The 115,343-nt window shown below is 38.4% G+C and carries 85 protein-coding genes and 1 pseudogene (1 of these 86 only partly in view); 53 read left to right on the forward strand and 33 right to left on the reverse strand.

Going from position 1 to position 115,343, the window contains the following annotated elements; translation table 11 throughout:
- From msbA to ABD005_RS14430, 9 genes are all read left to right on the forward strand, one after another.
- A protein-coding gene (gene msbA / locus ABD005_RS14390) for a lipid A export permease/ATP-binding protein MsbA (RefSeq protein WP_343818285.1) crosses the window boundary here: on the forward strand, positions 1-706 show its end. 1,079 nt of this gene lie to the left of the window's left edge; 706 of the gene's 1,785 nt are visible here — the last part of the coding sequence; the start codon falls outside the window, past its left edge; its stop codon occupies positions 704-706.
- Between the two features lie 48 nt (positions 707-754).
- Positions 755-1,783, forward strand: a complete 1,029-nt coding sequence (lpxK, locus tag ABD005_RS14395) for a tetraacyldisaccharide 4'-kinase (RefSeq protein ID WP_343818287.1) — start codon at positions 755-757, stop codon at positions 1,781-1,783.
- Positions 1,784-1,820: 37 nt separating this feature from the next.
- On the forward strand, positions 1,821-2,036 hold the full coding sequence (locus ABD005_RS14400) for a Trm112 family protein (protein ID WP_215980372.1): 216 nt from the start codon (positions 1,821-1,823) through the stop codon (positions 2,034-2,036).
- The gene (kdsB, locus tag ABD005_RS14405; RefSeq protein ID WP_343818289.1) at positions 2,037-2,888 is read left to right on the forward strand and encodes a 3-deoxy-manno-octulosonate cytidylyltransferase; all 852 of its coding nucleotides are present in this window, start codon (positions 2,037-2,039) and stop codon (positions 2,886-2,888) included.
- Between the two features lie 64 nt (positions 2,889-2,952).
- Complete coding sequence (locus ABD005_RS14410) at positions 2,953-4,104, forward strand: JmjC domain-containing protein (protein WP_343818291.1); 1,152 nt, start codon at positions 2,953-2,955, stop codon at positions 4,102-4,104.
- A gap of 68 nt (positions 4,105-4,172) precedes the next feature.
- The gene (locus ABD005_RS14415) at positions 4,173-4,550 is read left to right on the forward strand and encodes a hypothetical protein (protein ID WP_343818293.1); all 378 of its coding nucleotides are present in this window, start codon (positions 4,173-4,175) and stop codon (positions 4,548-4,550) included.
- A gap of 98 nt (positions 4,551-4,648) precedes the next feature.
- A complete protein-coding gene (locus ABD005_RS14420) occupies positions 4,649-5,101 on the forward strand; it encodes a hypothetical protein (RefSeq protein ID WP_343818295.1) in 453 nt (150 codons plus the stop codon).
- 79 nt (positions 5,102-5,180) lie between these two features.
- On the forward strand, positions 5,181-5,780 hold the full coding sequence (locus ABD005_RS14425) for a DUF4124 domain-containing protein (protein ID WP_343818297.1): 600 nt from the start codon (positions 5,181-5,183) through the stop codon (positions 5,778-5,780).
- Positions 5,781-5,953: 173 nt separating this feature from the next.
- Positions 5,954-6,985, forward strand: a complete 1,032-nt coding sequence (locus ABD005_RS14430) for a tetratricopeptide repeat protein (RefSeq protein ID WP_343818299.1) — start codon at positions 5,954-5,956, stop codon at positions 6,983-6,985.
- Positions 6,986-7,063: 78 nt separating this feature from the next.
- Here the strand turns inward: ABD005_RS14430 and ABD005_RS14435 are convergent, their stop codons facing one another.
- Positions 7,064-10,252 (reverse strand): HD domain-containing phosphohydrolase, encoded by a 3,189-nt coding sequence (locus ABD005_RS14435; RefSeq protein WP_343818300.1) that lies wholly within the window; start codon positions 10,250-10,252, stop codon positions 7,064-7,066.
- A gap of 176 nt (positions 10,253-10,428) precedes the next feature.
- Between ABD005_RS14435 and ABD005_RS14440 the strand changes: the two genes are divergently transcribed.
- On the forward strand, positions 10,429-11,142 hold the full coding sequence (locus ABD005_RS14440) for a pseudouridine synthase (protein ID WP_343818302.1): 714 nt from the start codon (positions 10,429-10,431) through the stop codon (positions 11,140-11,142).
- 34 nt (positions 11,143-11,176) lie between these two features.
- Here the strand turns inward: ABD005_RS14440 and ABD005_RS14445 are convergent, their stop codons facing one another.
- Genes ABD005_RS14445 through mfd form a run of 3 tightly spaced genes read right to left on the reverse strand, consistent with a single transcriptional unit; the run spans position 11,177 to position 16,737 of the window.
- Positions 11,177-11,473 (reverse strand): DUF1244 domain-containing protein, encoded by a 297-nt coding sequence (locus ABD005_RS14445; protein ID WP_343818304.1) that lies wholly within the window; start codon positions 11,471-11,473, stop codon positions 11,177-11,179.
- A gap of 50 nt (positions 11,474-11,523) precedes the next feature.
- Complete coding sequence (locus ABD005_RS14450) at positions 11,524-13,086, reverse strand: CsiV family protein (RefSeq protein WP_343818306.1); 1,563 nt, start codon at positions 13,084-13,086, stop codon at positions 11,524-11,526.
- Between the two features lie 60 nt (positions 13,087-13,146).
- Complete coding sequence (gene mfd, locus ABD005_RS14455) at positions 13,147-16,737, reverse strand: transcription-repair coupling factor (protein ID WP_343818308.1); 3,591 nt, start codon at positions 16,735-16,737, stop codon at positions 13,147-13,149.
- A gap of 186 nt (positions 16,738-16,923) precedes the next feature.
- Between mfd and ABD005_RS14460 the strand changes: the two genes are divergently transcribed.
- The 7 genes from ABD005_RS14460 (at position 16,924) to ABD005_RS14490 (ending at position 26,168) form a co-directional block, all read left to right on the forward strand.
- A complete protein-coding gene (locus tag ABD005_RS14460) occupies positions 16,924-17,322 on the forward strand; it encodes a hypothetical protein (protein WP_343818309.1) in 399 nt (132 codons plus the stop codon).
- Positions 17,323-17,379: 57 nt separating this feature from the next.
- The gene (locus tag ABD005_RS14465; protein WP_343818311.1) at positions 17,380-18,756 is read left to right on the forward strand and encodes a class II fumarate hydratase; all 1,377 of its coding nucleotides are present in this window, start codon (positions 17,380-17,382) and stop codon (positions 18,754-18,756) included.
- 231 nt (positions 18,757-18,987) lie between these two features.
- Positions 18,988-20,688 (forward strand): S41 family peptidase, encoded by a 1,701-nt coding sequence (locus ABD005_RS14470; RefSeq protein WP_343818313.1) that lies wholly within the window; start codon positions 18,988-18,990, stop codon positions 20,686-20,688.
- On the forward strand, positions 20,675-21,064 hold the full coding sequence (locus ABD005_RS14475; RefSeq protein WP_343818315.1) for a hypothetical protein: 390 nt from the start codon (positions 20,675-20,677) through the stop codon (positions 21,062-21,064). The genes ABD005_RS14470 and ABD005_RS14475 overlap by 14 nt, the downstream gene beginning before the upstream one ends.
- Positions 21,065-21,307: 243 nt before the next feature.
- Positions 21,308-22,396, forward strand: coding sequence for an efflux RND transporter periplasmic adaptor subunit (locus tag ABD005_RS14480; RefSeq protein ID WP_343818316.1), 1,089 nt, complete (start codon positions 21,308-21,310; stop codon positions 22,394-22,396).
- A gap of 9 nt (positions 22,397-22,405) precedes the next feature.
- A complete protein-coding gene (locus ABD005_RS14485; RefSeq protein ID WP_343818317.1) occupies positions 22,406-25,510 on the forward strand; it encodes an efflux RND transporter permease subunit in 3,105 nt (1,034 codons plus the stop codon).
- A 79-nt stretch (positions 25,511-25,589) separates the two neighbouring features.
- Positions 25,590-26,168, forward strand: a complete 579-nt coding sequence (locus ABD005_RS14490) for a TlpA family protein disulfide reductase (protein WP_343818318.1) — start codon at positions 25,590-25,592, stop codon at positions 26,166-26,168.
- 174 nt (positions 26,169-26,342) lie between these two features.
- Here ABD005_RS14490 and ABD005_RS14495 read toward each other — a convergent pair whose 3' ends face one another.
- Both ABD005_RS14495 and ABD005_RS14500 read right to left on the reverse strand, forming a co-directional pair.
- Complete coding sequence (locus tag ABD005_RS14495) at positions 26,343-29,273, reverse strand: Ig-like domain-containing protein (RefSeq protein WP_343818319.1); 2,931 nt, start codon at positions 29,271-29,273, stop codon at positions 26,343-26,345.
- Between the two features lie 192 nt (positions 29,274-29,465).
- Positions 29,466-29,756, reverse strand: coding sequence for a metal ABC transporter permease (locus ABD005_RS14500; RefSeq protein ID WP_215978739.1), 291 nt, complete (start codon positions 29,754-29,756; stop codon positions 29,466-29,468).
- A 435-nt stretch (positions 29,757-30,191) separates the two neighbouring features.
- On the opposite strand from ABD005_RS14500, the gene ABD005_RS14505 reads away from it, so the two are divergent.
- From ABD005_RS14505 to galE, 7 genes are all read left to right on the forward strand, one after another.
- Positions 30,192-30,539 (forward strand): ComEA family DNA-binding protein, encoded by a 348-nt coding sequence (locus ABD005_RS14505; RefSeq protein ID WP_343818321.1) that lies wholly within the window; start codon positions 30,192-30,194, stop codon positions 30,537-30,539.
- Positions 30,540-30,780: 241 nt separating this feature from the next.
- Positions 30,781-31,680 carry a sulfate adenylyltransferase subunit CysD gene (cysD, locus tag ABD005_RS14510; RefSeq protein ID WP_215978718.1) on the forward strand — a complete coding sequence of 300 codons (900 nt, stop codon included), beginning with the start codon at positions 30,781-30,783 and terminating at the stop codon, positions 31,678-31,680.
- Between the two features lie 128 nt (positions 31,681-31,808).
- Positions 31,809-33,209, forward strand: coding sequence for a sulfate adenylyltransferase subunit CysN (gene cysN, locus ABD005_RS14515; RefSeq protein WP_215978717.1), 1,401 nt, complete (start codon positions 31,809-31,811; stop codon positions 33,207-33,209).
- Positions 33,210-33,333: 124 nt separating this feature from the next.
- Positions 33,334-35,061 carry an SLC13 family permease gene (locus ABD005_RS14520; RefSeq protein WP_343818323.1) on the forward strand — a complete coding sequence of 576 codons (1,728 nt, stop codon included), beginning with the start codon at positions 33,334-33,336 and terminating at the stop codon, positions 35,059-35,061.
- A 75-nt stretch (positions 35,062-35,136) separates the two neighbouring features.
- Positions 35,137-35,763, forward strand: coding sequence for an adenylyl-sulfate kinase (gene cysC / locus ABD005_RS14525; RefSeq protein WP_252738753.1), 627 nt, complete (start codon positions 35,137-35,139; stop codon positions 35,761-35,763).
- Between the two features lie 4 nt (positions 35,764-35,767).
- Positions 35,768-36,760, forward strand: coding sequence for a DHH family phosphoesterase (locus ABD005_RS14530; RefSeq protein ID WP_215978714.1), 993 nt, complete (start codon positions 35,768-35,770; stop codon positions 36,758-36,760).
- Between the two features lie 142 nt (positions 36,761-36,902).
- Positions 36,903-37,913: a UDP-glucose 4-epimerase GalE gene (galE, locus tag ABD005_RS14535; protein WP_343818326.1), complete on the forward strand. Its 1,011-nt coding sequence runs from the start codon at positions 36,903-36,905 to the stop codon at positions 37,911-37,913.
- A gap of 120 nt (positions 37,914-38,033) precedes the next feature.
- Here galE and ABD005_RS14540 read toward each other — a convergent pair whose 3' ends face one another.
- Positions 38,034-39,257 carry an EAL and HDOD domain-containing protein gene (locus tag ABD005_RS14540; protein WP_343818328.1) on the reverse strand — a complete coding sequence of 408 codons (1,224 nt, stop codon included), beginning with the start codon at positions 39,255-39,257 and terminating at the stop codon, positions 38,034-38,036.
- Between the two features lie 247 nt (positions 39,258-39,504).
- Between ABD005_RS14540 and putP the strand changes: the two genes are divergently transcribed.
- Positions 39,505-40,995, forward strand: a complete 1,491-nt coding sequence (putP, locus tag ABD005_RS14545; RefSeq protein ID WP_343818330.1) for a sodium/proline symporter PutP — start codon at positions 39,505-39,507, stop codon at positions 40,993-40,995.
- A 354-nt stretch (positions 40,996-41,349) separates the two neighbouring features.
- On the opposite strand, the gene ABD005_RS14550 is transcribed toward putP, so the two are convergent.
- The 8 genes from ABD005_RS14550 to ABD005_RS14585 all read right to left on the reverse strand — a co-directional run bounded on the left by ABD005_RS14550 (position 41,350) and on the right by ABD005_RS14585 (position 50,450).
- Positions 41,350-42,075, reverse strand: a complete 726-nt coding sequence (locus ABD005_RS14550) for a DUF3379 family protein (RefSeq protein ID WP_343818332.1) — start codon at positions 42,073-42,075, stop codon at positions 41,350-41,352.
- Positions 42,068-42,583 carry a sigma-70 family RNA polymerase sigma factor gene (locus ABD005_RS14555; RefSeq protein WP_215978708.1) on the reverse strand — a complete coding sequence of 172 codons (516 nt, stop codon included), beginning with the start codon at positions 42,581-42,583 and terminating at the stop codon, positions 42,068-42,070. The genes ABD005_RS14550 and ABD005_RS14555 overlap by 8 nt, the downstream gene beginning before the upstream one ends.
- Positions 42,584-42,861: 278 nt before the next feature.
- Positions 42,862-44,631 carry a BatD family protein gene (locus ABD005_RS14560; RefSeq protein WP_343818334.1) on the reverse strand — a complete coding sequence of 590 codons (1,770 nt, stop codon included), beginning with the start codon at positions 44,629-44,631 and terminating at the stop codon, positions 42,862-42,864.
- A 47-nt stretch (positions 44,632-44,678) separates the two neighbouring features.
- Positions 44,679-46,820, reverse strand: coding sequence for a VWA domain-containing protein (locus ABD005_RS14565; protein ID WP_343818336.1), 2,142 nt, complete (start codon positions 46,818-46,820; stop codon positions 44,679-44,681).
- Positions 46,821-46,822: 2 nt separating this feature from the next.
- Positions 46,823-47,878 (reverse strand): vWA domain-containing protein, encoded by a 1,056-nt coding sequence (locus ABD005_RS14570; RefSeq protein ID WP_343818337.1) that lies wholly within the window; start codon positions 47,876-47,878, stop codon positions 46,823-46,825.
- Positions 47,875-48,423: a DUF4381 domain-containing protein gene (locus ABD005_RS14575; protein ID WP_343818338.1), complete on the reverse strand. Its 549-nt coding sequence runs from the start codon at positions 48,421-48,423 to the stop codon at positions 47,875-47,877. Before ABD005_RS14575 ends, ABD005_RS14570 begins: the two co-directional genes overlap by 4 nt.
- Positions 48,423-49,433, reverse strand: a complete 1,011-nt coding sequence (locus tag ABD005_RS14580) for a DUF58 domain-containing protein (RefSeq protein WP_343818340.1) — start codon at positions 49,431-49,433, stop codon at positions 48,423-48,425. The genes ABD005_RS14575 and ABD005_RS14580 overlap by 1 nt, the downstream gene beginning before the upstream one ends.
- Positions 49,434-49,475: 42 nt before the next feature.
- Complete coding sequence (locus tag ABD005_RS14585) at positions 49,476-50,450, reverse strand: AAA family ATPase (protein ID WP_215978702.1); 975 nt, start codon at positions 50,448-50,450, stop codon at positions 49,476-49,478.
- A 309-nt stretch (positions 50,451-50,759) separates the two neighbouring features.
- Between ABD005_RS14585 and fadI the strand changes: the two genes are divergently transcribed.
- The 3 genes from fadI to ABD005_RS14600 all read left to right on the forward strand — a co-directional run bounded on the left by fadI (position 50,760) and on the right by ABD005_RS14600 (position 54,956).
- Positions 50,760-52,067: an acetyl-CoA C-acyltransferase FadI gene (gene fadI / locus ABD005_RS14590; protein ID WP_343818341.1), complete on the forward strand. Its 1,308-nt coding sequence runs from the start codon at positions 50,760-50,762 to the stop codon at positions 52,065-52,067.
- Positions 52,067-54,346 carry a fatty acid oxidation complex subunit alpha FadJ gene (fadJ, locus tag ABD005_RS14595; protein ID WP_343818342.1) on the forward strand — a complete coding sequence of 760 codons (2,280 nt, stop codon included), beginning with the start codon at positions 52,067-52,069 and terminating at the stop codon, positions 54,344-54,346. Before fadI ends, fadJ begins: the two co-directional genes overlap by 1 nt.
- Positions 54,347-54,728: 382 nt before the next feature.
- Positions 54,729-54,956 carry a hypothetical protein gene (locus ABD005_RS14600; RefSeq protein WP_215981143.1) on the forward strand — a complete coding sequence of 76 codons (228 nt, stop codon included), beginning with the start codon at positions 54,729-54,731 and terminating at the stop codon, positions 54,954-54,956.
- Positions 54,957-55,251: 295 nt separating this feature from the next.
- Here ABD005_RS14600 and ABD005_RS14605 read toward each other — a convergent pair whose 3' ends face one another.
- From ABD005_RS14605 to ABD005_RS14615, 3 genes are all read right to left on the reverse strand, one after another.
- Positions 55,252-55,653 carry a hypothetical protein gene (locus ABD005_RS14605; protein ID WP_343818344.1) on the reverse strand — a complete coding sequence of 134 codons (402 nt, stop codon included), beginning with the start codon at positions 55,651-55,653 and terminating at the stop codon, positions 55,252-55,254.
- A 340-nt stretch (positions 55,654-55,993) separates the two neighbouring features.
- On the reverse strand, positions 55,994-60,712 hold the full coding sequence (locus ABD005_RS14610; RefSeq protein WP_343818346.1) for an EAL domain-containing protein: 4,719 nt from the start codon (positions 60,710-60,712) through the stop codon (positions 55,994-55,996).
- Between the two features lie 143 nt (positions 60,713-60,855).
- A complete protein-coding gene (locus ABD005_RS14615; RefSeq protein ID WP_343818347.1) occupies positions 60,856-63,690 on the reverse strand; it encodes an insulinase family protein in 2,835 nt (944 codons plus the stop codon).
- A 268-nt stretch (positions 63,691-63,958) separates the two neighbouring features.
- On the opposite strand from ABD005_RS14615, the gene sixA reads away from it, so the two are divergent.
- On the forward strand, positions 63,959-64,447 hold the full coding sequence (gene sixA / locus ABD005_RS14620; protein ID WP_343818349.1) for a phosphohistidine phosphatase SixA: 489 nt from the start codon (positions 63,959-63,961) through the stop codon (positions 64,445-64,447).
- 32 nt (positions 64,448-64,479) lie between these two features.
- Here sixA and smrB read toward each other — a convergent pair whose 3' ends face one another.
- Positions 64,480-65,121 carry an endonuclease SmrB gene (gene smrB / locus ABD005_RS14625; RefSeq protein WP_252738990.1) on the reverse strand — a complete coding sequence of 214 codons (642 nt, stop codon included), beginning with the start codon at positions 65,119-65,121 and terminating at the stop codon, positions 64,480-64,482.
- Positions 65,122-65,185: 64 nt separating this feature from the next.
- On the opposite strand from smrB, the gene prmB reads away from it, so the two are divergent.
- From prmB to ABD005_RS14650, 5 genes are all read left to right on the forward strand, one after another.
- The gene (gene prmB / locus ABD005_RS14630; protein WP_343818351.1) at positions 65,186-66,130 is read left to right on the forward strand and encodes a 50S ribosomal protein L3 N(5)-glutamine methyltransferase; all 945 of its coding nucleotides are present in this window, start codon (positions 65,186-65,188) and stop codon (positions 66,128-66,130) included.
- Between the two features lie 141 nt (positions 66,131-66,271).
- Positions 66,272-67,393 carry a chorismate synthase gene (aroC, locus tag ABD005_RS14635; protein WP_343818352.1) on the forward strand — a complete coding sequence of 374 codons (1,122 nt, stop codon included), beginning with the start codon at positions 66,272-66,274 and terminating at the stop codon, positions 67,391-67,393.
- Between the two features lie 168 nt (positions 67,394-67,561).
- On the forward strand, positions 67,562-68,716 hold the full coding sequence (locus tag ABD005_RS14640; RefSeq protein ID WP_343818353.1) for an MFS transporter: 1,155 nt from the start codon (positions 67,562-67,564) through the stop codon (positions 68,714-68,716).
- Positions 68,717-68,823: 107 nt separating this feature from the next.
- Positions 68,824-69,228, forward strand: coding sequence for a rhodanese-like domain-containing protein (locus ABD005_RS14645; RefSeq protein ID WP_343818355.1), 405 nt, complete (start codon positions 68,824-68,826; stop codon positions 69,226-69,228).
- Between the two features lie 33 nt (positions 69,229-69,261).
- Positions 69,262-70,494, forward strand: coding sequence for an Nramp family divalent metal transporter (locus ABD005_RS14650; RefSeq protein ID WP_343818356.1), 1,233 nt, complete (start codon positions 69,262-69,264; stop codon positions 70,492-70,494).
- Positions 70,495-70,577: 83 nt separating this feature from the next.
- Here ABD005_RS14650 and ABD005_RS14655 read toward each other — a convergent pair whose 3' ends face one another.
- From ABD005_RS14655 to ABD005_RS14665, 3 genes are all read right to left on the reverse strand, one after another.
- On the reverse strand, positions 70,578-74,978 hold the full coding sequence (locus ABD005_RS14655; RefSeq protein ID WP_343818358.1) for an Ig-like domain-containing protein: 4,401 nt from the start codon (positions 74,976-74,978) through the stop codon (positions 70,578-70,580).
- 114 nt (positions 74,979-75,092) lie between these two features.
- The gene (locus ABD005_RS14660; RefSeq protein WP_343818359.1) at positions 75,093-76,511 is read right to left on the reverse strand and encodes an ATP-binding protein; all 1,419 of its coding nucleotides are present in this window, start codon (positions 76,509-76,511) and stop codon (positions 75,093-75,095) included.
- Positions 76,511-77,305 carry a response regulator gene (locus ABD005_RS14665; RefSeq protein WP_343818361.1) on the reverse strand — a complete coding sequence of 265 codons (795 nt, stop codon included), beginning with the start codon at positions 77,303-77,305 and terminating at the stop codon, positions 76,511-76,513. Before ABD005_RS14665 ends, ABD005_RS14660 begins: the two co-directional genes overlap by 1 nt.
- Before the next feature lie 196 nt (positions 77,306-77,501).
- Between ABD005_RS14665 and ABD005_RS14670 the strand changes: the two genes are divergently transcribed.
- Positions 77,502-77,993 carry a Spy/CpxP family protein refolding chaperone gene (locus ABD005_RS14670; RefSeq protein WP_343818363.1) on the forward strand — a complete coding sequence of 164 codons (492 nt, stop codon included), beginning with the start codon at positions 77,502-77,504 and terminating at the stop codon, positions 77,991-77,993.
- Between the two features lie 253 nt (positions 77,994-78,246).
- On the opposite strand, the gene ABD005_RS14675 is transcribed toward ABD005_RS14670, so the two are convergent.
- Positions 78,247-78,945, reverse strand: a complete 699-nt coding sequence (locus ABD005_RS14675) for a helix-turn-helix transcriptional regulator (RefSeq protein WP_343818364.1) — start codon at positions 78,943-78,945, stop codon at positions 78,247-78,249.
- 108 nt (positions 78,946-79,053) lie between these two features.
- Entirely contained in the window at positions 79,054-79,380 is a 327-nt protein-coding gene (locus ABD005_RS14680; RefSeq protein ID WP_343818366.1) for a hypothetical protein, read from the reverse strand.
- A 491-nt stretch (positions 79,381-79,871) separates the two neighbouring features.
- Here ABD005_RS14680 and ABD005_RS14685 point away from each other — a divergent pair, with 491 nt between their 5' ends.
- The gene (locus ABD005_RS14685) at positions 79,872-81,725 is read left to right on the forward strand and encodes an alkaline phosphatase PhoX (RefSeq protein WP_343818368.1); all 1,854 of its coding nucleotides are present in this window, start codon (positions 79,872-79,874) and stop codon (positions 81,723-81,725) included.
- 187 nt (positions 81,726-81,912) lie between these two features.
- Entirely contained in the window at positions 81,913-83,781 is a 1,869-nt protein-coding gene (locus tag ABD005_RS14690) for a hypothetical protein (protein WP_343818370.1), read from the forward strand.
- A 94-nt stretch (positions 83,782-83,875) separates the two neighbouring features.
- Here the strand turns inward: ABD005_RS14690 and ABD005_RS14695 are convergent, their stop codons facing one another.
- Positions 83,876-85,450: an HD domain-containing phosphohydrolase gene (locus ABD005_RS14695; protein WP_343818371.1), complete on the reverse strand. Its 1,575-nt coding sequence runs from the start codon at positions 85,448-85,450 to the stop codon at positions 83,876-83,878.
- A 284-nt stretch (positions 85,451-85,734) separates the two neighbouring features.
- Here ABD005_RS14695 and ABD005_RS14700 point away from each other — a divergent pair, with 284 nt between their 5' ends.
- The 3 genes from ABD005_RS14700 to ABD005_RS14710 are packed head-to-tail and all read left to right on the forward strand — an operon-like array spanning position 85,735 to position 89,112.
- Positions 85,735-87,612: a CHASE2 domain-containing protein gene (locus ABD005_RS14700; RefSeq protein ID WP_343818373.1), complete on the forward strand. Its 1,878-nt coding sequence runs from the start codon at positions 85,735-85,737 to the stop codon at positions 87,610-87,612.
- 38 nt (positions 87,613-87,650) lie between these two features.
- Positions 87,651-88,220, forward strand: coding sequence for a hypothetical protein (locus ABD005_RS14705; protein WP_343818376.1), 570 nt, complete (start codon positions 87,651-87,653; stop codon positions 88,218-88,220).
- 1 nt (position 88,221) lies between these two features.
- Complete coding sequence (locus ABD005_RS14710) at positions 88,222-89,112, forward strand: M48 family metalloprotease (RefSeq protein WP_343818377.1); 891 nt, start codon at positions 88,222-88,224, stop codon at positions 89,110-89,112.
- A gap of 134 nt (positions 89,113-89,246) precedes the next feature.
- On the opposite strand, the gene ABD005_RS14715 is transcribed toward ABD005_RS14710, so the two are convergent.
- Positions 89,247-90,311 carry a phospholipase A gene (locus tag ABD005_RS14715; RefSeq protein WP_343818379.1) on the reverse strand — a complete coding sequence of 355 codons (1,065 nt, stop codon included), beginning with the start codon at positions 90,309-90,311 and terminating at the stop codon, positions 89,247-89,249.
- A 437-nt stretch (positions 90,312-90,748) separates the two neighbouring features.
- On the opposite strand from ABD005_RS14715, the gene ABD005_RS14720 reads away from it, so the two are divergent.
- From ABD005_RS14720 to glnS, 6 genes are all read left to right on the forward strand, one after another.
- The gene (locus ABD005_RS14720) at positions 90,749-93,850 is read left to right on the forward strand and encodes an efflux RND transporter permease subunit (RefSeq protein ID WP_343818381.1); all 3,102 of its coding nucleotides are present in this window, start codon (positions 90,749-90,751) and stop codon (positions 93,848-93,850) included.
- Between the two features lie 87 nt (positions 93,851-93,937).
- A complete protein-coding gene (locus ABD005_RS14725) occupies positions 93,938-95,053 on the forward strand; it encodes an efflux RND transporter periplasmic adaptor subunit (RefSeq protein WP_343818383.1) in 1,116 nt (371 codons plus the stop codon).
- A gap of 104 nt (positions 95,054-95,157) precedes the next feature.
- On the forward strand, positions 95,158-95,919 hold the full coding sequence (locus tag ABD005_RS14730; protein WP_343818385.1) for a 5-oxoprolinase subunit PxpA: 762 nt from the start codon (positions 95,158-95,160) through the stop codon (positions 95,917-95,919).
- A 47-nt stretch (positions 95,920-95,966) separates the two neighbouring features.
- A complete protein-coding gene (gene pxpB, locus ABD005_RS14735; protein WP_343818386.1) occupies positions 95,967-96,695 on the forward strand; it encodes a 5-oxoprolinase subunit PxpB in 729 nt (242 codons plus the stop codon).
- The gene (locus ABD005_RS14740) at positions 96,688-97,701 is read left to right on the forward strand and encodes a 5-oxoprolinase subunit C family protein (RefSeq protein ID WP_343818388.1); all 1,014 of its coding nucleotides are present in this window, start codon (positions 96,688-96,690) and stop codon (positions 97,699-97,701) included. The genes pxpB and ABD005_RS14740 overlap by 8 nt, the downstream gene beginning before the upstream one ends.
- 218 nt (positions 97,702-97,919) lie before the next feature.
- Complete coding sequence (glnS, locus tag ABD005_RS14745) at positions 97,920-99,590, forward strand: glutamine--tRNA ligase (protein WP_215981691.1); 1,671 nt, start codon at positions 97,920-97,922, stop codon at positions 99,588-99,590.
- Between the two features lie 163 nt (positions 99,591-99,753).
- Here glnS and ilvN read toward each other — a convergent pair whose 3' ends face one another.
- Together ilvN and ABD005_RS14755 are read right to left on the reverse strand one after the other, a co-directional pair.
- On the reverse strand, positions 99,754-100,251 hold the full coding sequence (gene ilvN, locus ABD005_RS14750) for an acetolactate synthase small subunit (protein WP_343818390.1): 498 nt from the start codon (positions 100,249-100,251) through the stop codon (positions 99,754-99,756).
- Positions 100,251-101,978 (reverse strand): acetolactate synthase 3 large subunit, encoded by a 1,728-nt coding sequence (locus ABD005_RS14755; RefSeq protein ID WP_343818392.1) that lies wholly within the window; start codon positions 101,976-101,978, stop codon positions 100,251-100,253. Before ABD005_RS14755 ends, ilvN begins: the two co-directional genes overlap by 1 nt.
- 509 nt (positions 101,979-102,487) lie before the next feature.
- Here ABD005_RS14755 and ABD005_RS14760 point away from each other — a divergent pair.
- Entirely contained in the window at positions 102,488-103,063 is a 576-nt protein-coding gene (locus ABD005_RS14760) for a DUF4136 domain-containing protein (protein ID WP_215981694.1), read from the forward strand.
- A 333-nt stretch (positions 103,064-103,396) separates the two neighbouring features.
- Here ABD005_RS14760 and ABD005_RS14765 read toward each other — a convergent pair whose 3' ends face one another.
- From ABD005_RS14765 to ABD005_RS14780, 4 genes and pseudogenes are all read right to left on the reverse strand, one after another.
- Positions 103,397-103,837 carry a DUF4426 domain-containing protein gene (locus tag ABD005_RS14765; protein ID WP_215981093.1) on the reverse strand — a complete coding sequence of 147 codons (441 nt, stop codon included), beginning with the start codon at positions 103,835-103,837 and terminating at the stop codon, positions 103,397-103,399.
- A 123-nt stretch (positions 103,838-103,960) separates the two neighbouring features.
- Positions 103,961-104,506 carry a YggT family protein gene (locus tag ABD005_RS14770; RefSeq protein ID WP_215981094.1) on the reverse strand — a complete coding sequence of 182 codons (546 nt, stop codon included), beginning with the start codon at positions 104,504-104,506 and terminating at the stop codon, positions 103,961-103,963.
- A gap of 81 nt (positions 104,507-104,587) precedes the next feature.
- Positions 104,588-105,397: pseudogene (proC, locus tag ABD005_RS14775) on the reverse strand (pyrroline-5-carboxylate reductase); the annotation flags it as partial.
- Positions 105,398-105,450: 53 nt separating this feature from the next.
- Positions 105,451-106,212, reverse strand: coding sequence for a YggS family pyridoxal phosphate-dependent enzyme (locus tag ABD005_RS14780; protein ID WP_343818394.1), 762 nt, complete (start codon positions 106,210-106,212; stop codon positions 105,451-105,453).
- A 100-nt stretch (positions 106,213-106,312) separates the two neighbouring features.
- Here ABD005_RS14780 and ABD005_RS14785 point away from each other — a divergent pair, with 100 nt between their 5' ends.
- On the forward strand, positions 106,313-107,356 hold the full coding sequence (locus tag ABD005_RS14785) for a type IV pilus twitching motility protein PilT (protein ID WP_215981097.1): 1,044 nt from the start codon (positions 106,313-106,315) through the stop codon (positions 107,354-107,356).
- A gap of 72 nt (positions 107,357-107,428) precedes the next feature.
- A complete protein-coding gene (locus ABD005_RS14790) occupies positions 107,429-108,556 on the forward strand; it encodes a PilT/PilU family type 4a pilus ATPase (protein WP_215981098.1) in 1,128 nt (375 codons plus the stop codon).
- A 182-nt stretch (positions 108,557-108,738) separates the two neighbouring features.
- Here the strand turns inward: ABD005_RS14790 and ABD005_RS14795 are convergent, their stop codons facing one another.
- Entirely contained in the window at positions 108,739-109,164 is a 426-nt protein-coding gene (locus ABD005_RS14795; protein ID WP_343818397.1) for a CBS domain-containing protein, read from the reverse strand.
- Between the two features lie 409 nt (positions 109,165-109,573).
- Here ABD005_RS14795 and ABD005_RS14800 point away from each other — a divergent pair, with 409 nt between their 5' ends.
- The 4 genes from ABD005_RS14800 to phoU all read left to right on the forward strand — a co-directional run bounded on the left by ABD005_RS14800 (position 109,574) and on the right by phoU (position 115,301).
- Entirely contained in the window at positions 109,574-111,862 is a 2,289-nt protein-coding gene (locus ABD005_RS14800) for an ABC transporter permease subunit (protein WP_343818399.1), read from the forward strand.
- A gap of 78 nt (positions 111,863-111,940) precedes the next feature.
- On the forward strand, positions 111,941-113,578 hold the full coding sequence (pstA, locus tag ABD005_RS14805) for a phosphate ABC transporter permease PstA (RefSeq protein ID WP_343818400.1): 1,638 nt from the start codon (positions 111,941-111,943) through the stop codon (positions 113,576-113,578).
- A gap of 121 nt (positions 113,579-113,699) precedes the next feature.
- Entirely contained in the window at positions 113,700-114,524 is an 825-nt protein-coding gene (gene pstB / locus ABD005_RS14810) for a phosphate ABC transporter ATP-binding protein PstB (protein WP_215981102.1), read from the forward strand.
- 72 nt (positions 114,525-114,596) lie between these two features.
- Entirely contained in the window at positions 114,597-115,301 is a 705-nt protein-coding gene (gene phoU, locus ABD005_RS14815; protein ID WP_215981103.1) for a phosphate signaling complex protein PhoU, read from the forward strand.
- Positions 115,302-115,343 lie beyond the last annotated feature (42 nt).

Genomic DNA, 115,343 nt, shown 5'->3' on the forward strand with positions numbered 1-115,343 from the left:
AGATTTTGCTTATGAAGGGGCTGATAAACTTGCGCTTCATAATGTTAATTTAAGTTTAGCACCGGGAGAAACATTAGCTTTAGTTGGTCGCTCTGGTAGCGGTAAATCAACAGCAAGCGCTTTATTGTTGCGCTTTTATGATGCAAGTGCCGGTGAGATATTAATTGATGGCGTTAATATTAATCAGTACAAATTAAAAGACTTACGTAATCAATTTGCTTATGTATCGCAACAGGTGGTGTTATTTAACGATACCTTAGCAAAAAATATTGCTTACGGTAAACCTGACGCCAGTGAAAGCGATATCATTGCAGCAGCTAAAAGCGCCCATGTAATGGAGTTTGCACAAAATATGGAGCAAGGAATTCATACTAATATTGGTGAAAATGGTGCCTTACTTTCAGGCGGACAACGACAGCGTGTTGCTATTGCTCGCGCTTTATTATGTGATGCACCGTTTTTAATTTTAGATGAGGCGACGAGTGCTTTAGATACCGAGTCTGAACGTCATATTCAAGATGCGTTACAAACATTACAAAAGAATCGTACTTCTATTGTTATTGCACATCGTTTATCCACCATAGAAAACGCCGATAAAATTGTGGTGATGGATCAAGGAGAAATTATTGAGCAGGGCGATCATCAAAGCTTACTCGCTAAAAATGGCGCTTACGCACAATTACATAACTTTCAATTCGACTCATAATGGTTATGTGCTTTTATAAACCTTTTTTACACATGATAAATAACTGATATGCGCTTAATTGAAAAAGTATGGTTTCGTGGGCATCCTGCAAAATGGTTACTTGTGCCGCTATTACTGCCGTTAACCTTATTATTTTATTTTATAAGTGCTTTACGACGCGCATTATTTACTGTTGGTTTGAAAAAATCAGTTACCTTAACGGCACCTGTTATTGTTGTCGGTAATATTGGCATTGGCGGCAATGGTAAAACACCGATGGTTATTTACCTTGTTGAATTAACACGTCAATTGGGTTTTAAACCTGGCGTGATATCGCGCGGCTATGGCGGTAATGCGCCACATTACCCTTACTTACTTAAAGAAGATACCAGCGCAAATATTGCAGGCGATGAGCCAGTATTAATTCATCAACGTTGCCAAGTACCTGTTGCCGTTGGTAGCAATAGAATTGCCAGCGCCCAACTACTGATTGAACAAGGCTGTAATGTCATTATTAGTGATGATGGTTTACAACATTATCGCTTAGCGCGAGCATTAGAGCTGATAGTTGTTGATGCTAAACGGTTATTTGGTAATGGTTTTTTGCTGCCTGCGGGTCCTTTACGTGAGGGAAGGTGGCGCTTAAATAAAAGTGATTTAGTTATTTTTAATGGCAGCCCAAATACAGAACTTTGGCCAAGAAAATTAACCACTCCCAATGCTATTATGCAGTTAACAGCTAAAGTTGTGTGTAATATTAAAACGGGTGAACGCATTACGCTTAGTACTTTCGTACAAAACAACCCTCAAGTAAATGCTATTGCTGGTATTGGTGATCCACAACGATTTTTTGATACTTTATCAGCACAACAATTATGCTTGAATAATACGCAAAGCTTTGTCGATCATCATGCTTTTTGTCTTGATGATTTTAGCCATTTTAACGATAATATCCCGCTATTAATGACGGAAAAAGATGCGGTGAAATGTTATGGTTTTAGTCAGGCGCATTGGTGGTATTTACCTGTCGATACTCGCTTTTCAGCAATAGAACAGCAAAAAATAACCGAACTGTTAATCACCAAATTAGCCGTTTAAGTACATTATTTACGTAAACCTATTTGAGAGAAAAATCATGGCCTTTGATACAAAATTAATGGAAATCCTCGCTTGTCCTGTGTGTAAAGGCAAACTTGATTATGATAAAGCTGCCCAAGAGCTTATTTGTAAGTTTGACCGTCTTGCTTACACCATAGATAAAGGGATTCCTGTACTGCTAGAAAGTGAAGCACGTACCGTGCCTTACGAAGATAACAATCAGGCTAACACTTCAAATGAACAAGGTGCATAAATGTCAGTAAATCAAGCCATGAGTGATAAGTCCAAAAACAGTATTACCAACAATGCTGATTTTGTTGTGGTGATACCTGCAAGATATGAGTCATCAAGACTACCCGGTAAAGTATTGGCTGATATTCAAGGTAAGCCGATGATTCAATGGGTTGTTGAAAAGGCGCAACAAAGCGGAGCCCGACAGGTCATCGTTGCTACAGATAACGACGAAGTCGCTGGTGTTGTTAACGCTTTTGGTGGTGAAGTGTGTAAAACCCGAGCTGACCATCAATCAGGTACTGAGCGTTTAGCTGAGGTCATGGCGTTATACCAATTTAGTGATGACGAAATCATTGTAAATGTTCAAGGTGATGAGCCTTTTATTCCTCCTGAAAATATTGCTCAGGTTGCTAATAATTTAGCGAACCAAAAGCAAAGTGGACAAGTAGCACGCATGTCGACACTAGCGATTAATATTACTACGGTTGAAGAGGCGTTTAACCCTAATGCGGTTAAAGTGTTAACGGATAAAGACGGTTACGCTTTATATTTTTCACGTGCGACTATTCCTTATGATCGCGAGCGTTTTTTAACAAGTACGGCCAATACTAATAAAAATATCACAGCGATAGGCGATTTTTATCTACGTCATGTTGGTATTTATGCTTACCGCGCTGCTTTTATTAAAGATTATGTGAGTTGGCCTGCAAGTGCCTTAGAGCAAATCGAAGCGTTAGAGCAATTACGTGTGCTTTATCAAGGTGAAAAAATACATGTTGCCGTCGCTAATCGTCATGTTCCGGTAGAAGGCGTTGATACCCCTGAAGATTTAGCAAAAGCAAGAGCTTATGCTGCTACGTTAACGACATAACTGAGCGAAAGCGCATAGCTAATTCCCGACGACATTTACCTGGCAATATTGATAAGAGAAAATTATGTACACAGTAAATTTAAATGACATGACTCAACAAGAGTTTTTAGACAAATACTGGCAAAAAAAACCAGTAATTATTCGCCAAGGCTTTAAGAACTTTCAAGATCCTATTTGCGCTGATGAAGTTGCAGGTTTAGCCATGGAAGCAGAGGTTGAGTCTCGCTTAGTACATAAAGAGGGCGATAAATGGCAAGCGGCTTTTGGCCCTTTTGAAAGCTATGAACACCTAGGCAGTGAAAATTGGTCTTTGGTTGTGCAAGCATTAGATAATTTCTCAGAAGAAGCGGCTGAAATGATTGAGGCTTTTCGCTTTTTACCGCATTGGCGCTTAGATGATTTAATGGCAAGTTTTGCCACTCCTGGTGGTAGTGTTGGTCCTCATATGGATAATTACGATGTATTTATTTGTCAAGGCTCAGGCAAGCGTCGCTGGCGTGTTGGCGATCGTGGTGAGCATGTTGAGTTTGCAGCACATGAATCATTACTTCATGTAGAGCCTTTCGACGCCATTATTGATGACGTGTTAGAAGCGGGTGATATCGTTTATATTCCGCCAGGTTTTCCTCATGAAGGTGTTTCACTAGACACCTCAATGAGCTTCTCAATAGGTTTTAGGGCTAATTCTGGCGTTAGCTTGATGAGCGCCTTTGCTGACCACTTAATTGATAATGATTTAGGTAAAGCGTTATTAACCGACCCAGATCGCCAAGTGGTAGAGCATAGCGGTGAAATATCTAATAACGATTTTGAAAGCCTTAAGGGACAGCTGCAAGGTTTGCTCGATAATAAAGATGTACTGAAAGGCTTCTTAGGTAACTTTTTAACGGCAGCTAAACACGAATTAGATATTATGCTACCTGATGAGCCGTTTGACTTAACTGAGGTAAGTAACTTATTAACAAGCCATGCTATTAAACGTCTTGGCGGTTTACGTGCTTTTTATTTTGAAGATACCGTTGAGCAAGGCACTTGCTATATTAATGGCACTGAACTTGAGTTTTGCCAAGATATTGCTCCAGGTGTCAAACTCTTGTGTAATCAAAGCATGATTTTTCCTGATGATTTAGGTGACATGGCATATAACGCGGCTTTTGTTGAGTTAGTCGCATTATTGCTAAACCAAGGCTATTGGTATTTAGCCGAAGCAGAGTAGCTCGTTATTTAACCTATTTATTTAAAAATCAGGCTTTGGCCTGATTTTTTCTTTAAGGAATTTAGTTTATGCAGGTCTTTTATAATCTTTATTTTTCTTGTAAGGTACTGTTGTTACTTAGCTTTATGTTGGCTTCGTTTGATGTGAAATCTATCAATAACGAGCAAGATGTTGAAGTAAATAAAAAGATAAAGTCAAAAACTCGCGATATTAGTCACCTTATGAGCAAAAGTGTTTTTATGTCTTACCAAGATGTTGCTGACTTTATTGAGCACTCGCCTAAAGTAACCGTTATTGTACCGGCAGCAGCGCAAGATAAAGCTGAATACGGCAACAATGTAATGAAATCATTAACGGGTACTGATTGTGATCGCGATGGGAAAATGGACGACAATAAAACTTGTAATGCAGTTTATTTAAAACTTTGGCTAAAGTATGGTCGTTAATGAACTTATCATGCTCATTAACGTCAGAAGCATCATTAAGTGATACTTGTACAATATAACTCTATAACTAATCCCTCTTTTAAGGTTAAGGAAGAAAAATGAAAAGAACCACCACCGTTATTATGCTCATTGCTAGTTTATGTTTTGTGCCTTTGGCATCGGCTAATGCGCAAAACTCAGTTAATAACTTAGGTACTTGCATGATCGATAGTTTAAATGGCAAAGAGCGTAAGCAATTAGCACAGTGGATTTTCTTTGCGATGGCGGCTCATCCAGAAATCAAGACCTATTCAAATGTTAGTACGAAAGACTTAGCTGATAGTGATGAAAAAATAGGGGGCTTAATCACTCGTTTATTAACCGTTAATTGTCCAGAGCAATTAAAGTTAGCTAATGCGGCTGATCCACTAGCCTTACAAAAGTCGTTTGAATTAGTAGGGCAGGTTGCTATGCAAGAGCTAATGACCAATGCACAAGTTATGTCAGCACTCACCGGGTATACACAACATACCGATATTGAGAAAATTAACCAGGCGTTAATGAGTAACTAGTTTTAAGGAGCTAAGTTTTAAGTAACTAAGCTTTACCCAATAAATTTTGGCTAAATTATAAAAAGGACTCTGGATAATTATGGGCGTTAATTTGTTTTGTGTACGCAGTATCTTTATGGCGCTATTAGCCGTTATAGCGTTTAGCACCGAGGCACAATCAGTATTTAAGTGTACAGTTGATGGTGTAACCACATTTAGTCAAACCCCTTGTGATGACCAATATGAAACGATTGATGTTGATGTTTCTTCAGGTACTCCAGAGCATCAGAATTCTTCTGCGCGTATCGAGCAACTATGTTTAGATGTAGTTTTAGCAAAAATAGGTAACATCCACCCAAAGTCGGCTCGAGTGACTAAAAGTGAAACGCAATGGCTGACGGATAAAAGTGGTGCTCGACAGGTTATGACTTTATATATTTATGATGAAGGCGAAGCACAGCAGTATTATCATGAGCAGGAAAGCCGCGCTAATACTGTCGCTGAGGTTGAAACAAATAATACCAGAGCAGTTAACCATGAAAATTCGACGAAAAGCCTGTCTTATTCTCCTGTTGCTAACCGTAAAAATAACAATGCAGAGCCGTTAGAAAATGAAAAGCGCTATAGCGCTAAGCCATACCAATGTTTTCTTAATCACGATGGAACAGCACCCAGTAAAATTCAATACTTAGTGCTATAAACAGTACAATAAAGAATGTAATCAAGAACGCAATAAAAAGTACAATACACAATTCAATAAACAGTGTAGTAATTTTTAATTAACATACTGATTATATAAATAAAGCCATTGTTAATTTCTTAAATAAATTATAGGGTAGTAATACAAATAGTTGATATCAAGGATAGATCTCAATGCTTATAAAGAAATTACGGTCTTATTTTAGGAGTGAGCGCAACATTCCCCAGCATAGCGGCACTAGCCCCAATACAGAAGGGCCTGGTAATGAAAATATTTATCACCTTGCCCGTCAACAAAATAATATAGCGGCTAATGAGAGTGTTTGTGAGGGGTATTTATCTAAGCACTCATTAACATCTCAACTGTTACTGTTATTTATTATTATTGGTATTAGTTATTTTGCTTACGTGAAATACTCTGCTTATCAAGATGAAAAAAAACAAACCCTCGCAGTGATAGCATCACCAAAAATAAATGATATCTACTTTATCGATTTTAGAAAACTAGGTGATGAAGTCAGTAGTCGACTTAGACCAACAGAAAAATATCGTATTGCGAAAGTGGTTGATATTACTGGTAATATTGTAACTCTCTTGTACGGTGTTTTTTATTACCAAAGACAACACGCCGCCGTTAATAGTATTCATTATGGTCAACTGCGTTATGCAGAATATTTTGAAACTAAGCGTTACGATATACCTCATCAAGAAATACTGGCTATGCATGAAAGTGAGGCCCTTTATTTAGCAAAAAGGCCTGTGCGAAATAAACTCTACGGTAACTTTGTTAGCCCCATAAAATATAAGTCCACTAGCAGTTTATTTATACTTGGCAAAAAAGAAAATAGCCGAGGTGAAGGGTTTCTACAGCAAAGATATGATGAACTCAGTGGTGAGAATGCTTTCGATGCTTTTCAACAATCCGCTAATTTGGGCTATCCACAAGGGCAAGTTAACTTAGCAACCATGTATATTAATGGTGATTTTGTTAAGCAAGACTTAACACAAGCGCTTTATTGGCTTAAAACCGCTTCATTACAGTCATACAAACCAGCTATTCTTAAATACGGTATTATTTGTAAGCAATTACCAAACTGTAATGTTTTTAATTTTTACCAAGAGTTAGAGCGTTTTGGCGTTAATATTAAAGTAAGAGAGCTCGAGGTATCATCACAAAACTTAGTTAACTCGCCAAAAGATCATTAATAGCAGACTAAACTCGAGTTTAGGTTAGTTACTCCAATCAAAAGCACACGCAGCGAAATCTGTAATATAGACAATTATTTATCGTAAATACTTGTCTATATTCACCTCATCGATTTGTTCTGGCTCCATGAATTTATTAGCGTATTCTCTATAAACACCAGATGTTAAAAACAGCTCAAATAAGTCATGATCTATGTGTTGATCTAACGCAAATTTATGCAGTATATCAATTGAAACACTTAATGATTTGGCTTTTTTATAAGGTCTATCGGCTGCGGTGAGTGCCTCAAAAATATCAGCAATAACTAAAACACGCTCAGGAATCGATAAATCCTCAGCAGTCAGTTTTCTTGGATAACCAGTACCAATGAGAGTTTCATGATGGGTTGATGCATAACGAGGGACATTAGCTAGCTCTGGCGGGAAAGGTAGCTGTTCTAACATTTTAATAGTCCCAATAATATGTTCATTAATTTTATAACGATCTTCTGCAGTTAAAGTACCTCGTGAAATCGATAAGTTATATAACTCTCCTAAATTATATTGATTTTCAGGTACCGCCATTTTAATGCCTAAGTGCTTATCGTACGTTGGGGTAAGAGTTCTAGTCGTTATATGTTCAGCTTTATCGTTAAGTAGCTTTTCTCTCACGGGAAGTGTACTTTTAGCTCTTGGAGAAATTGTTGCTAAATGCTCTTCCTCAACGGGAGATAGCCCTATGCGATCATCAAAGTTTCGCTGCCAAGTGATAGTTGATAATTGCTTGAGCCGCTCAACTTTATCATCGCTCATAAACTCCCCACCAACATTTGATGTGGCAATAAAGGTAAAGTCGTTTTGTAGTGTGTTTTGTTGCTCAAGCAACTTAGCATTGAGCTGCTCTTTATTGTCAGGGGACTCGATTAATGCTTGATAATAGCGTATTTCTGCATCTCGCCATAACACCTCAAAGCGCATTCTAACTTCATGAATACGATTGTATATACACTCAAGCTTTGAGCCTTTATCAACAATATGCTCAGGCGTTATTATTTTCCCGCAATCGTGTAACCAAGCGGCAATTTTAAACTCGCGATATTGTGCTGGTGTTTCAAAATTAAAGCTATTGAATACTGAGCCTGTATCAGCAGCTGCTGCGTCAGCAAGCATAAACCCCAGCTCAGGTACTCTATTACAGTGTCCGCCAGTATAAGGAGACTTTTCATCAATAGTATTAGCAATAAGTTGAATAAATGAGTCCATCAGCTCTTCTTGCTTTTTTTCGTGTTCTTTAATTGCGCTTGCCATATCTACTAATGAAAGTGCTAATGCATCAATCTCCTTAATATGACTAACCACACGATTAACCTGATCATATTGGCGATTTTTAATCTTATCATTTTCAATGGCGAGTATTTTAATCGGGTGAACGATTGGACTAGAAAAAAACCAGCTAATAGGCAAAATCAACAATAAACACAGGGTAGTAATAATGATCGATACTTTTACTTTATCAATGCTTGAGGCAAAAATAGTGGTACTAGGTACTATAATTGCTAAAAATTCAGTTTCAGCCTGATTAACCGGCATTAAATAAATAAAGCTATCAACCTCTTTAATTGTAATAGGTAATAGTTTGCCAAAAGTTTCAGGCTCTTTGGCTAATTGTAATAACTCAGCATAAGGCACAACCGCTAGTTCCGAGCTTGTTGAGTTAATGGCATCGAGACTGAGCCACTTTTGAGCGAGTGCTAATTTTTGTTCGGGTGTTATTGCTGCGATGGCGCGGTTGATAATGGCCATTAATGCTGTTTCAGAGTGTTTTAAAACAAAATGCAATGAGGGAGTTACCGTGGCAGGTAAAAAGTTAATATTCTGATGATATTGAATATTATTAATAAAGAATTGCTTTTGAATATAACGGAAAACGGCTTCGTTATCTAAGCCTGCGAACACCTCATTACGTGATACCGCATTTAACACTGCTTTAGTTGAAGGGTATAGAACAATTTCAATATTAGGGAAATACTGCTCTATCGTGCTGATAATTGACCAGCCATCAGGTATGGCTAATTTTTTGCCATTTAACTGCGCTATATTGTTAATTACAGCGTTGTTTTCTGATGTAATAATAGCAAAAGGAAGCTCAAGAAAACTTGAGGAGAGTAGTCCTTTTTTTTGGTTAATAGGGTTATTAAAAACAGGTTGTAATATATCAATACTACCACTTTCAAAGCCGTAGACTAATTCAGGCCAAGTAAAGCCATTAACATACTCAAAGTTTAAACCTGTCATTTGGTTTATTAAGGTTAAGGCGTCAATACTATAACCGTAAGGGGTTCCCGCTATAGAAAAATCGACAGGTGCCCAGTCAAATTCGTTAGAAACTTTTAAGGAGGGGGTATTGTTAATCAGTATTTTTTCTTCAGGAGTGAGTGTTATCTTAGGTGAATTTTTTAAAGCATTTTGTGTTTGTTTTTTTTGATTACTAGCGATTATCTCGCCCGTTTTTTGAAATAAATAAATTTCTTTATCGCTAACCCCTGTGTTATTGAGTCCTTGCTCAGTTAAGTACTCTTCAAACGACGACAGAGCAATATCTATGGCAAAGACTGTTTCTGTATTAGGGATCTTTGCTGAGTAAGTTTGCCCTGGAGCTTGCAAATTTTGAAATAAATATGGCTCTGTTTTTGATACTTTTCCCGTTTTTGCATCTTGATACCATAAACGAGATCTTACATCATAATCGCTTGGCTCCTCAGTGATGGCTCTAGAGCTTAAGTCGCTATGTAGATAGTTAAGTCGCCTTTTTCTTTGGTGATTAACATCTGAAACAGTAACGAGCACCCAACGATCTTCTGGTAGCGCATTAAATTGTGAGCGAATAATAGGGCTAGCGTTTAAATTAACCAACTCATAAAAGTCACCATTGCCAAAACCAAGGTACACCGCATAGAAAGTATTGTTATTTTTTAACATTTCGATGAACATTGAAAGAGTTGAACTACTCGCAGCGTTGCCATTTACTAAATCAGTAAATTGAGCAAACATTCGAGTAACATCTTCCGCTCTTTGGTCTACTGCATGTAAGTGCTGAGTAGTATTTTGACTGGTTAATGAAAAGAGCTGGCTCGCTGACTCGGTCGCCATATTTTTACTAAAATGATATTGCAAACTAATGGCAATGGTTGCTGTAACTATGGTGGCTAAGATAAAAATACTAACGACAGTGAATCTTATGGTGTGTTTTTGTATTCTCTTTAAGCGTGATAGCTTAAATAAACGCATAGTTAGTCCTTTATGTATAAGGTTAAATGCAGGCACATTAATAAGTTAGCCTACATAATCGATAATTAACAGTTTCCCTGAATATTATTTTGTGGTTTATTTTTGCCTTATTGTTGCTTGTTTGGCGTTATTACGGATAATGTCGGTTTATTCTTACTAGAGGGCAATGTAAACCTATGCGTCTTGATAAATTTATTTGTAAAAGCACTGAGTTAACAAGAACAGAAGCAAAAAAACTACTGAAAAGTGGTGAGGTGCGAGTAAATGGCGAGATTGCAAAAAATGCAGCAATGCAGGTTCATGAGAATAATACTATTACCATTGATGGCAATATACTAACCGCACGTAGTTCGCGTTATATTATGCTCCATAAAGTCGCGGATACTATTTGTTCAAATGTCGATGAGATTTACCCGTCTGTACTACATTATGTTGAAGTAGATAAAGCGTTTGATTTACATATTGCCGGACGTCTTGATGCTGATACTACAGGTTTAGTATTACTCACTGATGATGGACGCTGGTCACATAATGTGATTTCTCCAAAGAAAGATTGCCCGAAAACCTATCGAGTATGGCTAAGAAACCCAATCAGTGAGGAAAAGTACCCCGAATTGGTCGCGCACTTTACCCAAGGCATTCAGCTACAAGGTGAAGCTAACTTAACAAAGCCCGCTATTTTGCAATTAATTAATGAGAATGAAACAGCACAAGAAGTTTTACTCACTATTACCGAAGGTAAGTACCACCAAGTAAAGCGAATGTTTGCAGCTGTTGGTAATCGTGTCGTTGGTTTACATCGCGAACAAATTAGCTCACTAACCTTAGGTGATTTAGCGCCAGGGGAGTGGCGCTATTTAACCGCTGAAGAAGTTGCTTTATTTAGTTAACTTGAGCGTGGCTAACAAGCCTCTCTTATTCAGGTTATTTATTTTTTGGTGGATTTAAGGCGTTGAACTTAGCCATTTGCTCTTCAGAAGCAGGCAGTTGGTGTTTTTCTTTCCATTGACTATAAGGCATTCCATAAACTTGCTCACGAGCAGTTTCTATATCTATATTTACGCCTAGTTTTTCAGCTTCTGCGACGGTCCACTTACTAAAGCAGTTACGACAAAAACCTGCTAAGTTCATTAGCTCAATATTTTGTACATCTTTTCTGCTATCTAAGTGTGCGAGTAAGCGGCGAAAAACGGCGGCTTGAATTGCAATTTCTTTATCCACAATATTACCTATATTAGTAGTTATTTTTTAGTGAGGCTGTTTTAGTTTTATTAGCGCACAGCTTGAGTAACCGCTTCTGCTTCGGGTTTAGTTGGATCAAAGCGTCTTATTTGTACAACCATACCAATATATGGGTGGTCAAAATAGTGTACTTCTCCAGTGATCACCCGTCTATCTTGACTAAAGTTAGTGACATACGCTTTGCTAAGAGAAGTATCTTGTTTGTTATATGCCGATAGGGTGTTGCTCTGACCGAGAATATTAAAATCAGCCGTAATATATAAGTAATGATCCAAATGTACTTTGAAAAAACCATCCAAAAACCAAGGCTGAAGCGGAGGTGTTACTAAGTTATTTTGATCTTCAATGTTTAGCTGTTTGTTATTATGACTAGTTTTAGTGATTAAGCTTGAAATAGCCATGTTATCTACGGTATCTAGTTCCGCCATAATAGCGTTAAGTGCTTGGTTCACTTTAGCTTGTGCGAACGTTTGTTCATTAAACTGGCTTGGTTCACCTTCAGCGTTTGGCTGGGGATTAACAGCAGTACTTAAGTTAACACTGTTAAGTTCATCTCGTGCTTGTTGGTAACGCATTTCGCTATATTTTTTCTGGTACGGCTGAGTTAAGTTTTCACCGGCATAAAACGTCATCGGGATAGAGCTATTGCGCGTAACTGCTATTTGTCGCCAGCCTAAATGCAGTAATGGTCTGAAATTTTTACTCCACCTTAAGCGTTGAGTTATATCGCCTAAACGTAATGCTTCTTTGTTGATTAAATAAGGAGTATCGCTATCGTGCGGGTGTATGCCATCAATTACTCTAGGCACGCTATCAACAGGAAAGCCGTTGTAGTTAAATGCTAGCAGCTGTTCAACGGGTAATATTGTTTGAAAGTGACTTTGAGGAATTTGACAAAGCTGTTTATTGGTAAACCCTAAATACGAGGTATAGTTTTTAAAAACAGAGTTATCAATATGTTGTTCGGCTTGAGCAACTAAGTCAGCCACTTTAGCTAACTCGGCTACTGTTAAGTTATCATCACTATTATTTGTGGTATCGTTAATTTCCGCTTCGTTAACTTGAACCTTGTTTAAGGTGTCATTACTGGTAATAAAAGTATTGTTGTCTGTTTCCAGAGCACTGAGCGCTTCATCACCTTGTAATAAGCTTTCTTGCTGCTCAATATCTTTGAGTGATTTAATTGGCATTAATTCGGGCAATGTAATGGCTTGAGTAAGCGGCATTTGTTGGTTAATACTTTCACTTAACTTTAATGTGCTCAGCGCTGCATTTTGGTTAAATATTGATGATTGGCTAAGCGGTACATTATTTGAGTGGCAATAAGGAAGCTGTTGCTTTAAAGCGGATATATCTGGCTGTAAATAAGGCGTTAGTAAATCAAACGAACGTGCATAATTTGGTAGCTCAGTATTAACAAATTGCTCTTTAATTAAGCTTTTATCACCAAGTTGTTTAAATAAAATGACTTCCACTTCAAACCAACGTGGCGCTTTTTCACTTTGCGCATAGGCCGGTAAACCGATAGCGGTTAGCCCAGCGCTAAGCGCCAATGAAGCAAGGGCTGAATTTAGCGATAATTTAGTTTTCATTAAAAGTAGCACCTATTATGGTTAGTCAAAGTAAAGCTTATGTCTATTGCGTTGCACATATTAGCTTGATAGCTCACTGAGTATATTTGTCACTAATGTAAAGCGAGCTTGAGCGTCTTCATTCGCGCGAATGAACTTTAATTTATTTGCCCCTGCCATTTTATAAACCGCAGGCTGTTTTTGGATTAACGCGATAATTTTCATTGGCTCTACTTGCGTGTTATCACTAAATTCTATTGAGCCGCCACTAGCACTTGCTTCAATACGTGAAATACCAATATTTTGAGCTTTTAAGCGCAGTTTAGCAATATGTATTAAATTCTTTGTTGGTTGCGGCAATAAACCAAAGCGATCAATGAGTTCAACTTGAATGTCGTCTAACTCTCTTTTGCTCTTACAGCTAGCAATGCGCTTGTATAAGCTTAAGCGTAAACTAACATCAAAAATATAATCATCAGGTAATAATGCCGGTACTCGTAGCTCTATTTCGGTTTGTGCTGACATTACTTGGTCTAAGGTTAACTGTTTGCCTTCTTTTAAAGCTGCAACTGCTTGGTCAAGCATTTCCATGTATAAGCTAAAGCCTACTTGGCTCATGGAACCACTTTGGTCTTCACCCAGTAGCTCACCGGCACCACGAATTTCTAAATCGTGTGTGGCCAAGGTAAAGCCAGCGCCTAAATCTTCAAGGGAGGCAATAGCTTCTAAGCGCTTTTTCGCATCTTTGGTCATGCGCTTTTCATGCGGTGTCAGTAAATAAGCATAAGCCTGATGATGAGAGCGACCAACACGACCTCTAAGTTGATGTAATTGCGCCAAACCTAAATGATCGGCACGCTCCATAATAATGGTATTAGCATTGGGTACATCAATGCCTGTTTCAATAATAGTGGTACAAACGATGACATTAAAGCGTTGATGATAAAAATCACTCATAATGCGCTCAAGTTCACGTTCACGCATTTGGCCATGTGCCGTAACTACTCGTGCCTCAGGTACTAAGGTTTGAATCGCCGCGGCAGTTTTCTCAATGGTATCGACATTGTTATGTAAAAAATAAACTTGTCCGCCGCGTAAAGTCTCACGCAAAATAGCTTCACGAATAAGTGCTTCATCATGCTCTCTAACAAAGGTTTTTACCGCAAGACGTTTGGCTGGCGGTGTGGCAATAATAGATAAGTCGCGCATGCCGCCCATGGCCATATTTAAGGTTCGCGGTATCGGGGTCGCCGTTAGCGTTAAAATATCGACATTACTACGCAATTGTTTGATTTTTTCTTTTTGTTTAACACCAAAACGGTGTTCTTCATCAACGACTAATAATCCTAAGTCTTTATATTTAATGCTATTTTGTAATAGCTTATGAGTGCCAATTAAAACGTCTACTTGTCCTGACTCAACGCGAGTTACAATTTCTTTTTGCTCTTTAGGCGTTTTAAAGCGAGAAAGTACTTCAATACTTACTGGCCAGTTGGCAAATCGGTCTTTAAAGTTTTCATAATGCTGCTGAGCAAGTAGGGTGGTTGGTACCAAAATAGCGACTTGCTTATTGTCGTTTACTGCCACAAAAGCTGCGCGCATTGCGACTTCTGTTTTACCAAAACCGACATCGCCACACACTAATCGGTCCATGGTTTTATGCGATAACATATCACTGACCACGGCGTTAATCGCTTGCTTTTGATCGAAAGTTTCTTCAAAACCAAAGCTATCACAAAATGCTTGGTAGTCTTGTTTATCACGTTTAAAGGTATAGCCATGGTTACTAGCACGTTTAGCATATATATCGAGCAATTCAGCGGCAACATCGCGTACTTTTTCTGCGGCTTTTTGTTTCGCCTTACTCCACGTATCAGTGCCAAGTTTATGTAAAGGAGCATTATCACTATCGCTACCCGAATAACGACCAATTAAGTGTAGGGAAGCTACCGGCACATAAAGTTTGGCTTCACTAGCATAACTAAGTACTAAAAACTCGGTAGTAATGCCGCCATTTTCTATGGTTTGTAAACCTAAATAGCGGCCTATGCCGTGTTCAATATGAACAACAGGTTGTCCTATAGAAAGCTCGGCAAGATTTTTAAATAGTGCGTCTGCTTGTAAGTCTTGTGCTTTACTGCGGCGTCTAGCTTGTGAAACATGATCGCCTAATAACTCTGCCTCAGTTACCAGCGCAATGGCATTTTTTACGCTGCTACCTTTTGCTTGAAAGGTAAAGCCTTGGTTTAAGCGATTAACCGTGATGCCTAGGTTTTCATTAGAGTTAACAAAGTCATCAATAGAGTTAAACTGCGCAGGTTTAATGTTATCGCGCTCAAGTAACTCTAAAACACTTTCTCGTCGGCCTTGGCTTTGCGCGATAAAAAGCACTTTGCTGGGAGTTTCCTTGCTACTAATAAATTGGTTAATGAGTTCAAATGGCTGTTTAAGTTTATGGTTAACGGTTAAGTCGGGCAGAGGAAGTACGTCAAAGCAAATATCGCTGCTTTTACTTTTACTCAGCTCAGCGTCAACATCAAGAGCAGCCTGTTTAGTAATGTTTTCAATGGTGATGCGATCAAAAGGTTTTAGCGCGCTATACAGATCGTCCGTATCTAAAAATAAATGTTTCGGAGGAAGTAACGGTCGCGTTGGATCATAACGCCTGTTTTCATAGCGATATTCAATGTCTAGCCAGTACTGTGTTAATGCCGGCTCTATATCGCCACTGACCACAATTAAAGTGTTATCAGTTAAATAGTCACATAACGTACTGGTGCCATAGTCATTATTAGGGCCATTGTCGGTATTCTGGCTGAAAAATAGCGGCAGGTAATACTCAATACCGGGCGGTAAAATTCCATTGCTTACTTGATGATAAATTGATTCTTTGTGAATGTTACCGCTAAACTGTTCACGGTATTGACTACGAAATAGCGCAATACCAGCTTCATCAATTGGAAACTCGTGTGCAGGTAATAAATTGATGGCCGCAACTTTGTCTTTAGAGCGCTGGCTTTCGGGGTCAAATAAACGTATTTCTTCAATTTCGTCGTCAAAAAAGTCTAAACGAAATGGCGCATTGCTGCCCATAGGGTATAAATCTAGAATAGCACCACGGGCTGAAAATTCACCATGCTCCATAACTTGGTCAACACAGCGATAGCCACTAGCTTCAAGGTTTTGTCGTAATTGATGTAGGTCTTTTTTATCGCCTTGCTTCACTATTAAACTATTTTGTTCAATATAATTTTTAGGAGCAAGTTTTTGTACCAAAGTGGTCACGGGCACAATAATAATGCCTTTTTCCATACGTGATAACTGGTATAAGGTTGCTAAACGCTGTGAAATAATATCTTGGTGCGGTGAAAAGTTATCGTAAGGCAAAGTTTCCCAGTCAGGAAATAAATATACGGTTGGTTGACTGGTATCAAGCGCTTTTTTATTACGATCATTAGCATTACGTATTAGCGATTTTAGCTCTTGTTCAAAACGTAACGCTGAAGGCGTGTCATGGGTAATTAATAAAATAGGTGTAGTGGCTGTTTTAGCAGCTTGATAGAGCGCGAGGCTACTACTGCTACCGTAAAGATTTTTCCAATTCTTTTTATCAGGGGTTTTGCCTTTACGCTGCGCTATTATCGGGCTTAACAGGTTACTTACTTTACTCATGACATCCTTACGTTATGCTTAATTAATCGACGCTTTAGTACGATATTATTCGAAATTATCACTATTCTAATTAAGCTCACTGCAAAGCGCTAGTCACAATCGGCTTATTATTCAATTGCCTTATGAATATTATTAAGCTATGGTAATGATAATCATTATCAATAGGGTTTTGTTTTTAAGAGGATGATGGAAAATATGAGGGATAAATCATTCAAGGCGCTAACAAGTAGTATCGTTTTTACCCAGTTTGCCGTTCAAACACCAGCAATCAATGCGCTTCGTGAAAAAGTTAGGTTTGCTAGTGATGCGAACAACCCGCAAGTTTTAATGTTTTGGTTAAATGCAGAGCAAGCGTTAGTAGTCAATGCAGATCATTCTTGTCGCCAGTTGTATCAAGCACAATTTTACTTATTACTTGACGCGATCAACGATACCTTATTGCCAAGTCATTGGCGTGCATTATGCTTAGATAACATATATCAGCCATTATTAGCACTACAGCGCTTGAGTGATTGCACCGATACTAAAAAGCAGTTACGCCATTTATGGTTAGAGTTAAATATTACCCGTCACTATTTTTTATAGCCCATAATTTTATGAACATCATCAAATTATTAGTATTAAATAACATAAGAGAAATTTATGACAACACGTATTGAAAAAGACAGCATGGGTGAACTATTAGTGCCCAAATCCGCTTTGTATGGCGCACAAACACAAAGAGCTGTAAATAACTTCCCAGTGAGTGGTCAGCGTATGCCAGAAGAGTTTATTCGAGCATTATTATTGGTTAAGTCATCGGCAGCAGCGGCAAATATTACATTAGGCTTATTACCTGAGCATATCGGGAAAGCTATTATTGCCTCGGTGAAAAAGCTATTAGTTAGTGATGATTTACTTGAACATTTTCCGGTTGATATTTTTCAAACTGGCTCTGGGACAAGTTCAAATATGAATGCGAATGAGGTGATTGCACATTTAGCCAGTGAACTCATTGGCGAACCCGTAGGGGCGAATGATCATGTTAACTTTGGTCAAAGCAGTAATGATGTCATTCCCAGCAGTATTCATATTAGTGCTGCTATTAGTGTTGAAAAAAAATTATTACCCGCATTAGAGCTGTTAAAGCAAACCATTGAAGTAAAAGCACAAGAGCTTGATTGTTATGTGAAAACGGGGCGAACTCATTTAATGGATGCTATGCCAGTACGCTTTAGTCAGAGTTTACTCAGTTGGGCTAGTCAAATAGAACAAAATATTAGCTTGTTACAGAGCTTACAACCCAAACTACAGTTGTTGGCGCAAGGCGGCACTGCAGTTGGTACCGGCATTAACGCTCATATTGAGTTTGCCGATGAATTTGCACGTCAGCTAAGCCGAAATACAGGCTTGCATTTTAGAGCTGCAGATAACTTTTTTGCTCTTATTGGCACGCAAGATACTGCGGTGGCTTTATCGGGGCAATTAAAAAATATTGCGGTGTCAATTATGAAAATTGCTAATGATTTGCGCTGGATGAATTCAGGTCCATTAGCAGGGTTAGGTGAAATAGAGTTAGAAGCACTACAACCAGGCTCGTCAATTATGCCAGGTAAAGTTAATCCGGTTATTCCTGAGGCCGCGGCTATGGTTGCAGCGCAGGTTATTGGTAATGATAGTGCTATTACTATTGGTGGTCAGTCGGGTAACTTTGAGCTGAATGTTATGCTACCGATGATAGCGAATAACTTACTCAGTAGTACTAAACTATTAACCAATATCAGCGTGCTCCTTGCCGAAAAAGCGATAGCGAGCTTTACCGTGCGTCCTGAAAACCTCAATGCAGCTTTGGCTAAAAACCCTATTCTTGTGACCGCGCTTAACCCTTTAATCGGCTATGAAAAGGCAGCTGAAATAGCCAAGTTAGCTTATAAAGAAAATCGACCAATTATTGATGTTGCTGCTGAAAACACTGATATATCTCGATCAGAGTTAGCAGTATTGCTCGAACCAACTAAATTAACTTATGGCGGATTATAAGACGAGAAGAACTAAGAGTGTAATGAAATGATGACAACGTATAAACGGGCTTTTAATCGGCACTACTTTTATTATTGTTAGTGAATTTTTAATGAATTACTATGAGGTTAATCAACTTGCATGTAGTAATAATATACAATGCTTAATAAGCTAACGGTTTGATTAGTTCAGGTTAGTTCAGGTTAGCTCAGTTAGTTGTATTTAATTCGTTATTTAAAATGGAAAGAAAATATGTTGTTAAATCAATCATCCCAGAGAAATTCATTGGTACTTTCATTAGCTATATCGTTAGCTTTACTTAGTGGTTGTGGTGGCTCTGGTGGCGGCGAAAGTAACGCGGTAACCAATACTAAAACCACGGTAACAGAAACCACTTGGGTTAAAGGCAACTTTAACTCAGCAAGCTCCTTTGCTGCACGTTGTGAAAATCCGCGCTCTGGTGCTAGTCCAATTACTGGTGAAGCCTACCCCGATAAAGCGGGTAGTGAGTTATTAGAGAAATTTTGGCAACGTAGTTTTACCAATGAAACTTATCTTTGGTACCAAGATGTAATTGATCAAGATCCTAATAATTTCAGTTTAGTTGAGTACTTTGACCAATTAAAAACTATGGAAGTGACTGACTCAGGCGCGTTAAAAGATCAATTTCATTGGATGGAGCCTACCAGTGGTGTTGAAGAACGCTCACAACTCGGTGTTACTTACGGTTACGGCATTAGCTATGATAGACAGCAAACTCAAATCACCCCAAGGAAATGGGTCGTTAAAAATGTTACCCCAGAAACACAAGCGGCATTGCAAGGCGTTTCTCGTGGTTCTACCCTACTTGAAATTGACGGAGCTGACTTTGTTAACGGTACATCGCAAGCTGAATTAGACACCATCAATGCTGGGCTATCAAGTCAAGTGGAAGGTGAAGAGCATATCTTTAAATTTGCCGATTTAAACGGTAGTGAATATGAAGTGACTTTAGCTACTGCGGCTATCAGTGGCGTACCTGTACAAATAGCGAAAACCATTGACACCCCACAAGGAAAAGTCGGTTACTTCCTATTTAATACCTTTGGTAATGCCACTGCTGAAAAAGATCTATTTGATAGTTTTACCCAGTTTAAAGAGGATAATATCACTGACTTAGTGGTTGATTTACGCTATAACGGCGGCGGCTTCTTAGCACTATCTTCACAACTTGCCTATATGGTTGCGGGTAAAGAGGCAACTCAAGGAAAAACTTACGATAGGCTCATTTATAACGATAAGTTATCAGCTGATAATAGAAATATTGGTTTTTATGATACCACCATTGATTTAAGACGTTTAATTGGCGGTGATAGTATTATTAGCGCTAACCAACCGTTACCAACTTTAGATTTATCACGTGTTTACGTATTAACTACCGGTTCATCGTGTTCGGCAAGTGAATCTTTTATGAATTCATTAAGAGGTATTGATGTTGAAGTGATTCAAATTGGTGAAACTACCTGTGGTAAGCCTTATGGTTTCGTTAGTGAAGACAACTGTGGCTCAACCTACTTTACCGTGCAGTTTAGAGGTGAAAACCATAAAGGTTTTGGTGACTACGCTGATGGTTTTATACCTGCTACTCTTCCTGAAGCAGGAAAGCTAGCCCAAGTGCAAGGTTGTCCTATTAAAGAAGATTATTTACATGCGCTAGGTGATGAGCAAGAGTTGTTATTATCAAGTGCGCTCTATTATCAAGTAAATAATACCTGTCCAGAAATAGCTGAAAGTGTATCGTTACATACGGGAAGTTTGCATGGTGTTGGTGTTTACAATAAGTCACAACAAGCTATTGAAAACTCTGTGGAGCAACGCATTAAGGTTCGCACACCATTACAAAACGCTATTATTGATGATATCTACTATGATAAATTCCGCAATGTAGGAGTTAAAGCAAATGCTGAAAAATAAAAGCTTACTTTCTAGTGCGGTGTTGGTAGCAGGGTTATCTGCGTGTAGTTCAAACGCGGTTGAGCCAGTGCCTGCTATTTTACCTGCCGATAGCAGTGAAGCTCGTGCTGAAATCATTGATATTGTCAGTAACGCTTTAGGCGGTAAAAAAGTACCTATTGCCCAAGATGTTTTTCAAGAGTCGAGCCGCTTATTACTTGGCCCTAAGCCAGTAACAGCAACAAACGGTGTCACGGTTTATGATTCAAACCCAGCACCTGTGTTAGTGTTTGAATTAATCAAACGAGGTGATAACTGTTTAATCAGACGTCTTGATACCATGGAAACGTGGCCGTTAACTACCCAGTTATGCGTTAAACGCGAAGTTATTAAGTAACTAGTTAACAGAAACAGTGTAAGCTTTTTTTAGTTTACTCTAACAGCAAAAAGTCCAAAATATACCGCGTGGCAATGGTGCGCGTTAATGGTTTTGGACTTTTTTTGTGCGTATAAATATCTGTTTAAAAAATGTAAGAAATGATGTTGTTCGCTTGGTGATTGGTTAAATAACTGTCATGATAATAAGCGACTTGAAGAGCATTTTTTATTGAATATTATCAGCTAATTAAAAGGAATAATTATGGCGGCATCAGCTTCGTCTTCGCTTACGTTTATTATTGCATTTTGGGCAATTTCTCAAACCGCTTTAGCAATGTCATCGGGCGACCAACTAACTGACAACAGTCAAAAAGTAACAGTCGCTCAGGCTAGCTCTTTATTATTTTACCCTGAGAAAAAAGCGACAGCCTTGGTTAGTAGTATTAATCATGCAAAAGTTCCAGCACAAATTGCAGCGCAGGTGCTTAGTGTTAATGTGCAGTTAGGTAGCTCAGTTAATCAAGGGCAAGTATTAGTTAACTTAGACTGCCAAGATAAAACTATTTATCTGGCTAAACAAAAATCACAACTTGCAACAACACAAGCTCAGCTACAATTGGCAAAACGTAACTTTGAACGTTCAGTACAGCTGAAAAAAGATGGTCATATTGGCGAAGCAGAGCTAGATGAAAGTGAAATAAAAGTTACTGTTACTCAAGAGCAAGTTAACCAAGTAATACAAGAAAAAAAATCTGCAGAGCTTGCAGTACAACGCTGTCAAGTTGTAGCGCCTTTTGATGGTATGGTTACTGAACGTATGGTCAATGAAGGGGATTATGTCAATACAGGAGACCCCTTAGTTAAAGTGCTCGAGCAAGACAACCTTGAAATAGCAGCGCAAATACCAATTGACCAAATGAAAAGTCTTGCTCAAGCAGGCGCCTATTACTTTATTAACAATGAGAGCAAATACCCGATAAACATTAAGCATGTTGTTAATTTTGTTGCCAGCAATAGCCGCTCGCAAGTGGTTACCTTTACCATAAGCTCGAAAGGACATGAAGCGATTCTAGCCGGAATGAATGGTATGGTTAGTTGGCAAAGTAAGCGCAGTTACCTACCTGCACACTTGTTGACTCAACGCCATGGTCAATACGGTATTTTTGTGGTTACTAAAAAAGCAGGGACTGAAGTTAATACTGCTAAGTTTATTGCCCTACCTAATGCTCAAGAGGGGCGACCTTTTGAATTAGTACTTGATAATAATCAAACCGTAATTGTAGATGGCAGACATCGTGTTAATGACGGTATGGCTGTTACTTTTAATAATGCTAAGCAACAGCTTAAGTGAGAATAAAACATGCTAATTCGTTTAATTAAAAACCATGTTTTTACTAACTTAACCTTCGCGTTAGTATTATTAGTTGGCTTTGTTAGTTACCAAAATTTACCACGTGAGCAAGACCCTACGGTGAATTTTAATTGGATTCAAATAACTACCATTCTCCCTGGCGCCTCTGCTGAAGATGTTGAACAAAAAGTAACGTTGCCAATGGAAGAGGCGATAGAAAAGTTACAAGATATGAAGTTTGTCTCGAGTAACTCGCGCGAGAGTATTTCAAGTATCCTTATTCGCTTTCAAGATGTTGGTGATCGTGTTTTTGATAAACGTGTTTCTGACTTACGCCGTGAAATTCAAAATGTTGAAGACAAACTGCCCGTGGAGGTTGAGCGACCACTAATTTTTGAAGTCACCTCATCGAATGCATTCCCCAGTGCAACTGTATTAGTGCATGGCGCAGCAAATGATGAAAATTTACGTGAAAAAGCTCGGGGGGTTGAGCGAGATTTAGCGCGTATTAAAGGGGTAGACCGAGTACAGCCTACCGCGCTTTATGAGCCTGAACTACAAATACGCTTTGATGTAGACAAGCTACAAGCACTTGGCGTTTCACCTATTGATATTACCGATACCATCCGTTTATTTTTTCAAGATATTTCAGCAGGATCAGCTAATATAGCTGCAGAGCGCTGGCTAGTTAGGGTTGATGGAACGACAGTAGATCCTAATGTTATAGCGCAGCTTCCTATTATTAGTAGCCATTTAACGCAACGAGTACGTATTGGTGATGTGGCTAATGTTGCTCGCGCTCGAGCAAAAGCCGATAAACTGGTGAGCTATCAAGGCAGACCAGCGGTTATGCTTGCTATTATGAAGCGTGAGAAATCAAATACGCTGGAATTAGTTGAGCGTATTAATACGTACATTACTGAAAAAAACAAAAATGCAGATGGCTTAGCCGTTATTGTCACGTTAGCAGACGATCAAACCCTAATTACTAAAAATGCCTTAAATATCATGCAAACTAACGCTATTTTTGGCTTGCTATTTGTTATGCTAATTACCTGGTTATTTTTAGGTAGCAAAATCTCAATACTTATTACTATCGGTATACCGTTTACATTAGCCGGTACATTTTTTTCTCTCGACCTTTTAGGGCAAACCCTTAATACTTCAGTGTTTTTAGGTATTGTAATTGCCCTAGGGATGTTAGTTGATGATGCCGTAGTAGTGGTAGAGTCTATTTATAACCGATTACGCCACGGTGGCAGCAACGCCTTTAAAGCCATTCATGATGGTTTATTTGAAGTCATTGGCCCTGTAACGGCTTCAGTATTAACGACTATGGCGGCTTTTTTACCTTTAATGTTACTGCCGGGTATTTTAGGGCAGTTTATGATGGTAATTCCTATGGTGGTCACCTTGGCACTTGCCATTAGCTTAATTGAAGCTTTTTGGATGTTACCAGGACACATCATGGCAACTAAAATTAACTTTGTTAAGCCTTCAAAAGTACAATTATTACGTCATCAATTTACCCACTGGCTGCGCATTAAATACTGTAAAGGTTTACTTAAAGTCTTACGTAAACCACTGCGCGCTATAATGATGTTGGTATTACTTTTTGTGATGGCTATTGGCGCATTAGTCGCGGGTATGATCAAAGTCGACTTTTTTGCCTCAGACCAACTTCGCCTGTTTTATGTCAACATTGCCATGCCCACTAGTACTTCATTACAAGGTACGCTCAATAAAGTATTAACCATTGAAGATATTGTTAATAAGCACGTGAAAGAAAGTGAAGTTAGAACTGTTGTGAGTTACGCAGGGCAGCAATACACCGAAATGGAACCTTTGTTTGGCGATCATTACGGGCAAATATTAGTGAGCCTTAATCCTGCAGAAAGTGATGATCGCACCGTCGATGAAATTATTGAGTCGATGCGCACAGAGGTTACCTCAGTTGCCGGTCCAATGAATATAGCCTTTCTAACACTTGCAGGGGGGCCGCCAACGAGTAAGCCGATTAGCGTTAAAGTTAGAGGTAATGACTATAGTGAATTACGACAAGCAACAGATGAACTCGCCAGTTTTATGCGTAAAAATCCTAATTTTATGGATATTAGCGATGATGATAGCGCAGGTCGTTATGGTTTAACGTTAAAGCTTAATAACGATGCTATTTATCGTACCGGAATTCGTCCTGATGTGGTTATGCGCACTATTAAATCGTTAGTTGATGGTGAAATTGCCAGCCAAATTCAACACCAAGGTGACCAAGTGTCAGTGCGGGTTCAATCAGCGAAAGCCCTTAACCATAGCTTTGACAACATTGAAGATGTTTTAGCAATGCAACTGCCCTTAGCTAATGGTAATAAAGTGCCATTAGGTGAGTTGGTTGACATTACTACCGCACAAGTAAAAGGTAACTTACGCCACTATAACTTTAAACGTACTATTACCTTAGAGTCTGATATCAATAAGGCTGAATTAAATACCGTTGCTGCTAATAAGCTATTACAAGATCATTGGCCAACTATTATGGCAAAGTACCCTAATGTTGACTTAGACTTTTCAGGAGAGCTTGATGATATTCAAGAAAGTATGGATGCTATTGGCGTGCTATTCTTATTCGGCTTAGCGTTAATGTACTTAATTTTAGCAACGCAGTTTAGTAGTTATTTTCAGCCGTTAATGATTTTAGCAACAGTGCCAATGGCATTTACAGGCGTAATATTAGGGTTAATTGTTACCAGTAACCCCTTAAGTTTATTTACTATGTATGGCATTGTTGCCCTTGCAGGTATTGCAGTGAATTCTGCGATTGTGCTTATTTCTAAAGCAAATAGTAATATAGAGCAGGGGATGAGTTTACTTCATGCCACATTTTACGCGGCAAGAAGACGGATGTTACCTATTATTATTACCACTTTTACCACCGTCGCTGGGCTGTTTTCTTTAGCGACAGGTTTAGGGGGAAGCTCGCTTATTTGGGCACCAGTTGCCACCTCTATTGTCTGGGGGTTAATGTTCTCAGCGGTACTCTCAATGTTTATCGTGCCAGCGATATATTTACTGTCAATGAAAAAGTCTCATGGTAAGCGACAAGTTAAGGCAGCTTAGGCTGCCTTGGTTTAACGTTTGATAAATTGTATCGAATTGATACTATTAAAAATAATAATAAAATAAGTTGAGTGTAGTTATGAAAACCACCTATAAATTGCTTTGTGTCTTCAGTGCTGCGGTATTGTTATCGGCATGCCAAAGTACAGCGCAAGATAACGCGCAGCAAGCTAGTAAGCAAGAAGCGACTTCAGCTCAAGCTGATAATCCTTTTATTATTAGCCAGCCTAAAAAAAGTGCTAGTAAATACCCTGAGTTTGTCCATTCAGGTGATATTTTGCCGATTCGGGAAATTACCACCCTCGAGGGAAAAACAATAAACCTACAACAGGTAGGTAAAAAGAAATTAGTGATTTTATTTGCCTCATGGTGTTCTGACTCAAACCGCTTATTAAAAGCGCTAAATAACTCCCCGCTATTAGCTGACGATACTATTGAAGTGATAGCAATTGCGCGAGAAGAAAATAAGGCAACCGTTAAAGCTTGGCAGCAAGCACATAATATTAAAACGCCATTGGCTGTAGATATTGATCGCGCTATTTATAAAAAGTTCGCCGGCGGTGGTATACCTCGTATTATCACTGTAGGGGAGAATAATAAGATTATAAAAATGAATTTAGCTGAGGGTAATGAGCAGTTAAGCCAAATAGTTTGGTAACAACATGTTCTTATAACGATTACTTTTAGGTACTGGTATTTATGACGCGTTGTATCTAATGGTTCGTACTTGTATTGGTTGAATTATTAAAACATCTGTTAAGTTTCAAGACTAACAGCTTACTTACCCAATAAGCCGTTAGTCTGTTATTTTCTATAACTTAAAAGGTTCTAACTAATCAGGCTTAACTGAATCAGGAGTAAAGTTATACAAATAATATGGTAGTACGTAAGAATGAGATATACTACCATCTTGACTAAAAACAACACGTTTTTCTCTCATGGCATACTTACCATTAACTTCACCAATAATTTTATATTCAGTTTCCCATAATAAAAAGCAATTACTCTGCCCTACATCACAGTAACTGACCCAAGCCCCGTCAAGATTATATTGCTTGGTAATGTAGCTGTTATTTTCGATGTTCCAACTGAACTCATGGCTGGTATACCCGCCTGTTGTCTTTAAATGATAACCAGTATTATCGTTTTTAAATACTAAAGACCAGTCATAATTTAATTCTAAATTGGCTATTTTAGCTGTGTTATTAGAGAAAATACCAGCGGTATGCTGCCATTGTGGTACTTTATCGGCGACAAGATAACGAAAAGACTCAAAAAGAATTTCATTATTTTCTACATAGAATGTATCTAGCCCTTGAATTCCTGTAGAAGTATACGTTTGATAATATAACATACTAAAATTATCGTCGTAGTCCAATCGTAAATGGTCGCTTTCAAGAGCCCAGTTACCGGTTAAGATATTATCTGGGTTGGCACTATCGATGAAGGAGTTATCTTCATTTAGCGATATTTTTGTAAACTTATACTCGTAATATGTAATCCTGACATTTTCACCATTTATCCCTAATGCGGTTGCCTCCCCCTTGTTTATTTTATTTACTAATATATTTTTGTGTTCAAGGATAAATTCTTGAGGGTGATAATGGCGTACCATGTTGTATCGTACATCATCAGCAGAGAGACACAGAGGATTGTCGACATCTTGCTTGATATTGCTTTTTTGCAGATAAACATCATACTGTGCGGTTGAATAAATACGAGTTAAACTCAATTTTTTAAGCATGTATCTACTTCGTGTTTTTGTGCCATTAGCACAGTAGTTGTGCTCTGTTACAGGAAAAAGGTCATCTAGATAATTTGAAGATAATGCTTGCAATGTGATGTCAATACCATTTTCATTGTGCGTTAGTTCAGTAATACTTTGAGAGTCATTATCATCCAAATACCTTCCTTGATTATTCTCGCCTAAGGTTAATAAAACATTATTATCATAGCCGATATTGCCCGATACATTAAGTCGATGGTTACCTTGGGTTAGTCTTTTCGGGTAGTGACTTAGTTCTGTATTGTTCATTAGCGAGTTAAAAGCTTGGTGATATAAATCTGTACTATTTTCACGCCACTTTGCCATTTGTTTACCCATGTCAGGCATTGATTTACTGAATTGATTTACAGTGTTAAAACCAGCAGGCAAAGTTAAACCGTTATCTTGATTAATCAGCTCCATGGTTATTGCCATTTGCAATTGAAAGTGACTATTTGCTTCAAGTTGCGCGGCAGTTAACTCGTTTAACGTGGTTGCTTGTACGCCTTCAAGTACTAAGTCGATTAACTCATATTCAGCAGTCGTTAAGTTAGTAATATGTTGGTTACTAATAACAAGATTATTGTTACCTGTGGTTTTTTTAAGTTTGGCGCCATCACCTAAATAAGCATACATAGTGAAATTTGGCGCTGCGTCCTCAACTTTAGCAGTAATGATATCTTCATCTTTAAGTGCTGGAAGAGAGACAGTATATTCACCTTGAGTATTAGTAGTTGCATTATATTCATTATAGCCAGAATATACGGTAACGGTTAACCCTGCTTTTTCGTAACCGATAACTTTACCTTCAACGGTAATATCAGCGGAAACGTTAATGGCAATAAAGGCAGAGTCTGAGGCGCCATGAGTATCAACAATCGTATAGCCGAAGCTATCACTTCCTACATAATCAGTGGTTGGTTGATAAACGACTTTTCCATCAACAATGGCAGCGCTACCATGAAGTGGTGATGAAAGTGATTGAATGGTGAAAATGTCACCAACAACATCTTCATCGTTACTTAAAATATCAAGGGTTACTGACTCATTTTTTAATACAACACCATTATCATCATTCGCAATAGGCGCGGTATTGGTAATATCTATAGTTATTGTTGCTTGGCTTGAAGCGCCATAAGCGTCAATTATCGTGTAGTTAAGAGTTTCTGTGCCAGCAAAGCCGTCGTTAGGGTTATAAACTACCGTATTCTCTTCTATGCTAGCGATGCCATGGCTAGCAGCGTCGAGGCTGGTGACTGATAAATCATCACCAACAGCATCAACATCGTTGGCTAGCACATCAATGCTTACAGCTGTGTTTTGCTGTGAGCTTATTGAATCATCATTAGCGATAGGCTTAACGTTTTCGATTGTTACACCAACAGAGGCGGTTGATTCATCACCAAAGGAGTCACGGACAACATAAGTAAAGGTATCGTTTCCTGAAAAGCCGTTATTTGGCGTGTAAGTTAAGAGCTTACCATCGTGGTTTATTATGCCGTTGCTTGCCGATGATGCACTGGCAATGGTTAATTGATGCCCGCTGATGGAAACGTCGTTAGCTAAAATATCAATAATAACGGCTTTGCTTTGCACTGTTGTCACAACGTCATTTTCAGCCGTTGGCGCTATGCTAGCAATATCTAGGGTTACAGTTGCAGATGAACTTTGTCCTTGGGTATCGGTAATGGTGTAAGTGAAACTGTCATTGCCGATGTAACCTGAATTTGGGGTGTAAGTAATATTGGTTTGGTTATTTTCTATTGCACCGCTTGTTGGAGAACTAACCTCAGTGACGCTAAAGTTATCGCCGTCGGTGTCATTAACGAGAACATCAAGCTCGGTCGAGGCATTCATCGCGACGTTAAAGCTGTCATTGTTGGCTACAGGAGGATTGTTTACTTTAGTTGTAGAGGCTGGTGAAGAGTCACCTCCTCCTCCACCGCAGGCGGCTAACAAGAAAAAACAGCTGAGCGAAAAAATACACTTTAATTTCATGCAGAAATCCATTTATGATAATCAATTATTAGGAGGGCTAACTTTAGGGGGGCAGCATAACACACAAGGAATATGTTTGTTAATTAGATGTAAATTACTATCTGAAATATTTACAAGTTGTTGGCTTTTGGGTTTCGATACTTAGTAAAAACTTATTCTACTCATTCATAAAAAGCGAACTGTAATAATAGATCATAAGTATGGTTGCGCTTTGCCTCGTTTTCTTTCTAATTGTTTAACAATGAAAGTAACCACAAAAATAAACGTCATTACCATGATGATTGTTGGAGCAGGGGCTCTATCTAGAAAGAAGCTTAAGTAAACACCTACCAGTGCGCTAAAGATCGCGACAATAATCGAGATAAAGAGCATCGTAGAAAAGTGTTTTGTTAATAAAAACGCGATGGCGCCTGGCGCTATAAGTAAAGAGATGACTAAGATTATGCCAACTAACTTCAATGAGGCACAATAGTGAAAGACAATAAGGCGAGTTGTTGCTTAAATGGGGTTACTGCATCACCAGCCACATTTTTTGCTATGTAAGCAATGATGGTAAATGTTGTAACTACAATGATTTTATTCAGCTATATTTGCTTGCACAGAAAAAGTCAGAGAGTTAAATAGAATAAACAAATAAATTAAGCGCAGCATAAGTAGTTGATGGCAATAAGTTGTGGTAGTTCAATTAATGCTAGCATTAAATAAATATAACTTCAGTACAAACGGTAATCATTATTATTTGATGTGATTTAGGCCGTCGACGTTATTTGACAAAATTAATTATCAGCACTAAACCTTAGTAGTGCATTTGATTTTTAGTAAGGTTTTTTAATCATTAAAAACGTATGATTTTTTGTTGAATTAACCAACTTCTCTATTTAAATCAAATGAATTCAAATACTTTAGAAGGAATTAAAGATGAATACTTCATTAAAAGCTTTACTCGCGATTACATTCACAGCGGCTGTTTCTTTCGCTACTCATTATAGCTACGCTCAATCATTAACCGAAGCACCACAAAAACAATTAACGAGTAGTGCTGCCACTCAAGCTAAGGGGGCTGAGCATAAAATTCAGGTAGTATCGTTGAACAAGTCGACTTTAGAACAGTTAACTACGCTCAAAGGGGTTGGGCAGAAAAAAGCCCAAGCTATTATTACTTATAGAAAGCAGACTGGTAAGTTTAAGTCTGTAGATGATTTACTTAATGTGAAGGGAATTGGCGCTAAGGTGATAGCTGATAATAAATCACGCTTGAAAGTCTAAGTCGCTCGTATATCCAGAATAAACGTGAGCCTATAATAGAACAAATATAAATGTTTATGGGCGCTTTTTAAAACCAGCATTATGCTGGTTTTTTATTTGCGTAATAGATTAAAACAAAAACAGCGCTACTGTTATTTTTATATTCCATTTGGTTATATTGAAGCTGTTTATTATATGGAAACTGTTGCGACAGTGTGGCATTATCTCATCATAAATTTTTAACCATAGTTTGTATTAGCAAATGAATTTAACCCATTTAAAAAAGCTAGAAGCTGAGTCTATTCATATTTTCCGTGAAGTTGCTGCAGAGTTTGATAACCCTGTTATGTTGTATTCGGTTGGTAAAGATTCTGCTGTTTTATTACACCTTGCCCGTAAAGCTTTTGCCCCAGGTAAGATCCCATTCCCATTGCTTCATGTTGACACAGACTGGAAGTTTAAAGAAATGATTGCCTTTCGTGATCAAATGGCGAAAGACTACGGCTTTGAATTATTAGTACATAAAAACCCAGAAGGCATTGCCATGGGTATGGGACCATTCACTCACGGTAGTGCTACACATACCGATGTTATGAAAACCCAAGGTTTGAAGCAAGCACTAAACAAATATGGTTTTGATGCTGCATTTGGTGGCGCACGTCGCGATGAAGAAAAATCTCGTGCTAAAGAGCGTGTTTATTCATTCCGTGATGATAACCACCGTTGGGATCCAAAAAGCCAACGTCCAGAGTTATGGAATATTTACAACGGTAAAGTTAATAAAGGTGAGAGTATTCGTGTATTCCCATTATCTAACTGGACTGAGCTTGATATCTGGCAGTACATTTATTTAGAAAGTATTCCAATTGTTCCTTTGTATTTATCAGAAAAACGTCCGGTTGTTGAACGTGACGGCACCTTAATTATGGTTGATGATGATCGTATGCCAATTGGTGAAGATGAAGAAGTTCAAATGAAAGACGTACGCTTTAGAACCTTAGGCTGTTATCCGTTAACGGGTGCGGTTGAGTCGACAGCAAAAACGTTGCCTGAAATTATTCAAGAAATGTTATTAACGAAAACATCTGAGCGCCAAGGTCGGGTAATTGATCATGACTCGGCAGGTTCAATGGAGAAGAAGAAAATGGAAGGTTATTTCTAACCAACTGTTGACTGAAGTTAAATAATAACAATGAAATTTTGCTCGTTATTTATTGATACCATTGATGTATTTGTGATGAGCAAAGTATTTATATTGAGATAATCGCGTAATTAGCGAAGGAAAAAACAATGAGTCACCAATCAGACTTAATCGAAGAAGATATTCAAGCTTACTTACAGCAACATGAAAATAAAGAGCTAGTACGCTTTTTAACTTGTGGTAGCGTTGATGACGGTAAAAGTACTTTAATCGGTCGCTTACTTCATGACTCGAAAATGATCTTTGAAGATCAACTAGCGGCTATTGAAAAGGACTCGAAAAAATCGGGTACCACAGGCGAAACCGTTGATTTAGCACTTTTAGTTGATGGTTTACAGTCAGAGCGTGAGCAAGGTATTACCATTGATGTTGCTTATCGTTATTTCTCTACTGATAAACGTAAATTTATTATTGCGGACACTCCTGGTCATGAGCAATATACGCGTAACATGGCAACAGGTGCTTCAACGTGTGATTTAGCGATTATCTTGATTGATGCGCGTTATGGCGTACAAGTACAAACACGTCGTCATTCATTTATTTGTTCTTTACTTGGCCTTAAACACATTGTTGTTGCGGTTAACAAAATGGACTTAGTGGATTATTCACAAGACCGTTATCAAGAAATTAAGAAAGAATATCGTGAATTTGCAGAATCATTAAATTTCTCAGATGTACGTTTTGTTCCTATGTCAGCGCTTAATGGCGATAACGTGGTAGAAGAAAGCGAAAACATGCCTTGGTATCCGGGCGCAACATTAATGAAGCTATTAAATACCATTGATGTTAGAGACAAAAATGAATACACACAGTTTCGTTTACAGGTGCAATATGTAAATCGTCCTAACTTAGACTTCCGTGGTTTTGCTGGCACTATTGCTTCAGGTCACGTATTAGTTGGCGATACTATTGTGGCATTACCGTCAGGTAAAGAAAGTACGGTAAAAGAAATTGTCACTTTTGATGGCAATATTGAACGTGCTGATAAGGGGATGGCAATTACCCTAACATTAGACGATGAAATTGATATTAGTCGCGGCGAAATTATTGTTAAAAAAGATTGTTTACCAAACTCAGCTAAAGAGCTAAATGCAACGGTTGTTTGGATGCATGAAAACGAACTTGAACCAGGTCGTGAATACTTCATTAAACATGGTAGCAAAATGACCACAGGTCATGCGCAAAGCATTGTTCACAAGTTTGATGTGAACACCATGGAAAAACTTGATGCAGCGCAGCTTGCGGTGAATGAAATTGGCTCGGTTAATTTTGAAGTAAGTGAAACCTTACATTTTGATGCTTATCAAGACAATAAAGGTACAGGTGCTTTTATTATTATTGATAGGTTAACCAACGTAACCGTTGGTGCTGGTATGATTAATCATGCGATTGACGATACTGTGCACGAATATAGCGAATTTGAATTAGAGTTTAATACTTTAGTACGCAAACATTTCCCACATTGGGGTGCGCGCGACATTACTAAGTAAGTATCGTAGTAACGATTAGTTAATCGTTACTTAATATAGATACGTTAATAATCTAGTGACTTCACTTTAGGGTAAGGTTGCTAGATTATTTTGTTTATATCACCTGAGTTTTTAAGGCAAGTTAATGACAATAGAGCAGTGGTTAATGATAGCGGTATTTATCGCGACCTTTGCCAGCTTAGTAAAGTATCAGCAAGTACCAGAGCGAGTATTCTCTGTGACGGTATTACTGTGCTTAGCGCTCTCTTTTGTAAGCGTTGACGATATTCTTGCCAATGCAGTTAACCCAGGTTTAGTAACGTTGGTGTTATTAGTTATTTGCTCCTTTGCGTTTGAGCGAACTAGTATATTACGGCGTTTGTCTGCGCGCGTATTTAACGGCTCAAAAATTAAATCTACATTAAGACTACTTGTTGGTACTGCATTTTCATCGGCATTAATGAGTAACACCGCTGTTGTGGCGACGTTAATTAGCACCATTAAAAATAATCAGCTGATTAACCCCGGAAAATTATTATTACCGCTTTCTTTTGCTGCCATTCTTGGTGGTACGTTAACCTTAGTTGGTACATCAACTAACCTGATTGTTAACAGTCTTTTAATCAAGCAAGGTTATGCTGGTTTTGGCTTTTTTGACTTCACCTTAATTGGCTTGGTCGCGTTTGTATTATGTTTAACGGTTATTATTATTCGTAGCCCTAGCTTGCCTGAAATGCAACAAGACACACATGAGTCTAATCAATACTTATTAGAGGCTGCGGTATCTAGCTCTTCAAGTTTAATTGGTAAGAGCATTGAAGAGAATGGCTTGAGAAACTTAGACTCACTGTTTTTAGTTGAAATTGTTCGTGCCGGGCGTTTAATATCGCCAGTGACACCCGATGAAAGTGTGCAAGCACGCGATAAGCTGATTTTCAGTGGTGATATTTCTAAAGTTTTAACGTTACAGCAGTTTGATGGTTTAACCTTATATGCTGAACAAGATGACTTGCTGCGCGATAACTTAACCGAAGTGTTAGTTAAAGCTGACTCGGCAATTGCAGGTAAAACGCTAAAAAAAGCAGGATTTAGAGCACGTTTCGATGCGGCGGTTGTCGCTGTTCGTCGTGAAGGTTGTGCATTATCAGGAAAGTTAGGCGATATTGTTTTGCAATCAGGCGACTTTCTTGTGTTAGCGGTTGGGCAAGATTTCTCAACTCGTACTAACTTATCGAAAAACTTTTATATTTTATCAGGGCACCAAGCCGACAATATGCTCAGTGGCTGGCGTGATCATATTACTGTTTGGGGCTTCATTGGTGCTATTTTAGTGTCAGTGCTTACACCCTTGCCATTATTAAGCTGTTTATTTGTTTATTTAGCGGTACTTATTTTTAGTGGTGCATTAACGGTAGATGAAATAAAGCGTCGCTTTCCTTTAGAAATATGGATGATAGTGCTAGGCGCGTTAACCTTAGCCACCTCTATTGAAAATACTGGTATCGCGACCATGCTTGCCGATAACATTGAAGGCTTTTTACATGGTCATAGTGTTTATTTAGCGTTTGTGGTTATTTTTGTTTTAACACTCGTTATGACCGAATTAATTACTAACAGTGCAGCAGCAGCACTGGCGTTTCCTATTGCTTATAATATTGCGTTGGGGTTAGGTGTAGATCCTATGCCGTTTGTGATGGCGGTAGCATTTGCAGCCAGTGGCAGTTTTATCAGTCCGTATGGTTATCAAACCAATGTAATGGTGTATAACGCGGGCAATTATCAGCTAAGTGATTTTATTCGCTTTGGTTTACCTATATCGATAATATACAGCGTTACAGTGATTTTAATGATCCCAATTGTTTTTCCATTTTAAGTAAAAATTAGCTTATTTAATCCTTCGATTTTTCAACGCTAATTTAATGAAACATAAAGAATAATGAGACCGATAATGAAAACAGAAAATACCGTTTGGCATGAACAGCATATTAGTAAAGAGCAACGTGCAGCATTAAAAAAGCAAACCCCCTGTTTGTTATGGTACACAGGTTTAAGTGGCTCAGGTAAGTCGACCGTGGCGAATGCGGTTGATGCATTATTGTTTAAGCTGGGCTGTCATAGTTATTTACTTGACGGTGATAATGTTCGTCATGGTTTAAATGGTGATTTAGGTTTTAGCGATGAAGAGCGCATTGAAAATATTCGTCGTATTTCTGAAGTTGCAAAGTTATTTATTGATGCAGGACTTATCGTTTCAACCGCATTTATTTCGCCTTTTGCCAGCGATAGAGCACTAGCTAAAGAGAAGTTAGCGTCAGGTGAGTTTATTGAAGTGTTTATTGATACCCCTATAAGTATCTGTGAGCAACGTGATCCTAAAGGTTTATATAAAAAAGCACGTGCTGGCGAAATTAAAGACTTTACTGGTATCGACTCAAGCTATGATGTACCTCAAGCACCACAAATTCACGTAAAAACGGCTGAACAATCTATTGAGCAGTGTGCACAGCAAATCGTTAACCATTTAATAGCGCAAGGTTTTATACCTGCAAGCTGTATAGAACAATTGGAAGGTTAATTAGATGCATTATGATGTTTTTAATGGTGATGCAGACGGTATTATCGCTTTATTACAGTTACGTTTAGCGCAGCCGAAAGAGTCAAAGTTAATCACAGGTGTTAAACGCGATATTAGCTTACTTAAACAAGTATGTGCTGTCTCTAAAGCAGATAAAGCAAGCTCTGTGACTGTGTTAGATATCTCGTTAGAAAAAAATATTGATGCATTAACCACTTTGCTTAATGATGGTGTTGAAGTGTTTTATGCTGATCATCATCGAACGGGTGATATTCCACAAGCAGCACTGTTTACGGGGCTTTTTGATACCGATGCCAATGTTTGTACAAGCTTAATTGTTAATCAGTACTTAGATAATCGCTACGTTTTTTGGGCCATAGCAGCCGCTTTTGGCGATAATATGCAGTCATCAGCTCGTACCTTAGCTAAAAAATACGGGTTAAGTGATGAAGAGCAATTACAGTTAAATGAGTTGGGGATTTACATTAACTACAATGGTTATGGTAGCTCAACCGATGATTTACATTTTCATCCAGCTAATTTGTTTAAAGCGTTACTAAAATACCCCAATCCTTTTGATTTAATTAATGAAAAAGGCTCGGTATTCTCACAATTGAAAAATGCTTATTTAGCGGATATGGCCAAGGCTAAGTCAGCTAAAGTAATTGTTGATGAACCTGCAGTTAAAGCAGTATTGCTTGACGATGAGCCATGGGCAAGACGGGTCAGTGGTGTTTTTGGTAATGAGCTGGCGAACCAATCACCGGGACGTGCACATGCGGTGTTAACGTTAAATAAGCCGTCATCAGAAAATCCGCTCAATGAAAAGAGCTACACCGTGAGTTTACGCGCGCCTTTAAATAACAAGCAGGGCGCAGGTGATGTTTGTGCTAAGTTCCCTACCGGTGGTGGTAGAGCGGCAGCAGCAGGAGTAAATGAGTTACCAGAAGCGCAACTTGAAGCTTTTATTGCCAGTGTGGCTGAGTACTATCAGTAACTCACATTAATAACATTACTAATAGTTAAGTATTGATAATAAATACTTAACGCAAAATAGGATTAATACAGCACGTTATGATTTACAATAGGGTAAGTGCATTATAAAGCGGCTCATAAGCTAGAGTGAAAAAGGGAATAACATGAGTTTATTAATTACCGGTGGTACTGGTTATATTGGTAGTCATACCGTTGTTGAGTTACTGCAACAGCAAACAGCACAAGATATTATTATTGTTGATAATTTATCTAATTCATCAACTAAAGTACTCGATAGAATTTCGGCAATTACAGATAAGTCTGTGACTTTTGTTGAAGGGGATATTTGCGATGAAGAAGCCATGGAAGCATTATTTACCCAATATACAGTTGATGCCGTTATTCATTTTGCCGGTTTAAAAGCGGTTGGTGAGTCGAGTGAAATCCCATTAGCGTATTATCAAAATAATGTAGCAGGCACCTTAACGCTATTGAAAGTTATGGCGAAGCATAAGGTGAAAAACCTTGTCTTTAGCTCGTCAGCAACGGTTTATGGTAATAATACCTCACCGCTTGATGAAAGCATGTCAACTTCTGCAACCAATCCTTATGGGCAAACCAAGTTAATGGTTGAAGAAATTCTTTTTGATTTGGCAAAAAGTGACAGCGACTGGTCTATTGCTTGTTTACGCTATTTTAATCCTATTGGTGCTCATGCATCAGGGTTAATTGGTGAAAACCCTAATGGTATTCCGAATAATTTATTACCTTATGTCGCGCAAGTTGCTGTAGGTAGGTTACCTGAATTACAAATTTTTGGTGACGATTATCCAACTAAAGATGGCACCGGCGTTAGAGATTATATTCATGTGGTTGATTTAGCACAGGGGCATGTCAAAGCGTTGTCGAACTTAGACAAAATTAATGGATGTCAGGCAATTAACTTAGGTACAGGTAACGGCACTTCAGTACTTGATATTGTGAATACCTTTGCACAAGTTAGTGGTCAAGAAATACCCTATAAAGTAGTGCCGCGCAGAGCAGGGGACTTAGCGACAGTTTTTGCTGATGCTAGCTTAGCCTCAACATTATTGAATTGGCAAGCCAAACTGGACTTAACGGCGATGATTTCCGATACATGGCGTTGGCAGTCTGAAAACCCTAATGGTTTTTAGCTTATGGTTTGATTAACGTTACTGTATTCATGTAAATGTGTAAATGCAAAGGTATGAATGCAAAAGCCCAACTGTTGTTGGGCTTTTTATTGTTACTGCGTAATTTAATTAGCCGTGACGTTACTCACTAATTGCTTGGGTTTGCTCATCAGCCCAAATTAGTGATTGATTATATAGCTCAATTACCTTGTCTTTATCTAAAGTTAATTTTTCAATAATATCATTAGTATTATCCCAGTTGGCGTGCTCAATACAGGCTACGAGTTTAATGACATCAGCCATTAAGCCTTCCTTGGTCAGTAGAGGCTCTTTAATATCTTGCGAAAGCGGAAGCTTTTCTAAAACAATTGACATTTCTTCATCTAAAATGGCATCAATCATTGATAATAAACCGGTTAGAAATGCAATAGATACATCAAACTTGCTAGGAAGCTCTTGTGCTACAAACTCACAAAATTTAGCGCGAGTCATCGCAAGATTAATTAACTCTGACGGCTTATCAGGGTTAGCGTTAACCGCAAACATTAAGCCAATAAAGCGTTTTAACTCTGCAGAGCCTAAAATAACTAAGGCTTGCTTTATTGTTGAAATTTCACTGCGACGCCTAAAAATAGCTGAATTAGCGTAACGCAATAGTTTATAAGACAGTGATACATCACGCTCAAATACACCGGTAATGTTGTTTAAATCAAGCTCTGTTTTTGATGTTTCGTATAGTAACTCAGCCATAGCCATTTGAGAGGGCGATAAGCTTTTTGTTTTCATCATTTCAGGCTTTGCAAAAAAATAGCCCTGAAAATACTCAAAACCTAGGTTGAGCATTTGGTTATACTCTTCGTAAGTTTCAACTTTCTCCGCTAATAACTTAATATGTGGAAAAGCACTAATAGCGCCTATAACTTGTTTTATTTCAGCTAAGTCACTTTGTTGTATATCAATTTTTATAATGCTGATGAATGGGTAAAAATGCGCCCAGACACTTTGATGCTCATAATCATCTAAGGCAAGGGTATAACCCTTTTGGTGAAGATCTTTACAAAGTGCCAGTAACCTTTTTCCTGGCTTTACTGTTTCAAGAATTTCTATTACCACTTCTTCAGTGGTGAGCATCTCAGGATACCCTTGACTTAGTGTTTCTAGTGTAAAATTAATAAAGGCGGGTTTATTACCCGTTAACTCACTGATCCCCATCGTAAATTGACTTGCTTCAATCATTTTACTAGTTGCTTCATCTCCATCAATATCGGGAAATACGTTATCTAAGCTGTCTCGGAAAAGGAGCTCATAAGCAAAGAGTTTTTTGTGCTTATCTAAAATGGGCTGTCTGGCGGCGTAAAAATGCATATTGTTTATAGGCTATGTTATTTTAAGGAGAGTATGATTATTAAATATATGGCAAAGTTACCAGCTTGTCATTTTATTTTGTACTTGTGTTCGTTTTCTTACAGCGACAAAACATCGATTTTCAAGCAGACCTATATTTTTACGGCTATTTTTGTTAGTTTAACGAATATTATTTTAAAATATATACAGTTAATTGTGTTTTGCTAAATTTTTAGCTGGTTATTGTTAACTCAGAAGAGGAAATACTTTGGAATTTGCCACGCTACTCTCACTATCACTTTACTTTATCGTTATGCTAGGTATTGGTTTATACGCCTATCGTAAGTCAACCAGCGATGTTTCAGGTTACATGTTAGGTGGGCGTAATTTATCGCCAGGGGTTGCAGCATTGTCAGCAGGTGCCTCGGATATGAGTGGTTGGATGCTGATGGGCTTACCTGGTGCCATGTATATTTCAGGGTTGAGTAGTTTATGGATAGCTGTTGGTTTAGTGATTGGTGCTTTTTTAAATTATCTCATTGTTGCGCCGCGTTTACGTACTTATACAGAAATAGCTAATGACTCGATAACCTTACCAGATTTTTTTGAAAACCGTTTTAATGACAAAGCACATTTGTTGCGCATTGTTTCTTCTGTCGTAATTGTTATTTTCTTTACCTTATATACCTCAAGTGGCATTGTTGCAGGCGGCAAACTATTTGAAAGCTCTTTTGGTTTAAATTACGAAGCAGGCTTGTATATTACCGCTGGTGTTGTTGTTGCTTATACCTTATTCGGCGGATTTTTAGCCGTAAGTTTAACCGACTTTGTGCAAGGCTGTATTATGTTTATTGCTTTGGTACTAGTACCTATTGTTGCTATTTCTGAGGTGGGTGGCGTTTCGGCAATGAATGAGATTGTCACTCAGCAAAATCCTGACTTATTAAATATGCTCAGTGGTGTTAGTGCCTTAGGCATTATTTCGGCGATGGCATGGGGCTTAGGCTATTTTGGGCAACCGCACATCATTGTTCGTTTCATGGCAATTCGCAGCGTTAAAGATATGCCAACAGCTCGTCGTATTGGTATGAGCTGGATGATCGTTGCAATTATTGGTGCGATGGCCACCGGATTTTCTGGTATTGCTTATGTAAATCAAACGGGTATGGCGTTAAAAGACCCGGAAACTATTTTTATCGTTTTATCGCAATTGTTGTTTAATCCATTAGTGGCAGGCTTTTTATTAGCGGCTATCTTAGCGGCTATTATGAGTACTATTTCATCACAATTATTGGTTACTTCAAGCTCATTAACCGGTGATTTTTATCAGATATTTTTAAATAGAGGCGCTAGCGAAAAACAGTTAGTGCGAGTTGGTCGTATCTCAGTGTTTTTAGTGGCTTTAGTGGCTATTTATTTAGCTTATGATCGCGATAGTAGTATTTTAAGCTTAGTGAGTAATGCTTGGGCTGGCTTCGGTGCTGCCTTTGGCCCAGTTGTTATTGCTTCTTTATACTGGAAAGAAACTACGCGTAATGGCGCTTTAGCAGGTATGATTGTTGGCGCAGTTACAGTACTCTTCTGGATTTATGCTCCTGTTACTGTTAATGGCCAGCCGTTAGGTGCACTGATGTATGAGATTGTACCTGGCTTTATCGCTTGTTCATTAACTATTTATTTTGTAAGTAAGTCTTCTGGAACAGTCGATGAAAGTATGCGCGTTAAATTTGATGAAATGCTAAGCCTTCATCAAAAGTAAATCATTGTATTGTATTTTGACTACACTTAGGTGGGCTTTGTTTAAACCAATCAAAGCCGCTTAGCTGCCTTTGGCATTATGATGAGTATTTTATTAAAGTTAAAATACTCATCATTTGTAGCTACCGCTTATTAGCGGTTAGTCAGCAAAGGTACTGACTTTAATGCTTACAAAAAACAAAAAAGCACCAATAAAGGTGCTTTAATTTTATTTATTGTTTTTTAGCGAACTATTTATTCAAGCATGAAGTAATGTTTTTACTCTTACCAAGTAATATTAAAACCTCAAAAAACAAAACGCTTTTGGCTGATGCTTAAAAGCGTTTTAGGGTTTAAGAACGTTATTTAGTTACGGTTATATCGTCCAATTAATATTTTTACTGAGTTTATCTTGCCATTGATTTAGCGATTCGCTTTTATCACCCACCACAATAACATTAGCTTGATTAAAAGCAGCAGACTCTCCAAAGAGGTGTTGGTCGCTAAATTTATCAATAAAGGTCATTTGATCATCTTTAGGTACAATGAACACGTTCACAGGGCTAGTCTTTCCTTGATAAACCAAATGTAGGCTCTTCATTCCACCAAAACGACAATAGTCGGCAAAAATCAGCTTGCCTAATACATCTGTGAAGTTACCGTTAAATGTTGCCATTTTACTATTTAATGACGCTAGCGAAATCAAACGACTATTTGCATTAGCCCCGTTATCGGCGAAATGCTCTGCTTCGTGATAAACGTGTGCTAAGGAGTAATCACCCAAGTTGTTGTAGGCACTATTAAATTGTAAGTAGTTAATAAATAACGCACCTAAAATAGCGACTGAAGCTGCCATTGCTAAATGTAGCCGCTTTTTACGTTTATGTTGCTGATGGGTTGCCAATGTTTGGCGTAATATCAATTTATTACATAAATCATCAGGTACAGGCACTTGTAATGCCTGCTTAATTTTTTCATCTAGCAGTGACATGTCATGTGCTATCTTTTGCCTATTTGGATCCTTATCCATTGCCGCGAGTAACTCTTCGTCTTGGCTTTTGGGATCACTGTAAATGGCGCGTCTGAATTGTAAGTCATCCATTATATAAACCTCGTTTTGCTGGCTCAGACTCTAAAATGTCTTTTAGTTGGTTACGTGCTCGAAATAGCCGAGTCATGACAGTATTTTTATTGAGATCTAACATCACCGCGATTTCTTCACCACTAAAGCCGCCAAGCACTTGTAATACCAACGGCTCAGAGTATTCATTAGGTAACTGAGCAATTTTATCTCTTAGCCAATGGCTTTCCATTGTTTGTTCATGTGAGGCTGATTGTGTGTCAGTGATAGTTGACTCTTCATACTCACTCATATCAAAACGCTTACGTTCAAAACGTCGAGCGTTTTCTCGTCTGAGGATTGTTATTAACCAAGACTTGGCCGCTTTTTCATCTTTTAAAGAGTCAAGAGCGCGCCACGCACGTAAAAATGTTTCTTGTACTAAGTCTTCTGCCACTTGCTTTTCATGGCATAGCCAATAGGCATAACGGTATAAATCCCCGTGTAGCGCTTTTACTAGCGCCTCATATCTAACTTGTTTTGTCATCATGAGTTAATAGACCTAAAAGGGGATAATTTACTTTCAAACTTTTTCAGACATTTCAGTTAAACAATATTTTTATTGTAGCTTTCACTGAAACTATAAAGAGCATAGTTTCAATAGTATTGGCGGGCAAGAATAGACGAGCATAGTATTCTGCTTTATTTATAATATTTGAGTTTAGGTAGAGAAAAGTGAGTGAGCTCAGGGGAGTTACAAGCCTCCTACTTATTATTTACAGAGTGGGAGGCTTTTAAACTTAAAACTTAAAACTTAAAACTTAAAACTTAAGGATTAAGTTGCCATTTTGGGCTGTTTTTGTCGCTGTTTGGCTTTTGATTTATTTGTGTAATTACCGCTAATAAAGCGCTGCCATGCCATGATGGCGCACCATTTTCGGCACTTTTTCCGTATAAATGCTGCTGCAAATCATTAAGGGCTGTGGCAAATGCTTGCTCATTAATAAGCGTTGGAACTTCGGCAATATTAGTCACCAATTTATTCTCGTTGTTACTATCTTTTGAGATGATGATGTCGCTCTCAATAAGTTGATTTATCCAAGGAATAATTAAGCTAAGTGCTGTGGAGGCGTCATTTTTCTTACAAGCATTAACTAATTGCTGGTAAGCATTGCCAGTGCTTAAGCTTGTCGGTTTATTCGTTACTTGGCGTTTGGGAGCTGTGCTATATTGTCGTTTTAAATAGATAACATGGACTAACCATAAGATTAGGGTTAATAGCCATAACCCCAAAAACAACCACTGCATAGTGTTATCTGACGTTGCAACAACCGTGGTAGCAGAGCCTTGATCGTTATTTTGAGCACTCTGACTTGGCTGAATAGTGTTTAAGCCGTTGTTTTGCTGATTAGTTTGAGCACTATTTTGATTGTGAGCTAAATTATTCGCTAATGTATTTTCACCGGCAACTACCGTAATCTCTTTTGCTGGTAATGTGGCTTGTTCTGTTCTATTGGTAACGGTATTAAACCAAGTCACCGTTAACTCGGGTAGGGTGAATGTACCTGCTTGACTTGGAACTATGGCAAAATTTTGAACTTTTTGGCTCACCAAGCGATCCGTTGTCATGTTGGTGTGAAGCTGTGCTTGATCTGGGTATACCTTAAAACCTTTACTATGTTCCATTACTATTTCAGGTAGTTGTGCTTTTGAAAGCCCTGCTGCTGTTAAGGTAATTGTTCGAGTAATAGGCTCTCCAACTGTAAACTCACCTTCATTGGCAGGCCATTCTTGATGTAAGGTTAATATTTCAGTAGGCAACCAAGGTGTGTTTGGTGGATAGCTCAGCGGAATAGGGAGCACTTTAATACTTTGTGGCTCACCAACCACGCTAACGGGTTTGGTTTCGGCAAAACTTAAGAAGCTAGAGCGCCCACGGCTGGCGACCATAATATCCCCTGAAAAAACTGGGGCATCAATAGTAAACTCACCACTTTCTTGTGGGGTGATTGCGTAGGTTTGTTCAATAACGCGATAACGCTTACCATTAATAATTGTACTGGTTTGTTGATCCTGTCCTATTTTTTCAATTGCAGCGCCAGGGAATGATGGTTCACTTAAATTACCACTTTTAAGCTCTACGGCAAAATGTAGCTTTAAAGTTAAGGTGAAAAGTTGCTGAACATAGGTTTGGCTGCTCGACAGTGTAGAGGTGACAAAAATATCTTGTTGATCAGCATCTTTATCACTTTTTTCCAGTACGACTAAACTAATGGGAGCCGTTTTTTGACTGTTAATCGTTAATGCTGGAATAGTGTGTTTACCTGTTCGTCTCGCAATAAGCACGATTTGCCACTGCGAGGTTAACGTTGTTTTAAAGTTGATGCTACTTGAGTAAGACCTAAATGATGTTCTACCAACAATAAAGTCAGCTAACAAAGGTGAAGTATCAAGTGCGCGTTGATCAACGTCATCATCTGCAATAACGGTAAGTACAATAGACTCATTAACCATCACCGGATTTTTATCAACCGACGCAGTTACTTGTGAAAGCGCGTAGCTTGGCAAGCACAGGAAAAAACTACTCAATAAGCTCATGGTGAGGGCTGCTTTTACCAATGACCCTTTAAGCGATGACAATATTTTTACCACTTTTTATTTACTCCTTTAGCCTTACTATCATGTCGGCGTTTTTGGTACTCTAACCGCATTTTGTTGCGTAATAATAAATAAGGATCGTCGGTGACTTTATTTATTGTTTGTTGATATTTTTGGTTTTCTTCTTGCGCTTTTTTATCGCTTGCTTGTTGCGCAGGTGTTTTTTCACCGTCTTTATCTTCTTCGCCATCTACTGCTTGAGCTGCTTTTTCTTCGGCTGATTTGTCTTGCTGTTCTTTATCTTGCTCAGCTTGTGCGCTATCACTTTTTTTATCGTTAGCATCATCATTTTGCTCACCGTTTTGTTGTTGCTCTTGCTGCTCACTTTGTGATGACTGTTGCTCAGAGCTTTGTTGTTCATCACTCTGCTGCTCTTTATTTTGCTGATCTTGACCTTGCTGTTTATCACCCTTTTGTTGATCTTGCTCGTTCTCGTTTTTGTCGCCGTTTTGTTGATCAGACTGTTGCTGCTGTTGCTGTTTTTCTTGAGCGGCTTTGGCTTGTTTAACTGTTTCTAGGTTTTTTTTGGCGTCTGCTAAATCCGGGTCTTGCTTGAGTGCCTGTTGGTAGCGCTCAATTGCTTCATCATATTGTTGCATTTGTGCAAGGGAGTTCCCTTGGTTATAGAGCCCATTAGCACTATTGTCTTGCTCAAAAGCCTTTAATGCTTGCGGATAATTTCCGGCTTTGTAATGTGCGCTACCTTGCCATTGAGGGTGCTCAAATTGCTCAGCAGCATTATTGTATTGCTGTTGGTTAAATTGCTGCTGCGCTTGTTGGTCTTTAGTTTTCCATAAATTTTGCCAAATACTGGGCTTTTGCTGCGATTGTGGCTGTGTTAGCGCATTGCTAGTATCAGTGTTGTTGACTGTGCTATTTACAGTACTATTCACACTACTATTCTCTGTATTACTAGACTCTGCTTGGTTTGCATAGCTAGGTACTGGGGCACCACTAAGTAAGATAAGTAAAGATAATGGCGCGATAAAACCGAGTGATAATACGCCAGCACCACGTCTAAAATAAGTTAGAAGTAACGGCAGAGCAATCAGTAATAACCAAGGGCCTGCTTCTTGGTATTTATCACCTTGCATATTTTGTTCTTCATTGGCTGTATTGTTCTCGTTTGAGGTGCTATTGCTTTCTTTTTGATTATTTAAATTGCTGTGTAAATGCTGAGTCAGTGTTTTTATATCTGCATCATTACTGGTGATAGTGCTGTAGTAGCCGTTGCCTCGTTGTGCTAAACCTGCCAGTTTACTGCTGGGTAGTTTAGGTATGACAATGGCACCGCTATTATCTTTTAATAACTCACCTGTACTAAGTTTTATTGGTGCACCGTCAGTGGTTCCAACACCTAATATATTTAAACGATGGCCGTATTCGTTAGACCACGCATAAATATCAGCTAATTCTGTGTTATCAATATCATCGGTAAACCAATAAATATCGCCTTGAACATGCCCCGAATTTTTTAGGGTTTGATGAGCTAATGTTAAAGCGGCTAAGGCATTAGCGCCAAGAGTTGGCATAATATCAGGTGATAAAGATGGTAGTAAAAGCTCAATGTTTTTAATATCTTGAGTGAGTGGACTAATAGTGAAAGCATCACCAGCATAAGCAATTAAGCCAATTTCACCTTCGTTAATTGCCGTTAACAAGTCATTCGCTTTATAACGAGCACGAGTTAGCCGGTTAGGTTTTATGTCGGTAGCATACATAGAATAAGACATATCCATTATTAATACCGAACCACGTTCTACTTGATAAACTGGCTGTGGTAACTTCTGCCATGCTGGGCCCGCAAGCGCAATAATAACTAAGCTGCCAATAATGAATGGTTTACACCAAAAGCAAGCGCTTTTATTGACGCTGCTTTGTTGACTGACCTTTGGTTGAGCTGATTTACTTTCATTTGCTAACAGTACTTTCGTTAAATGTTGCGGGAGAAAGTGTTGCCAAGGAGACTGAAAAACACGAGCTTTTTTAAGTAAGTACAAGACTAAAAAAAGTGCAAAAAAAGCAAGTAACCACCAAGGTCTGATAAAGTGAAAATGACTAAGTATTTCATTATTCAACATATCACTATTGATAAGTTGAGAAATAAAAGATGTATTTGGCAAGGACATAATTAGTGCTGACCTTTTGTTGTTGTAGAATTAACGCTATTGTGCTGATGGGTAAGCTGCTTACGGATAAAGAGTAATGACAGTAGGCTAAAATTCATACTCACTAAATATAAAAAAGCGAGTAATGCTGCAATGGCTAATGGCCAATAAAATAAAGCGCTAAGAGGGCGCATTTGTTGCTGGTCTTGCTCTATTGGTTCAAGTGAGTCGAGTAGCGCATAAATATCACTCATGCTTTGGCTATCTCGTGCTCTAAAATATTGACCGCCTGTTTGTTCAGCAATTTGGGTCAAACTGGTTTCATCTAAATCACTTGATGGGTTGATGCGCTGAGCGCCCCAAAGAGATTGTTGCATCATGACATCAGCACCAATACCTATAGTATAAATAGTGATCCCTTTGTTTACGGCTAAGGCTAGCGCTTCTTCAGGAGAGATTTTTCCTGAAGTATTTTGTCCATCGGTTAAGAGAAGCAATACTTTATTTGACTCTTTTTTGGCATCAAAACGTTTTACCGCAAGTCCTATCGCATCACCAATAGCCGTTTTTCTGCCTACTAAACCTAGCTCACTTTCATGAAGCATTTGTTTAACGGTTTTTCTGTCAAAGGTCATTGGTGTTTGCATGTAAGCATCGTCAGCAAAAAGGATTAAACCAAGGCGGTCACCAACGCGACGCTCAATAAAGTCACCTAGAACCACTTTTAACATTTGTAGGCGATTAACATTACGGCCATTAAGGTTCATATCTTCAATGTCCATACTGCCAGATAAGTCGACAGCTAACATCATTTCACGACCTTGTGTCGGAATATCAACCGGCTCACCTAACCATTGCGGTTGTGCAAGTGCGGTTATAAAAAATAACCAACATAAAGAAAGTACAACTAAAGGTGACTTTTTTTGCTTATCACTTTGTTCAACACTGCTGGTGGTTTGGATTAATAACGGTACTTTTAGCGCGTTATTTTTAGGGGCTCTTTTTTTAGCCGGTAACCAATAAATAATAATAGGTAAAGGTATTAAGGCTAATAACCAAGGCCAAGCAAAACTGATCATGGTTTATTTTCCTCAAGTTGTGTTGTATTGATGATATTTAGAGCTTTTATTGGTAGCGCATTTTGTAACCACAGTTTTACTGCGGCTTTACAGTGCTTATCAATACGTTCTTGATTGTTACTGTTGGCACAATCACTTGGTTGATATTGCACCTCAAAAGCGGGTGTTGATAACGCTATAAACTGACTATGATATTTTGACGGTAATTGTGCGACTAAAAAATGTTGAAAGTTATAACCATAAAGCTTGGCAACATCAGCTCTATTAGCGTATTGCATAACGGCCCATTTGAGTAAGTTAAGGCTTTCATTAGCGTTAATGTTTTTATGGGTGTTAAGTTGTTGCAAAGCATGATTTTTTGCGGCATTCAAACGTTTGTTCTGCCGATAATACTTAGCAAATAACAACAGTGAAATAATAATGATGATTGCTAGTAACCACCAACCAAAAGCGATAGGTAGATTACTAATTTGCTCAGGCAAATGAATATCGTTTAAAGGTAATGTTGGCGGTTGCTGTGGCCCAAGGGCTTGATTTGTTGTCATTATAAAAGCGCTCCAGCATTTTTTAGTTGCTGTTCAAGGGTTTGTCCTGCGCTAAATTCAATAATACGAGCGCCAGTTTCTTGTAAACGCTGTCGCTTTTGAGTGTGCATTAGGCTTGCCTGTTGTTGGTAACTTATCTCGGTGTTTTTATGGCCCAAGGTCAATTGTTGCTTATCAATGCCATCCGTTAACGTTACGGTTAATTTTCGGGTACTGACGGGGAGGGTAAACTCAAGCGAGTCGTTAATTAAACAAACGACTAATTCACAGTGTTGGCTTATTTGTGCTAAATGACGCAATGCATGTTGTTGATTATCATCGTAATTAATAAATGCTTGCCCGTCGGTAATTAAATACACTAATGAGCCTGGTTTAGCGAGGTGGCGTAAACGAGCACAATGTGAATCAAAATCTTCAGGGTGCTGTTCAGTATTATTAGGTTTTGCTAATAACGTTAAGGCATGTAGGTAATGTAATACCCCAGCTTTGCGGCTACGGGGCTTTAACTCAACATGTTTATCATTATTAAACACTAAACCGCCAAGTCGATCGCCGCGGCTTTTCGCATGCCAAGCCACTAACGAGGCTAAATGTGCGGCTTGAACCGATTTAAATAACAGCTGACTGCCAAAATGCATACTGGTACTTAAATCGGTTGCGATTAGTACAGGGCGCTCTATTTCTTCACGAAATAGTTTAGTGTGAGTAGTACCTGTTCTAGCAGTAACTCGCCAATCAATCGCGCGGATATCGTCACCGGTTTGATAATGGCGCACTTCATCAAACTCCATACCGCGACCTTTACTGCGCGATAAGTAATTACCTGACTGCTTTCCTTGAACATTTTTTCGAGCAACTAAGTTAATTAATGCACATTTATTTTGATAACGCATTAACTCTGTTAGTGATAACTCAACCCCATTACTGGCAATACTTGCCAGTAATGATTCGCACGAATGTTCTACAGAGTTATCAGTACCTTGATTTTTTTCTTTACGGGCAAACCACATAAAATTACTCATTCATTAAGAAAAACACGTTGCACGAGTTAATTAGGCTACTGCCACTAATGTGAGTAAATGATCAAGCACCTGATTGGCGGTAATACCTTCGGCTTCAGCTTGGTAACTCAGTAATATTCTATGGCGTAAAACATTATGAAATACTGCTTGAATATCTTCAGGGCTAACAAAGTCACGGTTATGTAACCAAGCGCGAGCGCGAGCACAGCGGTCAAGCGCAATGGTTGCTCGAGGGCTGGCCCCAAACGCTAACCAAGCCTTAAGTTGTTCATCGTATTTTTCAGGTTGGCGTGTCGCAATAATTAAATCGACTAAGTACTTTTCTAATGCTGGCGCCATATGAATTTGTAAAACTTGCTCGCGAGCCGAAAAAATTTCAGCTTGGCTAAGTACGCGTAAATCAGCTTTTGACTTTTCAGTAGCATGACTTGAGGTTAGTGCCTCACCACGATTTAGCTTTAATATTTCAAGCTCGCTTTGTGCGTCAGGGTAATCAATTTCAATGTGCATTAAAAAGCGATCAAGTTGTGCCTCGGGTAGTGGATAAGTCCCTTCTTGTTCAATAGGGTTTTGCGTTGCCATCACCAAAAAAAGCTCAGGTAAGTCGTAGGTTTTTCTACCGACGGTAATTTGTCCTTCTGCCATGGCCTCTAATAAAGCCGACTGCACTTTGGCTGGTGCACGGTTAATTTCATCGGCAAGTACTAAGTTTTGAAATAAAGGACCTTCTTGGAAAACAAAAGTACCGTCTTCTGGACGATAAATATCAGTACCTGTTAAATCTGCAGGAAGTAAATCGGGGGTAAACTGAATACGGTGAAAGTCGGCCTCTAAACCGTTAGCTAACGCATTAACGGCACGGGTTTTAGCTAAGCCTGGAGGACCTTCAACAATTAAGTGCCCATTCGCTAACAATGCAATAAGTAGGTTTTCAACAAGAGATTCTTGACCAATAATTTGTGAAGACAAGTGCTTTTTTAGAGTAGAAAAATGTTCAATAGCCATGGCGGTTTCTTTTAAATTTCTTATAGTTAGTTAAGCGATAACGGATGTTAAGGTTTATTTACTATTTTATATAGGGCTATTGCTAAATAAAACAAGAGATTCGTAACAAAATTTTAAATTGCTTTAGGTAAAGCTGCATTACCTAAGCTTTGAGGTAAATAACCTAGGATTGGCATAGTTAACCCTACGATATCGCTTTAAGTAAAAATAAGCTTTTTTGATGAAATTTTTGCTTAGTTGATTAAAATCAATTAACTTAGAGGTCTGACCTCTATCTCTCTAGCTTAAAAAGCACTATTGGAGTAATAAATGACAACAAAAAAATTAATAACCTCAAGTGGTGAACGTATCGCCATTGTTGCGGGGCTACGAACCCCCTTTGCTAAGCAAGCAACAGCCTTTCATGGTGTGCCTGCGGTAGATTTAGGTAAAATGGTCGTTAATGAACTTTTGCAAAAACATGATGTTGATCCCGCTATTGTTGACCAACTTGTCTTTGGACAAGTAGTACAAATGCCCGAAGCGCCAAATATTGCACGTGAAATTGTGCTCGGTACGGGTATGAAAGTACAAACCGATGCTTATAGTGTTTCTCGTGCTTGTGCGACTAGCTTTCAATCAACAGTTAATGTTGCTGAGTCTATTATGGCTGGCACGGTTGATGTGGGTATTGCAGGTGGCGCAGATTCTTCATCGGTTGCACCTATTGGCGTTTCTAAAAACCTTGCACGTGCCTTAGTTGACTTAACTAAAACGAAAACACTCGGCCAAAAGCTGGCGGTCATTCGACGATTAGGCTTTAAAGATTTGCTACCAGTATCACCTGCGGTTGCTGAGTACTCAACAGGAATATCGATGGGGCAAACAGCCGAGCAAATGGCAAAAACCTATCAAATATCACGACAAGATCAAGATGCATTAGCGCATCGCTCTCATACCTTAGCAAGTCAAAGTTGGCAAAACGGTTTATTAGATGGCGAAGTAATGAGCGCACATGCTGAGCCTTACAAAGGTTTTATTGAGAAAGATAATTGTATTCGTGATAATTCAGTGCTTGAAAGTTATGCGAAATTACGCCCAGTATTTGACCGTAAACACGGTACAGTTACCGCAGCGACGAGTACGCCATTAACAGATGGTGGTGCCGCCATATTATTAATGAGAGAAGGGCGAGCTAAAGAGCTTGGCTACCAGCCATTAGGCTATATTCGCAGTTATGCTTTTTCAGCTATTGATGTTTGGCAGGATATGCTCATGGGACCAAGTTATGCGACTCCACTTGCGCTACAACGCGCAGGAATGGAGCTTGCTGATTTAGACCTAATTGAAATGCATGAAGCTTTTGCCGCTCAAGCGTTAGCTAATATGAAAATGTTCGCCAGTAATAAGTTTGCCAAAGAGCAGCTTGGGCGCTCAAAAGCCATTGGCGATATTGACATGGATAAATTTAATGTCATGGGGGGCTCACTTGCTTATGGCCACCCGTTTGCGGCAACAGGCGCTCGTTTAATAACACAAACATTAAATGAATTGAAACGCAGAGGCGGCGGTGTTGGTTTAACAACAGCTTGTGCAGCAGGTGGTTTAGGTGCAGCTATGATAGTGGAGACAGACTAATGAGTAACGACAAGGTAGAAAACAGCAAGGTAAAAGACTGTGCTGACAAAGACGGCGCTGTTGATAATCAAGCAGCAGAAAGTCACACAGCAACTCACGCTGAAAGCCCGATCAGTGCCTTTTCACTCGTAAAACATGATAATGGTATTGCCCATTTAGTGATGGATGTTGCCGATGAAAGTATGAATACGCTAAAAGCGGAATTTGCTGAGCAAATAACGCAGGTGCTTGCTCAAATTAAAGCCGACACCAGCATTATTGGTATTGTGTTATGTAGTGGTAAGCCTGACTCTTTTGTTGCTGGCGCAGATATTAACATGCTAAATGCTTGTCAAACTAAAGAAGAAGTGGTCGCGTTATCACGTCAAGGGCAAATGATTTTTGCTCAGCTTGAACAATTAACAATACCTATTGTTGCTGCGATTAATGGTCCTTGTTTGGGGGGCGGTCTAGAATTAGCAATGGCGTGTCACGGCCGTATTTGTAGTGACAATGCTAAAACAGCATTAGGCTTACCTGAAGTACAATTAGGGCTATTACCCGGTAGTGGTGGCACTCAGCGTTTACCTAAGTTAGTTGGGCTACAGAAGTCTCTTGATATGATGCTAACGGGTAAGCAGTTGCGTGCTAAACAAGCACTAAAATCAGGCTTAGTCGATGATGTTGTACCTAACAGTATTCTTATTAGCGCGGCAGAAAATTTAGTACTCTCATTTAGCACTAAAGGTAAGCATTACCATAAATCACAGCGAAAAATTGGCTTAGTTGAAAAGCTACTTGCCAATAAAGCAGGTCGAAATATTGTTTATCAACAGGCTGAAAAAAGTGTGTTGTCAAAAACCCAAGGTAATTATCCTGCCCCATTAAAAATCATTGATTGTGTTCGTACTGGACTTGAAGCCTCATCAACCCAAGGCTACCAAGTTGAAGCTGAGCATTTTGCTGATTTAGTTATGAGCAGTGAATCGCAACAGTTACGCCATTTATTTTTTGCTACCACTGAAATGAAAAAAGAGCAGGGCGTAGCCGATGTTAAAGCTGAAGCTATTTTAAAGGCTGGCGTGTTAGGTGGTGGTTTAATGGGAGGCGGTATTGCTTTTGTTACGGCGACCAAAGCCAATGTACCAGTGCGCATTAAAGATATTAATCATAAAGGTATTAATTCTGCTTTAAAGTACAGCTACGATTTATTGAATAAAAAAGTAAAGCGCCGCTTTATTTTGAAAAGTGAAATGCAAAAACAGCTCGCGATGATCACGGGTACTGTTAATTTTACTGGCTTTAAATCGGTTGATATTGTGGTTGAAGCGGTATTTGAAGATTTAGCGCTTAAACAAGAGATGGTAGTTGCTGTTGAGGAGCACACTCAAGAGCAGACTATTTTTGCGAGTAATACTTCAAGCTTACCTATTCATAAAATTGCTGCTCAGGCTAAACGACCAGAAAATGTTATTGGTTTGCACTACTTTTCGCCGGTTGACAAAATGCCTTTAGTGGAAATAATTCCACATGAAAACACCTCAGACAAAACCATTTCAACCACAGTAGCTTTTGCTAAAAAACAAGGCAAAACGCCTATTGTTGTTAAAGATAAAGCGGGCTTTTATGTTAATCGAATTTTAGCGCCTTATATGAATGAAGCCGCTATTTTGTTGCTTGCGGGCGAGCCTATCGACAAAATAGATAACGCCTTAGTGAAGTTTGGTTTCCCCGTTGGTCCAATGCAGTTACTTGATGAAGTAGGTATTGATGTTGGTGCTAAAATAGGTCCTATTTTACAAGCAGATTTAGGTGAACGTTTTGCCGCACCAGCGGCTTTTGACAAGTTAATTGATGATGGTCGTTTAGGAAAAAAAGTGAATAAAGGCTTATACCTTTATAAACAACCTAAAAAAGGGCTGGTTGCTAAATTAACAGGGTTAATCAAACCATTACCAAGTAAACCAGTAGATGAGAGTATTTACCTATTATTAGGCATTACTCCTAAAGGTAAGCTAAGTGCTGAAACTATTGCTAAACGGTGTCTTTATATGATGCTTAATGAAGCAGCACGCTGTGTTGATGAAGGTATTGTGCGAAATGCTCGAGATGGTGATATTGGCGCTATTTTTGGTATCGGCTTCCCGCCATTTTTAGGTGGTCCACTGCGTTATATTGATAGTGTTGGGGCTAAATCTGTTGTTGCCCAACTAAGTCAATGGGCGGAGCAATATGGTGAGCGTTATAGCCCTTGTCAGGCTTTAATAACCATGGCTGAGAATGATCAGAGTTATTACTAAATAACCTGAGCTTGGCTTAACAAATTGTTAAATATCTCTAAAACCGAATTCAGATTAAATAGAGTAAACTAGCCGAGCTAGGTAGTAAGGCATTAAGCGTCAACTTTATGTGGTTTAATGTTTTATTGTTACTAAGTAGTTAATGTGATGTTAGGAAGTTGTTTTCCTATTGGTGGCAATATATTGACAGAGAAGAGGGCAAGCTATTGCCCTTTTTTATTCATACGTTATTCATAAGTTACTCTTAACTTATGAATAACGTATGTTTAACATATGCTCAATGTTTGATTGGTTTATAGTCTTCTTGGTTGAAAAATAAAATATTGTTCGCTATATTAGCGACCGTTTTTATTTTGCTCTTGAATATTTAGTTGTTGTTCTTATGTCACTACTTGCTTTAGGTATTTTATTTCTGATTGGCTTTTGCTCAAGTGGTTTTTATTACTACCACTCTTTATGCGCGGGTATGCCACGTAAACGTTGGGCGATTGGCGGCTTTATTTTAGGCCCAGTATTATGGCCAATGTTTTCGATGAAAAAGCGTATGGTGCTTAATCATTATTATTCTGTTGCGGGCGGTTATTTGAGTGTGGCGCGCTTTCGCGCATAAGTAACGACTATAACGACTGTCAAGTTAACACTTGCTATATACCAGCTAAGTATTAAGACATAAAAAAAGCTAATATATCTTGTTGATATATTAGCTTTTTTATTCACTTTATTTTATTAACACCCTTTATGTGAGGTGATTAATATCAAAGCGTTATTAATTAACACCACCAACGACTGGCTGAGGTTTCTTTTATTTCAACTGCCGCTGCAATGGGATTTTCTTTTTTAGTCGCACTTGGGGTAAATAGTGCTTTAATTAATTTAAGCATGCTCACTCCGAGTAATATTTCAGATTAAAGACGACGTGTACCGCGTGCATCACCAACTTGTTGTAGTTCTAAAGCGTTATCAGCGCTAAGACGACGTGTACCGCGTGCATCACCAACTTGTTGTAGTTCTAAAGCGTTATCAGCGCTAAGACGACGTGTACCGCGTGCATCACCAACTTGTTGTAGTTCTAAAGCGTTATCAGCACTAAGACGACGTGTACCGCGTGCATCACCTACTTGTTGTAGTTCTAAAGCGTTATCAGCGCTAAGACGGCGTGTACCACGAGCATCACCAATACGAATAACGCCGCGTGGAGCTGCAATTTCAAAAGTTTTTAATGTGTTAGCTGTAGCTTCAGAAACATTCGCCACTTGAGAAGAAGGTGTCATTGATACTGCCATTGAAAGAAGAATAGAACTAAACATAAGATTTCCTTTTTTATTAATTTAATTTGACTTAAGTTATTTATCAAACTAAGTAATGCTAAAGTTGTGCCAAGATGTATTTCTAATGTTTATTATGTTAATTTTATGTGAGTTTTTTTTGGGGGGATACTTGTGGAGCCTAGTTTCTATGGCGTTTTACGAGTATATTTAACGTTAATGGTTATTAAAAGGTATATGAGTGGCTTTTAAGTTGTTGTGAGTAATATTTATTTTTCAAGTGTCATTATATTGACGTACGTTATTGGCTGTTTTATTCAGCATGATCTCTCGAAGGGCTGATAATGGGCCGTTTATTTAATCAGCTATAAAATAAGATCTTTTATAACTGATTAAATGAGGTTGATTGTTGAGTAACCTGATGTGAAATTAAATATTGATGGAAATTATCACGGGGTAAAGGTTTACTATATAAATAGCCCTGTAACTGCTCACAACCAAGAGAGGATAAAAAGTCGAGTTGCTTATTGGTTTCAACGCCCTCTGCAACGACTTGCATTGTTAAGTTATGAGCGATGGTAACTATAGTGGCAACCATATTTCTTCCTTGCTCTGATACTTCAATATCGTCAACAAACGCTTTATCAATTTTTAAAGTATTTAAAGGAAATTTCTTTAAATAGGCGAGCGAAGAGTAACCCGTACCAAAATCATCAAGCGATAAATGAATACCCATATCACGTATCTGGTTCATTGTTTCAATAGCTTTTTGTGGGGCATTCATTACTGTACCTTCGGTTATTTCTAACTCAAGGTATTTAGCCGGTAATTGACTTTCTTTTAATATGCTCGCAATTAAAGCGACAAGGTTAGCTTGAGTAAATTGTACTGCTGAAAGGTTTACTGCGACACGACCGTTGAATAAACCAGCATCTACCCACTTTTTTGTAGCAAAGCAGGCTTTACGTAAAACAATTTCACCTATATCAATAATCTGCCCTGTTTCTTCAGATACGGGTATGAACACTGCGGGGCTAATAATACCTTTAGCTGGTGTTTCAAAGCGTACTAAGGCTTCCATACCTGCTACTTGGCCTGTTTTAATCGATATTTTAGGTTGGTAGTAAACAGAGAATGAATCTTCGCGTAAACCATGACGAATTAAGGTTTCAACTTGTAGTCGATGCACTGCTTCTTTATTCATCGACTCGTTAAAGAATTGATAACGGTTACCACCAGCATTTTTAGCATGATACATGGCGGTATCGGCATTTTTTAAGAGTTCATGAGGGCTCAATCCATCGTCGGGGTATAGTACAATACCAATACTACTAAAAAGTACAATTTCTTGGTTTTTTAATTTAAAAGGCATAGCAATACACTGTAATACTTCATTGGATATGCTGGTAATAGTATGAATATCGTTAGTGTTTTCAATTAATATACTGAACTCATCACCACCTAAACGATAGACAGTATCTTGTGGGCGGCCGATATTAACAATACGCTCGGCAATTTTACATAAAATAGCATCGCCTACTTGATGTCCCAATGAGTCATTGATTTTTTTGAAATTATCTAAATCGAATACCAATAGCGCGTGTGGGGTTTTGTTTTTAACGAGCTTGGTTTGGTGCAGTTGAAAAAAGGTTCTGTTAGGTAAGCCTGTCAGAGTATCTGAACTGGCAAGCCTACGCAGTTCGCTTTCGGTAGCTTTTCGTTTAGTGATGTCTGAAAAAACGCTGACAAAGTGAGATATACTTTGGTCTTCATCATAAATAACGTCAATATTAAGGTCAGTAAAGTATTTATCTTCATTTTGATGAAGGCTTTCAATTTCACCATGCCAGCGACCTTTAGTTATCAGATGCTGCTTGATACTTTCGCAAAATTTATCAGGATATTGACTAAAGCTCAGCGGTTTTCCAATCATTAGCTCTCGAGTTTTTCCTGTAATTTGTACAAAGGCTTTATTAACATCTACAGCGATGAAGTCTTTATCATAAATGACAACCGCATCAGAAATATTTTCAATGCAGCGCGCAAACAGTTTTAAGGTTTCTTCGGTATTTTTAATTTGGCTAATATCTTTAAGCGTGCCAGTCATACGAGTAGGCTTACCTTGCTCATTACGCTCTACTATTTTTCCACGATCGAGTACCCAAATCCAATTACCATCCTTATCTTGTACGCGATAAGCCGCTTCATAATGATTACTCAACCCTTTGATATGCTCGTTCAACTCATGCTTAACTCGAACAATATCATGGTGGTGAATATTACTTTCAGGTGATTGGGTTATATGGGTACTATTTGCCTGCTGCGGTAAAGTATTACGGCTACCATCTTGTGGAAACTCAAGCTTACCCCAAATATTAGAGCGGAATACTTTTCCTGAGAGCATATTCCAATCCCACATTTCATCGCCGCTACCCCATAGAGATAGCTTTAAACGCTCTTCATTTTGTTTGATTTTTAAATGATATAAGCGTCTGTTGCGTGCTTGTTGGAAAACAAAACTAATAAATAATAAAGACAATAAAAGGTAAATAAAAATAGCACTGTTCGTTAACCACCAAGGAGCTAATATATGAACTTGTAATTTACTTATGCTACTTATTTTAGCACTTTGAGAGTCATAGGCCTGTACTTCAAACGTGTAATTGCCAGGGGCTAAATTAGTATATGTGGCTTTTAAGTTGTTTTTATCTGCCTCAATCCAGTCACTCTCGAGACCTTGTAATCGGTAATGATAGTTGAGCTGATGAGGTAATTTTGTATTAGGTGATACAAATTCAAAACTCACGGGAGAATGGCTGTGTCTTAAAATGACTTTCGTTAAACTATTGAGCTGCTTGCTTAATGTATAAGGTGCTTTTTTATTATTTTTATCGCTTTGCTCAATAGTCGGGTTTTGCTGTATTTTTACTTTTTTATTGGCAATGTATAAATTGGTAAATAGGGGAGGATTGATTACTTGAGTAATACTTAATAATTCACTTGGTAAAAACTGATAAAAACCTGTAGGGCTACCGAAATACAGCTCACCATTTTGTTTTTTAAGTGCTGAGTATTTTATGAATTCAGGCATATTTAATGAAAAATCAGCATCAAAATGAAGAATGCTATTAGCTTCAGAAGAAATAACACTAATACCCTTATTTGTTGCGATCCATGCGTTGCTTTGATCGTCGATAAGAATCGATGCAATATAATTATTTTTAAGACCATTTTTTTCATTAAACGTAATATGTTTGTTTGATGTCCTATCAATGAGTGTGATGCCTTGAGAATCCGATCCCAGCCATATGTACTGTTGACTGATCGCAATGCTGGTTATTTTTTCACTGTTAATATCATTATTTAGTGTTAATAAAGGTGGGCTAAATAGTAAGGCTTGTGGATCATAAGTTACAATATTATTGTCTTGAGAAATAAGCCATAGCTTGCTGTTACCATCTTTATGAAGCTTCGAAAATATATTGCTTTCTTGATCAAGGTGGGTACTAAACTCTTTAGTGCTAGTGTTATAACTTGTTAACATACCTTTGGTATTTAAGTACCAAAGGTGATTGTTGATAACATAAACGAGTTGGTGAGTAGAGTAACCAGAAAGGTAGTCCCAAGATTGATGTTTTTCGTTGTTTTTAGTGAGTGTACTTTTCTGATATAAAGACCCTTCGCGTGACAATATCCATAAAGTGTCTTTACCACTCAGAATTTGCCTAACTCCGCTAGGTATATTGAAGTTTTCTTGGTAAATGGCATTATTTTCTAATTTGAAAACCCCTTGTTGTTCGGTTGATAAATATACAGCGTCACTATCTGTTTGAGTAAACGACTCTACTCGGTAATTATGCTTTGTTATATTATCAACTTCAGCTAACCCATGGTAAAGCATAGAGTTTAACGGTGAATATTTATTAAGCCCTCCACCATAACTACCTAACCACATTGTGCCATTAGCGTCTTTAAATATATCCATTAACCAGTTATCAGAAAGAGAAGTGCTATAGGCGCTTTTTGTATGACTACTAATAGTACCGTTAAGCAGGTTAATGATGTTTAACCCGTCATTAGTCGCAAGCCAAATATTATTATCATCGTATTGTTCAATGGCCCTGATATGGTTAGATAATAATGTCGGTAGGTTTTTATTTAGGGCGTCTGTATTACTGTATTCGTTATTATCTCTAGCAAAAATATGCGAACTTAACTTGTAGTGGTGGTCAATAACAAACAAACCATTATCGGTTGCTAGCCAAATGCTATCATCGATTTCTTTTAAATCAAAAAGCGCAGTGGCATCAATGGATAACTTGTATTTATTATCTCCTTGTAGTGAGCCAACATAATAGAAGTTATTATTAACAAGGTGAATACCATGCCCGTAACTGCCCAACCAATAATTACCTTGCTTATCTTGATAAATCGTTTTTATTTCAAGCAAAGAGCCTTTAAAGTCATGTACCTTAAGAGGCTGAAAACTAAGTTCAGACTGCTTTAGATTAGTAACATCTAGGCTTTGGACACCGGTACTGGTTGACACCCACAAGCGTTGATTTTGGTCTTGGTAAATATCCCAAATAATATTGTCTTTGAGTGAGTTAGCATTATTAACGTCGTGATGAAAGTTATCAAAGTTATCTAATTCTCTATTGTAGCGGCTTAGTCCATTTTGAGTACCTATCCACAAGGTATTATTACTATCAATAAAGATTTTACGAATGACATTGTCACTAATAGAGAATGCATTGGCAATATCGTGTCGATAAACTTGGAAGTTTTTACCATCAAAACGATTTAAACCATCTTCTGTTGCAATCCATAAATAACCTTGTTGATCTTGTGTAATGGCAAAAGCATTACTGCTCGATAAGCCTTCATTTGCTGAAAACTGACTAAATTTTAATTGGAAATCGTTAATGTTTTTATGGATATGATTTTGAGAGGTAGGATCTGCAACTACAGGGAAGCTAATAAGTACGCTGAATAAAAAACTGTAAATAAACAAAGTGATAGTAGCGCTAATAGGAATTAACTTGGTAAGAAGAAGGCGTACAACATTCTGTTTCAAAAAAGGCAAAGGAAATAAAAGCAAAGGTAAACCCTATTAAAAGCACTAACTTAATGTAATGGGAGCAGTTAGTTAAAGATAATTGTTATTATTATTAATATAAGCATTGTCATTACAAAACATACAACAGCCCAAGTCAATCTAAGCTGTTGCTTATATCGGCAATTTTAAAACTTTCTTTGGCTTTTTTTTACGAATTCACTCAGGTTGTTTATTATTTTACCATTTAACTGTACTTTTTCGCGATTTTTTTGCTTTTTGTCTTGCTCAGCTAAAGAGTAAATAACAACTCTATCAGGGTTAGTGCTAGGCATGATAGTAGTTCTAATAAATTGAATTACATCATTTAATTTTACGTTAACTATTGTTTTGATTAATTGCTGCTTATGTTCAAATAGTTGATCGTTATTACAAATAGCAGACCAAAACCGTAGGCTTTTAATCCGTAAGTTTTGATCATTTTCTTGTAACTGTCCTGCTAAGCCTTGTGTCAGCTCAAGCCAATCGTTGGCACTGATTTCTTGCAGGTTTTTCTCTGCACAATTAATGAAGTCATCCATAGCATTAATTAATGCTATTGCATCGGTATGAGGCGATTGAATATAAAAAGCGATACCTGGATAACGGTTTATTGGCACATAACCAACACCGACTAAATAACCATATTGTTTTTCAGTGCGCATTTGTTGAAAAAACAATGGTGAGAGTAAGTGGCTGGTGATCATGGCTAGCGCAATACTTTGATTATCATTACTAAGCATTGGATTGTAGATAACACTGGCATGATCATGGTCAGCTAATGAAATTGGTAATAACAATGTCTGTTGTTTGTGGATGTCGATAACTGGGCACTGCACAGCGTAGCTATCATCAACCGCACCAATAAAGGCATTTTTGACATTGAGAATAATATCGTTGGCATGTTGAGGTAACCAATTGCCATGAATGAGCATCTCGATAGTAACTTTACTAAAAAGTTGCTGACAAAATTGTTGATATTGAGCGTAAGTGACAGTCATTAATGCCGATATAAGTTCGACAGTGCTGGGGTTATTAGGCTGCATTAACGAGCTCAAATTTGAAAACAGTTGAGAAATAGATTTACTTTTGTTGCTGTTTTGCCATTGCTTAATTATTTGTCGTTTGAATAATTCAAAGTGAGATTGACTTACCTGATGTTGTTTCAATCTGGTGAGCAGTTTAGGTAATAGTAAATTTTGCTTTTCGCTAACGCCTGATAATTGTAATGTTACCCCACCTTGGTGAGCATATAAGTGATAATGAATCCCTGCTAATTCAGCGTCATAATTTTCTTCAATTACAGTATCAGTATATAAATCTACAAATAACCGAGTCATGGCAATATTTTCATAACTGGTGATAGCATACGGGGAGTCAATACCTATATATAAATAACCTTTAGGGACGTTAAAGGTACAACCTTGTTTATACCAAGCCGTAAAACCATTCTCGTTGACAATTTTTTGGGGAATTAATTTCGTTTTGTTGTTATCGGTGCTGACGTTGTCTAATGCTGAGCTATAAAGCTTTGGGTGACTAACTATATAAGGGTTTTTCTCTGGTAGAAAAAGCTCACTAAACCAAGGGGAAGCAGTTTCAGCCATTGATAACTTACGCCAATGGTTAAGTTGTTTAAGCTCTATTTCGTTAACTTGATAAGGGACTTGGTACCAAAAGCTTCGAGTATTAAATGAATTTTTTTGGCTCACATGAATAATACGCATATTATCAACATTGAGCGCATTAAGTAACTTAGTCGTTCTCTCAGGTGCAATACCTGCCATGATATAGTCGCCAAAAATATAGTCTTCAACAGGGTAGTGCTGCATATTCAACACGAGTTGGCTAACGCTATCTAGCGGGTGAGACTTTTCATGGTACAGAAAAGATAACTCACTAATACTTTGTTTTTCTTGATAGTAATGTGAGGGGATGGAGTCAGCTTTTAATGTCGCTATATAACAACAAACAATATCAATAATATCATTAATATGTTGTTCGCCTAGCTCAGTTAAGCGAATTGAAATATTAAAATCTTTAAAGTTAGAGCCGTTGATTCCCGAGCCTGCTGTTAACCCCATAGCCCATTGCTGTTTTTTTAGCAGAGATAAAACACTGCCTTTACCTTCATGACCAAGTAGGTAGGCTAACACAGATTCTGGTTTGTCTTGGTAGTATTGATCAATACCCTCCATGGCAAAACTAATAATTAATTGGTGATCATTTTTAACAGGACAAACATTTATTTTAATACCTTGATGGCTAGGTAAATAAAGCGGTTGCTCTATTTTAGGTAGTGGTTCACAAGCGGACTTTATATTAACAAATAATTGCTCGGCTAAGTTTTGTAGCGCTTTAAGTGATTGCGGCCCTTCAAGTGCTAATGTCATATAATCAGCGCGATAAAAGGTATTAAAAAATGCTTGAATTTCACCACTAATACATTGGCCATTTCTGTCTGCTAAGGTATCTAACGTACCAACAGAAAACTTTGAAAATGGGTGTTTTTGATTAATGGTTTCTTTATGCACATCATATAAACGACGAATATCATCTTTTAATTTTAAGGCAAATTCAGCGTCGATATTTTGTCGCTCTTTAATGACAAATTCTTTTGACAGTAAAGGGCAGGTAAAAAATTCACTAAAACGCGTTAAGGCAGGTTCAAAATATTGGTGATTAATATCAAAGAAAAAGCAAGTATGCTCTGTTGCTGTCCACGCATTATGTGAGCCGCCGTACTGATTAATAAATTTTTGATATTCACTACCATCAGGGAAGTTTTCGGTGCCTAAAAATAACATGTGCTCTAAAAAATGAGCTAAACCTTGTCTATCTTCAGGGTCTTGAAAGTGACCTACATTAACCGCTAACGCAGCGGCAGATTTAGTTGTTTCATTATTGTGAATCAGTAAAACCCGCAAACCATTTTTTAGGGTAATAGCTTGATATTTTTTTAAATCATTAGGACTTTGCTTCAAAATTAGAGCTCCTAAGAACACTTTAAACAGCAAAGCGTATCGCGATAAAATATGAATAAAAAGAAGGGGATTATTGACAAAATCACTTTCTAAATTACCTTAAGGAATAACTAACATCTATTATATTCTTAACAGTTGTTATTAAAGTGCCGTTAATTCTATTACTATAGCCGCAAAATTATTCTATATCTAACTATTTAATCACGATAAAGTGAAAAAATTATCGCTAAATGTTTGAATTTATCCGCTAATTTATGCGGGAGACTTAATGCAAGTATATATAATGCGCCATGGAGAAGCCGAGGGCTTCATTGGTCATAACTTTCACAGTGATAGTGACAGACCCTTAACAACACAAGGGCAACTTGAAGCGCAATTGATGACGAATTGGCTGACTAAAATGAATATTCATTTTAATCATATTTTTGTTAGCCCTTTTGTTAGAGCACAACAAACATGTGCTCACGTACTGAAAAATATTAATATAAACGCTATTACTTTGGATTTTATTACGCCTGAAGGAAGTGCTAAGCAGTTACATGACTTTATTGATGGCTTATCGCCGAATAATGTCGAAGTACCCGAACAGGCGTTGCTGATTGTTTCGCATATGCCATTAGTAAGCTATTTAGTGGCAGAGCTTACTCAAGGTGAGCACGCGCCTATTTTTGCGACAGCAGGTGTTGCTCAAATTGATTATGATACGCAAAGTATGCGTGGTGAATTTGTACGTATGATATCGCCACACGATCTTTAATTGTTTGCTTTACCTTAAGATAAGGTAACAGGCTAATCTCGATTGAATTTATCTTTTAACTCAATCAGGGCAAGTAATGCGCCATTACCACCCCATTCAAGTGGCGCTTGATGAAATGCCATAACATCAGGGTGTTGTACCAGCCAGTGTGGCACTTTGTTTTTTAATACATGCGAGCCAATGCCGTGAACAACACAAATACATTGTGCATGCTCTTTTTGACAAGCATACAGCAGAGCGGCAAGCTCTTTTTTGGCTTTATGCTGGTCTAAACCATGTAAGTCTAGAATTAAGTCGGGTGTGTAGTGGCCACGGCGTAGGTTTTTAACCTCAAAACTATCAACACCTTCACGGACATATTTCATAGGACCTTGGGTGGTTAAATTTGGCTCGAATTCATCAGAAAAATGAAACTGGGCCACCATTTTATCTGTCTTTTTATTGTCACTAGGGCGTTTTGATTTGCCCGACGTTTTGACATAATGTATGGTGTCAATAACCATAGGTTTTACTTTACCTACCGCATCACTGAATAACTTTTTATCATCATCAATTATCGCACTATCCTTGACTGTGGTAGTGGTTTTATTGTGAGCGGACACAACAGTTTTTTCTGTTGAGCGTAGTTGCTTTTTAATTGCCTTGAACGCGGCTTTTGAGTCAATATTTTTCATGGCGTTAGTGTAAAACATTTATTTTTAAATACAACGTGTGTTAACAAACACCTTAGGAAAAAGAGTGATCGAATCCAATTCTACTGAAATAACCAAGCAGCTTCATACTATTGCTGACTTTTGCCGTTACGGCGCAAGTTTATTTAATCAAGCTGAGCTGTTTTATGGTCATGGTAATGATAATCCTTTAAGCGAAGCACTTACCTTGGTTATGCACGCATTGTCTTTACCTGAGCAGTTGAGCGATCAAGTAATGAGTTGTAACTTAATCGAACAAGAAAAACTGAATATTCTTAGCTTGTTTGAACGTCGAGTTACAGAACAAGTACCTGTTGCTTATATTACTAACCTTGCTTATTTTGCTGAGTTACCTTTTTATGTGGATGAGCGTGTTCTGGTGCCGCGATCGCCTATTGGTGAGCTGATTGAAAAACAATTTTCGCCTTATATTAATGCAGATAAGCCACCGCAGCGTATTTTAGACTTGTGTACAGGTAGCGGTTGTATTGCTATAGCGTGCGCGAGCTATTTTCCAGAAGCTGAGGTTGATGCGGTTGATTTATCTGTTGATGCCTTAAATGTAGCGCAACTGAATATCGAAAATCATGGCTTAAATGCACAAGTTATTCCAATTCAATCTGACGTTTTTTCTGGGGTTGAAGGACAAATTTATGATTTAATCGTTAGTAACCCACCATATGTTGACCAAGACGATATTGACTGCCTACCAGCAGAATATACGCATGAGCCTGAAATGGGCTTAGGTTGTGGTGAAGACGGCTTAGATATTGTACGCGTTATTTTAGCGCAAAGTGCTCAGCATTTAAGTGATGATGGTATATTAATTTGTGAAGTGGGTAACTCACAGGTGCATGTTGAAGCTGTTTATCCTAAAGTCGACTTTACTTGGCTTGAATTTGAACGCGGTGGTCATGGTGTATTCATGCTAACTAAAACACAGTTAGTTAAGTACGCAGCACTTTTTAATGCAGCGCTATTAACAGAATAATTAATAGAGTAATTAACAGATAAGTTAATAGCGTAATGTACTCAATATTGATGTCATTACTCATATAAAAAACTCATGTGAAAAATTCATTTTAACAATGAAAAATATAATAAAACAATAACTTATAGGTGGTAAAAGTAAATGTCAGGTAATACCTTCGGAAAGCTATTTACGGTAACGTCATTTGGTGAAAGTCACGGTTTGGGTTTAGGTGCCATTATTGATGGTTGCCCACCTGGGCTTGAACTATCAGCTAGTGATTTACAGTTTGATTTAGATCGTCGTCGACCTGGTACATCACGCTACACCACAGCACGCCGTGAAGCTGATGAAGTAAAAATACTCTCGGGTGTTTTTGAAGGCAAAACTACCGGTACGCCTATTGGGTTAATGATTGAAAATACCGATCAGCGGTCAAAAGACTACGGTAATATTGCGCAAAGTTTCCGTCCTGGTCATGCCGATTACACCTACTGGCAAAAATATGGCTTAAGAGACTACCGTGGTGGTGGTCGCTCTTCAGCACGCGAAACAGCAATGCGTGTTGCTGCGGGTGCAGTAGCTAAAAAATACTTAGCAGATAAATTTGGCATTCAAATTCAAGCATGTGTGACACAAATTGGTGATATTAGTGCTACCGCTGCTGATGGCGGTCAATTTGACTTAAGCACTATTGATTGGCAAAAAGTTGAGCAAAATCCATTTTTCTTTCCTGATGAAAGCAAACTTGAGCTACTTGACCAACATCTACGTGAGATTATTAAAGCGAAAGACTCTATTGGCGCTAAAGTGACGGTTATTGCCAGCAATGTTCCTGTGGGACTAGGCGAGCCTATTTTTGATCGTCTAGACGCTGAGGTGGCGCACGCCTTAATGAGCATTAACGCAGTAAAAGGTGTTGAGATAGGTGATGGTTTTGCGGTTGTAAACCAAAAAGGCTCTGAGCATAGAGATGAGTTAACGCCTGAAGGTTTTGCTTCAAATCATGCAGGTGGTATTTTAGGGGGAATTTCATCAGGACAAAATATTGTTGCGCATATTGCCTTAAAACCAACTTCAAGTATTGGTGTAAGCGGTAAAACTGTTGACTTAGAGGGCAAGCCTACCGACATTATTACCAAAGGTCGTCACGATCCTTGTGTTGGCATTCGCGCAGTACCTATTGCTGAAGCAATGTTAGCATTAACCTTAATGGATCATTATTTACGTCACCGTGGTCAAAATGCTGATGTAAACTGTATAACACCAGATATTGAGAAGTAAATTTGGTACCCTAAATTATTCGTGAACATCTGAGCTCATGAGTAGGTAATAGTTAGGTGTAATCGTGAGGTTATAAAAAATTAAAGGCAACGTTTAGGCGTTGCTTTTTTGTTGCTATTACAGGCGTTTCTATCTTGGTATATTAATTTCTTTGCAAGGTTACCCACTTTGACATTATTTTCACGTTTATCACTAAGTTATTTCTTTTACTTTTCTTTATTAGGCTTAGTCTCCACATTTCTTTCTGTATTTCTTGATGGTAAAGGTTTTACTTCTCGAGAAATAGGCGAGATTTTAGCTATTTTTACCGTCACTAAAATTATAGCGCCAAGCCTATGGTCGATGCTGGCTGATAAAACAGGGCAGCAAATACTAATTATTAGGGTAGGAGCGTTATTAGCTTTATTGTGTTTTAGTAGTTTATTTTGGCTCAGCACTTATGGAACTATTGCTCTTGCCTTAGCGTCATTTAGCTTGTTTTGGACCGCTATTTTACCGCAGTTAGAAGTGCACACATTAACTAAGCTACGTAAAAACGCCAAAATTTACGCCCGAGTTAGACTATGGGGCAGTATTGGTTTTATTGTCTTAGCAGTTATTACGGGGCATGCGATAGGTTACTTCTCAAATCAAGCGTTTGTTATTTTAGGGGCTTTGATGCTGTTGGCGTTATTTATTTGTACTTTGGCACTCAATAATAATAAGAGAAAACGGGTAAATAGTGAAAGTAGTGAGCTAATGAACGTCGCTATTTGGAATAAAATAATCAATGCTAATTTTATAGTATTCTTTTTGGCCGGTGTTTTATTACAAATGAGTTTTGCACCATATTATGGTTTTTTTGCATTATTTTTACGGGAGTTAAACTATCCCGATTTTTCTATCGGTTTATTTGTTTCTCTTGGGGTTATTGCTGAAATTGTTGCTTTTATTTACATGGGGCGTATTTTTAAACATTGCTCGTTAAAACTCTTGTTAACTTTTAGTTTAGGGGCCACCGCACTGCGCTGGTTTTTATTACCTTTGATTGGCGCTAATCCCTATTTATTGGCTATTACTCAGTTAAGTCATGCAGCAAGTTTTGCTATTTATCACAGTGCGAGTATGGCCTTTATTTCCAACCATTTTACTCAGCGTCAACAAAGTCGAGGGCAAGGCATTTATGTTGGTGGTGTTTACGGGATTGGCGGTGCAACAGGCGCTTATATTACTGGTATTTTATGGCTTGATGGTGCAGGTGTTCATGTAGCGTTTGCTTTTGCAGCTGCTTGTGCGTTGTTAGGAACACTTATCATGTTAAGATTAAAGCCTAAAATGACATAATTAATTTCGCTTTATTGCGTCTAGCTTTTTAACCCCTTGTTTATATATGTAATAAATATAGATAATAAATATAGATGAGTAATACCGATTAAAAATCAGGAAAAAATATGATAAACCTTAAAAAAACACTGATGATAATAATGCTACCTGTATTTTTCTTGTTGGATCATTCAACAAGTTTAGCGGTTGAGGTATCGCAAAAACAATTGTTGTCGTTAATGGAACAAGCTGATAAACCGCTATTACTCGACGTTAGATCGGCAGAGGAGTATGCTCAAGGGCACATCCCAGGAGCAATTAATATCCCTCATACCGAGATTAACTCACGTCTAAATGAGTTATTGGCTTACCAGCACCAGCAAATTGTTCTTTATTGTCGTTCAGGTCGGCGAGTTGATATAGCAACAACAGCGTTGCTTAAACAAGGCTTTAGTCAGTTAGATCATTTAACCGGAGACTTTAATGGCTGGCAAGCCAGTGATTTACCACAAGTAAAGCGTAGCGTTAAGTAGCTCTTCGATAACTTTATAATAAGAATAAAAATAATGATTAAATTTCCTAAAATTGGTCCAGCAGTGTTAGTGACTGCTGCATTTATTGGTCCTGGTACTGTGATTACTGCAACAATGGCTGGCGCAAATTATGGTTTCAGTTTGCTGTGGGCTTTAGTTTTTTCTGTAATCGCGACCATTATCTTACAAGAAATGGCCGCCCGTTTAGGTGTTGTTACTCAACAAGGGTTAGGTGAAAATATTCGCTTAGCGTGCACAAATCCATTGGTTAAAATATTAGCAGTATTACTGGTTGTTAGCGCTATTGTAGTGGGTAATGCGGCTTATCAAGGTGGTAATATTTCAGGAGCTAGCCTTGGTTTAGTTCATGTTTTTGGCCAAGGGCAGTGGCTTCAAGGAAGCATGTTGGAAACAATATCGCTTTGGCCGCTCGTTATAGGATCTGTTGCATTATTTATTTTAGCAAGCGGTAGCTATCAGTTTATTGAAAAAGCGTTAATTTTATTAGTTACCGTTATGAGTATTGCCTTTTTGGCGAGCTTTATGATGGTTCCCATTGACTGGAGTGAGTTTTTCTCAGGCTTATTAATACCGAGCTTGCCTACAGGGGCTACGTTAACGGTTATTGCATTAATTGGAACTACCGTTGTGCCGTATAACCTATTTTTACATAGTGCTAGTGCGAGTAAAAAATGGCAAAACGTTGAGCAGCTTGGTGATGCAAGAAAGGATTTGTATTTTGCCATCCCTCTAGGTGGTTTGATCTCAATTGCGATAATCTCAACCGCCGCTAGTGCTTTTTTTGGTCAACAAATAGAAATCACTAATGCGGCTGATATTGCACCAGCACTGGCACCTGTTTTTGGCGAACATGCGGGCATTTTTATTGCGGTAGGTTTGTTTGCCGCCGGTATATCATCAGCCGTAACCGCGCCATTAGCGGCAGCTTTTGCTTTAAGTGGCATTTTAAATCTCAATAAAGAGATTAGCTCTTTGCAATTTAAAAGTATTTGGTTTGTTATTTTATTACTGGGTGTGTTAATTGCGAGTATAGGTTATCGACCTATTGAAGTGATATGGGTGGCACAGGTTGCTAATGGAGTACTGTTACCATTGATTTCATTATTTCTCTTATGGATGATGAATAGCGCAACATTAGGGCAACATAAAAACACTAAGCGACAAAACTTACTTGGTTTATTGGTGGTGTTAGTTACGCTCTTATTAAGCGCTCGCAGCTTAATGTCGGCGTTTGGCTTGTTATAGTTTACGAATAGCTAAGTGTTTTTATGGTAAAGCGTGTCTTTACGATAAGCAAAGGCACGCTATTTTTTTAACAGTAGGACTGCTTAAAGCGCATAGTAGATTGTACCTTGAGGTGATGCTGAAATAGTTGCGTTTAAGCTTTCAGTGATGGTAATCGTAGTATCACTTTTTTTAATATTGTAACTAACGCCAGGCTTTAGCCCAACAATTAGGGTGTCAAATACTTGATTAACATTAGATATATCAATGCTAAACTCATTAACACTCGCTTTACTAACAATAGCAACTAACGTTGTAGGAGATGTGTTATTAGGGTTTTTTACCAATACTGGATGAATATTAGTACCCGGTAATAACAATGCACTTTCCGTTGGGTAACCTTCCTGCTCGGTAATAGCAATAACATGTAAAAAATCATCATCTTTACTGGCTTGTGTTGGACTGACCTCGATACGCCATTGACCTGACTCTCGATAGACGCGCTGATCTGTGCCAGAAAGAGGGCTAATTAGATCATCAATATAATTATGAGCTGTATTATTACCGTTGTCCCACACTAAAAACTCCTCACCAGCACCACCAACTGTTGTGATACTGTGTTGTTTAGGCAGTAAGGTTTTTTGATATAAGCTGGCTTTATCAGCGCTATCAATACCTGAATCTATGGTAAGTTTAACCATATTTTCTGAGATTTCAGGTGAGTTGATACTATGTAATAAATATGATTTTTTAAATGTTTTATTTTTTGAACTAACTTCATCATAAATAAGGTAAACAGGGTGAGTGTATGAATGATTAGGCAGCATGATAAAGTGGCGATTAAACTTTTCTAGCTTAGCCTGACTATAAGCAAGACTTGCATCGCCCATTGTGTAGGTAAATTTATTGTTATGTTGGTAGTGCACAACGCCACCTAAACTATTACTGCCAGTAGGCTTTACTTCTTCTGGTGTAGGGTAGTTATTGCCTTTAATTATTTGTCCGCCATCATTAGATAGTGCTGTTGCAGCGTTTTGATAGTTTCGCACACCAAAACTTTCATTTGGGTCATAAACCGTTATTGTATTATGAGCAACACTTCTGGTGTAGTAATTCCACCAGTGCCAGCTACCATAAGCACCCATGACATTATAGCCACCAGAGTCTATTGCTAATGGACCTTTATAAAAAATGGTAAAAGCATTCTGATCTCTATGATGATGGTTTATCGAAGAAAAAGAACTTGATTTAAATACCGCTAAGGTATTTTTATCCACTTGCCAAGAGTCTCGCATGGTAACAATACCGGCATGTGCAAAATGTTTTGATAGCGGTAACTCTGTCGGTGCCTTTGCGGTAACAGGGGTTATGTCTGCATACAAAAGCTTCCAAATAGAGTCGGCTTGTGGCATATTTTCATAAAGCCATTGTGCATGCTGGTCTTTGTATTCAGACGCACTATACATTAAAGGGACACCTTGAAAGTTGGCAGTATAATCAGTTGACCAAACATCTCCCGAGTATGGGAAGTTATGGTATGCATTATTTTTAAACTCATTAAAAGTGTTTAGGTTTCGTAAACCGTATAAATAAAAGCTGGCTTTTTCTTTATGCCATTGCGCAAACCAGCTTGACTCGTCGGTGGCATACCGCCATAAGTAATTAACGTCAAAACTAGCGTAACTGGTGCCATAGGTCCAGCCTTTTTCAGAGCCGCCCCCCATAGATGACCAGGCTAGAAAAGGGTTGTAGCCATTCTCGAAGTGACTAATGATTTTTTGTAAATAACTATAATAGAGAGACTGTACGTCAATAGAGTTTGTATCATCAGGGCGCAACTTTTCTAACCCTGAGTGGTTTGGAATATCATGGTATATTGCTAATAGTGCGGTTAATGCGGCAATGTTAGCCCGTCGGCTATGACCACCGGTATAAGAAGGAGCAGAATAAAAACTCCATCGTTCATCGATGTATACCAAGTTAGCTAAAATATTTAATCTTATTTGAGTTTTGTCTTCTTCAGATAACTCGTTGTATAACCAGTCGTATAGTACACCTAAGGCGAAAACCTTTCCACGCGGGTGTGCATCATTAGGTGCTTTATTATTAACCCAGCCACCACTGCCGTTTGGCTCAGCTGGATAAGTTAATGAACGCTCCATGATAGATTTAATATATAACTGAGCATATTTAACCGATAAAGCACTTTCGTTAATGTAAGCGTTGATTCCCCAGCGCATAGCATCATTATTAAAATCATTGAGGTTTGTTATTGATCCACTGGTACGCTCATCAACAAGCGCTTTAATGCCTGCGGTATCATTAATATCGGTTACTAGCTCGCGACGACTAGCTAACCATGAGTCTAACTCGTTCAACTCATTAACCTTTTGTTTAATGGTGTTAAGGCGTAGTGGGTTAATGAATAGATAAGGGTGGTTACTTTTAACGGATAAGTTTTTAATATCTGTCGCTAAACTGCGAGTAAAGTTATTTACTGAAACTTTTACGGTACTTGAGGTTGAGTATGTTCCTTGATTGTCAAATACTCGGGCTTTATAGCGATGTGTACCAACTTGTGGAGTAACTGTTATACTGTAAGGGGCAGCGGTTAAGCTTGCTAGCTGATAGTTGTCAGCATAAAAATCGACTTTGGTTACTTCGCCATCACTATCACTTACTTGGGCGGTTAAAGTAATGGTATCGTACAGGGTTGGCGTAGTATTACTGGCAGTTAACTCAATACTTGGCCGTATTATTGGCGGTAAATCATTAACCGTAATTGTGATTGTCGTTTGCACTTCTCTTCCTAAACTACTGACAATATTCTGGGTTAATGTGAAAGTGCCAACTTGCTCTGCTGAAAACTCGGGGTTCAATAAGCTAGTATCTGATAAGTAAATTGCTCCAGTACCACTCCAAGCAATATTGGCTGTGGTTTCATTTGAGTTCTGCCAGTCAATAGCGCTTTGCAAAGTATATTGCTCAAGATGAATTAAGGCTTTACTCGTTGGAGCAGTATAGATTGGCGCTTTAACGCCGTTAGGTTCGTCATTAACAGTAATGGTGATTACGGCATTTACTTGTCTGTTAAAAGAGCTCGTTATGGTTTGAACTAATGTGTATTCACCTACAGTTGAGGCTGAAAAGTCAGGTGTTAATGTATTGGTGTTCGAGAGAAATTGTGCACCACTACCAGACCAAGCAATATTGGCTGTGGTTTCATTTGAATTCTGCCAGTCAATAGCGCTTTGCACAGTATATTGCTCAAGATGAATTAAGGTTTTACTCGTTGGAGCAGTATAGATTGGCGCTTTAACGTCGTTAGGTTCGTCATTAACAGTAATGGTGATTACGGCATTTACTTGTCTGTTAAAAGAGCTCGTTATGGTTTGAACTAATGTGTATTCACCTACAGTTGAGGCTGAAAAGTCAGGTGTTAATGTATTGGTGTTCGAGAGAAATTGTGCACCACTACCAGACCAAGCAATATTGGCTGTGGTTTCATTTGAATTCTGCCAGTCAATAGCGCTTTGCACAGTATATTGCTCAAGATGAATTAAGGTTTTACTCGTTGGAGCAGTATAGATTGGTGCTTTTTTTTCATCACTTTGTGCTATTACTGAAATATTAATAGTGGCGCTGATTTTTCTATTTAATGAGCTTGTTACAGTTTGAGTCAGACGGTATTCCCCAGCTTCAGTTGCTAAAAATAAAGCAGTTAAGTTGTTGATATTTGAAATAAATTCTGAACCTTGGCCTGACCATGTAACCGCTTTTATGGTTTCATTATTATCATGCCAATTGATCATATGGTTTAGCCTAATTTCAGTGTTTAAAGTTGCTTGTAGTGCTGGGCTATGAGTAAAGGTTATCGGATCGTCTGTAACTTCAATCGTTAACACTTGCTGTAATATGCGGCCTAAATTACTCGTTACTTGAACTGTAAGCTCATAGGATCCAGCATCGGTTGGATGAAATAGTGGGGAAGGGGTAATAGTACTATCTAAAAAATGAGTACCATCACCACTCCAGATAATTGATGCGGTACTCTCATTGTCATCATGCCAATTAACGTCACCAGTGAGCTTAGTATAAGCAAATTGTTTGAGCGAATGTGGTACGCTAAAGTGTATTTCTGATTGCTTATCTTTGACTACAATGAGTGTTGAGGCAGTAAGTTTCTTACCTTGATTACTGATAAATTCAACGGATAGACTATAGCTTCCCGATTCATTCATAAGCAAAGTCGGTTTCAGAGTATTAGTACTATTCAAGAACACGCTAGCATTACCGTACCACTTGATACTTTGCGTTATTTCGTCGTCATTTTTCCAGTTTACACTAGGCTCTAGTATATAGGGAGTAAAGCTTATTACTTGATAATTACGCGCTAAGTCAATACTGGCGGTTGTTATTACTGGTTCTTGTGTTTGCGTTTCTTCGCTTGATCCCCCACACCCTGATAACAATAATAAAAAAATTAAGATGAACAGCTTAACCATACGACGACTTCTTCCTTGATGAAAATACGAGGCGCTAGATTATATTTTAAGCGTATTTAAGTCAACGAGTTAGCAATATAATAAGTGTTTTTGTTGTTGAATTAGAGTGAGCTCTTAATTTTGTAAAGGAAGTACTATCGACACCATTAACCCGCAAGGCTGGGTATTTTGTGCATATATTTCTCCTTGGTGTTGCTTGATTGCTTGTTGGGCAATGGCTAAACCTAAACCGGTACCGCCGCTATTACGGTCTCTTGCATCAGCAACACGGAAAAAAGGCGTAAAGAGTTTACTTAGCATATTATCAGGTACACCCGTACCTTGATCGGTAACCGTTAAGCATATTTTCTCAGTTATCAATGTTAGCTCAACACTGACAGTACTATGTTCAGGTGCATACTTTACGGCGTTATTAAGTACGTTGCTAATTGCACTAATGAGAAGCTTTTTATCGCCATTAAGTGAATATTTTTCATCACTTGCTAGCGTTATTATGACGTTTTTTGTATTGGCAATATATTGACAATCGTCCACCACTTGCTGAGTTAAGTTTACTAATTGAATGGGCTCAAAGTGATCTGTGGTATTGGTATGCTCAAGTCGAGAAAGCGTTAACACATCACCTATCATAGTATCTAAGCGATCAACCTCATTTTCACAACGATTAAGGTGTCTTTGTTGCTCCTCGGTATTACCTATATTTTGTTCTACTAAACCAATTGCTAACTGTAATCGTGCAAGAGGAGAGCGCAGTTCATGAGATACATCGCCTAATAAACGCTGATGCGCGGTAATATTGTCTTCAAGCTGACTTGCCATTTTATTAAAACTGCGAGCGACTGCGCCAAACTCATCAGAGCGCTCATCAAAGCCAATAAGACGCGTGCTTAAATTACCTTTACTTAAGTTATCACTGGCTTTTTGTATCGCAATAAGTGGTTTACTAAATGCTTTAGCAAGCAGCCAGCAAAGAAAAGCACTAATGATTAAGGAAATCATCATCTTCACTGATAGCGGTAAGTGCTCAATAATGCTGTGAAATTGCTGACGATCGATGGGACCAGCAACAAACAACTGGTAGCTTTTATTGTTGACCGTAATTTCTTTGGCACCTGTAACTTGGGTGTAGGCAAAATCGATAGTCACAGGGTTAGGTAGAGAATTAATGCTTAAATACTTCTCAATACCTTGCCAAGCACGATGACGTGGTAGGTAAACTTTATTTGTAGCAAGATCTTTTATCAGTAAGTGCTGCTGATATTTACGCTCAAACTGATTACGAAGTGACTTTAGGTTAAATTTTTTTTCTTTGTTGGCTAACTTAATTATCTTTTTGTTTTGTTGCGTTGCGTATTGGTTTAGTAAGTGTAATTGTTTAGGTGTCGCTACACCTTGAGTAGGACGATGCTGTAATTGTAATGTTATTACATAACTTATTGAAATAGAACATATAACAACAAACCAAAAGGTTAAAAATAGTTTGGCGCTAATACCAAAATTCAGAGATGAAAGTAACTTTTTAATGGCAGACATTAGCTCATATCTCCTTGTAAAAACACATAACCAGCACCACGAACGGTTTTGAATTTATCAACGTCGGTGGTTGCTAATATTTTTCGGCGAATATTGCCAACATGCACATCAATGGTTCTATCATATAAGCTAAGTTTACGCTGTAGTACTTGTTCAGATATTTCTGCTTTACTGATGATTTTACTATGGTGTTCTACCATATAAAGCAAAATTAAATATTCAGTACCCGTTAAGTCGAGGGAGTGACCATGACTAAGAACTTCTCGGGTGGCGTGGTTAATTGTTAACTGGTTAACGGTAATGTTGTTCATTGTTGCTGTTGAAGCTGGCGCGATACCATCTAGCGATCTTAACGTGCTTTGTGAACTATTTGTTGACTCTTTTACAATGGCAATTCGTCTGAAAATAGCATTAATACGTGCTAGTAGCTCTCGGTGTTTAAAAGGCTTTGCCAAATAATCATCTGCGCCTAATTCTAAACCTAAAATACGGTCGTTATCATCACCGCGAGCGGTGAGCATCAGTATGGGAGTTTTATGACTTCCCCCTAAAGCTTTTAATACTTCAAAGCCATTTAATTTAGGCATCATCACATCTAATAAAATAAGATCAATACTTTCATCAAAAGCTTGTGCCAACCCTGCAACGCCATCTAAGCAAGAGATAACCGTAATATTTTCACCAGCTAAATATTCGGTTAATAACTCTGCTAACTCATGATCATCATCAATGAGCAGAATTTTTTTATTTTCTACAACACTGTCAGTAAGTTGTTTGTCGGCAGTTGTTAACATAGTGATTAAGATAATTGCTTGATAATGAAGTTAGTTTACGTGATATCTAAGCAACAAAAAATAACTTTACATAGCTTTACATTCTCTTTGCACTCCTTTGCAAAGGGGTAAGTATACTAAAATTGAATTTAACGAAAGCGTACTATGCTAATGATATTATTCATTAGTGAGCGTAAATTACCCCGAGGGAAGTATTATGAATAATTTTATGAAGAGTTTAAAAAATAGTCGAATTAAAAACATTATGGTTGCATCATCACTGTGTTCTGCGTTGTTATTCTCAGGAGCCAGTTTAGCGATGGGCGATGTTGCTACCAGTGATAGTGATATGAAACCAGCTCATAAGAGCGAGCGAATGATGAAGCGTATGGCTAAAAAGCTCGACTTAACCGACAGTCAACAAGCTGAGATTTTAGTGATAAAGCAAAATAGTAAAACTGAAATGGAAGCACTAAAGCCAGCGCTTAAAGCTTATAAAGAGCAAGTTAACACTTTACTTTCAGCCGAGACTTTTGACGAACAAGCTTTTACTCAACTACAAAGTAGTAATCAAGATGTATTTGCGGCTCAAGCACTTATTCGCGCAAAAACAAAATTTCAAATGAAACAAGTTTTAACCTCTGAGCAATTTGAAAAATTGAATAAAAGTCAAAGAAAGTTTAAACACAAACGTAAACAGCGCTCTTAAGTATTTATGATGAACCGCGTTACTTGTAACTTTAAGGTTAATCCATGTAAATAATCAAATAATCAAATAATCACAGTTTAATGGTTTTAAACTGTGATTTTTTCTATGGTTTAAAGCATCAACAGGCATTTCGCCAACATGAGTAGTACGTTAATATTCATGTTCTGTACGCTTACTACACATATAGTTAAAACTAATGAATTATAAGTGTGATCTTAGTGGCAGAGAGCAATAAAGAATGTTGTACTAGTTTTTAACATTCACCATATTTTTCCGTTTGAATACGGATGTAATGCTGTAGATTAATGTTGTCCGTGGTCGTAAATTGACTATCGGTTACCGTTAATGAGTTGATGCGATCTAGGCGAAATAAACGGTAATCATTCCGCTTTGTGCACCATGCTACAATTGTCCAAGTTTTTCCCCAGTAAATTAAGCCTAAAGGCCAAATGTTACGCTTACTTTGGCTGCCGTGTACATCACTATAATCTAGCGTGGTTATTTTAAAATTTTTAATCGCTGTTGATATTTGCTCACTAAATTGCTCTGTCTGTTGTGGCGAAAACTTAGGAACAATGACCCACTCAGGTTGTTGTACTGCACTTTGATGCAATTTCTCAGGTAGTACTGCATGTATTTTGGCTAAGGCAGAAGAGGCGGCCGTTGCCATTTTGTTATTACTCCAGCTTTCTACCATTCTAACGCCGAGTAATAGCGCTTCAACTTCATTTTCGTCAAACATCAATGGTGGTAAGCTAAAAGTATTTTTAAGCTTATAGCCAACACCTGTTTCAGCTTCAATCGGAATGCCCGATAAAGAAAGTGCTTGTATATCTCGGTAAATAGTACGCTCTGATACCGCTAAAGTGTGTGCAAGTTGCTGTGCAGTAACATAATTGCGCCTGCTACGTAATAATGTGAGTATTTGAAAGAGACGTTCGGCTTTTCGCATAGCAATAATATAACGTTAGTATTGGTTGAATAATAAAGCGGGTTATCGGCCTTATAAGATAAACGCACCTGTTAAGTGTGCGTTTTAGCCTATGTTTTGATGTAGCAGTTATGCTGGGCTAGACTCACACATCATTGCCTCAGAGAGTACAGGCATATGTTTTATAGTAACACTATCTGCATCGGTAAGAGATATTAAATACTTACAAGCATCTGATTGCTCAAAAGCGCTGCTCGCTTGTGTTGCTGACGCCATATCTTGCCAATAGACAATATCATGTAAAACGCCAGCAGCATCCTCACTAATCGAACGATATAAAAAACCAGGTTGCTGTTTTACAAAGGTATTAATTTGCTCGTGTGAATTATTAAGTAATGACTTATTAATGTTGTTTTTCAATCGATAGGTTACTATTTCTATTACAGTTGTTGTCATGCTATTTCCTTTTTATTAAGACAAGTCGTCATTGTTTTATGCTAGAGGCTGTTGAACTTTCGCTGTTAAACTTTGTTCGAGATAAAAGCGTTTGTTGGTCATTTTTACTGGGTTATCACCTTTTTATGTGACACCACATGGATGTAACCTATTAGAAAATGCAGGCGCTTATTGTCCTGAATAACCACACAACCAAGGCTCTGCCTTGTATAAATACCCAACAAAAGCTGCAAAAAATCTCGAAAGATCAACAGCCCTAGGTTTTTAGCTAAATAATGCTAGCTGGTCTTATCATATTACGCCCTTACTGACAGCGTTATGTCAGTAGTGTTTTATTAAAAATTTATTCATCGCACAAAAGTCACAAAATTGTCACTAATTTGTAAATAAGCAATTCCATACTCTTTTTGCCATTTGGTAGTCGTTGTTATTAGGTGACTCCTTAACAGCGATACAAAAATTTTATTATCTAAAAATAATTAGGAAGAGCAATGTCTACATCAATAGTTAATACAAAAAAGTACAATAAAAGTAAATTATCTCTATTGTCTCTGTCGGTAATGGTTGCCTTGACAGCATGTGATGGTGATGACGGTAAAGATGGTATTAATGGCGCAGATGGCGCTGCAGGTGCCGATGGTATTAATGCTCCTATTGTTAGCGTTGACCATACACCAGTGTTAACACGTTTGGCCACCGTGCCTACTGGCGCGGAAGTGACAGGTGCGTTTTTAACGGATGAAGGGGATTTGTTTTTCAATGTTCAGCATCCGTCAGATGCTAACGTTGAAACTGATAAAGTCAATGCAAAGGCATTTAACAAAGGTACCGTTGGTGTTTTACGTGGTGTTAACTTTAATAACTTACCTAAAAACGTAGTGAGCTCTCCAGTACCGCAATCAGACTTTGAGCGCCAAACGGTAGTTTCAGCTTTAGGTGAATATCAAATTTTAGGTCAAACACAAGATACTTTTAGCGAGCTAGGTGCTAACGGTTTGGCCAAAGGTTTAGGTGTTCATTACGGTATGATCAGCGGTGATAAAATTATTGAAAACAATGCACCAGATTTTAACGGTTATGTGTCTACCGGTGAAGGTGAGGGTTACCTTTTTACTAACTGGGAATCGTACCCAGGCGGTATGAGCCGTATGAAAATTGAAAAAGATGAATTTGGCAGTTGGTCAGTGAAAGACGCAATGATGATTAACTTTGACCATGTTGGTGGCACCGCAGCAAACTGTTTTGGTTCGGTTTCACCTTGGGGAACACCGTTAACCTCAGAAGAGTGGATTGTTAACTCTAGCGTTAATTCAACGACTTCGCCTAGTTGGAATGATCCTGCCAATACCAATACTGATGGTATTGAAGCATTAACAGCGCCTGATTTTCCTAACCCTTATCGTTATGGTTATATTGCCGAAATAACCGAGCCTAAAAGTGCAGAGCCTATCGTTGTTAAACATTACACTATCGGGCGCTACGAGCATGAAAACTCAACGGTTATGCCTGACAGAAAAACGGTTTACTCATCACAAGATGATACCGGTGGTGTGTTATTTAAATTTATTGCCGATACGCCAGAAGATTTAAGTTCAGGTACCTTGTACGGCGCTAAGTTAAAACAAGACCAAGGAAGCTCAGATCCCGCAACTACTGGTTTTGATGTAACTTGGGTTGAAGTTGCTCGAGGTGATAATACTACCATTGAAGCGTGGATTTCTGAATATGACGGTATTGATACTGATGATTACGACTCAGGGCTTTCAAGTTACATGACTTTAGCGGACGTTCAAGCTTGGGCTAATGGCGATGCTACCTACCCAAGTGTTGAAAATGGTGGAAGTAAAGTAACAGCGGGTCAACCAATGGATGATCGTGCTGCGTTTTTAGAGTCTCGTCAAGCAGCTAAAATGAAAGGTGCAACTGCTGAGTGGCGTAAGCTTGAAGGTATTAGTATTAACCATGACCGTGCATTAGAAGCCGTTGGTAAAGAAGAAGCCGTTGCTGGTGAAGATGTTATGCAAGCTTTCATGTATTACGGTATTGCTGATATTGATAACACCATGATTGATGGTGAAGGTGATATTCAGTTATCTGCACGCGTTAAAGATTGTGGTGGTGTTTATCGTTCTAAACTCGAAGAAAATTATGACATTAAACGTATTGAGCCAGTCGTTATGGGGGGGACTTACCGTTCAAGTTTAACGGGAGCAGAGCGTTGTGATGTTAATCAATTATCGCAACCTGATAACGTTATTGTGATGAAAGACGGTCGTATTATTATTGGTGAAGATGGTTTCCAAGAAAATAATACCTTGTGGATGTACGACCCTAAATCTAAATAACCTTTAATTTGGTTAAATAGTTTGGATAGGTTACTTAGCTTTAATTCAATCGCTAACAGGTCTTGTATTTGAGTTAGTTAAGTAAAAAATCGTGCAAATAAAATGCAAAGCAAGTAGCGCTTAATCTACTTGCTTTGTTAATAACTACATAAAAACCTTCAAGTAACTCGTAATAATAAGATACCTTATGAAAATTAACGCCCTTAAAAACCATATTTATAAAGCCAAAATGTTACGTGTTTTAATGCTAGCAATTGTCTGCGTTCTAAGTGCATGTGGCGCGGATAAAGTTGAGCACCAAGACGAGCAGCTTAGCCAGAAAAATGTTGAGCAAATAGTCCAAGAGTATCCGTATAAAACTCAGCAAAACATTCCTGCTATGGCATATATTGAGCATGGCGAAACTTACAATGCAGAAACCGTTATTCCACCGCAGTGTTATACCAAAACTGACGGGGTTAATAACCCGTGTTATGCATGTCATCAAACTTACCGTGGCGATAAAGATCGTAGCAATGCCATGAATGATGGCGCACTACAAGGGGAATATCAGTTTTCAGATTTAGGCGTAACTAATCATTGGAAAAATTTATTTATTGATCGACGTCCACTGATAAAAAATATTTCAGATGCACAAATTAAAGACTGGATCGCACAAGATAATTACAGTGACTTTATTGACAAACAACAACAAGATAAGCACTGGAAAGGGGAGTACACACCCATTGAAAACCTTGCTTACCCCGAGCAAGCATTTAATCAGCAAGGCCTAGCTAAAGATGGTAGCCATTGGGTTGCTTTTAACTATAAACCGTTTCCAAGTACCTTTTGGCCAACGAATGGTTCAACTTCAGATGCGATGATCCGTTTACCGAAAGCCTTTAGAGAAGTTAATGGTAAATACTCGCAAGACGTTTATTTTGCAAATTTAGCGTTAGTTGAAATCACCATGAAAGAGCTGGCGCAAACGACACTACCCACTATTTCAGAATACAAGGTGGGAGTAGATTTAAATAATGACGGCGTGATGAGCAATGAAATTAACCGTATTGTTAAGCAAGAAAATTATTTAGGTGACGCCAGTGATATTTCGCTAGAGCATACCTTGTATCCGCAAGATACTGAGTTTCTGCATACTGTGCGTTACATTGGCGTTAATGAGCAAGGTGGGATTTATAACGCACCACGCATGAAAGAAGTGCGTTATATGAAAAAACATAACTTTAAAAGCAAGCAAAGTTTAGCGTCGGAATATTATTTAGAGCAAAAAGAAAAAGACTCTGAGAACCTTCCTCAAGTTAAGCAATTAGGTGACCGAGGTATTAATACCGGATTTGGTTGGACAGTAAACGGTTATATTGAAAATGAGCAAGGGCAGTTACGCCATCAATACGACCAAGAGCTTGCTTTTTGTAGCGGTTGTCATAAAACCATTGGTAGCACGCTCGATCAAACCTTTTCGTTTCCACGTAAGGTTGACGGTGTAGAAGGGTGGGGCTATCAAAACTTGGCCTCGCAGCATGATGCGCCAAATAAAGGAGAAACACAGGGTGAATTTTTAACTTACTTTGAGCGTGTTGGTGGCGGTGACGAGTTTCGTCAAAATGGTGAGATGTTAGCGCGTTGGTTTGATAAAAACGGTAAGGTTGATAGTGACAAGGTGAAAGCGGCGAATAATATTTATGAGCTGATTACCCCGTCTCCTGAACGAGCCTTACAATTGAATAAAGCTTATCTAACTATCGTCAAAGAGCAAAGTTATTTGTTTGGTCGTGATGCAGTGCTAACCAAGGCAACCAATGTATTAGAAAAGGTTGATGAAAGTCAGCAGCCTCTTGCACATGCACATCGTTATCAATGGGATTTACGCCTTGATTGGCATAAAAACCTTAATAAAGGTAAAAAGCTAGCCAATGATAATCGTGCTGTAACAGCAAAATATGACAGTGCAGAAATCACTAAAAGTCATGACCTTATTTTCAAAGATATAACAACTGTTAAAGGTATAACGATGGTTAAAGGTTTAGCTATAAGCTCGGAGGCTACCACTCAATAAATATTGATACTAACCACCTGATGCTCAAAAAAGGTCTTTGCAATATATCGCAAAGACCTTTTAGTTTTTCTGATTACTGGCATGAGCCATTATTTTATTTTGGATAATTCTCATAGCCAGGTAATTGGTTAATAGATACCTCGTCAATTTGTGACGAATCTAAAAACTTTTCAGCAAACTTTATATACACTTTTTGTTCGAGAAAAACATCAAATAAGTCAGGGTCAATATGCTGGTCAAGTTTCATTCGAGCCATAATCGTTAGCGTTTCAGAGAGTGTTTTAGGGGCTTTATAAGGCCTATCATTCGAGGTAAGCGCCTCAAAAATATCAGCAATCGCCATAATACGTGCTTGCACTGACATTTCATCACGCTTAAGCCCCTTAGGGTAGCCGGTTCCATCCATTTTTTCATGGTGACCACAAGCATATTCAGGTACATTTTTTAAATGTTTAGGGAAGGGCATAGACTCGAGCATTTCTATCGTAACCTTCATATGGTCATTAATAATTTGACGCTCTTTAGGGTTCAATGTACCGCGTTTGGTAATTAAGTTATGTACTTCATCTTCACTTAAGATGGGTTGTAATACCCCTGCAATAGACACTTTGTAATGTTTAGCTATTTTATAAACGCGATTAATTTTTTCATCGTCAAAAAACTCACCACCGGTATTCGCATGTTCAATAAATTTTCTATCAGACTCTAAAGTTTTGAGTAACGATAACTTACCTATGTCGCTATGTTTTGTAGAGTAGGTAATATCACGTGCGGCAATTTCAAAACGGGCACTTACTAGCGCTATTCTATCGAAGACAGTTTCGAGTTTTTTTGACTTATCCATTACGTATTCAGGCGTAGCCACTTTCCCGCAGTCATGTAGCCAAGCAGCAACGCTAAGCTCGTGAAAATCTTCAGCTTGCATAGCGAATTCTTGTAAGGGGCCATTATCAACATCATGGCAAGCTTGCGCTAACATCATGGTTATTTCAGGTACGCGGCGACAGTGGTTGCCGGTATAAGGCGACTTTCGATCAATGGCTGCAGCAATAACCTGAGAAAACGAAGCAAACAGTTGTTCCATACTGTCAATTAATTGTTTATTGGTTAAAATAATGGCTGCAAATGAGGTTAGTGCTGAGATTGTACGTATAACATCTTCACTAAAGGCAATAATGTTACCTTGCTCATCAGTGGCATTAATCAATTGAATAACACCATTTAACTCTTGCTGATGATTTTGCATCGGCATCGTTAATACTGATTTTGTGTGATAATTGTTGCGCAGATCCATCGCTTTAGCAGCGGTGAAGTCATAATGAGTACTTGCATAAACATCCTCAATATTGATGATGTCCCTCGTCGCTGCGGCAATAGCAACCATAGCACTTTGATTAGTTTCACCGTGCTGGTAAATATTAATAGGTGCAAAATCAATAGGGTTGCCACTTGTGCCACCTAAATGGTAGTTCAAACTATTATTCAGTACGGTATCAAACACTAGGGCTTGTTGATTTTCGTCTTCATTCTTTGTTACTGAGTAAATAGTACCTGCATCGGCATTAGCAAGTAGCATAGCGCGCTGTAATATTTTTTCTAATAACGCGTGATGGTTTTTTTCTGTAGACAGTGCGTTGCCAATTTCGACAAAATGCTCAATATTGTTCATAAAAACTCCTGTAGCTCTGTCCAAGTATAGGTTTATTCTATGATTTGTTCAGAAATACAATATAAACGTCGACAATGATTGTTATAACTCCAATATTATACTTATCTTCAGGCAACTGATAGTTAAGCTTTAAGTTAATATAAGTGAAGTTTATCGTTGAGTGAAACTTAATCTAAATAAAAATAAGCTAATTAGAGGTTTTTATAGTAGATTTATTAAAGAGAATAGGGCTAAGGTGACGTTAGGCTAAATTAAGCCAGAATCAAGGTATTACTAAGCTAATCATGAAGTTAAATAAAAACCAAAAACATACATTTATTATCGGTTTTATTTTATTAATAACGTATTTTACCGCTTTGCACTTTAAATTATTGGCAAGTGCTAATTTTTCAATGTTTGATTGGCAGTCGGCGAAAATCTCTCCTCATTTACCTGTTGATAATGATATTGTTGTGATTGCCATAGACGATTATAGCTTAGAGAAAATAAGCCCTGTAGCGGGACGCTGGCCTTGGCCTAGAACTATACATGCTCAACTTGTTGAAGGGTTAATTCAACAGCAAACATTTGATAGTAGAAGCCAAAGTGAGCAGCAGCCAGCCTTAATCGCCTTTGATATATTATTTGCCGAAGCTGATATTTACCGACCCGACGCAGATACCTACTTCAACGAAATATTATCGACCACCGATAAAGTATTTTTTGCAACCTTAGCTTTAAGGACGCAGTCAGGAAAAGGACAATTAATAAGCACTTTACCTACAGCGTTGGGCTTACAGGCAACACCGAGCGCAGTTATTGATGCTCGAGCTCGTTTTATGCTGCCACAAGCAATTAACAAAGAATACTGGCAGTTAGGGAGTATCAATTTTAGTGCTAGCACTGATGGTGTCGGTCGTTACTATGATGTTAATAAAAACATAGATGGCTGGCAAATGTTGTCATTACCTGCAAAGTTAATACAATCGCTAAGTATGCCGTTACCTAACGTAGATAAGGTGTTATTGCAGTGGCAAGGGCAGCGTGAACAACCTTATAAAACATTGAGTTATGTTGATGTTTATCAAGCAATAATGGACGGTGACAAGCAGTTACTAAGTCAGCTTTCCAACAAAATCGTTTTAGTTGGCGCTACAGCATCAGGGTTATTTGATGCACGCGCAACGCCAATCAACCCACACTTGCCGGGTGTTTATATGTTGGCAACCGCGATTGATAATTTAAAGAATAAACAGTATTTAGCACCAGCTCCTATGGCGGTTAATTATATACTGATGACGTTGCTTCTAGCGTTTATAACCGTAAGCTTTATTGGGGGAAATAAGTATTCTCACCGATTAATACGAGCGGGTGTCATCACATTAGCTTTGAGCTTGACGCTAACGGTTAGTAGTTATTATTTATTGTTTCAGCAATATGCTTTATTTGTTGGCGGGCCTATTGCGTGGTTACTCATTTCGTTTGTCGTATTTTCTTTTTATTATGGTTATCTTGAATATCGTAATCGTCAACAGGCATTAGCAATGTTCGGGCGCTTCTTGCACCCCGAAATGGTCACTACATTATTGGCTGAAGGCGCATTATCACCTGAAAAGCTTAATCAAAAAAAAGAGTTAACAGTGCTTTTTTCTGATATTCGTAGTTTTACTCAAATAGCTGAAAAAAATGATACACAGCAAGTGGTTGAATTATTAAATAATTATTTTAATCAGCAAGTGAAAGTGATATTTCAACACCGCGGTACGTTAGATAAGTTTATTGGCGATTGCATTATGGCTTTTTGGGGCGCGCCGGTGAATAATGAAAATCACGCCGTAGCGGCCATCGATGCGGCACTGGAAATGGAGCAGAGAGTGCTTGCCTTTAAAGAGAGCTTACCTGAGCACCTACAGCACTTCGATATTGGTATTGGCATTCATACTGGCGAATGTCTTGTTGGAATGATTGGCTCAGACTTGCGTTTAGATTATACCGTTATTGGCGATACGGTAAATTTAGCGAGTCGTATCGAAGGGTTAACGAAAAATAATGCCCGTATATTAGTGTCAGAACAAACGAAAATTGCGGGGGAACATACCTTTGATTTTATTTATCATGGTGAGCATCAAGTTAAAGGACGTGATGCAGTGGTAAAATTGTATCAACCTCAATATAAAACGTGATGAACTGAGTAATCACATATAACAAATGAGAGTGAATTATGAAAAGTAATGCAGTATTTTCTTTTTCAGCCGTCGCTTTAGCGACCATGTTATTAACAGTGACAAGTGTAAACGCTAATACCGAGCGTAGTGCACGACTTATTAATGACGCACCTCTTTTAAAGCAAGCCAACCCACAAGGTGAAGTTATTGCGGTGCTAACTCAAGGCGTTCCAATTACGGTAAAGTCGCGTCAGCGTGCTTGGTATTTTATTACTCAAGATAGTGTTAACTCGACTCCTAATTCCAGTAAAGCTAAGCAGAACTCAGTAAATCATCATGGTGTTTCTGGCTGGGTAAGTATGCTCAGTGTTCGTTTTCTAGCACAAGCAAAGAGGCAAGGTGAGAGTGGGCTTGAAGGCGTTTTAGCCAGCACGGGTAATGATACACTATCAACAGTATCGACCGGGATTCGTGGAATTGATGAAAATGATATACAAAGTGCAGAAGCAAACTTGGAGCAGGTTAAGCTCTTAAGTAGCTATGCTACAACTAAAGAAAGTGCCTTAGCGTTTGCTAAAGCAGGTGAGTTAGTTACTCAAAAAGTACAAGTAAAGGAGGATAACTAACATGGCTATATCAATAAAGAAACTTTCTATACTGACTTTATTTGCTACTTCACTATCAGCACTATTACTTAGTGCTTGTCAAAGTACTGATATTAAAATAGGTGATATTAACGTAGGTCATCTAGTACATCATGGGCTAGAAGCTGTAAATGCCAGAGCTATTGATGAAGAACAAGAAATTCAAATTGGTCTAAATATGTCAGCGGTATTGCTGGGGGCTCGACCGCTTGTTGAGCAAAATAATATTAACCATTATGTTAATCAAGTAGGAATGTGGTTAGCGAGCCATAGTGACAGACCTGATTTACCTTGGACATTTGGTGTTATCAATAGTGAATCCATTAACGCCTTTGCCGCACCAGGGGGGTATATTTTTATTACTTCAGGTATGATTGCTCAGCTTGATAATGAAGCGCAACTTGCTGCGGTACTGGCCCATGAAATTATTCATGTAACGGAGCAGCATCATTTACAGGCAATACAAGAAGGAACACTCCGTGTCGCTTTAACAGAAAGTTTATTTGTTACCACACAAGTTTATCAGCAAAATACTAGTGCGAGCAGCAAGCAGGTTGCCTATAGTGAGTGGGCTAAAACGGCAACAGATACAGCTCAATATTTGTATGTTAAAGGCCTAGATCGAGGGGATGAATATATCGCTGATGAATACGGTATTCGATTGTTAGCAAAAGCGGGATATGATCCTTATGCTTTTGTTGATAATTTACAGCTATTATCGTCTATCTCTCCCGATGACACTGCTTTAGCGCTAATGTATAAAACACATCCAACACCAGGGCAACGCCTAGCCGAGATTGCAGGGCACCTTGATAATTTGCCAGTCACTGATGGTTTATTGTTAACTGATCGTTTTGTAAAGGTTATGCGTTAAAAAGTTATGCGCTAAAATTTGTACATCGTGAGCGTATTTAAGCTTAGTCTCGATTAGTTGCAATTTCTAAAGTACAGGCAGGTACACGTTATGTGTCCTGCCTGTACTTCATTATTTTAGTTTAGTCGGTATCATTATAAAAACGTGGTTAGAGCAATACCAATGCCCAAACGCTGTTGGTTATAGTTATAGTCAATTAAGCTTTCACCATAACCATTACTGTATTGCGCATAACCTCTGAGCTTACCCCATAATGGGAAGGTGATGCCTACCTCGACAAAGCGTCTATGATGAGAAAAGCTTTCTCTTCCTTTAAATGAAAGCTCATAATCCTTACTGAACTTATAAGCCATACCTAATTCAAAGTGCCCCATATAATCCAGAATGTCAGGGTTATCATCACCATTACTGCTCTGTGGTGTAGCTTTTTCATTTTCTGGGATGCGATACCAAGGCTTAAACGATAAGGCGAAGTTTCGTTTTTCATATAAGTAAGTTATATACACTCGGTTCCAGCTACGAGATAAGTCCTGAGAACGGCCATTTGATTGATGCTCAATTCCGAGTACTATCGCCGAGTTTCCTCCAAAAGGATGAAACCCTATGGGGGCTAAATAGAAAAACTCAGGGTTGTAATTAGTTTCCCTAAATGGTTTTGATATTTTATCTGAGTACATTTGCCACCATGACTCAATAGTAAAACCAAAAAAGAGTTGATCGCCTTCAACTAATAAGTCATTAGCTAATAATGGGATTTTAATACTTAATTGAAACTTAGCTTCAATATCTTCGAGATTTCCATACCAATTATCATGAGTTTTATATGCTTCTTGATTAATACCGTCGGTGAGTAATGCAGGCAATATATAGTTCATTTTATGTGGCGTCATAATATAAGGATCAGAAGCACTTCTTGTTTCTTTTATTAGTCGGTGACTTAACGCACCAAGCTCTATATTTTTTCCATCATCCCTTTCTATAACTTTTTTAGCTACTTCATTTTCACAGTGCTGCTCTATTTGAGCAAGGGTGGTGCTTTTATCCGAGTTTTTAATACTACTAAATAGGCAAGACTCAAAGCGTAATTGATTTTTTGTTTTAGGCTCTAATTCTAACTCTAGCTCTTTGGGCTGCTCTGCATAAGATGAAAAACCTAAAGTACTTAACAACAACACGCTTATATGATTTTTTATGGGCATTCGAGTAAAAGGCATTCTTATTGAACCTAAGATAAGAGGAAATGGGCTTTATTATAACCAACGCGTACTTTTCCTCAACCAATAGCGTTTTTAGTTTTTGTAATGTCGAATAATACTAATGCGTGGATAAGTTGAATTCGGCGCATCAGCGATAAAAGTATGTCAATTTATGTCTTTATATTGCAGCGTATTTCTTCTACGTAATTGGTCGTATTTAAACTGTTATTAAGCGCAAGCGGCTTTCATTAACTCAACCCCTTTGTATATTTAATGAAAATAAATGTCATGGAAATGCAACCAAATACCCATTAAGTGTTACTCATTAGTGCTACACATTTTTGTGACAGGTTTACTGAAATGTTATGGCTTGATTGGAGTTTTATTGTGGTTTAGTTGTTAATTCTGGTTGTACAGAGTTACTTTCTCAAGGAGTTGAAATGAAGTTTACTAAAAGCGCACTTGCTAGTCCCGCAGCAGTAGCCGTTGGAATTGCCTTAATCCTTTTGGTGGGCTTGTTAAGTTTATTTAAATTACCTGTCCAGTTATTTCCTGATATAGAGCGACCGCAAATTAGTATAGAGACCTTCTGGCGAGCGGCATCACCAAAAGAGATTGAATCAGAAATTATTGAGCCACAAGAACAAGTACTACGAGGTATTGCTGGCTTAAGCTCAATGAATGCCTTTGCTAATCGTGGGGCAGCTTTCATTAATTTATCATTTGATATTGATACCAATATGGATCAAACCTTAATTGAAGTGATCAGCCGTATGACTCGCGTGGCTAACTTACCCAGAGATGCTAGGCCTCCACGTATCATGCTTGGTGGTGGCGGGGGAGGAAACACCCCAGCGTTAACATTTTTCTTTTTACAAGCGTTACCGGGCAATAATTTAGATATTAATGATTATATTGATTACGCCAATGATGTGATTCGTCCGCGCCTTGAAGCCATTGAAGGGGTTGCCTCTGTGCAGGCAAATACTGGGCAAGTAAGAGAAGAGCTGCAAATTCGTTATGACCCAATCAAAGCCGCAGAACTCGGCATAGAAATCCCGGCGTTAATTCGCCTAGTTACGGCTAGTAATGATGTTTCAGGTGGTTTTGTTGATGTTGGTAAACGCCAATATACCTTACGTTATAACGGAAAATATGATGTTGAAGAGCTCTCGCAGTTAGTATTAGAGGCTCGCGGTGGGCGCAATATTCGTCTTAGTGACATTGCCACTGTGTCTGTTCAGCGTAATGACCCTCAAGGTGTTGCGGTACAAAATGGTAACCCCGCGTTTTCTATGCGTATTAACCGCGCCAATGGTGCAAACGTGTTAGATGCGCTCAACAGTGTAAAAACGGAAGTGGAAGCCATCAACAAAGAATTACTTGCCGATAAACAATTAGTGATGGTGCAATCGTTTGATGCCTCTGTCTTTATCTATCGAGCGATTAATCTAGTGACAGGGAATTTATTTTTAGGCATCGTGTTATCGCTGTCAGTGTTGTGGTTTTTTATTCGTCGCATGCGAGCAACTTTTATTATTGCTACGGCTATTCCGGTGAGCTTATTAAGCACTTTTATTGTCTTAGAAATAACGGGGCGTTCACTTAATGTAATTTCCCTTGCTGGACTAGCGTTTGCCGTTGGTATGGTATTAGATGCCGCGATTGTCGTACTCGAAAACATTTTGCGTATGCGTGACAAAGGGTTAAATGCTCATGACAGTGCAGAGCAGGGCGCTAGTCAGGTTTGGGGCGCATTACTGGCGTCAACCGCGACCACAGTCGCAATTTTCTTACCTGTGTTCTTTCTTAAAGACATTGAAGGTCAGCTATTTGGTGATTTAGCGTTAACTATTGCCATCGCGGTTTCTATCTCGCTTATTGTCGCGATGGTTTTATTGCCTGTATTAGCTAAATACTTTTTAACGCAAAGCACACTTAACGATCCAAACCAAAAGCTTTGGCAGTCAATCACTTCCTCAGTGATGAAGTTAACCAACTCTCGTACTAAACGATTAACGGTATCGTTAAGCTTGCTGATCATTCCTGTAATGGTGAGTGTTATCGCCATGCCAAAATTGGATTACTTACCACCAGTTAAACGAGACGCAGTGGATGCGTTTTTACAACTGCCGCCGGGGATGAATATTAATACTATTGAGCAAGAGGTTGTTAAGCCGATAGTAGAACGTTTACAGCCCTATATGAATGGCGAAAAAGAGCCAGCACTGAAAAACTACTATATGTTTGCAGGCACATTTGGCAGTAACTTAGGTATTAGAGCGCAAGATCAAAGTAAAGTGAATGAGCTACTTGAAGTCGTAAAAAAGGAAGTGTTGATTGACTTACCAGACACTCAAGTTTTCGCTCGTCAGGGTAATTTATTTGGTGGTTTTGGCGGTGGACGACAAGTACAAATTCATTTGCAATCTAAAAATATGACGGGATTGCAAGAAGCTGCTCGCCAAGGCATTGAGCTAGTCAAAGTAGCCATTGAGGGAGCTAATGTTAATGCTAACCCAGGTTTGGCGATGTCAGAGCCTGAGATTAGTTTAAACCCAAATGATCGCACTATTATCGAGCAAGGCTGGGATCGTCGAGCGTTAGGTAGCGTAGTACGTACTTTAGGTGATGGTTTATATGTAGGTGAATACTTTAATGGAAGTAAACGCTTAAATATGATTTTACGTACCGACGGCTGGAGCGATCCTGATAATTTAGCCGATGTGCCTATGGTTACAGGTAATGGCGGCGTTTCACAATTATCGAGCTTAGTGGATATTGAACGCACCGTTGGGCCAAGTCAGTTAAGGCGCATTAATGGGCATCGCACCATTAGCCTGAATGTATCACCACCGCAAGGATGGTCACTAGAAGAAACGATTACGGTCTTAAAAGAGCAAGTGGAGCCTAAGCTTAAATTAGTTATGCCCGATGACGGTAATATTTTATATGGCGGTAGTGCTGATCAACTCGCTAAAGCCATTACGGTGATGGGAGAAAACTTTGCTTTTGCTTTAGTGATTCTTTTTTTGTTAATGGCTGCCTTGTTTAGATCAGTCAAAGATAGCATGTTAGTGGTTATTACCATCCCATTAGCGACAGTTGGCGGTATTTTAGCAATACAATTGCTTAATCTAAGCGTTTTTCAACCACTTGATTTGTTAACGATGATTGGCTTTATTATTTTGCTGGGCTTAGTGGTAAATAATGCCATTTTATTAGTTCATCAAACTCGTGTAGGGCAACAACAAGGCTTAAGTCGAACCCAAGCTATTGAACAGTCATTAGTGCTGCGCTTACGACCTATTTTTATGAGTACCACAACCAGCTTCTTCGGAATGTTGCCGCTGTTATTAGTACCAGGTGCCGGTAGTGCTATTTATCGGGGCTTAGCCGCGGTTATTGTCGGTGGTCTTGCTTTTAGCACGTTATTTACCATTGTCTTATTACCTTGCTTATTAAGGTTGTCATTACAAGACTTTCGGTTGGGTAAAGCGCTTAAGGATGGGGTAATTAACCCTACATTAAAAAATGCTTAGTTATGCTGCTTACAAATAAACGAATAAACGAATAAACGAATGGATGAGTTACCTAATTAGTAGAGACTTCTGAGGGAAATGATGAACATGATATTATTAAATAAATTAAATAAAAGCGGACAGGTTGTTCAAAGAATAAGAGCGCTCAAGCTATTAGCTGCTAGTACAACATTAGTCATGATGGTATTTAGTGGACAAGCCTTTGCACAAGAGCCTGAGCAGGGGCATTTAGTCAGTATTGAACAAGTTAAAAAAGAGCAAGTTAATCCTACCATGTGGTTACCAGCCAATGTGATCAGCCGTAAAAATGCCCCTATTTCAGCAGAGCAAACCGGTCAATTACTTTGGGTGGAAGAAGTTGGCAGCCAAGTCAAACAAGGTCAATTGCTGGCGCAATTAGACGATCGCCATTTAAAATTGCAATTAAAGCGACAACAGGCGCAAGTTAACCAGCATCAAGCGAATGTTGATTATCTACGTGGGCAGAAAGCTCGCTTTGCCACGTTAAGTGAAAAAAATAATTCTGCGCTCAGTGAGCTTGAACGCGTTAGTAAAGATTTAACCGTTGCAATAAACGAAGTGGCAGCTTTGTCTATTGAAGTTGAGCAAACCTTATTAGCTATTGAAAAAACGGCAATAGTTGCGCCATTTAGCGGTAATGTTAGCGAGCAGTTTGCTCATGTTGGGGAGCTGATCACCATTGGTAGACCCTTATTACAATTAACCGATACTAAAAACTTAGATGTTAGTATTGCGGCGCCTATTGCTATTGCGCCTTTTTTAACCCGCGGTCAAAAAGTAATGGTAAAGTGGCAGCAACAATTAATTCAGTTGCCTATTCGCACTTGGAGCCAAGCGGGTAGTCAATTATCTCGCACGTTTGAAGTGAGACTTGCCGCCGATAACTTAGCGATTATCGCGGGCAGCGCTGTCACAGTTTCTTTACCTAAGCAATCTCCTAGGGATGCGATTTTAGTACCTCGCGATGCTTTAGTGTTACGTGAAAATGAAACCTATGTATTAACCGTATCAGATCACCAGGCTAAAAAAGTGTCAGTACTTGTGGGTCAAGGTATTGAACGCTGGGTATCGGTTATTGGTGAGTTAGCAGCAAACGATAATGTTGTCGTACGCGGCGGAGAACGTTTACTTGATGGCCAAAAAGTTCGTTTTTCTGGTGAGTTAGTTGCCGCGGTTAAGTAAGCGTTTTACTCAGTGATATATTGTGCCGTGTGAATCACGAAAATCTGCACTTTACCAGCTAACATGTATATAATCGCGTTAGATAAATGATAGCGAGATAGCAGATGAAATTAAATTGCGATTTAGGTGAAAGCTTTGGTAGTTGGACTATGGGGCTAGATGAGCAGGTGATGCCTCATATTGACCAAGCCAATATTGCTTGTGGTTTTCACGCCGGTGATCCGCTGATCATACAAAAAACTTTATTACTAGCAAAGCAGCAGCAAGTGAGCGTTGGTGCCCACCCTAGTTACCCAGACTTAGTTGGTTTTGGTCGGCGCTCTCTTAATTGTACAGAGCAAGAAATTAACGCTTTTATACTCTATCAAATAGCGGCCCTTGACGGCATGGCTAAGGCTGAAGAGCTAGAGCTAAGCTATGTTAAACCTCATGGCGCGCTATACAACGACATGATGAAAAACGCCACAATACGAATAGCTATTATTAAAGCGGTATCTCAATATCAAAAAGCTCGGCAAAAAACGAACAAAAATTCGGTACTTAAATTAATGATACAGGCGACGCCACAATTTAATCAGCATCAACAAGAAGCACAAGCGTATGATGTTGAGCTATTAGCAGAAGCCTTTGCCGATAGATGTTACGATGATGATGGCAGCTTACTTTCTCGTCAAAAAGCTGAAGCTGTTCACTCAACAGAAAATACTTTAAAGCAGGTTAAACAGCTCTGTGAACAAGGTACTATTACCAGCATTAGCGGTAAAGTATTAACGTTGAAGGTTGATAGTATTTGTGTTCATGGTGATAATCTTGCTGGCGTTGCAGCGATCACTGACATCAAGGCATTAATTGCTCAAGTTAAATAAGCCAAGTTCCGATTAACTAGCAGAAATTAACTAGCAGAGATAAATGAATGACAATAAATAGTGCACCAACCATTAGTATTGCCGGTGAAAATGCGTTAATTATTTATTTTTCTGATAAGGCCTGTGACGAAACTGCAGCCCTTGTTCATCAAGCCGAGCAGTTAATTCGCGCTAACTTGCAAGGCAGCTTCATTGATTTAATCCCTTCGTACGCGTCTATTTTAGTGATGTTTGATATGTTAGCGCTTGATCATCATCAATTACGCAATAAACTGCGCTCGTTACTAACGAATCTCAGTCTAGATAGCGCATCACGTGGTGAGATAATAGAGCTGCCCGTATACTATTCCACAGAGTCAGGTCCTGATTTATTGGCTATTGCCAGTAAAGCACAGTTAAGTATTGATGAGGTTATTGCTATTCATCAAGCACAAGAATATCGGGTTTATGCTATTGGTTTTGCACCAGGCTTTGCTTATTTAGGTGAGGTTGACTCACGTATTGCCATGTCGCGGTTAACAACGCCACGACTGAAAGTCCCTAAGGGAGCGGTTGCTATTGCTGACAGACAAACGGCCGTTTACCCAAGCGAATCTCCAGGTGGCTGGAATATTATTGGTTTGTGTCCAATTGAAATGTTTAGCCTTAAAAGTAAGCCATCAATGCCTGTTAACGTAGGAGACAGGGTAAAGTTTAAAGGCATTTCTAAACAAGAATTTATTGCTTTAGGCGGCGTGCTAGACAATGCCCAACACGGTAGCATGATTAATGAATAATCTTACATCGTTATTTAAAGTACAAAACCCTGGTATGCTCACTTTGTTGCAAGATGGTGGGCGTTATGGTGCATTTAATAATGGCTTAACTAATGGTGGGCCACTAGATAATACCGCGTTTTATTGGGCTAATCGTTTATGCCATAACCAACCCAATGACGCCATGCTTGAAGTAAGCCTTGGTGGTTTAACCCTAATTGCCTGTATTGACAGCATTATTGCCTTAACTGGTGCTGACATGCCGCTAACCATTAATGGCCACGCTAAAGCATTGTGGCAAAGTCACTTTGTTAAAGCAGGAGATGTCATTGAATTGGGTTATGCCGTTCATGGACTGCGTAGTTATTTGGCTGTTTATGGCGGTTTTTCTGTTACTAATGAAGTGTTGGGTGATTGCTTTGGCAGTAGTGCGACCGTGTGTAGAGAAAATATTGGTGGCTTGCACGGTGATGGCAGTAAATTAGTTGCAGGTGATATGTTGATGTGTTCAACGGATAAGTTAGCACATCAAAATAGAGAGCATGATAACAAGGCTATAAAAAGTATAGTGCGATTAAAACTGCCATGTAAGCAACAGCCGCAATACCATGACGCCATTGTATTGCGTACTATATTAAGTTATCAACAACAGCACTTTTCAGCGCTACAGCAACGATTATTTTTTAGTAGTGAATATCAAGTTTCTGCAAATTGTGATCGTATGGGCTATCGCCTAACGGGTAAGGCGATTAAATCAAAGATTAACGGTATTTTATCTGAAGGTATTTGTCATGGGGCGGTGCAAATCCCCAGTGATGGACAGCCTATTGTCTTACTTAATGACAGGCAAACAATTGGCGGCTACCCTAAAATAGGCTCGGTTATTGCCTTTGATACGGCTAAACTTGCCCAAGCTAAGCAAGGGAGTAGCGTGAGGTTTGAGGCCATTAGTATGGAAGAAGCACATAATCTATTTCATCTAAACCGTAGCTTATTAATGCGAACAGAGTTAATAGAGTGTAGTTAATGGCCACTTATGCAGTGAAAAGTTATTAAGCTTTTTAAACAATGCGCCTAAATAAGGTATTTTAATAATGATACCTGTTACCTAACCTAAGCAAATTAGCTAAATATCATTGAACAAAGTATAAAAGGCTTTTATTAACGCTATTCGCTCTTGCAATCCCTTGTTATAATGCCTGAATATAGCAAGTGTCTAGTTTCTTTTTTTGAGGTTTATTCTAAATGTCGGATACCGAAAACCGCCCAACAAATTTTATTCGCAATATCATTGATGAAGATTTAGCAAGTGGCAAACATAGTAAGGTTCAAACCCGTTTCCCGCCTGAGCCTAATGGCTTTTTACATATTGGTCACGCTAAATCTATTTGCTTAAATTTTGGTATTGCACAAGATTATCAAGGGTTATGTAATTTACGTTTTGATGATACCAATCCTGAGAAAGAAGACATTGATTATGTTCATGCTATCCAAAAAGATGTTTCGTGGTTAGGTTATGAGTGGGCAGGAGATATTCACTATTCTTCAGATTATTTTGACCAATTACATGGTTATGCGGTTGAGTTAATTGAAAAAGGCTTGGCGTATGTATGTTTCTTAAATGCTGATGAAACACGTGAATATCGCGGTACGTTAAATAAACCAGGAAAAAACAGTCCATATCGCGACACTTCGCCACAAGAAAACTTAGACTTATTCGCTAAAATGAAAAATGGTGAATTTGAAGAAGGCATTTGTGCGTTGCGCGCAAAAATAGACATGAGTTCAAGCTTTATGTGTTTACGCGATCCTATTATTTATCGCGTGCGTTTTGCTCACCATCACCAAACAGGTGATAAATGGTGTATTTACCCAATGTACGATTTTACGCATTGTTTATCGGATGCTATTGAAGGTATTACTCACTCTATTTGTACGTTAGAGTTCCAAGATAATCGTCGTTTATATGACTGGGTTATTGAGAACGTGTCTGTGCCAGCAACACCACGCCAGTATGAATTTTCACGCTTAAATTTAGAATATACGTTAATGAGTAAGCGTAAACTAAATACCTTAGTTGAAGAAAAGTTAGTAGATGGCTGGAACGATCCGCGCATGCCAACGATTGCAGCATTTCGCCGTCGTGGTTATACCCCAGGCTCATTACGTGAGTTTTCAAAACGTATTGGCGTGACCAAAATGGATAACACCATTGAAATGAGCGTGCTTGAAGCTTGTATTCGTGAAGACTTAAATGACAATGCACCGCGCGCAATGGCAGTGCTTGACCCTATTAAATTAGTGATTGAGAACTACCCCGCAGATAAGTCGGAAGAGTTAACTGTTAAAAACCATCCAAGTGATGATGAGCAAGGTACGCGTATTGTGCCATTTAGCAAAGAGCTTTACATTGAAGCTGAAGACTTTAAAGAAGAAGCTAATAAAAAATATAAACGCTTAGTGTTAGGCAAAGCGGTACGTTTACGTGGTGCTTATGTTGTTACGGCAACGGGTTGCGACAAAGATGAAGACGGTAACGTAACTACGGTTTATTGTAGTTATGACGATCAAACTCTAGGTAAAAATCCAACCGATGGTACTAAACCTAAAGGCGTAATTCATTGGGTTGATGCAGCAAAATCACTTGATGCAACGGTACGCTTGTACGATCGTTTATTTACAGTGCCAAACCCAGCAGCAGAAAGTGACTTTAAAGAAGTGATAAATCCTGAGTCATTAGTGGTAATTAATCATGCTAAAGTTGAGCCTGCGTTAGCGCAAGCTAAGCCTGAGTTAGCATACCAATTTGAACGACAAGGTTATTTCTGCTTAGATAACGATATTCAAGAGCAGGGCGCGTTAGTGTTTAACCGTACGGTTGGCTTGCGTGATACTTGGGCTAAAATATCAGCTTAGATACTTAGCGTACTTATTAAGCGAATAAAAAGCCTGACTGGTGTTATCGAGTCAGGCTTTTTTGTGAGCGATTACTTTAACTCTGTACTTTAATTCTGTACTGTAACTCTGTGCTTTAATTCCTATATTTTGATTTTATCTGTTAAAGGTTCAATCTAAAACACTATGCTCTTAACGCTTTATCACCGCGAGCAATACCAACGCAGCCTGAACGTACCGACTCTAAAATCTCAGTTTCATGCTTTAATGTTTCAATAAAGGCATTGAGCTTATCGGCATTACCTGTCAGTTGTATGGTGTATATTTGCTTACCAATATCAACAATATTACCTCTGAAAATATCAGTAATACGTTTTACTTCAGTACGTGCTTTTTCTGTTATCGCCACCACTTTCACTAACAATAATTCACGCTCAATATGCTGGCGATCAGTAATGTCGGTAATTTTTAACACATCAACAAGCTTGTTCACTTGCTTAACAATTTGCTCTAATACTTTATCGTCACCGCGAGTTGCAATGGTCATACGTGATAAGGTGTTATCGTCAGTGGGGGCTACGGTTAAGCTTTCTATATTAAAAGCTCGTTGTGAAAAAAGACCGACGATACGTGATAGTGAGCCGGGTTCATTTTCCATTAAAATAGCTAATATACGACGCATTATGCTTTTACTCCTTTACTTAACCACATTTCATCAATTGCTCCAGTGCGAATATGCATAGGGTAAACATGCTCTTTCTCATCAACGAGTACATCAACAAAAACTAAACGATTTTTAATGCTAAATGCTTGTGCTAATTTGTCATCTAACTCATCTAAGGTATCTATTTTGATGCCAACATGGCCATAAGCTTCTGCCAATTTAATAAAGTCAGGTAACGACTCCATATAAGAAGAAGCATGGCGTCCGTCATACACCATATCTTGCCATTGGCGAACCATACCTAAAGAGCGGTTATTCAACGTGACAATAACTACAGGTAAGTTATATTGCATACAGGTAGAAAGCTCTTGAATATTCATTTGAATAGAGCCGTCACCGGTGATGCAAATGACATGTTTATCAGGAAAAGCTATTTTTACGCCCATTGCCGCTGGTAAGCCAAAGCCCATAGTGCCAGCACCACCTGAGTTTATCCACTGGCGTGGTTTGGCAAACGGGTAATATTGTGCAGCAAACATTTGGTGTTGACCAACATCAGAGCAAACATAGGCTTTGCCATTAGTGACTTTGTAAAGCGCTTCAACAACACGTTGTGGTTTGATTTTTTGATCGTGATCTTGCTGATAGCTAATGCTTTTTCTATCACGCCATAGGTTAATTTGTTGCCACCATTGAGTTAGCGCTGTTTCATCTGGAGTATATTCAATGGCTTTAAGTTCATCTAACAGTTGCTGCATAACAACATTGAGTAAACCAACCACAGGAATATGAGCATTAATGGTTTTTGAAATAGACGTTGGGTCAATATCAACATGAATAATGGTCGCATTAGGACAAAATTTCTCAACGTTATTTGTTACCCTGTCATCAAAACGCACCCCAAGCGCTAAAATAACATCAGCATTAGCCATGGCTTTATTGGCCTCTAAGCTGCCATGCATACCTAACATACCAATAAATTGTTTATGAGTACCGGAAAGTCCGCCTAACCCCATTAGCGTATTAGTTGTTGGCGCTTTTAAGGTTTCAACAAGTTGAGTTAATAACTCAGAAGAGTCTGATAACACCACGCCGCCACCAGAATATACAACAAGCTTTTTGGCGTTATTGATTGCCTTAACTGCTTTTCTGATTTGTTTTGGGTGCCCCTTAACATTTGGGTTGTATGAACGCATGGTAACGTCGGTATTAATGTGAAAAGGGGCTTTGTTTTGTGGAATTAAAATATCTTTAGGTAGCTCTACCACAACGGGTCCAGGGCGACCTGTACTGGCAAGATAAAACGCTTTAGCTATGGCGTCAGGAATGTCAGCTAAGCTGCGACAGTTAAAGCTATGTTTAATGATAGGACGGGTACAACCGACAATATCGGTTTCCTGAAAGGCATCATTACCAATGAGTGAACTGGCAACTTGCCCAGCTAAAACAACCATAGGAATAGAGTCCATGTACGCGGTGGCAATACCGGTAACACAGTTAGTTGCGCCTGGGCCAGAAGTCGCTAGTACCACACCAACTTCACCCGTGGCACGACTGTAACCATCTGCCATATGAGTTGCTGCTTGCTCGTGACGTACTAGAATATGCTCTATTTCATCTTGCTGAAAAATAGCATCATAAATGTCTAAAACTGAGCCACCGGGGTAGCCGAAAATGTATTTCACCTTAAGCGCGGATAATGATTTTACCACCATTTCAGCACCGCTAAACACTTCAGTTGCCATGTTGTTATCCTACTTTATATATTATTTAGTTATTGTTGCTTTAATTTTGCTCTTTATAAAACTGATCTGCGCCAAATAAAAAACCCCCGACTTATAAAAGAGCGGGGGTTTATGATAATTGACTTAATGTTAATTGACTAAGCACAACTCTCCCCGCCACTAAGTGACAACGACGACCAATAAGAGGACAGAGGTAAAAGTGATTTGCTTAATAGTAGAAAACATTATTATCAATAAATAAAAAGATACTTAGCACTATTTTTAAAGGCTTTACTTTATGATGTCAACCATTAAATACGTTATTGTAATAAAGGATTTTTTTAATTTACTCGGAAGGTTGATTTTAGCTTTTAATACGGTTTTTAGTAGCTATTCGTATTTTAATTACAGTTTGCCTGTATTAACGTGTTGTTATGATTTATATTTACAGTGATTACATTTCTAAACAGTAATATTGTTATTGATGTATTACTTTGGAATATACCAACAAACGCCAAATGGAAGATACGATGCTTAAAATTAAACTACTTTTAGTTACCACTTTACTTATATTAAGTGTTGGCTGTACAAGTAACTCTGCAAAAATTAGTTTTGATAAAAACACTAATATTGATACTAAAAACTATAAAACATTTGCTTGGTTGACCACAGCTAAAATAATGGCGCCACCAACAGATATTAACCCAGTAATGAAAGTTCGTGTTGATGAAAGCATTGAACAAGCTTTCATTGCTAAAGGTTATCAGTTAATTGACGACGCTGAAAAAGCTGACTTCACTATTTCTTATACGGTAGGCAGTAGAGAAGAAATTAAGGTAAACAGCTACCCATCTACTTATAACACTGGCTTTGGTTGGGGAAGTGGTTACTATGGCGGCCGTGGTTTTTACGGCGCATCAATGGGCACAGACACTAGCGTAAGACAATATACTCAAGGTAAGTTAGCGATTGATGTTTATGATGTTAAAACGCATCAACCAGTATGGCATGGTTGGGCAACTAAACGTTTGTCGTCAGATGATAAAGAAACACCATCAGCAACAATTAATGATGTTGTTTCACAGGTTGTTAATCAATTTAACTAACCTAAACTTGGTTTAAGAGATACTTAATAAATTGAAATATCAGCAAAAATTATTTTTCTGAATCGGTAGCTTGATAGCTTTTCTTCATATGATAAGCAAGGAAAATTTCGCGTCAATAGCTGGCCTATTGCAAGTAAATTTAACGAAGAAGTTAGGAAAAATAGCTGCTAGAGAAACATTTGTTAAGCCGAGCTCAGGTTAACTAATACTGTATTCATATCGAGCTAGTCTCACGAAGAAGTGTCTAATTAGCATTTAGCTAATATTTAGCTCATTAATAAAAAAGGTTACCGTTAAGGTAACCTTTTTTATTGGCCTGTGTTTACGTTAAGGCTAATCAACATAAAACTTTTGCGAAAACTTTAATTGCTGCTGCTCTTTACCATCGTTGATCATAAGATCAAAATGAATGGTTTCTTCATTGTTGTATTTAACTTGGGCTAAATAATAAATAGCGTTACCTTCTTTAACTTCAGTAAACTCTAAGTCTTTAAATTGCCCTACATTATTCTTTGCTTTACCGGTAATACTCACAGATTTAGCAGGTTTTTCTTTTTTGCTATTATCAATAACAGCGATATTGACTAGCCCATTATAACGACTACGCGTTATACCATAGGCTTTGGCTATTTCAGGAGTAAAAAAAGTTGAGCCGATAGCCATATAATGTACGTTCATTGTGCCGAGTTTTTTCATGTTTTCAGCATAGGCTGTTGTCGTGCAAAATAATGCTAAAACAAGCGAAATAACCACAGCAGGTATTACATTTTTCATGGGGATTCTCCAATGGGGTTGGCGGTGTAATTATAGGTTAGTTGTTAGTTGTTAGTTGTGTGTGCTTTTCACTCTTAGCTTAGCTTAGCTTACTTTACCTTAGCTAAGAGTGATTTCATTACACTACAGGGCTGACCAATACGGTAACGAACCTGATAATAAAATATTAATCACATTCATCAGTAAGAAAGCGATAATCATTGATAAATCTAAACCACCCATATTAGGAATAATGCGGCGAATAGGGCGCAAAAATGGCTCAGTTAATTGGCTAAATACCATTAAGGTTGCATTGTAACCTTGTACTACCCAGCTCATCACTGCCATGATGATCATAATAACAAACAGTAAAAATCCAGCCTGTTTTATTAACACCAATAAACCAATGTAAAACGCTAATGTGCCTAAGTTTTCACCGGCAATAGCGGCGAGTGTGAAAAACTTTAAGGTCGCAACAATGTAAGCAACGACAATAGTTGATAAATCTATACCACCAAAGCCAGGAATAATACGGCGAAATGGCACAACCAATGGATTACTTGCTTTAACAATAAATTGGCTTAATGGGTTATAAAAGTCAGCTTTTACCCATTGTAACCAAACACGCATGATTAAAATCATCAATAAGGCATCGAAGGCAAATCTCAGCAAATAAATGATGGCTTCCATAGTTTTTCTCTCTCTTGATCAAATGTGATAGCAGATAAACGTATTATTAATGACTTTATCTGCTATTAAAGTTTAGTAACGCTATTTTGCCATTTCTTCAGCGCGTGCTATGGCAGCATTCATAGCATTTTTTACCATCAGCTCAATACCATCGGCTTTAAACTGTTCAATAGCAGCATGTGTTGTGCCGCCTTTTGAGGTGACATTACCACGTAGCGTACTAATAGATTCACTATTATGTGCGACCATTTGTGCCGAGCCAAGGGCTGTTTGTTGCACTAGCATGCGGCTTTCTTCATCCGTAAAGCCTAATGATTTGGCGTGGGTTTCCATCGCTTCCATAAATAAGAAGAAATAGGCAGGTGCAGAGCCTGCTACAGCAATCACATCATTAATCTTACTTTCGGTCTCTAGCCAAATAATTTTGCCAACCGCGCTCATTAGCTTACCGCTAGCGGCTTTTTGTTCATCATTAACTTCAGGAGAGGCAAACAAGCCGCTCATACCAAAACCCAGTTGAGATGGAGTATTTGGCATAACACGCACTACAGCAGCATTGCAGGCTAAGGCTTGTTGAATTTGCGCAACGGTTCGGCCAGCAGCAACCGAAATAAATAACTTCTGGCTAATATCACAAGCCTTGGTGAGTTGTTGGCAAACATCAGAAATAAAGTGTGGTTTTACTGATAAAACAATAATGTCGGCAAACTCAGTCGCTTTTATATTATCGTCAGTGTGCATAATGCCGAATTCATTCGCTAAGGCTAAACGTTTTTCTGGGGATGGATTAGCAACTATAATGTCGCTAGGCGTAACGCCGGAATTAACTAACCCTATAACAATTGCGCGAGCCATATTACCCGCACCAATAAAGGCGATTTTTTTCATTGAATATTCCTTAGTAAATTGAGAATCAAGTAGCCTGTGCTACATCGAATTTTTAATTACTGTACTGTTTTTGCTCTGGCGCCAAAAATGGCACTACCAATACGTACCATGGTTGAGCCATGCGCGATAGCTATAGATAAATCATCAGACATACCTAATGATAACGTGTCAACCGTGGCATATTTCGCTTTTAATGACAGATACATATTCTGCATTTTTTGGTAAGTTTCTACCTGTGCATTCTTTTCTGGGATTGCCATAATACCGCGCAGGGTAAGCCTATCACACTGATGAATAATGTCAGCTAAAGAAAATAGCTCAGCTTCATTTAATCCTGACTTGCTTTGCTCGTTATTAATATTAATTTGTATGCATACATTGAGTTTTTTCTCGCTATCGTTAGCGATGTTAGAACCCTCATCGGATAAGTGTTGATTAAGCCGCAGAGCTATTTTTTCTCGATCAACACTATGCACCCACGAAAAATTTTGCGCTATTTGTTTGGTTTTATTCGACTGGATTGGGCCAATGAAGTGCCAGCAAATATCAGATAAATCAGATAATTCAGTTATTTTTTCAAGGGCTTCTTGTAAGTAATTCTCACCGAAGTCTCGCTGACCCCATAAATAAGCTTGTTTAATGTCAGTGCTTGGCTTAGTTTTAGATACTGCTAGCAATTTAACCGTAGCATTATCATTTGATGTAGCTAAGCTTTTGTTATTGTTTAGGGGGCTATCTGCAGTCAAAAGTATTTTTTGCTGGCAAGCTAGGTTAATTTGAGCTTTAATTTTATCGAGATTATCTTTAATGTGGTTCATATGATTTTTCTAAACTGTTTTAACTTACCTGACTTTATAGTTATTATAACCTATTAATTATAAGACTATTATTACTAAATTTTACTAAAAAGAGGCTTTTATGGATATAACCGAACTACTTGCATTTAGTGTGCAACACAACGCATCGGATTTGCATTTATCTACGGGAACGCCACCTTCTATTCGTGTTGACGGTGATGTGCGTAAGCTAAATATCCCAGCCTTTGACGCTAAAGATGTTAATGCGTTGGTTTACGATATTATGAACGATCGACAACGAAAAGAATATGAAGAAAATCTTGAGGTCGACTTCTCGTTTGAAGTACCTAGTCTTGCTCGTTTCAGGGTAAATGCCTTTAACCAAAACCGTGGTCCTGCTGCCGTATTTCGTACCATTCCAAGTAAAATCTTATCACTGGATGATTTAGGTTGCCCTGAAATATTTCGCGATATTTCTGATACGCCGCGCGGCTTAGTGCTCGTTACGGGGCCAACAGGCTCGGGTAAATCAACCACGTTAGCGGCAATGGTCGATTATATTAACGATCATAAACATGATCACATTTTAACTATCGAAGACCCAATAGAATTTGTGCACGAAAATAAAAAGTGTTTAATTAACCAACGTGAAGTGCATCGCGATACCTTAAGTTTTGAAGCGGCGTTACGCTCCGCACTACGTGAAGATCCCGATGTTATTCTTGTTGGTGAAATGCGTGATTTAGAAACCATTCGCCTTGCTATGACCGCCGCTGAAACAGGTCATTTAGTTTTTGGGACGCTACATACTACCTCTGCACCTAAAACCATTGACCGTATTATTGATGTATTTCCTGGGGAAGAAAAATCAATGGTGCGCTCAATGTTATCAGAATCTCTACGTGCGGTTATCTCGCAAACGCTAATTAAAAAAGTTGGCGGCGGCCGAGTAGCCGCTCATGAAATTATGATTGGCGTTCCTGCTATTCGTAACCTTATTCGTGAAGATAAAATTGCGCAAATGTACTCGGCTATTCAAACAGGTATGCAACATGGTATGCAAACCATGGATCAATGCTTACAAAACTTGGTAAACCGTGGTTTGATCACTAAACAAGATGCGATGGAAAAAGCCGTAGATAAAAACCAGTTTTCAGGTTTTTAATTGACTCCCTTTTTAGGACTTAGTGACGGCGCTAAGTCCTGTTTATTTGTAGTATAAGAACAAGGACATTAAATGAATTTCCATCATTTACTTGAAAAAATGGTCAAAGAAGACGCTTCTGATATGTTTGTTACGGCAAAGCTAGCAGTAAGTGCAAAAATTAATGGTGAGTTACGTCCTATTGATGATCAGGTGTTAACGCCAGAGCAATCCCTTGGTTTAGTTCATGATGCCATGAATGAAAAGCAAAAGAAGCAGTTTGACGAAGAAAAAGAGTGTAACTTTGCCATAGACATTGAAAGTATTGGTCGTTTTCGTATTTCTGCTTTTTGGCAGCGTGATATGGCGGGCATGGTTATTCGTCGTATTGTTACTGATATTCCTGAAGTTGATGATTTAGGGTTACCGCCCGTATTAAAAGACGTGGTTATGTCTAAACGTGGTTTAGTGTTATTTGTTGGTGGTACCGGTACCGGTAAGTCGACCTCAATGGCCTCACTTATTGGCTATCGTAATCGTAACTCTCGCGGCCATATTTTAACCATAGAAGATCCGGTTGAATTTGTTCATGAACACGGTAAAAGCATGATCACTCAGCGTGAGGTAGGCTTAGATACTGAAACCTTTGAAGCCGCACTGCAAAGCTCCTTACGTCAAGCGCCCGATGTTATTCTTATTGGTGAAATCCGTAGTCGAGAAATTATGGAGCATGCATTAAGTTTTGCTGAAACAGGTCACTTATGTATTGCGACTTTGCATGCTAATAATGCCAACCAAGCCATTGACCGCATTATGCATTTAGTACCAGCGGATCAGCATGGTAAATTATTGTTTGATTTAGCATTAAATTTACGCGGTATTATTGCTCAGCAATTAGTGCCGACACATGACGGTAATAGTCGTGTTGCTGCCATTGAAATATTGCTTAACTCGCCATTTATTGGTGAGTTAATTAAAAAAGGTGAAATTGGTAGTATTAAAGAAGTGATGGAAAAATCGAACGAGCTTGGTATGCAAACCTTCGATCAGGCGTTATTTAAACATTACCAGCAAGGTATTATTACGTATGCAGATGCGCTACATCATGCCGACTCACCTAATGATTTACGCTTAATGATTAAATTACGTAGTAATGAGCAAGGCGGTACGGGCGGTTTATCGGGGGTAACACTTGATGGTTTAGAGCCAGACGAAGAGTAGCTTTAATATGTTGACTATAAAAATGCAGCTTAATTAAGCTGCATTTTTTATGAGCAGTAGTTTTATAAGCTGTATTTTTATGGGGAGTCTTTTTATAGAGTTTATTTTTATAAAGCTTAGTCGAAGAATATTTCCAAAAACTACTTAACCTGAATTGGATGTGTGGACTCATCTTACCTAGGTTAATTGTTTTTTTTTCGATATTGTAAGGCAATAACTTTTAAAATATCACGCCAAGTAATAATACCAACAGGTTTATTTTGTTCGTCAATAATGGGTAAACAAGAAACATGGTTGTCATGAAAGAGCAGTACAGCTTCGCTAATGGATTGCTCCGTTTGCCCACAAACTAAGGTTCTTGACATAATTTGATGTATTTTCTTATGTGCAAGAATTACATCTTTATGGCTTTCGTTACGTGTGCCTATCGTGGGGCTGATGTTTTTGAACAAGTCTCTGTCAGTAATAACACCCGCCAACTCCTCTTCATCATTTAAAATTAAAATATGATGAATACTATGCTGATTAAAAACATCGCGTGCTTTATTAAGATCATCATCAAGGTTTAATGTGATCAGGTTTTTACTCATTAAATTTTCTACTTTCATATCAGCACAAACTATTTGTTAAAGGTGAAGGTAAGAGCATTGTTTTCTATATTACTTTTATACGATAAATAATGAACAACCGCTATGTTTTATCGCGAAAAAATGTAATCAAACTGTTGAAAATTAAGTTACCTTGTTATGCAGAGCTATTATGCTTTCTGCACAAATAACGAGTTAGCAGCTAAAACCCTTTACTCTGTTGTGTTGGGAGTGTTTATTTGATGAGGTAGCTGTTAAGCACCTTAGACTTTAATAGAGATTCAGCAAGTTTAATTAACGCTATTAGCACGTTCAGATAAGTGAATTGAATAATACTGTAATATAACTGTCACATAACTGTCTTATACTTTGCCACGATATTAATTCGATCATTTTTTATGATACTCATTTGAGTCAAAAGGTTGTTTACGTGGCAAAAGTTTCTAAATCAAACCGCAGTCGAGAGCTGAAAAATTCAGTCGCTAAGTGGTTAGTAACTGTTGGTGGTATTAGCGTGTTATTTACGTTAGTACTGATCTTTCTTTATTTACTTTATGTAATTAAACCCATTTTTGAGTCGGCAACCGTTGAGCCAGTAACCCAAATTGCGCTGACGACTAAAACAGAAACATTAAGTGTTGGTGTTGATGAACTCAAAGAAGTGGCTTATCAAATTAGCCAAAGTGGTAACATTAATTTTTATCACTTGAAAACCAGTGATGAACAGGCGAAAAATCAGTATCAATCTGGAGATGTTGCACTTTCTCAGCCGTTAGTAGAGCAGGGTGACATATTAAGCCAAGTAATCTCGTTTGGTTTAGACAATAAACTATTACTCACAGAGCAAGGCAAAATTCAATTAATTAAGCCGAGCTTTCAAGCGCAATATACCGACAACAGTCGTGAAATTGTCCCACGGGTGAGCTATCCATTAGGTGAAAGCTCATTAGTCATTGATGAACAAGATGAAACGATTAGCGTACTTGATTTCGCGATGAGTGATGAAAAAATGGTATTTGTCGCTTTTACTCAAGACAGCCGTCTTATTTATACCAGTTTTATTGCCGAAGATGATTTTAGCTACAGTGATTCAGACTATGAAACTAACTTTATTGAAATAAGCGATGAGTTCACCGATGTTGATGAAGTGTATATTTCTCCTGATTTAAATTTGGCGTTTGTACGCTCGCATTCTACGGTATTTGTTTATGACTTAGATGACGACAGTGCCAGCTTACGTGCCACTATTAACCCTGAATTTTCACAAGCTAATACTTATTTAACAACAATGGCATTGCTATCTGGCGGTAGTTCATTATTACTTGGTGATAACCAAGGTCAAGTGAGCCAGTGGTTTGAAGTAGCAACAGATAATGGTCGCCAATTTAAGCAAGTTCGTACTTTTAAAAGTCAAACTAATGCCACTCAAGGTGAGCCAGCAATTAGTGCTATTTACCCTGAACAATTTCGCAAAAGTTTTTATACGCTCAATGAACAGGGCGAGTTAAATATATTTTATACCACCAGTGATGCACATTTATGGCAAGGCACGTTAGTTGAAGAAAATATGCAAGCGCTAGCAATTGCCCCTCGTGCTGATGGTTTGGTCGTCATGAGTGAAAGCCTAAATACAGACTCAGTCAAACAAACCTTACATGTGTTTAGTGTACATAACGAACATCCAGAAGTTACTTGGCATGCTTTATGGCAAGAAGTTTGGTATGAAGGTTACGCCGAGCCTGACTATATTTGGCAATCTACTTCAGGCTCTGATGACTTTGAAGCGAAGTTTTCATTAGTACCTATTTCTTTTGGTACCATTAAAGCCGCACTTTATGCGATGTTATTTGCAGTGCCAATTGCTTTAACCGCAGCGATTTATACCGCATATTTTATGACTCCAGGGTTACGTAAAAAAGTAAAACCAACCATTGAAATGATGGAAGCACTACCTACCGTTATTTTAGGGTTTTTAGCCGGTTTGTGGCTAGCACCTTTAATGGAAGCGTACTTGCCTGCTGTTTTCTTACTTTTTATTTTCTTACCATTGTCGACCTTAATTACAGCCTTTGTTTGGCATAATTTACCACGCGATTTAAAAACCAAAGTGCCTGAAACTTTAGCGCCATTGATTTTAATTCCAGTAATTATCTTAGCAGCATACGCCGCTTTCGCTTTATCGCCTGTTTTAGAATTAGTCTTTTTTGGTGGAGATATGCGTCAATATATTACTAATGACTTAGGTATTGATTTTGACCAACGTAATGCTTTAGTGGTTGGTATTGCCATGGGCTTTGCGGTTATTCCTACTATTTTTTCTATGGCTGAAGATGCCATCTTCAGTGTTCCTACGCATTTAACTAGTGGCTCATTAGCACTTGGTGCAACACAGTGGCAAACCTTAGCTAAAGTTGTGCTATTAACTGCAAGCCCTGGGATATTCTCTGCGGTAATGATGGGCTTAGGTCGTGCAGTAGGGGAGACCATGATTGTATTAATGGCTACAGGTAATACGCCAATTCTCGATTGGAGTATTTTCCAAGGAATGAGAACCCTAGCAGCGAATATTGCCGTTGAAATGCCTGAGTCAGAAGTGGGTAGTTCACATTACCGTATTTTGTTCTTAGCCGCGTTTGTTCTCTTTGTTTTTACCTTTATTTTCAACACTATTGCAGAGTTCGTTCGTCAGCGATTACGTGAAAAATACAGTTCGATGTAAGCGTATTTGTTGAAAGTTCAGTTGTACAGTAGAGGCAACAAATGTTGTCTGGTTAACTAATAATAGAGTTTTATTTTTATGAATAAATGGTTTAAATCAGGTTCCCCTTGGATATGGCTATCAGCAGGTGGCGTGAGTATCAGTTTGATCTCAGTACTTGGGCTATTGTGGCTTATTGCTTCGCGCGGTTTGTCATACTTTTGGCCAAGTGAGTTATATCAGTTTAATTTAACCGATGAAACGGGTGCTAAGCAGGTGGTTATTGGTGAAATATATGACCGAGAACATATTCCTGTAAGTCAGTTAGCGCATTTAAATTTAACGTTGCCTGAAGGGCAAGAAACTTTAGAGCGCTTACTCATTAAAACGGGTAACCGTGAGTTGGTGAGTTTAGATTTTCGTTGGATATTAAGTACTAATATTACACAAACAACAAAGCCTGAAACATTAGCGGTGGTTGAACGTCGTACTAACGGTAATTTTTATGGTTTTATTGATCACATTGTTTTAGATGGCGTAGAAGTCGCTCAAGATAAGTTACCTGAACTAGTTGAGCGTGTTGAGCAATTTCAAGCTGAAATTGACAGCTTACAAAAGTCTGATATTGGTGCTATTAACTACCAGTTAGAGCGTTTACGTTTAAAAGCTCGTAAACATCAGCTGCAAGGTGAATTAACGCCAGAGCTACAACAAAGCATTGATGATGAAGTCGCTAAACTTGAAAGTGACTACCGTACTCTTGAAAAAGAGTTAATGGTTTTTAGAGATAAAATAGCGCGTGACCAATTAGTTATGCGCGCAATGGACGGGCAACTTGTTACTATCAACTTTGAGAATATCCTTAAGGTTAGTTTTAATAATCAGTTAGGTATTTTTGAAAAAACAAAAATATTTTTTAGTCAAATAGGCGCTTTCATTGTTGATGACCCAAGAGAAGCCAATACCGAAGGTGGTGTTTTTCCTGCTATTTTTGGTACGGTACTTATGGTGCTATTAATGACGGTAATCGTTTCTCCATTTGGCGTTATCGCGGCTATTTATTTACATGAATATGCGGGTAAAAATAGCCTAACTAAACTACTACGTATTGCGGTGATTAACTTAGCAGGCGTACCATCTATTGTTTATGGTGTTTTTGGTTTAGGTTTTTTTGTTTATATGGTGGGTGGCTCGTTAGACCAAATATTTTACCCAGAAACGTTACCTAGCCCAACGTTTGGTACACCAGGGGTTTTATGGTCAGCTATTACTTTGGCTATTTTAACTTTACCTGTGGTTATTGTTTCAACTGAAGAAGGCTTATCGCGTATACCATCAGCTATGCGTCACGGCTCTTTAGCACTTGGAGCAACTAAAGCAGAAACCCTATGGCGTATTATTTTACCGATTGCTAGCCCAGCGATTATGACCGGTATTATTTTGGCAATTGCACGAGCAGCGGGCGAAGTTGCCCCGTTAATGCTGGTTGGTGTAGTGAAAATGGCGCCTAACTTACCGCTTGATGGTAACTTCCCGTTTTTACACTTAGAACGTAAGTTTATGCATTTAGGTTTTCATATTTACGATGTTGGCTTTCAAAGCCCTAATGTTGAGGCCGCTAGACCATTGGTTTATGCAACAGCGTTATTATTGGTCACCATTATTGTGGCATTGAATATGACCGCGGTAACTATTCGTAATAGATTGCGTGAAAAATACAAAATGCTAGAGCACTAATAGTTTTTTAAAGCTCAGTTACATTGAAATAAAATTAACAAATAATACGTTGTGATTAAAAAACATTAACTGATGTTATCGCAACGTACTATCACTAAAGATTACAAGAGATAAAAATATTATGATTTCTGTTACCCCAACCGCGTTATCAGACAGTCCCAATAAACTTGACTTGAACAACTTGTCGCCAGAACAAGTGGCACTAAATATTAATAACTTGAATTTGCACTACGGTAATAAGCAAGCACTGCAAAATATTAGTATGGCAATTCCTAAAGGCCAAGTAACAGCATTCATTGGCCCAAGTGGTTGTGGTAAATCGACCTTGCTACGTTGTATTAATCGTATGAATGATTTGGTTGATAACTGCAAAATTACCGGTGAAATTAACCTTCATGGCACAAATATTTACGACAAGCATGTTGATGTGGCAGAGTTGCGCCGTAAAGTAGGTATGGTATTTCAGCGCCCTAATCCATTTCCTAAAACCATTTATGAAAATGTTATTTATGGTTTACGAATTATGGGAGAAAATAATCGACGTGTTTTAGATGATGCCGTTGAGAAATCATTACGCAGCGCGGCATTATGGAATGAAGTTAAAGATAGATTGCATGAAAGTGCATTAGGTTTATCTGGCGGTCAGCAGCAACGTCTTGTTATTGCGCGTGCCATTGCTATTCAGCCTGAGGTTTTATTACTAGATGAGCCAACCTCTGCACTTGATCCGATTTCAACCTTAACCATTGAAGAGCTTATTAACGACCTGAAAAAAGAGTTTACTGTGGTTATTGTAACGCACAACATGCAACAAGCAGCACGAGTATCTGATCAAACCGCCTTTATGTATATGGGCGATTTGATTGAATATAGCGATACCAACACCTTATTTACGACGCCAATGAAGAAAAAAACAGAAGACTATATTACTGGCAGGTACGGTTAAATACTTTTTTATATTGATTTCATTGGTACAAAGCTTAAGAGCTTGTTCAAAATAATGTAATAGGACAACACGATGGATAATTTACACATGGGCCGACATATATCGGGCCAATTTAATGAAGATTTAGAGCGCGTTATTAATAATGTAATGCACATGGGCGGCTTAGTTGAAAAGCAGCTGTCTGACGCTTTAGCTGCGGTAGGTAATAATGACGAAGAACTTGCTCGAGAAGTGCTTAACAATGACTATCAAATTAATGCTTATGAAGTGAGTATTGATGATGAATGCACAAGAATTATTGCTAAGCGACAACCCGCTGCTGGTGATTTACGTTTAATTATGGCGATAGTTAAAACGATTGCCGATTTAGAGCGTATTGGCGATGAAGCTGAAAAAATAGCGCAGGTGGCACTAGAGAGTTTTTCATCAAAACAGCAAGACTTATTACTTAATCTAGACAACTTAGGTCGTAAAGTACTAGAGTTCTTACAAGCAACTTTAGATGCCTTTACCCGTATGGATGTGGATACCGCTATTAATATTCACCAAACTGATGATAGTATTAATCGTGAATATGAAGCATTAATGCGTCAATTAATGACGTATATGATGGAAGACCCACGTTCTATTCCACAAATAATGACCGTAATATGGTCGGCACGTGCGTTAGAGCGTATTGGAGATCGTAGTCAAAATATATGTGAGTACATTATTTACTTTGTTAAAGGTAAAGTAGTGCGTCACACGACTGCAGAAGACATGAAAAAGCTTAAATAGCGCAAGAAAAGCACAAAATAAAATTTAATAACCGTTTTGTTA

Origin of the sequence: Colwellia asteriadis, from assembly GCF_039523295.1 — a bacterium.
Classification (GTDB): Bacteria; Pseudomonadota; Gammaproteobacteria; order Enterobacterales; family Alteromonadaceae; genus Colwellia; species Colwellia asteriadis.

Excerpts from the sequence above, each read along its gene's own strand:
- ABD005_RS14420 (WP_343818295.1), top strand. The coding sequence starts at position 4,649 with ATGAAAAGAACCACCACCGTTATTATGCTCATTGCTAGTTTATGTTTT.
- ABD005_RS14425 (WP_343818297.1), top strand. The coding sequence starts at position 5,181 with ATGGGCGTTAATTTGTTTTGTGTACGCAGTATCTTTATGGCGCTATTA.
- ABD005_RS14565 (WP_343818336.1), bottom strand. The coding sequence starts at position 46,820 with ATGTCCTTGCCAAATACATCTTTTATTTCTCAACTTATCAATAGTGAT.
- ABD005_RS14585 (WP_215978702.1), bottom strand. The coding sequence starts at position 50,450 with ATGGCTATTGAACATTTTTCTACTCTAAAAAAGCACTTGTCTTCACAA.
- smrB (WP_252738990.1), bottom strand. The coding sequence starts at position 65,121 with ATGAAAAATATTGACTCAAAAGCCGCGTTCAAGGCAATTAAAAAGCAA.
- ABD005_RS14715 (WP_343818379.1), bottom strand. The coding sequence starts at position 90,311 with ATGCCCATAAAAAATCATATAAGCGTGTTGTTGTTAAGTACTTTAGGT.
- cysN (WP_215978717.1), top strand. The coding sequence starts at position 31,809 with ATGAGTCACCAATCAGACTTAATCGAAGAAGATATTCAAGCTTACTTA.
- phoU (WP_215981103.1), top strand. The coding sequence starts at position 114,597 with ATGGATAATTTACACATGGGCCGACATATATCGGGCCAATTTAATGAA.
- ABD005_RS14550 (WP_343818332.1), bottom strand. The coding sequence starts at position 42,075 with ATGGATGACTTACAATTCAGACGCGCCATTTACAGTGATCCCAAAAGC.
- ilvN (WP_343818390.1), bottom strand. The coding sequence starts at position 100,251 with ATGCGTCGTATATTAGCTATTTTAATGGAAAATGAACCCGGCTCACTA.
- ABD005_RS14655 (WP_343818358.1), bottom strand. The coding sequence starts at position 74,978 with ATGGTTAAGCTGTTCATCTTAATTTTTTTATTATTGTTATCAGGGTGT.
- ABD005_RS14695 (WP_343818371.1), bottom strand. The coding sequence starts at position 85,450 with ATGAACAATATTGAGCATTTTGTCGAAATTGGCAACGCACTGTCTACA.
- ABD005_RS14555 (WP_215978708.1), bottom strand. The coding sequence starts at position 42,583 with ATGATGACAAAACAAGTTAGATATGAGGCGCTAGTAAAAGCGCTACAC.
- ABD005_RS14605 (WP_343818344.1), bottom strand. The coding sequence starts at position 55,653 with ATGTTTAGTTCTATTCTTCTTTCAATGGCAGTATCAATGACACCTTCT.
- ABD005_RS14600 (WP_215981143.1), top strand. The coding sequence starts at position 54,729 with ATGTCACTACTTGCTTTAGGTATTTTATTTCTGATTGGCTTTTGCTCA.
- ABD005_RS14780 (WP_343818394.1), bottom strand. The coding sequence starts at position 106,212 with ATGAACCACATTAAAGATAATCTCGATAAAATTAAAGCTCAAATTAAC.
- ABD005_RS14730 (WP_343818385.1), top strand. The coding sequence starts at position 95,158 with ATGAAATTAAATTGCGATTTAGGTGAAAGCTTTGGTAGTTGGACTATG.
- ABD005_RS14700 (WP_343818373.1), top strand. The coding sequence starts at position 85,735 with ATGAAGTTAAATAAAAACCAAAAACATACATTTATTATCGGTTTTATT.
- pxpB (WP_343818386.1), top strand. The coding sequence starts at position 95,967 with ATGACAATAAATAGTGCACCAACCATTAGTATTGCCGGTGAAAATGCG.
- ABD005_RS14490 (WP_343818318.1), top strand. The coding sequence starts at position 25,590 with ATGAAAACCACCTATAAATTGCTTTGTGTCTTCAGTGCTGCGGTATTG.
- ABD005_RS14475 (WP_343818315.1), top strand. The coding sequence starts at position 20,675 with ATGCTGAAAAATAAAAGCTTACTTTCTAGTGCGGTGTTGGTAGCAGGG.
- ABD005_RS14440 (WP_343818302.1), top strand. The coding sequence starts at position 10,429 with ATGCGTCTTGATAAATTTATTTGTAAAAGCACTGAGTTAACAAGAACA.
- ABD005_RS14650 (WP_343818356.1), top strand. The coding sequence starts at position 69,262 with ATGATTAAATTTCCTAAAATTGGTCCAGCAGTGTTAGTGACTGCTGCA.
- ABD005_RS14770 (WP_215981094.1), bottom strand. The coding sequence starts at position 104,506 with ATGGAAGCCATCATTTATTTGCTGAGATTTGCCTTCGATGCCTTATTG.
- ABD005_RS14675 (WP_343818364.1), bottom strand. The coding sequence starts at position 78,945 with ATGCGAAAAGCCGAACGTCTCTTTCAAATACTCACATTATTACGTAGC.
- ABD005_RS14725 (WP_343818383.1), top strand. The coding sequence starts at position 93,938 with ATGATATTATTAAATAAATTAAATAAAAGCGGACAGGTTGTTCAAAGA.
- lpxK (WP_343818287.1), top strand. The coding sequence starts at position 755 with ATGCGCTTAATTGAAAAAGTATGGTTTCGTGGGCATCCTGCAAAATGG.
- ABD005_RS14480 (WP_343818316.1), top strand. The coding sequence starts at position 21,308 with ATGGCGGCATCAGCTTCGTCTTCGCTTACGTTTATTATTGCATTTTGG.
- ABD005_RS14760 (WP_215981694.1), top strand. The coding sequence starts at position 102,488 with ATGCTTAAAATTAAACTACTTTTAGTTACCACTTTACTTATATTAAGT.
- ABD005_RS14540 (WP_343818328.1), bottom strand. The coding sequence starts at position 39,257 with ATGCATTTTTACGCCGCCAGACAGCCCATTTTAGATAAGCACAAAAAA.
- sixA (WP_343818349.1), top strand. The coding sequence starts at position 63,959 with ATGCAAGTATATATAATGCGCCATGGAGAAGCCGAGGGCTTCATTGGT.
- ABD005_RS14430 (WP_343818299.1), top strand. The coding sequence starts at position 5,954 with ATGCTTATAAAGAAATTACGGTCTTATTTTAGGAGTGAGCGCAACATT.
- ABD005_RS14705 (WP_343818376.1), top strand. The coding sequence starts at position 87,651 with ATGAAAAGTAATGCAGTATTTTCTTTTTCAGCCGTCGCTTTAGCGACC.
- ABD005_RS14645 (WP_343818355.1), top strand. The coding sequence starts at position 68,824 with ATGATAAACCTTAAAAAAACACTGATGATAATAATGCTACCTGTATTT.
- ABD005_RS14400 (WP_215980372.1), top strand. The coding sequence starts at position 1,821 with ATGGCCTTTGATACAAAATTAATGGAAATCCTCGCTTGTCCTGTGTGT.
- ABD005_RS14660 (WP_343818359.1), bottom strand. The coding sequence starts at position 76,511 with ATGTCTGCCATTAAAAAGTTACTTTCATCTCTGAATTTTGGTATTAGC.
- ABD005_RS14470 (WP_343818313.1), top strand. The coding sequence starts at position 18,988 with ATGTTGTTAAATCAATCATCCCAGAGAAATTCATTGGTACTTTCATTA.
- ABD005_RS14685 (WP_343818368.1), top strand. The coding sequence starts at position 79,872 with ATGTCTACATCAATAGTTAATACAAAAAAGTACAATAAAAGTAAATTA.
- pstA (WP_343818400.1), top strand. The coding sequence starts at position 111,941 with ATGAATAAATGGTTTAAATCAGGTTCCCCTTGGATATGGCTATCAGCA.
- ABD005_RS14690 (WP_343818370.1), top strand. The coding sequence starts at position 81,913 with ATGAAAATTAACGCCCTTAAAAACCATATTTATAAAGCCAAAATGTTA.
- ABD005_RS14520 (WP_343818323.1), top strand. The coding sequence starts at position 33,334 with ATGACAATAGAGCAGTGGTTAATGATAGCGGTATTTATCGCGACCTTT.
- ABD005_RS14485 (WP_343818317.1), top strand. The coding sequence starts at position 22,406 with ATGCTAATTCGTTTAATTAAAAACCATGTTTTTACTAACTTAACCTTC.
- ABD005_RS14790 (WP_215981098.1), top strand. The coding sequence starts at position 107,429 with ATGAATTTCCATCATTTACTTGAAAAAATGGTCAAAGAAGACGCTTCT.
- ABD005_RS14575 (WP_343818338.1), bottom strand. The coding sequence starts at position 48,423 with ATGACAACAAATCAAGCCCTTGGGCCACAGCAACCGCCAACATTACCT.
- ABD005_RS14665 (WP_343818361.1), bottom strand. The coding sequence starts at position 77,305 with ATGTTAACAACTGCCGACAAACAACTTACTGACAGTGTTGTAGAAAAT.
- cysC (WP_252738753.1), top strand. The coding sequence starts at position 35,137 with ATGAAAACAGAAAATACCGTTTGGCATGAACAGCATATTAGTAAAGAG.
- cysD (WP_215978718.1), top strand. The coding sequence starts at position 30,781 with ATGAATTTAACCCATTTAAAAAAGCTAGAAGCTGAGTCTATTCATATT.
- ABD005_RS14505 (WP_343818321.1), top strand. The coding sequence starts at position 30,192 with ATGAATACTTCATTAAAAGCTTTACTCGCGATTACATTCACAGCGGCT.
- ABD005_RS14795 (WP_343818397.1), bottom strand. The coding sequence starts at position 109,164 with ATGAAAGTAGAAAATTTAATGAGTAAAAACCTGATCACATTAAACCTT.
- ABD005_RS14465 (WP_343818311.1), top strand. The coding sequence starts at position 17,380 with ATGACAACACGTATTGAAAAAGACAGCATGGGTGAACTATTAGTGCCC.
- ABD005_RS14560 (WP_343818334.1), bottom strand. The coding sequence starts at position 44,631 with ATGAGCTTATTGAGTAGTTTTTTCCTGTGCTTGCCAAGCTACGCGCTT.
- ABD005_RS14580 (WP_343818340.1), bottom strand. The coding sequence starts at position 49,433 with ATGTGGTTTGCCCGTAAAGAAAAAAATCAAGGTACTGATAACTCTGTA.
- ABD005_RS14570 (WP_343818337.1), bottom strand. The coding sequence starts at position 47,878 with ATGATCAGTTTTGCTTGGCCTTGGTTATTAGCCTTAATACCTTTACCT.
- galE (WP_343818326.1), top strand. The coding sequence starts at position 36,903 with ATGAGTTTATTAATTACCGGTGGTACTGGTTATATTGGTAGTCATACC.
- kdsB (WP_343818289.1), top strand. The coding sequence starts at position 2,037 with ATGTCAGTAAATCAAGCCATGAGTGATAAGTCCAAAAACAGTATTACC.
- aroC (WP_343818352.1), top strand. The coding sequence starts at position 66,272 with ATGTCAGGTAATACCTTCGGAAAGCTATTTACGGTAACGTCATTTGGT.
- ABD005_RS14415 (WP_343818293.1), top strand. The coding sequence starts at position 4,173 with ATGCAGGTCTTTTATAATCTTTATTTTTCTTGTAAGGTACTGTTGTTA.
- ABD005_RS14410 (WP_343818291.1), top strand. The coding sequence starts at position 2,953 with ATGTACACAGTAAATTTAAATGACATGACTCAACAAGAGTTTTTAGAC.
- ABD005_RS14530 (WP_215978714.1), top strand. The coding sequence starts at position 35,768 with ATGCATTATGATGTTTTTAATGGTGATGCAGACGGTATTATCGCTTTA.
- ABD005_RS14495 (WP_343818319.1), bottom strand. The coding sequence starts at position 29,273 with ATGAAATTAAAGTGTATTTTTTCGCTCAGCTGTTTTTTCTTGTTAGCC.
- ABD005_RS14680 (WP_343818366.1), bottom strand. The coding sequence starts at position 79,380 with ATGACAACAACTGTAATAGAAATAGTAACCTATCGATTGAAAAACAAC.
- ABD005_RS14670 (WP_343818363.1), top strand. The coding sequence starts at position 77,502 with ATGAATAATTTTATGAAGAGTTTAAAAAATAGTCGAATTAAAAACATT.
- ABD005_RS14755 (WP_343818392.1), bottom strand. The coding sequence starts at position 101,978 with ATGGCAACTGAAGTGTTTAGCGGTGCTGAAATGGTGGTAAAATCATTA.
- ABD005_RS14460 (WP_343818309.1), top strand. The coding sequence starts at position 16,924 with ATGGAAAATATGAGGGATAAATCATTCAAGGCGCTAACAAGTAGTATC.
- ABD005_RS14785 (WP_215981097.1), top strand. The coding sequence starts at position 106,313 with ATGGATATAACCGAACTACTTGCATTTAGTGTGCAACACAACGCATCG.
- pstB (WP_215981102.1), top strand. The coding sequence starts at position 113,700 with ATGATTTCTGTTACCCCAACCGCGTTATCAGACAGTCCCAATAAACTT.
- ABD005_RS14765 (WP_215981093.1), bottom strand. The coding sequence starts at position 103,837 with ATGAAAAATGTAATACCTGCTGTGGTTATTTCGCTTGTTTTAGCATTA.
- ABD005_RS14720 (WP_343818381.1), top strand. The coding sequence starts at position 90,749 with ATGAAGTTTACTAAAAGCGCACTTGCTAGTCCCGCAGCAGTAGCCGTT.
- ABD005_RS14450 (WP_343818306.1), bottom strand. The coding sequence starts at position 13,086 with ATGAAAACTAAATTATCGCTAAATTCAGCCCTTGCTTCATTGGCGCTT.
- ABD005_RS14435 (WP_343818300.1), bottom strand. The coding sequence starts at position 10,252 with ATGCGTTTATTTAAGCTATCACGCTTAAAGAGAATACAAAAACACACC.
- ABD005_RS14710 (WP_343818377.1), top strand. The coding sequence starts at position 88,222 with ATGGCTATATCAATAAAGAAACTTTCTATACTGACTTTATTTGCTACT.
- ABD005_RS14740 (WP_343818388.1), top strand. The coding sequence starts at position 96,688 with ATGAATAATCTTACATCGTTATTTAAAGTACAAAACCCTGGTATGCTC.
- mfd (WP_343818308.1), bottom strand. The coding sequence starts at position 16,737 with ATGAGTAAAGTAAGTAACCTGTTAAGCCCGATAATAGCGCAGCGTAAA.
- fadI (WP_343818341.1), top strand. The coding sequence starts at position 50,760 with ATGACAACAAAAAAATTAATAACCTCAAGTGGTGAACGTATCGCCATT.
- fadJ (WP_343818342.1), top strand. The coding sequence starts at position 52,067 with ATGAGTAACGACAAGGTAGAAAACAGCAAGGTAAAAGACTGTGCTGAC.
- glnS (WP_215981691.1), top strand. The coding sequence starts at position 97,920 with ATGTCGGATACCGAAAACCGCCCAACAAATTTTATTCGCAATATCATT.